Origin of the sequence: Desulfosporosinus paludis (assembly GCF_045689965.1) — a bacterium.
GTDB classification, from domain to species: domain Bacteria; phylum Bacillota; class Desulfitobacteriia; order Desulfitobacteriales; family Desulfitobacteriaceae; genus Desulfosporosinus; species Desulfosporosinus paludis.
The window spans coordinates 1-115,343 of the sequence record NZ_CP144211.1 but is presented as its reverse complement, the minus strand read 5'-3'; the positions used below and the strand labels follow the sequence as shown (position 1 = coordinate 115,343).

General features: G+C 39.6%; 101 protein-coding genes and 10 pseudogenes (1 of these 111 running past the window's edge). 49 read left to right on the top strand and 62 right to left on the bottom strand.

The features are described from left to right. Positions 1-702: the 5' portion of a DMT family transporter gene (locus tag VZF35_RS00555; RefSeq protein WP_407310002.1), read on the bottom strand. It extends 186 nt beyond the left edge of the window; the window shows 702 of its 888 coding nt (coding positions 1-702); it begins with the start codon at positions 700-702; the stop codon falls past the left edge of the window. Between the two features lie 907 nt (positions 703-1,609). Between VZF35_RS00555 and VZF35_RS00550 the strand changes: the two genes are divergently transcribed. The 6 genes and pseudogenes from VZF35_RS00550 (at position 1,610) to VZF35_RS00525 (ending at position 4,689) form a co-directional block, all read left to right on the top strand. After that, complete coding sequence (locus VZF35_RS00550) at positions 1,610-1,933, top strand: PadR family transcriptional regulator (RefSeq protein WP_407310000.1); 324 nt, start codon at positions 1,610-1,612, stop codon at positions 1,931-1,933. Further along, the gene (locus VZF35_RS00545; RefSeq protein ID WP_407309998.1) at positions 1,933-2,280 is read left to right on the top strand and encodes a DUF1048 domain-containing protein; all 348 of its coding nucleotides are present in this window, start codon (positions 1,933-1,935) and stop codon (positions 2,278-2,280) included. The genes VZF35_RS00550 and VZF35_RS00545 overlap by 1 nt, the downstream gene beginning before the upstream one ends. A 9-nt stretch (positions 2,281-2,289) precedes the next feature. After that, positions 2,290-2,671, top strand: a pseudogene (locus tag VZF35_RS00540) (DUF1048 domain-containing protein). Continuing rightward, on the top strand, positions 2,655-3,413 hold the full coding sequence (locus tag VZF35_RS00535) for an ABC transporter ATP-binding protein (RefSeq protein ID WP_407309996.1): 759 nt from the start codon (positions 2,655-2,657) through the stop codon (positions 3,411-3,413). Before VZF35_RS00540 ends, VZF35_RS00535 begins: the two are co-directional and overlap by 17 nt. Further along, a pseudogene (locus tag VZF35_RS00530) lies at positions 3,414-4,183 on the top strand (ABC transporter permease). Positions 4,184-4,227: 44 nt separating this feature from the next. Next, positions 4,228-4,689, top strand: a complete 462-nt coding sequence (locus VZF35_RS00525) for a CinA family protein (RefSeq protein WP_407309994.1) — start codon at positions 4,228-4,230, stop codon at positions 4,687-4,689. Between the two features lie 83 nt (positions 4,690-4,772). Here VZF35_RS00525 and VZF35_RS00520 read toward each other — a convergent pair whose 3' ends face one another. Together VZF35_RS00520 and VZF35_RS00515 are read right to left on the bottom strand one after the other, a co-directional pair. Continuing rightward, entirely contained in the window at positions 4,773-5,159 is a 387-nt protein-coding gene (locus tag VZF35_RS00520; protein ID WP_407309992.1) for a hypothetical protein, read from the bottom strand. Beyond that, the gene (locus VZF35_RS00515) at positions 5,146-5,535 is read right to left on the bottom strand and encodes a VOC family protein (protein ID WP_407309990.1); all 390 of its coding nucleotides are present in this window, start codon (positions 5,533-5,535) and stop codon (positions 5,146-5,148) included. The genes VZF35_RS00520 and VZF35_RS00515 overlap by 14 nt, the downstream gene beginning before the upstream one ends. Positions 5,536-5,628: 93 nt before the next feature. Here VZF35_RS00515 and VZF35_RS00510 point away from each other — a divergent pair, with 93 nt between their 5' ends. The 9 genes from VZF35_RS00510 to VZF35_RS00470 all read left to right on the top strand — a co-directional run bounded on the left by VZF35_RS00510 (position 5,629) and on the right by VZF35_RS00470 (position 10,860). Then, positions 5,629-6,324, top strand: coding sequence for an MBL fold metallo-hydrolase (locus tag VZF35_RS00510; RefSeq protein WP_407309988.1), 696 nt, complete (start codon positions 5,629-5,631; stop codon positions 6,322-6,324). Positions 6,325-6,377: 53 nt separating this feature from the next. Further along, on the top strand, positions 6,378-6,656 hold the full coding sequence (locus tag VZF35_RS00505; protein ID WP_407309986.1) for a hypothetical protein: 279 nt from the start codon (positions 6,378-6,380) through the stop codon (positions 6,654-6,656). A 40-nt stretch (positions 6,657-6,696) separates the two neighbouring features. Then, positions 6,697-6,891: a YwbE family protein gene (locus VZF35_RS00500; protein WP_407309984.1), complete on the top strand. Its 195-nt coding sequence runs from the start codon at positions 6,697-6,699 to the stop codon at positions 6,889-6,891. Positions 6,892-7,487: 596 nt separating this feature from the next. After that, the gene (locus VZF35_RS00495) at positions 7,488-8,219 is read left to right on the top strand and encodes a hypothetical protein (protein WP_407309982.1); all 732 of its coding nucleotides are present in this window, start codon (positions 7,488-7,490) and stop codon (positions 8,217-8,219) included. 157 nt (positions 8,220-8,376) lie between these two features. After that, positions 8,377-8,820: a GNAT family N-acetyltransferase gene (locus tag VZF35_RS00490; RefSeq protein ID WP_407309980.1), complete on the top strand. Its 444-nt coding sequence runs from the start codon at positions 8,377-8,379 to the stop codon at positions 8,818-8,820. A gap of 261 nt (positions 8,821-9,081) precedes the next feature. Further along, positions 9,082-9,255, top strand: coding sequence for a DUF2310 family Zn-ribbon-containing protein (locus tag VZF35_RS00485; RefSeq protein ID WP_407309978.1), 174 nt, complete (start codon positions 9,082-9,084; stop codon positions 9,253-9,255). A 178-nt stretch (positions 9,256-9,433) separates the two neighbouring features. Then, the gene (locus tag VZF35_RS00480) at positions 9,434-9,901 is read left to right on the top strand and encodes a nucleoside deaminase (protein ID WP_407309976.1); all 468 of its coding nucleotides are present in this window, start codon (positions 9,434-9,436) and stop codon (positions 9,899-9,901) included. 394 nt (positions 9,902-10,295) lie between these two features. Then, positions 10,296-10,535, top strand: a complete 240-nt coding sequence (locus VZF35_RS00475) for a hypothetical protein (RefSeq protein ID WP_407309974.1) — start codon at positions 10,296-10,298, stop codon at positions 10,533-10,535. A gap of 40 nt (positions 10,536-10,575) precedes the next feature. Beyond that, the gene (locus VZF35_RS00470) at positions 10,576-10,860 is read left to right on the top strand and encodes a GNAT family N-acetyltransferase (RefSeq protein WP_407309972.1); all 285 of its coding nucleotides are present in this window, start codon (positions 10,576-10,578) and stop codon (positions 10,858-10,860) included. 405 nt (positions 10,861-11,265) lie between these two features. Here the strand turns inward: VZF35_RS00470 and VZF35_RS00465 are convergent. Both VZF35_RS00465 and VZF35_RS00460 read right to left on the bottom strand, forming a co-directional pair. Next, positions 11,266-11,511, bottom strand: a pseudogene (locus VZF35_RS00465) (MFS transporter); the annotation flags it as partial. Positions 11,512-11,546: 35 nt separating this feature from the next. After that, positions 11,547-12,200, bottom strand: coding sequence for an MBL fold metallo-hydrolase (locus VZF35_RS00460; protein WP_407309970.1), 654 nt, complete (start codon positions 12,198-12,200; stop codon positions 11,547-11,549). A 278-nt stretch (positions 12,201-12,478) separates the two neighbouring features. On the opposite strand from VZF35_RS00460, the gene VZF35_RS00455 reads away from it, so the two are divergent. From VZF35_RS00455 to VZF35_RS00405, 11 genes and pseudogenes are all read left to right on the top strand, one after another. Then, entirely contained in the window at positions 12,479-13,087 is a 609-nt protein-coding gene (locus VZF35_RS00455) for a TetR/AcrR family transcriptional regulator (protein WP_407309968.1), read from the top strand. A 116-nt stretch (positions 13,088-13,203) separates the two neighbouring features. Beyond that, complete coding sequence (locus VZF35_RS00450) at positions 13,204-13,386, top strand: hypothetical protein (protein ID WP_407309966.1); 183 nt, start codon at positions 13,204-13,206, stop codon at positions 13,384-13,386. Between the two features lie 612 nt (positions 13,387-13,998). Then, on the top strand, positions 13,999-14,973 hold the full coding sequence (locus VZF35_RS00445) for a hypothetical protein (RefSeq protein ID WP_407309964.1): 975 nt from the start codon (positions 13,999-14,001) through the stop codon (positions 14,971-14,973). A gap of 5 nt (positions 14,974-14,978) precedes the next feature. Then, positions 14,979-15,986, top strand: coding sequence for a hypothetical protein (locus VZF35_RS00440; protein ID WP_407309962.1), 1,008 nt, complete (start codon positions 14,979-14,981; stop codon positions 15,984-15,986). Positions 15,987-15,989: 3 nt separating this feature from the next. Next, positions 15,990-16,352, top strand: a complete 363-nt coding sequence (locus tag VZF35_RS00435) for a hypothetical protein (RefSeq protein WP_407309960.1) — start codon at positions 15,990-15,992, stop codon at positions 16,350-16,352. Positions 16,353-16,367: 15 nt separating this feature from the next. After that, the gene (locus VZF35_RS00430) at positions 16,368-17,843 is read left to right on the top strand and encodes a hypothetical protein (protein ID WP_407309958.1); all 1,476 of its coding nucleotides are present in this window, start codon (positions 16,368-16,370) and stop codon (positions 17,841-17,843) included. An 893-nt stretch (positions 17,844-18,736) separates the two neighbouring features. After that, entirely contained in the window at positions 18,737-19,468 is a 732-nt protein-coding gene (locus VZF35_RS00425) for a hypothetical protein (protein WP_407309956.1), read from the top strand. A gap of 128 nt (positions 19,469-19,596) precedes the next feature. Continuing rightward, positions 19,597-19,962, top strand: a complete 366-nt coding sequence (locus tag VZF35_RS00420) for a hypothetical protein (RefSeq protein WP_407309954.1) — start codon at positions 19,597-19,599, stop codon at positions 19,960-19,962. Positions 19,963-20,170: 208 nt separating this feature from the next. Beyond that, a complete protein-coding gene (locus tag VZF35_RS00415) occupies positions 20,171-20,425 on the top strand; it encodes a hypothetical protein (protein WP_407309952.1) in 255 nt (84 codons plus the stop codon). 83 nt (positions 20,426-20,508) lie between these two features. Beyond that, a complete protein-coding gene (locus VZF35_RS00410) occupies positions 20,509-21,099 on the top strand; it encodes a DUF5071 domain-containing protein (RefSeq protein ID WP_407309950.1) in 591 nt (196 codons plus the stop codon). A gap of 218 nt (positions 21,100-21,317) precedes the next feature. Further along, positions 21,318-21,542 (top strand): annotated as a pseudogene (locus tag VZF35_RS00405) (hypothetical protein); the annotation flags it as partial. Positions 21,543-21,755: 213 nt separating this feature from the next. Here the strand turns inward: VZF35_RS00405 and VZF35_RS00400 are convergent. Then, positions 21,756-21,995, bottom strand: a complete 240-nt coding sequence (locus tag VZF35_RS00400; RefSeq protein WP_407309948.1) for a DUF2922 domain-containing protein — start codon at positions 21,993-21,995, stop codon at positions 21,756-21,758. Between the two features lie 72 nt (positions 21,996-22,067). On the opposite strand from VZF35_RS00400, the pseudogene VZF35_RS00395 reads away from it, so the two are divergent. The 6 genes and pseudogenes from VZF35_RS00395 to VZF35_RS00370 form a co-directional block, all read left to right on the top strand. Continuing rightward, positions 22,068-22,434: pseudogene (locus tag VZF35_RS00395) on the top strand (DUF3102 domain-containing protein); the annotation flags it as partial. A 705-nt stretch (positions 22,435-23,139) separates the two neighbouring features. Then, entirely contained in the window at positions 23,140-23,889 is a 750-nt protein-coding gene (locus VZF35_RS00390) for a DUF6904 family protein (protein ID WP_407309946.1), read from the top strand. 197 nt (positions 23,890-24,086) lie between these two features. Then, the gene (locus tag VZF35_RS00385) at positions 24,087-26,231 is read left to right on the top strand and encodes an ATP-dependent helicase (protein WP_407309944.1); all 2,145 of its coding nucleotides are present in this window, start codon (positions 24,087-24,089) and stop codon (positions 26,229-26,231) included. 116 nt (positions 26,232-26,347) lie between these two features. After that, positions 26,348-26,605 carry an acyl carrier protein gene (locus VZF35_RS00380; protein ID WP_407309942.1) on the top strand — a complete coding sequence of 86 codons (258 nt, stop codon included), beginning with the start codon at positions 26,348-26,350 and terminating at the stop codon, positions 26,603-26,605. A 187-nt stretch (positions 26,606-26,792) separates the two neighbouring features. Then, entirely contained in the window at positions 26,793-27,968 is a 1,176-nt protein-coding gene (locus VZF35_RS00375; protein WP_407309940.1) for a TIGR04053 family radical SAM/SPASM domain-containing protein, read from the top strand. A gap of 984 nt (positions 27,969-28,952) precedes the next feature. Then, positions 28,953-30,305 (top strand): transposase, encoded by a 1,353-nt coding sequence (locus VZF35_RS00370; protein ID WP_407309938.1) that lies wholly within the window; start codon positions 28,953-28,955, stop codon positions 30,303-30,305. A gap of 380 nt (positions 30,306-30,685) precedes the next feature. Here the strand turns inward: VZF35_RS00370 and VZF35_RS00365 are convergent, their stop codons facing one another. Further along, complete coding sequence (locus VZF35_RS00365; protein ID WP_407309936.1) at positions 30,686-31,924, bottom strand: IS110 family transposase; 1,239 nt, start codon at positions 31,922-31,924, stop codon at positions 30,686-30,688. A 252-nt stretch (positions 31,925-32,176) separates the two neighbouring features. Here VZF35_RS00365 and tnpA point away from each other — a divergent pair, with 252 nt between their 5' ends. From tnpA to tnpC, 3 genes are all read left to right on the top strand, one after another. Continuing rightward, the gene (tnpA, locus tag VZF35_RS00360; RefSeq protein WP_407309934.1) at positions 32,177-32,548 is read left to right on the top strand and encodes an IS66 family insertion sequence element accessory protein TnpA; all 372 of its coding nucleotides are present in this window, start codon (positions 32,177-32,179) and stop codon (positions 32,546-32,548) included. Next, positions 32,538-32,894, top strand: coding sequence for an IS66 family insertion sequence element accessory protein TnpB (gene tnpB / locus VZF35_RS00355; RefSeq protein ID WP_407309932.1), 357 nt, complete (start codon positions 32,538-32,540; stop codon positions 32,892-32,894). The genes tnpA and tnpB overlap by 11 nt, the downstream gene beginning before the upstream one ends. A gap of 95 nt (positions 32,895-32,989) precedes the next feature. Next, positions 32,990-34,525, top strand: a complete 1,536-nt coding sequence (tnpC, locus tag VZF35_RS00350; protein WP_407309930.1) for an IS66 family transposase — start codon at positions 32,990-32,992, stop codon at positions 34,523-34,525. Positions 34,526-34,695: 170 nt separating this feature from the next. On the opposite strand, the gene VZF35_RS00345 is transcribed toward tnpC, so the two are convergent. Continuing rightward, positions 34,696-36,075 (bottom strand): potassium channel family protein, encoded by a 1,380-nt coding sequence (locus tag VZF35_RS00345; protein ID WP_407309928.1) that lies wholly within the window; start codon positions 36,073-36,075, stop codon positions 34,696-34,698. Between the two features lie 2,098 nt (positions 36,076-38,173). Next, positions 38,174-39,340: an amidase domain-containing protein gene (locus tag VZF35_RS00340; RefSeq protein WP_407309926.1), complete on the bottom strand. Its 1,167-nt coding sequence runs from the start codon at positions 39,338-39,340 to the stop codon at positions 38,174-38,176. 758 nt (positions 39,341-40,098) lie between these two features. On the opposite strand from VZF35_RS00340, the gene VZF35_RS00335 reads away from it, so the two are divergent. Beyond that, positions 40,099-41,703, top strand: coding sequence for an IS1182 family transposase (locus VZF35_RS00335; protein WP_407307550.1), 1,605 nt, complete (start codon positions 40,099-40,101; stop codon positions 41,701-41,703). Between the two features lie 195 nt (positions 41,704-41,898). Here VZF35_RS00335 and VZF35_RS00330 read toward each other — a convergent pair whose 3' ends face one another. Further along, positions 41,899-42,360 carry a DUF4829 domain-containing protein gene (locus VZF35_RS00330; protein ID WP_407309924.1) on the bottom strand — a complete coding sequence of 154 codons (462 nt, stop codon included), beginning with the start codon at positions 42,358-42,360 and terminating at the stop codon, positions 41,899-41,901. A 330-nt stretch (positions 42,361-42,690) separates the two neighbouring features. After that, positions 42,691-42,846, bottom strand: a pseudogene (locus VZF35_RS00325) (transposase); the annotation flags it as partial. 386 nt (positions 42,847-43,232) lie between these two features. Here VZF35_RS00325 and VZF35_RS00320 point away from each other — a divergent pair. Further along, positions 43,233-43,898: a DUF4158 domain-containing protein gene (locus tag VZF35_RS00320; RefSeq protein WP_407309922.1), complete on the top strand. Its 666-nt coding sequence runs from the start codon at positions 43,233-43,235 to the stop codon at positions 43,896-43,898. Between the two features lie 30 nt (positions 43,899-43,928). Continuing rightward, entirely contained in the window at positions 43,929-44,129 is a 201-nt protein-coding gene (locus tag VZF35_RS00315; protein ID WP_407309920.1) for a type II toxin-antitoxin system RelE family toxin, read from the top strand. Between the two features lie 174 nt (positions 44,130-44,303). On the opposite strand, the gene VZF35_RS00310 is transcribed toward VZF35_RS00315, so the two are convergent. From VZF35_RS00310 to VZF35_RS00220, 19 genes are all read right to left on the bottom strand, one after another. Then, positions 44,304-45,908, bottom strand: a complete 1,605-nt coding sequence (locus VZF35_RS00310) for an IS1182 family transposase (RefSeq protein WP_407307550.1) — start codon at positions 45,906-45,908, stop codon at positions 44,304-44,306. A 204-nt stretch (positions 45,909-46,112) separates the two neighbouring features. Continuing rightward, positions 46,113-46,220: a DUF1848 family protein gene (locus VZF35_RS00305; protein WP_407309918.1), complete on the bottom strand. Its 108-nt coding sequence runs from the start codon at positions 46,218-46,220 to the stop codon at positions 46,113-46,115. Positions 46,221-46,687: 467 nt separating this feature from the next. Continuing rightward, positions 46,688-47,611: a DUF1848 domain-containing protein gene (locus VZF35_RS00300; RefSeq protein WP_407309916.1), complete on the bottom strand. Its 924-nt coding sequence runs from the start codon at positions 47,609-47,611 to the stop codon at positions 46,688-46,690. 74 nt (positions 47,612-47,685) lie between these two features. After that, complete coding sequence (locus tag VZF35_RS00295; RefSeq protein WP_407309914.1) at positions 47,686-48,225, bottom strand: methylated-DNA--[protein]-cysteine S-methyltransferase; 540 nt, start codon at positions 48,223-48,225, stop codon at positions 47,686-47,688. An 18-nt stretch (positions 48,226-48,243) separates the two neighbouring features. Continuing rightward, positions 48,244-49,704 carry a DNA-3-methyladenine glycosylase 2 family protein gene (locus VZF35_RS00290; RefSeq protein ID WP_407309912.1) on the bottom strand — a complete coding sequence of 487 codons (1,461 nt, stop codon included), beginning with the start codon at positions 49,702-49,704 and terminating at the stop codon, positions 48,244-48,246. A gap of 492 nt (positions 49,705-50,196) precedes the next feature. Then, on the bottom strand, positions 50,197-52,122 hold the full coding sequence (locus VZF35_RS00285; RefSeq protein ID WP_407309910.1) for a cell wall-binding repeat-containing protein: 1,926 nt from the start codon (positions 52,120-52,122) through the stop codon (positions 50,197-50,199). A 438-nt stretch (positions 52,123-52,560) separates the two neighbouring features. Beyond that, entirely contained in the window at positions 52,561-52,704 is a 144-nt protein-coding gene (locus tag VZF35_RS00280) for a hypothetical protein (RefSeq protein ID WP_407309908.1), read from the bottom strand. Between the two features lie 117 nt (positions 52,705-52,821). Next, positions 52,822-53,319: a hypothetical protein gene (locus tag VZF35_RS00275; protein WP_407309906.1), complete on the bottom strand. Its 498-nt coding sequence runs from the start codon at positions 53,317-53,319 to the stop codon at positions 52,822-52,824. Positions 53,320-53,478: 159 nt separating this feature from the next. Continuing rightward, positions 53,479-55,314, bottom strand: coding sequence for an acyl-CoA dehydrogenase (locus VZF35_RS00270; protein WP_407309904.1), 1,836 nt, complete (start codon positions 55,312-55,314; stop codon positions 53,479-53,481). A gap of 102 nt (positions 55,315-55,416) precedes the next feature. Next, a complete protein-coding gene (locus tag VZF35_RS00265; RefSeq protein WP_407309902.1) occupies positions 55,417-56,646 on the bottom strand; it encodes a thiolase family protein in 1,230 nt (409 codons plus the stop codon). 43 nt (positions 56,647-56,689) lie between these two features. After that, positions 56,690-58,033, bottom strand: a complete 1,344-nt coding sequence (locus tag VZF35_RS00260) for an acetyl-CoA hydrolase/transferase family protein (RefSeq protein WP_407309900.1) — start codon at positions 58,031-58,033, stop codon at positions 56,690-56,692. Positions 58,034-58,436: 403 nt separating this feature from the next. Further along, a complete protein-coding gene (locus VZF35_RS00255; RefSeq protein WP_407309898.1) occupies positions 58,437-59,219 on the bottom strand; it encodes a short-chain-enoyl-CoA hydratase in 783 nt (260 codons plus the stop codon). Between the two features lie 63 nt (positions 59,220-59,282). Continuing rightward, a complete protein-coding gene (locus VZF35_RS00250; protein WP_407309896.1) occupies positions 59,283-60,137 on the bottom strand; it encodes a 3-hydroxyacyl-CoA dehydrogenase family protein in 855 nt (284 codons plus the stop codon). A 319-nt stretch (positions 60,138-60,456) separates the two neighbouring features. After that, positions 60,457-61,818, bottom strand: coding sequence for a sigma-54 interaction domain-containing protein (locus VZF35_RS00245; protein WP_407309894.1), 1,362 nt, complete (start codon positions 61,816-61,818; stop codon positions 60,457-60,459). Between the two features lie 384 nt (positions 61,819-62,202). Further along, positions 62,203-62,385, bottom strand: a complete 183-nt coding sequence (locus VZF35_RS00240) for a hypothetical protein (RefSeq protein ID WP_407309892.1) — start codon at positions 62,383-62,385, stop codon at positions 62,203-62,205. 305 nt (positions 62,386-62,690) lie between these two features. Further along, entirely contained in the window at positions 62,691-63,290 is a 600-nt protein-coding gene (locus VZF35_RS00235) for a hypothetical protein (protein ID WP_407314856.1), read from the bottom strand. A 35-nt stretch (positions 63,291-63,325) separates the two neighbouring features. Then, positions 63,326-63,778, bottom strand: a complete 453-nt coding sequence (locus tag VZF35_RS00230) for a DinB family protein (RefSeq protein WP_407309890.1) — start codon at positions 63,776-63,778, stop codon at positions 63,326-63,328. A 739-nt stretch (positions 63,779-64,517) separates the two neighbouring features. After that, entirely contained in the window at positions 64,518-64,811 is a 294-nt protein-coding gene (locus tag VZF35_RS00225) for a hypothetical protein (protein WP_407309888.1), read from the bottom strand. A gap of 134 nt (positions 64,812-64,945) precedes the next feature. Next, positions 64,946-66,520 carry a diguanylate cyclase gene (locus tag VZF35_RS00220; protein WP_407309886.1) on the bottom strand — a complete coding sequence of 525 codons (1,575 nt, stop codon included), beginning with the start codon at positions 66,518-66,520 and terminating at the stop codon, positions 64,946-64,948. A gap of 760 nt (positions 66,521-67,280) precedes the next feature. Between VZF35_RS00220 and VZF35_RS00215 the strand changes: the two genes are divergently transcribed. Both VZF35_RS00215 and VZF35_RS00210 read left to right on the top strand, forming a co-directional pair. Next, positions 67,281-68,270, top strand: coding sequence for a phosphotransferase enzyme family protein (locus tag VZF35_RS00215; RefSeq protein ID WP_407309884.1), 990 nt, complete (start codon positions 67,281-67,283; stop codon positions 68,268-68,270). A 207-nt stretch (positions 68,271-68,477) separates the two neighbouring features. Next, positions 68,478-69,211: pseudogene (locus VZF35_RS00210) on the top strand (MerR family transcriptional regulator). A 482-nt stretch (positions 69,212-69,693) separates the two neighbouring features. Here the strand turns inward: VZF35_RS00210 and VZF35_RS00205 are convergent. From VZF35_RS00205 to VZF35_RS00120, 18 genes and pseudogenes are all read right to left on the bottom strand, one after another. Next, positions 69,694-70,055: pseudogene (locus VZF35_RS00205) on the bottom strand (hypothetical protein). Positions 70,056-70,234: 179 nt separating this feature from the next. Beyond that, positions 70,235-70,444: a recombinase zinc beta ribbon domain-containing protein gene (locus tag VZF35_RS00200; RefSeq protein WP_407309882.1), complete on the bottom strand. Its 210-nt coding sequence runs from the start codon at positions 70,442-70,444 to the stop codon at positions 70,235-70,237. Positions 70,445-70,473: 29 nt separating this feature from the next. Continuing rightward, positions 70,474-70,839, bottom strand: coding sequence for a recombinase family protein (locus tag VZF35_RS00195; RefSeq protein WP_407309880.1), 366 nt, complete (start codon positions 70,837-70,839; stop codon positions 70,474-70,476). A 19-nt stretch (positions 70,840-70,858) separates the two neighbouring features. After that, a complete protein-coding gene (locus VZF35_RS00190; protein ID WP_407309878.1) occupies positions 70,859-71,104 on the bottom strand; it encodes a recombinase family protein in 246 nt (81 codons plus the stop codon). Positions 71,105-71,256: 152 nt separating this feature from the next. Beyond that, positions 71,257-71,568: a zinc-ribbon domain containing protein gene (locus VZF35_RS00185; RefSeq protein WP_407309877.1), complete on the bottom strand. Its 312-nt coding sequence runs from the start codon at positions 71,566-71,568 to the stop codon at positions 71,257-71,259. A 191-nt stretch (positions 71,569-71,759) separates the two neighbouring features. After that, positions 71,760-71,855, bottom strand: a pseudogene (locus VZF35_RS00180) (DNA polymerase IV); the annotation flags it as partial. 209 nt (positions 71,856-72,064) lie between these two features. Further along, positions 72,065-72,226, bottom strand: a complete 162-nt coding sequence (locus tag VZF35_RS00175; protein ID WP_407309875.1) for a hypothetical protein — start codon at positions 72,224-72,226, stop codon at positions 72,065-72,067. Between the two features lie 47 nt (positions 72,227-72,273). After that, positions 72,274-72,642: a hypothetical protein gene (locus VZF35_RS00170; RefSeq protein ID WP_407309873.1), complete on the bottom strand. Its 369-nt coding sequence runs from the start codon at positions 72,640-72,642 to the stop codon at positions 72,274-72,276. Positions 72,643-73,505: 863 nt separating this feature from the next. Then, a complete protein-coding gene (locus tag VZF35_RS00165) occupies positions 73,506-75,017 on the bottom strand; it encodes an alpha/beta hydrolase-fold protein (protein ID WP_407309871.1) in 1,512 nt (503 codons plus the stop codon). Between the two features lie 14 nt (positions 75,018-75,031). Further along, entirely contained in the window at positions 75,032-75,865 is an 834-nt protein-coding gene (locus tag VZF35_RS00160; RefSeq protein WP_407309869.1) for a hypothetical protein, read from the bottom strand. A 273-nt stretch (positions 75,866-76,138) separates the two neighbouring features. Further along, positions 76,139-77,608: an ATP-binding protein gene (locus tag VZF35_RS00155; RefSeq protein ID WP_407309867.1), complete on the bottom strand. Its 1,470-nt coding sequence runs from the start codon at positions 77,606-77,608 to the stop codon at positions 76,139-76,141. Between the two features lie 2 nt (positions 77,609-77,610). Continuing rightward, positions 77,611-78,297 (bottom strand): response regulator transcription factor, encoded by a 687-nt coding sequence (locus tag VZF35_RS00150; protein WP_407309865.1) that lies wholly within the window; start codon positions 78,295-78,297, stop codon positions 77,611-77,613. A 179-nt stretch (positions 78,298-78,476) separates the two neighbouring features. Next, the gene (locus tag VZF35_RS00145; protein ID WP_407309863.1) at positions 78,477-79,043 is read right to left on the bottom strand and encodes a zinc ribbon domain-containing protein; all 567 of its coding nucleotides are present in this window, start codon (positions 79,041-79,043) and stop codon (positions 78,477-78,479) included. A 13-nt stretch (positions 79,044-79,056) separates the two neighbouring features. Next, the gene (locus VZF35_RS00140; protein WP_407309861.1) at positions 79,057-79,536 is read right to left on the bottom strand and encodes a hypothetical protein; all 480 of its coding nucleotides are present in this window, start codon (positions 79,534-79,536) and stop codon (positions 79,057-79,059) included. Between the two features lie 58 nt (positions 79,537-79,594). Continuing rightward, positions 79,595-80,668, bottom strand: coding sequence for a recombinase family protein (locus tag VZF35_RS00135; RefSeq protein ID WP_407309859.1), 1,074 nt, complete (start codon positions 80,666-80,668; stop codon positions 79,595-79,597). Positions 80,669-80,930: 262 nt separating this feature from the next. After that, the gene (locus VZF35_RS00130) at positions 80,931-81,140 is read right to left on the bottom strand and encodes a DUF5808 domain-containing protein (RefSeq protein WP_407309857.1); all 210 of its coding nucleotides are present in this window, start codon (positions 81,138-81,140) and stop codon (positions 80,931-80,933) included. 368 nt (positions 81,141-81,508) lie between these two features. Next, the gene (locus VZF35_RS00125; protein WP_407309855.1) at positions 81,509-82,051 is read right to left on the bottom strand and encodes a hypothetical protein; all 543 of its coding nucleotides are present in this window, start codon (positions 82,049-82,051) and stop codon (positions 81,509-81,511) included. 1,066 nt (positions 82,052-83,117) lie between these two features. Beyond that, positions 83,118-84,341, bottom strand: coding sequence for a hypothetical protein (locus VZF35_RS00120; protein ID WP_407309853.1), 1,224 nt, complete (start codon positions 84,339-84,341; stop codon positions 83,118-83,120). Between the two features lie 500 nt (positions 84,342-84,841). Between VZF35_RS00120 and VZF35_RS00115 the strand changes: the two genes are divergently transcribed. Continuing rightward, entirely contained in the window at positions 84,842-85,426 is a 585-nt protein-coding gene (locus VZF35_RS00115) for a helix-turn-helix domain-containing protein (protein WP_407309851.1), read from the top strand. Positions 85,427-85,438: 12 nt separating this feature from the next. Then, entirely contained in the window at positions 85,439-86,110 is a 672-nt protein-coding gene (locus VZF35_RS00110) for a flavodoxin family protein (RefSeq protein ID WP_407309849.1), read from the top strand. A gap of 780 nt (positions 86,111-86,890) precedes the next feature. Here VZF35_RS00110 and VZF35_RS00105 read toward each other — a convergent pair. Beyond that, a complete protein-coding gene (locus VZF35_RS00105) occupies positions 86,891-87,757 on the bottom strand; it encodes a pentapeptide repeat-containing protein (protein WP_407309847.1) in 867 nt (288 codons plus the stop codon). 627 nt (positions 87,758-88,384) lie between these two features. Here VZF35_RS00105 and VZF35_RS00100 point away from each other — a divergent pair. Together VZF35_RS00100 and VZF35_RS00095 are read left to right on the top strand one after the other, a co-directional pair. Further along, the gene (locus VZF35_RS00100; protein ID WP_407309845.1) at positions 88,385-88,969 is read left to right on the top strand and encodes a helix-turn-helix domain-containing protein; all 585 of its coding nucleotides are present in this window, start codon (positions 88,385-88,387) and stop codon (positions 88,967-88,969) included. 14 nt (positions 88,970-88,983) lie between these two features. Continuing rightward, the gene (locus VZF35_RS00095; RefSeq protein ID WP_407309843.1) at positions 88,984-89,655 is read left to right on the top strand and encodes a flavodoxin family protein; all 672 of its coding nucleotides are present in this window, start codon (positions 88,984-88,986) and stop codon (positions 89,653-89,655) included. A gap of 356 nt (positions 89,656-90,011) precedes the next feature. Here VZF35_RS00095 and VZF35_RS00090 read toward each other — a convergent pair whose 3' ends face one another. The 8 genes and pseudogenes from VZF35_RS00090 to VZF35_RS00055 all read right to left on the bottom strand — a co-directional run bounded on the left by VZF35_RS00090 (position 90,012) and on the right by VZF35_RS00055 (position 104,556). Continuing rightward, on the bottom strand, positions 90,012-91,520 hold the full coding sequence (locus VZF35_RS00090) for a cell wall-binding repeat-containing protein (protein WP_407309841.1): 1,509 nt from the start codon (positions 91,518-91,520) through the stop codon (positions 90,012-90,014). Between the two features lie 385 nt (positions 91,521-91,905). Then, on the bottom strand, positions 91,906-92,475 hold the full coding sequence (locus VZF35_RS00085; protein ID WP_407309839.1) for a hypothetical protein: 570 nt from the start codon (positions 92,473-92,475) through the stop codon (positions 91,906-91,908). A 409-nt stretch (positions 92,476-92,884) separates the two neighbouring features. Further along, positions 92,885-95,161: a protein kinase domain-containing protein gene (locus tag VZF35_RS00080; RefSeq protein WP_407309837.1), complete on the bottom strand. Its 2,277-nt coding sequence runs from the start codon at positions 95,159-95,161 to the stop codon at positions 92,885-92,887. Between the two features lie 226 nt (positions 95,162-95,387). Then, positions 95,388-101,237 (bottom strand): hypothetical protein, encoded by a 5,850-nt coding sequence (locus VZF35_RS00075; protein ID WP_407309835.1) that lies wholly within the window; start codon positions 101,235-101,237, stop codon positions 95,388-95,390. A 221-nt stretch (positions 101,238-101,458) separates the two neighbouring features. After that, a complete protein-coding gene (locus VZF35_RS00070; RefSeq protein WP_407309833.1) occupies positions 101,459-101,998 on the bottom strand; it encodes a hypothetical protein in 540 nt (179 codons plus the stop codon). A 238-nt stretch (positions 101,999-102,236) separates the two neighbouring features. Beyond that, positions 102,237-102,665, bottom strand: a complete 429-nt coding sequence (locus tag VZF35_RS00065; RefSeq protein WP_407309831.1) for a hypothetical protein — start codon at positions 102,663-102,665, stop codon at positions 102,237-102,239. Further along, positions 102,662-104,184: pseudogene (locus tag VZF35_RS00060) on the bottom strand (DNA methylase). Before VZF35_RS00060 ends, VZF35_RS00065 begins: the two are co-directional and overlap by 4 nt. 189 nt (positions 104,185-104,373) lie before the next feature. Then, positions 104,374-104,556, bottom strand: coding sequence for a reverse transcriptase N-terminal domain-containing protein (locus VZF35_RS00055; protein WP_407309829.1), 183 nt, complete (start codon positions 104,554-104,556; stop codon positions 104,374-104,376). Positions 104,557-105,524: 968 nt separating this feature from the next. Between VZF35_RS00055 and VZF35_RS00050 the strand changes: the two genes are divergently transcribed. The 5 genes from VZF35_RS00050 (at position 105,525) to VZF35_RS00030 (ending at position 111,311) form a co-directional block, all read left to right on the top strand. Continuing rightward, a complete protein-coding gene (locus VZF35_RS00050; RefSeq protein WP_407309827.1) occupies positions 105,525-106,385 on the top strand; it encodes a tyrosine-type recombinase/integrase in 861 nt (286 codons plus the stop codon). After that, positions 106,378-107,493 (top strand): IS91 family transposase, encoded by a 1,116-nt coding sequence (locus VZF35_RS00045; RefSeq protein WP_407309825.1) that lies wholly within the window; start codon positions 106,378-106,380, stop codon positions 107,491-107,493. Before VZF35_RS00050 ends, VZF35_RS00045 begins: the two co-directional genes overlap by 8 nt. Before the next feature lie 518 nt (positions 107,494-108,011). Further along, the gene (locus VZF35_RS00040; protein WP_407309823.1) at positions 108,012-109,418 is read left to right on the top strand and encodes an FMN-binding glutamate synthase family protein; all 1,407 of its coding nucleotides are present in this window, start codon (positions 108,012-108,014) and stop codon (positions 109,416-109,418) included. A gap of 303 nt (positions 109,419-109,721) precedes the next feature. Beyond that, entirely contained in the window at positions 109,722-110,189 is a 468-nt protein-coding gene (locus VZF35_RS00035) for a hypothetical protein (protein WP_407309821.1), read from the top strand. Between the two features lie 186 nt (positions 110,190-110,375). Beyond that, positions 110,376-111,311, top strand: coding sequence for a tyrosine recombinase XerC (locus VZF35_RS00030; protein WP_407309819.1), 936 nt, complete (start codon positions 110,376-110,378; stop codon positions 111,309-111,311). A gap of 64 nt (positions 111,312-111,375) precedes the next feature. On the opposite strand, the gene VZF35_RS00025 is transcribed toward VZF35_RS00030, so the two are convergent. The 5 genes from VZF35_RS00025 to VZF35_RS00005 all read right to left on the bottom strand — a co-directional run bounded on the left by VZF35_RS00025 (position 111,376) and on the right by VZF35_RS00005 (position 115,243). Further along, a complete protein-coding gene (locus tag VZF35_RS00025; protein WP_407309817.1) occupies positions 111,376-111,900 on the bottom strand; it encodes a hypothetical protein in 525 nt (174 codons plus the stop codon). Between the two features lie 291 nt (positions 111,901-112,191). Further along, positions 112,192-112,449 (bottom strand): acyl carrier protein, encoded by a 258-nt coding sequence (locus tag VZF35_RS00020; RefSeq protein WP_407309815.1) that lies wholly within the window; start codon positions 112,447-112,449, stop codon positions 112,192-112,194. 281 nt (positions 112,450-112,730) lie between these two features. After that, entirely contained in the window at positions 112,731-113,360 is a 630-nt protein-coding gene (locus VZF35_RS00015) for a class I SAM-dependent methyltransferase (RefSeq protein WP_407309813.1), read from the bottom strand. A gap of 162 nt (positions 113,361-113,522) precedes the next feature. Then, positions 113,523-114,932, bottom strand: coding sequence for a group II intron reverse transcriptase/maturase (ltrA, locus tag VZF35_RS00010; protein WP_407305724.1), 1,410 nt, complete (start codon positions 114,930-114,932; stop codon positions 113,523-113,525). 179 nt (positions 114,933-115,111) lie between these two features. After that, on the bottom strand, positions 115,112-115,243 hold the full coding sequence (locus VZF35_RS00005) for a hypothetical protein (protein ID WP_407305726.1): 132 nt from the start codon (positions 115,241-115,243) through the stop codon (positions 115,112-115,114). Positions 115,244-115,343: the final 100 nt, after the last annotated feature.

Sequence of the window (115,343 nt, the reverse complement as noted above, 5' to 3'; positions counted from 1 at the left end):
AGCTAAGACCATTGAGTAGAGTGAGCTTGTGAGTTGCACACCCTTGGTATTTAAAATGTAAGAAAGAGCTACCTGTACGATGCCCAAATAGGTGACAGCCATCCATCCTTGCATACTGATAGCCAGGCTATTTCTATAGGGTAGTAACCATGGGAAAACAAGAATAAAAATAGTCAAATTACTAATACATACCAGTGAAACAGTGGGAATATCCTTAATTCTTGGAAGTATACCAAACATGGTCGCTAAGGAAATCCCGCTTATAACAGCCAATATATTACCTGCCAAACTATGTCCTTTACTAGGCTCCAGCAAAAATGCACCAATTCCTATAATGATTAATAACATTGGCATTACGTTTCCCACTCGAACCTTTATCTGTTTTCTCTTGACCCCATACAAAAACAAATATAAGGAACCCGTATATTGGAGCGCGACTGTATTTGCAGACGTCGTGAATTTTGTGGCCGTTACAAACGAAACCATCATCACTGTATAGGCTAAAATATACACTAAAGTCGGAGCTTTTAACTTAATTTGTTTAACTCTTAAGAAAGGCAGCAAGGTTAAGCCTGCTATTCCCGATCTTAATGCTACTATCGTCAGTGGTTCGGCTTGCACAAATTTTATAAAAAGACCACCAGTACTTAAGAGGATCGCAGATAAAAAAATATACAACATACCCTTATGCGAACTGTTCAACGTCATACTCCTTATAATTTTCTCAAATTGCCTGTGACTTCAAGCCCAAAGGCATCCCCACTTACGTGGCAATATATCCTGGACAAACAAAACGGCCACTCCCCGCAAGAAGCAATTTTTTGTATATCTCTCCTCCCTTAGCTCCTATGGGGTATAACTTATTAATTTGCGACATATACTTCGTTACTTTTTGGAGCAAATAATGACACATTAAGTCCCACCCATCCGATTGGTACGAATGGAACTATCCTTACTTATGGTATTCATTATAATCATTTCCTCAAAATCTTGCTACGCTAAAACTTTCCTTGCCTATCGTATTGCCGAGGTTTGAAATGTTATTTGCTTGAAGAAAATAGGCAGCAGCGAGGGATTGATGCCAAAGATAAAAGTAATAAATAAGAAGAGGCTTTCATGTGTTGATGCGAAAGCCTCCATTATTTTGTAGGGTGAAACGGAAAGTTTTTGTATTTTAGCTGTTCTGAAGAGAGAACGGAGAGAGTTTCAGTTGAACGGATAATAGATAAGGTAGGGAAACTAAGGGAATCCTAGGCTTAGTTCTTTTAAGTAATTGTCACATAACTTCCACCAAGAATTGGAAGTAACGATAAACCTAGGTTAAAGCATGAAAAGTGGATAATTGGAAGTCTGTTTCCAAGTCAACAGCATTAAATCCTTCACTTTAGGAGGGATTTTTCTTAACATTATTAAGAATTTTTTGAAGCATAATACTATCGATTTATTTAGATTCCACCGAATCTTTAGCATCCGTTGAATAATCAGCCATAGAAAAATATCGTGGTTGCTCAAAAATATAACTCTTTACAACCGCGCTACTCGGTGTTACTATATACTAGTAATGAGTGATACTTCATACCAGTCATACAGAATAGTGAGGGGTGATTGTGTGGAAAACCTAACGGAAATGCTCAAAGGTGTACTTGAGGGCTGCGTCCTTGAAATTATAAGCCACAAAGAAACTTACGGCTACGAAATCACGCGGCGGTTGAACGCCCTCGGCTTCACAGATGTTGTGGATGGAACGGTGTACACCATCCTGATCCGGCTTGAAAAAAGCAAGCTGGTAGAGATCAGCAAAAAGCCCTCAGATATGGGGCCTCCACGAAAGTTTTTCGTGCTCAACGACGCGGGGCGCGAGGAACTACGGAAGTTCTGGGAAAGATGGGAGTTCGTGTCATCGAAAATTAATGAGCTAAAGGAGAAAAAATAATGAATTTTTGGGAAAAAGTCACAGGCAGCGACATGACTAAAGAAATGAAAACTTTTGAATCGCGAGCCCAAAAGCTGCCGGCTGATTATCAAGCGGCATGGGAAAAGATTAATGCCAATCTTTGGCCGCACTCAGATTTCACTGGTCGCAACCTCATGCCAATTCTTGACGGTGTACTTGGCCTGCTCGAAGAAACTGCGGCGGACGGTCAGAGTGTCCAAGAGGTTTTGGGTGACGATATCAAAGGCTTCTGTTCAGCGCTGGCCGGCGAAGAAGGGGCAAAGTCTTTTCGCGACAAGTGGCGTGAGCAACTCAACAATAATATCGCTAAAAAATTAGGTAAATAGGAGGATAACATGAGAATACAAGATATTATCGAAGGCAAAAAAAAGTGGCGGGAGCACGTGGCGCGTGTCAAAGCGTTCCCGCAAGATTATCAGATTGTTTATAAAGAGATTCAAAAATATCTCTTTAAGGTCGGCCCTGTTGAGCCAACCGACGGGACGGGTTTGCTCTCGGGGATTATCGATCTTTTTGAAGAGGGCGCGGCCTTGGGGAAAGGCGTGCTCGAAGTGACGGGCAGTGACGTAGCGGCTTTCTGCGACGACTAATCAAAGATTCAAAAACTTACGCTGACATTTATCAAGAATCTGTTGACCAAGAAGTTAACAAGGCCATGAAAAAGGTTACGGATAAAACAAAGTAAAAGGGGGATATGGGGATGGAAAAAGCAATTGAAGTGAAAGGTCTGCGAAAGTCTTTCAAGGACACAGAAGTCCTAAAGGGCGTCGATTTTGAAGTGATGCGTAGTGAGATTTTCGCCCTACTCGGCTCCAACGGCGCGGGCAAGACGACGATTGTTAAAATCCTCACCACGCTTCTTAAACAGGACGGAGGCACCGCCGTCGTAAACGGCTTTGACGTCGCGTCAAAGCCCGACCATGTACGGCAGTCGATCAGCCTGACAGGGCAATTTGCCGCCGTGGACGAGATATTGACCGGGCGGGAAAATTTGATCATGATCGCCAAGCTGCGGCACCTCACCAATCCGCGTCAGGTCGCGGATGATTTACTGAACCGCTTCGGCCTGACCGACGCCGCCGATCGCAGAGTTTCCACCTATTCGGGCGGTATGCGCCGCAGGCTCGACATCGCCATGAGCCTGATTGGAAAACCGCAGCTCATTTTCCTCGACGAGCCGACCACCGGGCTTGACCCCGAAGGACGTATCGAAGTTTGGAAGACAGTCAAAGAACTTGCTGATAATGGCACGACGGTATTCCTGACCACGCAGTATCTGGATGAAGCTGAACAGCTTGCCGATCGAATTGCCATTCTGCATGAAGGCAGGATTATCGCGGGCGGCACGCTCGCGGAGCTGAAAAAACTGTTCCCGCCCGCTAAGGTGGAGTATGTTGAAAAACAACCGACATTGGAGGAGATATTCCTCGCCATCATCGGCAAAAAGGAGGAAAAGTAAATGGACGCGATCAAGAAACACTTTTTCAGCGATATAGGCGTTATGCTCGGACGTTCCATGCGTCATATTTCCCGCAGTATGGATACCATTATCACGGTCACCATCACTCCGATCGCAATGATGCTGCTGTTCGTCTATGTGTTGGGCGGCGCGATTCATACCGGCACGGATAATTATGTGAATTACCTGCTGCCCGGCATCCTGCTGATTGCGATTGCAAGCGGCATATCCTATACAGCTTACCGTCTGTTTATGGATCTGCAGCGTGGCATATTTGAACGGTTCCACTCCATGCCGATTGCGCGTTCGGCCGCGTTGTGGGGGCATGTGCTTACCTCACTGGTATCCAATGCGATTTCGGTTGTCGTAATCATTCTCGTAGCGCTCATAATGGGCTTCCGCTCTTCGGCAGGAGTATTGTCATGGCTTGCCGTGGCCGGTATACTCGCGCTGTTTACGCTGGCCTTGACATGGATCGCGGCGATTGCCGGATTGTCCGCAAAATCGGTGGACGGTGTAGGCGCCTTTTCCTACCCGCTTATCTTCCTTCCATTTATTAGTTCGGCGTTTGTGCCCACCGAATCGATGCCGCCAGTCGTTCGCGCTTTTGCCGAAAACCAGCCGGTTACTTCGATCGTGAACGCCATCCGCGCGCTCCTGTCGGGCAGCCTGTCGGCAATGATATTTGGGTTGCGATTGCCTGGTGCCTGGGAATTCTTGTTGCAGCGTATGTATTGGCAATGCAGGCTTACAAACGTAAAACAGCATGAGGCATTTATTCCATGAACTCTCAATTCATCTAACAACAGGCTTTTTGAATCTTTTAGTTGGTACTATAAAGGCACAGGTAAACGATCCGAATGTACGGGTTGGATACTTGTGCTTATTTACTTATAATGCTTATTCGAACCAACAAAAACTATTTATTGGAATTCCTGAAGATATTATTGAGAAATATGGAGTTTATAGCTTAGAATGCGCAAAGGCTATGGCTATGGCAATGACTGGTCAGAAGAATACCCAAGCTGATTTTAGCGTTGGGGTAACTGGAACTTTCTCTAATATTGACTTACATAATGAAGGTAGTGAACCGGGGGTTGTTTATTTCTCTATCGTATTTAAAACGGAGCAAGCAATGGCGGGAAAAATAAATGTACCGACAATGAAAAGGTTTGATCAAAAACAATTTGTGACTGAAACTGTGCTAAATATAGTGTTAGATGTTCTTGAATCTATATATAAGGCTCTATTAGAACCGCAATCCTATATAAAGTAGAGGAGCGGTTGTCACTGTGGTGAGACGGTTCTGGTGGTGCCGACGCTTATCGCTGACTCCGTAACTACTTCGATCTTCTGAGGTTATAGTCTCACCCTTGTCGTTCTTTGCTGTTTGAATAATCGAACCACCATGTGTGTATTTTGCCCTTTGCAGACTTGCACACATTCTGAGCATCCTCGAAGAGCATTCGGGAAACACCGAACCTTATGAAATTGCTTTCCCTCAAATGCCTTTGTTGGGCAGGCCTTTATACATTGCCGGCAGTTATCACATACATTATTTACATCATCCGATACAGACTGGTAAACAGTCGATTCTAAGTCAGCATTCGTAAAGACCGAAGCGAACAGAAGTTTTGAACCAATTGATGGTTTACCACCAATCCGTTTTTTCCCCAGTTTCCCAGACCGGCAGAGACCGCCGACAAGGACACCACAGACCGGAGTAGCCCCTTCAGGAACCCCCACCTTTTGACTTTACGGCAGGGATAATTTCCAGCCAATAATTATCCGGATCATTAATGAAGTAGATGCCCATTTCTTTATTCTCGTAGCAGATGCAGCCCATAGTCTTATGGTGTGTATAGGCGGCCTCAAAATCATTGACCTTAAAAGCCAGGTGGAATTCATTTTCTCCTAAGTTATAGGGTGTAGTTCTTTCCTTTAACCAAGTTAGTTCTAAGCTGTGGGGAGTGACCCCGTCGCCGAGATAAACAAGGATAAAGTCGCCATCCGGCTGCCGGTACCTTTTCACCTCTTTCAGACCTAGGGCTTCCTTGTAGAACTCCAGGCTCTTTTCCAGGTTGAGGACATTAAGGTTGTTATGGTCAAAGTGAAACTCCATGGTAGAATATTCCTCCTCTCCTAAGTGTTTTCTTCCAGAAGATTAATTTTCCAGTGTCAATAATTATTGTATAATCGTTAGGAGGTGATAACAATGGAGACGCCAACGATTCGAATTAAATATTTGTATCACAGTGGTTTTCTGGTGGAAACGGATCTGCATCTGCTGATATTTGATTATTATCAAGGTTCTGTTCAAGCAATAATTAAGGAAAGTCCCAAAAAGATTGTGGTCTTTTGTTCCCATAGCCACCCCGATCATTATAATCCGGCGATTCTGGAATGGCAAAAGGATCGTGTGGATATTCAGTATGTCTTTAGTCGGGAAAATATCATCTCCCAACCGGCCAAAAACATCGGTTATCTGTCGCCCTATGAGGAACTGGAACTGGGTGACCTAAGAGTTAAGGCCTTTAATTCTACGGATATCGGCGTTTCCTTTCTGGTCCAAGTGGATGGGATGCGCATATTTCATGCCGGAGATCTGAATTGGTGGTATTGGATTGATACTCCGGAGGAGATGGCTAAAGCTGAACAAGATTTTAAGGCTGAGGTCCAACACCTGAAGGGAGAGATCATAGATATTGCCTTCTTCCCCGTGGACCCGAGGCTGGAGGAAAACTACGGTGCAGGGGGTGAGTACTTCATCCGGGAGCTTAAACCGAAGATCTTTATTCCCATGCACTTCGGGGACAGTCCTGAAATCACAGGGAAATTAAGGAAAAAAATGCAAGGATCACCAACTATGATTGCTGAACTAACCCATATGGGGCAGGAGTTAGTAATTTAATATCAATAAAAGGAGGAGAGAGTTCTTTTATTTGGATTGCTGTACCTTATAAGATGAATTGGAGATATGGAGAAAGAGGTTATAGATACTTGTATCTTGATGCAGGACATGTTTGCCAAAACTTATACATAAGTACCGAGTCAATTAATACAAATGCAACTGACGCAGTCGGACGCCGTATAGTTGGTCGGAAGCAAGGGTCAATTGTCAATATTATCGGCTTAGGCGGAAAAGTTGCATCTTCCTTGCATTTATCTGGTGGAGCTGCTAATTCTGCTCTAATGCTTGTCACGGTTGGACTAGCTCAAGCATATGGGCGTGAAGGACGTTAGGCAACACTAAATTGATTTCATAGAGTAGGTGGTCATAGTAATGGATGGAAATAATCGAGCAAATATCACGCGTGGTACACACGTTTTAATAGTTCAAAAACAAGATCAGAGAGCGGAAAAATTAACTGAAGGTGTTGTTAAAGACATTCTAACTAATTCGCCTGCTCATCCTCACGGAATAAAAGTTCGCCTTGAGAGTGGAATAGTGGGTCGAGTAAAGCGCATTCTCCCTTAAACGTTAACTGATTTGCCGCATTTATTTTGTAGGGAAAGGTAGAGCCGATCCAGGTTGGCTAATTCTAACCACTCAATGATAGATATTCACCCAGCGCCACGCTAAGCTCAAGAAGAAATAGACGCCCTGATAAACTCTAAGCTGGTGGCCGTTTTCAAGCACCTGAATTTTATAAAAAGCATGGATAGAAGGAAGTGTTTGCATTACAAGGGCCGAATGGAGTGCTTTCACGTTCGGTTCTATGAGAAACTCAGGGTGAAATTCCCTGGGTTTACTCGACTAATAGGAAACTGCAGGCCGAGTTTGATTACAGACCATCAAATATACGGAAGGAGTGGGTTCCTGTCAAGTCGAAGATACCGGAATGGAAGGTTTACTTTGACGGCAACTTTTGGGGACATCATGGCCGTGAAAGAGCCGACAAGGAAATTTCTCTCGATAAGCAGTTTGTCTGGGAAGAAGAAGTCTGGTATATCCCAGCGATTTACACCTGCAGTAAAGGTTTAGTCGTGGACTTTTGCCTACAGGTTCCAGCTGAGCGCATTCGTTTCTTTATTGGCAAGTGGAATCTCTCTATTGAGAATGACGGAAGCAACTTGACCGATGAACAGTTGATGCAGATAGACGCAGAAAATCCGCTGGCCATCAATATAAATCGGAAGGTTGTATTGAACGGAGCTGTCCTTTCAGGCACTCATGGCTGCGGATTGTCGTGGAATCCCTGCTTCCCAGAGGGCAACGGCCCCGAGGCCAAGAACGTGATACAACATTATGGCCTTGATCCTGCCTATGGTTGGGCAATCTGGCGCGCTGCTTTTCCTTGGACGAAAAAACGCAAACCGAAGATCACGACGCTGAGCATAACACTGATGCAGAGGCCTGCCGCCATATCGGGACCGCACTTCCATGTATCAGCGCCCGGTGAGCGCATCGAGTTTATACACCCGACCACCGGCACACAGCATACGCTGATCGTGCAGGAATATGAGCAGCGCGAAATATCCCGTGAGCATTTTAACAGCCAAAATCAAGAGTCCCCGACACACTATACTGTGATGAGGTATGCGCTCTCGCAAGATCTGCCTGATGGTACATTCACCGTCACTGATTGCGTTCATTCCGACCAACCTCGGCAGAATCGCACCAATCCCAATGAGTCACAGGCATTCATCGGCATTTGCGTCAGTATTTTTGGCGGTCGCGAACAAGGCAAGCTCCATGTAGCCTGCTCCGCACTTCACTTTGAACCAGTGAACGATGTAGAATGGCGCATGGTGTTTTATGAAAAAAGCCGCGAAGATGTTACGGTGGAGATGATACAAGCCTGATCTAAGAGATTATAGCAATATGGACTATTGGAATACTTTGAATGTATTCTACATTATTCACACTGGTTAGGCTAATAACTGGAAATAACATTAAATCTAGGTAAAGCATGAAAAGTAGGATTATGGGAAGCGTTAATTTAAGGAGTGCGTATTAAGTATGGATATTCAGCTTGCTGAAAAGAAACATGAACAGGCCATTTTTGAATGTGTATGTACGGCTTATAGCGTGTACATTCAAAGAATGTGTAAAAAGCCTGCTCCCATGCTTTCGGATTATTCTAAACTTATTGAGGAGAATGTTGTTTATATAGCAACAGATTCGGAAGAATTTATGGGCATTATTGTCTTTTTCCCAAAGGGGAATTCCCTATTTATCGAAAATGTAGCAGTTCACCCAGGTTTCCAAGGAAGGGGAACTGGACGTAAATTAATTGAGTTTGCTTTTAATTTTGCTAAAAAAGCAGGTTTGCAAGAAGTCAATCTTTATACTAACGAGTTAATGACTGAAAATATTAAGTACTATCATAGGCTAGGGTTTGTCGAAGCGGGACGCCGATTAGAAGACGGTTACAGACGGGTGTATTTTGTAAAACCTTTATAACCTAAAATAGTCTTAAGGGCATGGAGTTAAAGTGGGAGATAGCTAGAGAAACTTATTGACTGCTTGGTTAGACGTTTATGTAGTAAGAGCTAATTCGCATTTTTCCTACAATGTACTAGATAGTGGAGATAGAACACGATATTTGCAAGTAGGATATGGTATCTTTGGTTTATAATGATAAATGTGTTAAAAGGTAATGTTTCGCAAATTTCACAAGTGAACAGTCCGTTGAGCCAAGAGGGGTTGAGTATTTGCAAATAAATGCAGTCGCAAACTAATAAGCCTTTTTACTACTTTCTACATAAATTTTACGGCAAACAAAAGCAAGCGTGTCCGATTTGTGAACAAGATTGGAAATTACAAGTTCCTCTTCACAAACTATATTCATACAAGTGCGATACGTGTTTGTTACTATCAGACGAGGGTAGTCGTTAATAGACAAAGATTTAGCCGGAAGATTAAATGAACCTAATCCGTTGAAATAATATCTCGCTAAAGACCCATTTACCGAACCTCGCAAAATCCATATTACTGGTTAGACTAATAACCTGGGCTTATGAATAAAAGTAGAAAAATGTGACTTATGATTAAGTCGGAATTTTTTGGAGGATATATGAGAACAGATGAATTTTTCATGAAGAAAGCAATAGAATTGGCTGTATCAGCGGTAGAACATGGCAACGAACCATTTGGGGCGGTTCTTGTGAAAGATGACAAAATAGTTTATACAAATGAAAATCAGATATATACTGCAACTGACCCGACATTTCATGCCGAATCTGGATTAATTAGGAATTTTTGCAATGAAACACAAATTGTGGATTTGCATGAATATACGTTGTATTCAAGCTGTGAGCCATGTTTTATGTGCTGTGGTGCAATGGTTTGGACAAAGCTTGGCAGACTGGTTTATGGAGCCAGTGATATTGATTTGTGTAACATATTGGGGGAAAATGGCAGCCGTTGCTGCCAAATTGTATTTGGAAACTCGTCATTTAAGCCAGAGGTGACAGCGGGAATATTGCGGGATGAAAGTCTTCAAGTATTGGCAAGCTATTTTTCTCTTAATATAAAAGGTTAAATCCTAAATTTGTAGAGATAAAAAAGGATATTATTTTAAGACCTAATTATGTGATACCTGGGGACTAAGTAAAATGTTAAAAGATTTTGTCCTAGAACCTCCAATATGTACAACGATGGTCGGTAGCTTGGCTGAGGTATAGATGGCTAATGAGAGGAGGGTACAAGGATGCCAAATAAAGCACGGTTACATGTACGTGAATCAAGCATCGAAGTTAGGCTAACCCACAGTCTTTTCGGTGCTTTCCTGAGCCTAACATCGGTAATCGCCGCCTTAGCAGCAATTACAGTTTTATACCCGCACGGCGTCCTGGTTTCTATATGGTCATTCAAGGAGGGGGAAGTATCAGCAGTTACTTAGTATTCGACTTTTAGCCGGAGGAGGCTTTGCTGTATTGTCTGTCGTGTTAGTCTTGACAACCGTTGGATGGTTTCGACATCGGCGATGGGCGTGGTTCCTGTTCTCGATCATTTTAGCAGTGAACCTCGTGTCTGATGTCGCACGTACGATTATAACAAGACAATGGGTTGATTTATTAGGAGCACTACTGGAGGGACTTATCCTCTTCTGGCTGATATCCCGGCCAATCAGAAATCAATATTTGCAGATGAATGAGAATAAGAGGAACAATTGATACGACCATTACCGTTGCCCAAGAATTCTCTCAAGTATAATTGTATTTTTGCTATAGTCCTGGTATTGAAATAGGTTGGAGACTTAAATGTGAAGCATGGGGTAATGGATTTGCAACAGAAGGGGCGAAGGCATGTTTAAAATATGGAATAGAAAGACTAGAATTCAATAAAGTATATAGCTTCACTTCGAAAATAAATGTTCAATCTGAAAATGTAATGAAAAAGATTGGTATGGTAAAAGTTATGGAATTTGAACATCCGAATATTATTGAGGGCTGTTCTCTGAGGGAGCATGTACTTTATTCTATTGATTCAAGTAGTTGACCATATTCTCTATCAAAGTCGTAGATGTTTGTCTGTTTCGCAATCTTCTTTTAAAGCGTCACATGACGAGCTACACAAACCCGCGAAAGCTAAATCATTGAAAACAGCAGTTTTGCTGTTTCTTTTTATTTAAATTTATGTCACAAATATTGACACAAAATTATGCAATAGAATGTTTTATGACACAAAAACATAAAACAACTTATATTAATTTTTCCAACAGGTTCAAATCTAATGTATAGTATCAAATTTATCGAATGAGCAATTATATCGGTAGAAATCGAGCTACCTTTTCGGTAATAATAAGGAATCTTTTGCAATAGAGCTAATCGTGAACAAGAAATATTATAATGTAAGCTATATATATTTAGTTCTAAAGCTCTGCTTATAAGCTTAAGTTCTATGCCTGAGTATTCCGTTTGAATAGGTCCATTTAACGTTGGCCTCAGGCCAGCAAATTGGTGAGAAAACAGCTGAAATTAAATAGGTAACACCAAAAGCAACGCCTGAAAGTTGGGCAATGGAAGATGTACTATGAACCCCCAAATGATGAATATAAAGCGGCAATACAGGGGCAATCTGACTCATTCCGATAGCTGCTACAAAAATTCCAAACCAGCAAACGAATAAGTTTCTTTTCCAAATTGGCATGAATATAACTCTCCTCATGTTCATACTGTCTGATCTCAATCATATTGAAGGATAACAATCTCTTTATCTTCTTTGTATTCTTTTATATTGGCTTCATCAATGTCCAGTTCCTTACATTGTTTAGCCTTTAACCCCGAAGCAGCAATGAATTTATCGACCTTTTCAAATAAAAAACCAAGCAGCCCGAACGCCTTTGTTCGGTAATGCATTGGGATCACAATTGTCGGATTCAGTTGCTTCATGACATGAACAGCACACAGTGCATCAATGGTGGCGCGTCCACCAACGGGAAGCAGGAGTATGTCTACAGTTCCTATTTCCTTAATCTGAGTATCTGATAGCACATGTCCCAGATCGCCGCAGTGGCATACATTGATTCCATCAATACTAAAGTTATATACCGTATTTTTTCCTCTCTTGCTTCCCAAGTCCTTATCATGAAAAGTTGCTACCCCTTTTATCGCAATACCATTTACCGAAAAAGCACCCAGTTCGTTGAAATGGGTAAAGCTGCATTTAACTGCATTAACATTATTATGATCGCTGTGATTGTGACTGGTAGATACGATATTCGCTTCAATTTCAGGTAACTTATAACCCAACATATTTTTGAACGGGTCAGTGAGTATTTTTGTGCCATTTTCCGAAGTTATTAGAAAACATGATTGGCCTAACCATTTGATTTTCAATTTACTGCACCCCTTTTTATAGTTCTCAATATATTTACCGTATGCAACGGCATTCGGTAGAACGGGAGGAGCACTTTCCCATCTTCTGCAAAACGTGATAGGATACCATTTTGCATATCCATAACCAACAGGGCGGACTGATTATGATGATTTTGCAATGTGTTTTACAACTCCTTTTCTTTATGCTAATATAAGTGGAGAATCCTCCACATAATATAACAGGAGAAATCTCCACTTGTCAACAGAGTTTTATTATAAATTTAGGATGTGATGATATTATGAGTCGTTCTGAAACAACCCAAATTCGATCTGAACGACGTGATGCTGCTGAGAATCGCCAGCGGATATTGAACGCAGCTATTAAGTTATTTGAGCAAAATGGTGTCGAACAAGTTAGTATGAATCAAATTGCCAGTGAAGCACAGGTCGGTCCAGGGACTCTTTATCGCCGGTACAGAAATAAAGGGGAATTATGTCTTGATTTACTTAAAGACAACGTTGATCAACTATTTAATGATATTGAAACCTACTTGGAGCAAAACCATTCTGCTCCTTCAAGCCAACGATTAAAAGGAGTTCTCAGCCTATTTATCCGTTTTAGAGAAAGAAAGGCACAATTGCTTATGGGAGTCGAGGACTCCTCGTCAATAAATCCACTCAGATCCAGAATGCAGAGTCCTCTGTTTAATGAATTGCATCAACTATTTGTGGAACTGATTGACGAGATGAGTATATCTGCGCAGACCCATTTCAACAGTACCTTTAGAGCGGATATACTGCTAATGGCTTTAAGCAGAGATTCCTATTCATTTCAAAGAGATGTACGTGGATATTCGCCAGAGATAATTTTGGAGCAACTTTGCGCATTATTTATTGGGATTAAATAAAGAACTCATTATGGTTCATCTTCACAAAATGTTTAAACCCTACAGCAAGAATATTGCATTACCTCATTCGGTGTTGGAGGTATTCGTATAACAGTCTTGTACCAACACAGGGGGAAATGATTATTTTAGAAACTGGAGACACTGCGTTGGTTATTTCCGAAGCGATACTTTCTGCCGATAAAAAGGATTCGGAATATTCCATGCAGAGAAAGTCAACATATGTGTTTAAGAAAAATTTAAACGGCGAATGGCTTTGTGCAATAGACAACTCATATGGTACAGATTTAATCAATAAGTAGAAAGTTACCGCCTCTTCAGCTTTGAAATCAATATTTCCGACTATAGTTACGCCCAACTGCCAAGGTGGCAATTGTTCTTTCTTGACATAGATTTCCTTGGGTTACAAACTACACGCTTTATAATGTAAAAATGGAAAAGATGTGAATAAAATTGTAAATACGAATTGTAGTAAAGCCCTTCTGCCATCTCAGTAGAAGTGCTTTTTTATCTTATTAGACAAGATTCCCCTTACTTCGTGGGAATCTTGTGAGATGATTAGGTTGTCTTTAGGGTTATTTTCCTTAACCTTATTTCAAGATGCATTATGTCTATAATGAGAACCCGGAAATAGTTGGAATACTTTAGGCTATAGCAATAATGGGAGGTTGAGCGAGGTAATCAAAATAAAACAGGAATAGGGAATAAGATGTCTGCTAGGGAATCTTTAACTAATTTAGTGATGAAGTTAGCCTGATATTTCAAATTTGAATGCATAGTGTGTATTGGCACTCATTAAGGAATCTGTTAGAGCCGAGCGCTTGTGTGATGGTGCGTTAATAGATTTCTTTAAAAGTGGTTCATATTGAAGTAGCTCGAAAGATTATACAACATCGAGTAAAGGAGGTTCGATAATGGATATAAATCAATTAAAAGCTCAATCATATGATGAACTGCGTGCTTTATATAGAACCTTCTTACATAGCCAGAACATTTCAAAATTAACAATCAATACTGCTTATGTGGACACCTTCTACCTTTGGAGGAAAGGAAGCAAAGACCTTTTCTGGAATTCAGTGACCTCTACTGATTTTGAGAATGCGGCAAAGAATGCATTAATAAAGGCTCTTTCTGAGAACTCGACCGGTAATGTTAAATCACTTGTTAATAGTTACTTGTCTCATCTAAGAAGGTTTCGTTTATTCTTAGATTCTGATGGAACTGCCGAGCCATCTGTGCCTACGCAGAAAAAGGCTAAGCATGTATATACTCGTAAGAAGAAAATGGGTGTTGATGTTCCTGATCCATCAATTGAGCAGGTTGAGTTTTATCTTGCAAAGTGGGATGGCCTTGAGAACTACCACCTTCAGGAGGATGCACTTAATAAACTGTTCTTTGAGCTATGCCCGAAGAATACAAACATTATCGATGTTCTTCTGAAGGCATCAACGCTTAACGACTTTTATAGTACGAACATTTTCTCAATCTATCCAGTAGCTAAGCACATATGCGCTCTGGGTATTGATGCGAGACTTAAAGCTGGTGATGTTACCCTAGTTGGTGATATCCAGCATATAACTATCAGTGATACAGAAAAGAACTTTTACTCTTTTGCCTCAAAATATTGTAGCCATCACAATCCACTCGATTATCCGATCTATGATAGTTATGTCGATGAGGTACTTCGCTATTTTAGAAATCGTGATAGCTTCTCTGATTTCCATGATGGCGATTTGAAGGACTATGTAAAATTCAAAGGCATACTGATTGATTTCCGTGCCTTCTATGACTTGGTCAAATATAACCTGAAGCAAATCGACCAGTATGTTTGGCTGCTTGGGAAGGATTACTTCCCGAAAAACTACGGAAAGAAAAAGATAGGAGACTAGTAGTTATGAAGATTCATTATTTCCAGAGATATCATGAGAAAGAAAATGTTGCTACAGCAAATACGATGCTGCTATTGTCTCGGCTTTATTCATACTCTTCAGATAAGTTCTTTCGCTTTTTGAAATCTGAGTTCTTTTCTGTCGCATTTGAACCAGAAATAGTTTTTAATTTACAGGAAAAAAGTGTGGAGAGTATTCCGGATGCTACTATCACGCAGGAGAGCTTTAAAATTGTTGTCGAGACTAAAATGTCTGACTGGTTTTATACAGATCAGCTGCTGCGTCATTTGAAGTCTTTCAGTGATGAAAAATATAAAGTGATGATTACTTTAGCACCGGAGTTGATGAATTCAGAAAAGAAAAAAGAATTCGAAGATCATTTGAAGGAATATAACGCCACACAAACATATCCGGTAATGCACGTTAATACTACCTTCGAAAGGATTGTCCATGCCATACAGGATGTTATTGATGACAAAGATTATGAAATGCAGGAGGTTCTGGATGATTACCTGAATTACTGCTATAACGACAAGCTAATCATTGTTTCAGATTCGTGGAAGCGTATGAGGGTACAACTTGCTGGTACAACATTTGATTTTAATGTAAATGAAAACCTCTACTACGATAACATTGATCGTGGCTTTAGCGCCCATGATTATCTAGGGTTATACAAAGAAAAAAGTGTAAGAGCCATAGGAAAAATCAATGCAATCATCACAGCAGTTACTACGGAAGCTGACATTGAGTATAAAGCTGAACTTGGAGAACTGACCGATGAAAGAAAGCAACAGATAGCCGGAGCTATAGAAGATGGAAAAAACTATGGCTATGTGTTAGATGCCACAAGATATTTTTTTGTAGACAAATTTTATGAAACTGACTTTAAGAAGATAACGCCAAGAGCACCTATGGGATCACGAGTATTTGATTTGACACAAATTATGGAGACAGAGAAGCTGCCTGAAACACAGGAGATTGCTGAGTTACTTAAAGTTAAGACATGGGGTTAATTGTTGGAGGGATTGAACATTTATGTAGGTTCTTTAGAAGAACGGCAAATTAGAAATAATGAGATAAAACTTGTGACTGCCGCATTGTATGAAGCAAAGGTCAAGGATGATGAAATTCTACGCGTTTTGATGAAGATGTGTGATATTGACCGAGAGGAAGCAATGACTGCCTTCCAAAATGAGAAGTTTATGCTGTCTCCTTGTCGAGAATTGTATCAATACTTAATTTTGGAAAAGGGCCTTGACGCCCATGATGCGGATGTGTTTGTTAATAACCGCGCGAGGGCTGCACTAGCAGGTAATCCGGAATTAAGCAAATTATCCTCAGCTAAAATGTTTGACGCTATTAATAAGTCTAAAAAATAGTGGAGGAAAGAATCTATGCCGGATGGTGATTTAACACACTCAGAACTTTCATTTTTTAAAGAATTAGAACAATACTCATTTGATAGTAAAATGAGTATGTGTCAGAGATTTGCATCAAGGATAATGAGTAGTTCAGAAGTCGACATGCTTCTTGCATTTAATCAGAATATCATGCCGTGGGAATTAGAAACTTTTGCAGCGTTTTCTGTAATTTATGATGTTGATAATGTTGGACTTGATATAGACATGGCTGCCTTTTCAAGAATTATAACAAAGATGCGAAATTACTGGCATCCTGAGTTAATGATAGCCGAAGCTAATGGTACATATGCAGATACTTTCATGATGATTTCTGCTCTGCAGCAGTTCCCGGTACAAGGGGTATTTTTGCAAAAGTTATTTCGATATAATTATATTTTTAACTTTTCTAATTCCAATATAAATATGAAAGAGGAATTTTGTAGGAAATTTATAGCTTCTTATATAGATTTTGAGGTGTTTGCTTTTATTGTATTTGTGTACTGTAGTAAAGATGCAAATATAAAAGGGCAGGAAGTGGGCCGACAAAGAATGCTTGAAAAAGCATTTAAAATAGATCAAGTTTTTAAAGCATTGTGCATAGAAAAAGAAACATATAAAAATGAGTTAGCTGCATTATATAAGAATAATGTGCTAGATTATTATTATGGACTGAAAATTCAATATGTTTATCCGTTAGTTTCGGGAGTGGATTTTACATATATCCCATCACCGTATTTGGTAATCAATGCGGTGACAGAGTCGTTATTGAACAGGCTTACATTTGGCAATAAAAAATTGAGAAATGTCTTTGGAAAAGAAGTGATTGAGAATTACTTATTTGATATTTATAAAGAGGTTCCGGGAGTCACCTGGATCAGCCCAGAGTTTACATATAATGTTGGTAGAGAAGAAAAGCTAACATCTGATGTATTGGTGGCTGAAGGCAATTATTGTACTTTTTATGATACAAAAGCACTGTCGCCAAGTTTGAAGGTACGACAGTTTGATCAAGAAGAAATTAATAAAGAAATTGAAATCTATGCAAAAAACATACTTCAAGTTTATCAGCAAATAATTCATTATTCAGAAGGCTGCTTTAATCTTGACAAATCATATGAAACAACGAATATTTTTGGAGTTGTTGCTGTACTTGAAGATGCGGTAGTTCCAAGAGAAAAGGTATATAGCAAAGCATTTGAAATGTGGGTCGAGAAAGTAGGTAGCATAACAGAAAGTGAAAGGGATTATATACATAGCCATGTAAAAGTTGTTTCATTGAACCAAATTGAGCGCATGGTATTACAGAATGCGAGTTTCTTGACATGTTTGTTGAAGCAAGTAGGGCATTCCGAACAATGGGACAATCTAACTTATGAAACACCGAATAAAGAACATGGATTGCTACCAATATATCAGAAATTTGTTTCGGAAATTAAGCACGAAGTTAATGAGCATTTATGCGATAAATAATTCCAGTAGTATTTGCCAAGAAAAAAGATACCATCATTAACGAGCATGGTTATGTCGTGAAAGAAGCTTCGATATGTTCCCTCATACTGGAAATCGTTTAAAAACGGTTGACCTGTTCCTAAGAACCCTACATCAATTATGGTAATTCGGGCCAGCCTGTATGTGGAAATATGAACATGTTAATTACAAGAAAATATAATTTTAATTACTTTCTATGAACATTTCTTGTATTTACAGATAAACTGCCCATTATGTTATAACTAGGGAAGAAACTAACTGCTGATAAGGCTAACAACTAGAAGTTCACAGATACCTCCATGGATAGAGAGGATTAGTAGCTTCATAGAGGCTTATTAAATGGGAGTTTAACGAACCAAATAACATTTAAAAGTGTCCAGATAAGTGGCACTGAAAATGGAGAAAATGATCTGTTATTTGTCTTATTGACAATATATCCAATGCTGAAGGAAATTTATGCTAATATAACGAAGACATATTAAGGTGAAACTTATTGTGCTTCCTTGGGAGACAATTAATAAATTTTCGTGATAGGATGCTATAGGAATTTAGCGTAAGCGAGAGAAAAACAGATTTTGCTTTTTAACGAATAACAACTATAGAAGGCTAAAAAATGATGGATTCAAAAACAGGTAAATCACCTGTCTGAAGGAAATTTGGACGAATACGGGAAATTCGGTTTTTATGAATTTGTCAAAATGTCTTTTATCGGACTCAAGGGGCAAATAAAGAAGGCTAACTAATAACTACTTAACGAACATTTAAGTAGGGAAATGAAGTTTTATGGGTTTGTGTTGTATTGCTGCCTGAAGGCTACTGTCTTAAAATATTCACAAAAGTCTGTAAAGTAAAATGGAAGGATAGGGGGTGTTTCTTTGTTACTGAAATCGAGTCGAACTTCTGTGATGCTGCAAATTGGAGTAATTTCTCTGTTTAGTGGGGTTATAAGTTTCGCCGATGCTTACTTTGACAAAAAATCTTCTTTGTTATCAGGTTTAGTGTTTGCGACTATTATTACTTTTTTCATATTTGTAATACTTACTGTTTTTATCCTCCCGTACGATATCACTGCAGATAATAATTATTTATTTATTAAACAGTATTTTAGGAGATATAAAATCCCCTGGAGTAACATTTTAATGGTTAAACTATATACAAGAGTGTTAAGAGGGGTGAAGGCCCCAATGATGACGCTTATGCTAAAAGATGACGAAACCGTCACGCAAGGTATTGGCATCCTGAATAAAAAAAATACGAATATCTTAATAGGTCTTTTTAAATCTCATGAAATTCCAATTGAAGCATTGAACAACACAAATGGAGCACCTACATCAGAGTGGCCATTAAAAGTTGGAATTTTGGATGTACTTAAAGATGATGGCAATAGTATAGAACAAATTTTAAAGTATTTAAAATATCTAAAAATAAATTGTAGTGAAGAAATTGTTAAAGCAGAAATCATTAGGCTTTTGAATGATGAGTTCATTAGAATCGAATACCCTTCTGTTTTAAACGCAAAAGAGTTCTACAGTGCAACTGGCGAAAAACTATCAGACTTTTGGTTTGAGTTAACCCCGAAGGGTAAGGCGGAATGGGCTAGATTATGAGTGGTATTCCCCAACGGTAGCTCTTTGCATAACGTTCTTTATAGGACACAAGGAGTTAAATGGAGTAAATTATTTCTAGCTGGCGAAAAAATTAGCATTATCGGCTTAGCAAGTGGAGGTGTACGTTTATGACAAATTTACAAGACACTGTCGATAAATTTTTAATTGAATTTCCAGAATATAATTCATATTACTTTGAACACCTCAATGATTATGGAGAAATTTTAGGACATCTTTTCTTCGGTGACTGTATTAACATAAAGCTGTTTAATTTACTAAAAGAAAATACTCAAGGTACATTGATAAGAAAGTATATAACCTTTATTGAAGAAATGTTTATATATGGAAATGATGCGATTCAAAACATAGTGTATGTAACAATATTAGAGTATTTAGGCGATGATGAAGAGGTTTTAAAGAATGCATATTCTTACTTCGGTAATGAGTTAATAACTGCATCGAAGCTAATTGAGAAACAGATTGGACGTAAATAGTCTGCAAGCTTTAGTTTGTGAAAGCAGGCCTGACGGACTTCCTATAATGCAAAGATTTACGAGTTCAATAAACAATAGCACTGGCAGGACGTTGGTGCTATTGTCATAAACTTCGTTATTGTACTCAGAAGGACATTTATTCAAATTAGACGAAGAGATAAAGTAAAAATCCGTAATACCTCTAGGTTTTGAGAATAGGGGTGGAAACATGGTAAAGGAAGATGATTGGAGACTTCAAGGCCAAGAAAATTACCTTCTAGGTATTAAGCTTCGATTTGAAAAGTATTCACCATATAGTAAAACGTGGGACCATGATCATTGTGAATTTTGCTGGAGTAAATTCATGCTTAGTGATGATACTGATGTACAAACAGAAGGATATACAACAGAAGACCATTATCGTTGGATATGTAAGAAGTGTTTTGAGGATTTCAAGGAAATGTACAAATGGCAACTTGATTAGATCATTGCCGACAGAAAAGAAACGTGACTACCGGAGTACTTTTAATAATTTGGCATCTGTAGCTTTTGGGGGTGGTCTTGCTTATGGACGTTACCGAAATTAATAGACTTATTGATGATATTAGATGGGATAAACCGGATGACTTGCGACAAGCTGCAATGCATCGTCTCGCTTCAATTGACGACAATCAAGTTTCAATGCTTATAACGCCAAGAGAGAAATCCTATTGGGAATCTGCAGCAATGGTATTGAATAACATTGGCTATCCACGCGTTCGGCAGGTTCTTCCTAAAATCTTGGCTTGGCTTCAGGATTTAAATTGGCCCGGAGCGAAAGAGGTTGCCGAATTTCTTTTAAATATTGGGCGCCCTGTTGTGCCGTATGTCCGTGAAGTCCTAAGGGGTAACGATGAGATATGGCAATATTGGGTTTTAGAGTGCTTAGTCAATCATTGGTCCATCGACTTGATTACTGAGATTAAAGATGAGCTGTTAATGGTGGCTCGAAAGTGGGATTTAGAGGGTATCAATGTTAAGGCAATTAAACTGCTTGCAATTCACAAGATAACAGACACTTTGGAATTGACTAGAATCTATGAGGATAAGAGATCAACATACCGAGATTTACTCAATGAACTTAATGACATTGAAAAATACTTACTTGAATTCAAGTAGTACTATGATAATAGCGGGTGCTATTGTCATAACCTTCATTGCCGGACACAAATAAGATTGTATCGCAAGTTACCTTAGTTAAAGACCCATTTACCGAACTTGCCAAAATCCATATTACTAATTAGGCTAATAATTGGAAGTCAAGGATACTTGCGATTATAGCAATACTAAGCTCTAAAGGACTTAAACTAATACCAGTCCCATGTTAGAGGTGCATCATGTCCGAAATCATCTATGGCCTATACGTGCAAATCATTAACGGAATCATCAACGAAAACCTAAATAAAGTGGATCAGCAACTTCACATAAAAGATACTCGGCCTCTAGATTCGGTTGAGTCTTCTAAGATTCTGGCAGAATACCTGACAAAAATTCTGCGCGAGATTTTCGATTATATTGAAGACGGGATCTCTGTTGTCAGGGACCGTGTTAATTTATGTAATGAGTATAAGCCAAAGGTGTTGCTTAGGCTTACGGCAACGTCTGAGAGAGCGGACGGCCGAAGTATCTACGCTTATTTCCAGGGCAGAGTTGCTGCCGAAATCCTTTTATGGGAAGCTATTGAACGGAAATTGCTCGGTCCCTTTCATTATTTTGGGTAATCGATAATGTTGACCTTAGTGGCGGCCATGCGGCCGCCTTTCTTTTTGCACCACCTAAACTTGCGGCGGGTCGTAGAAGTCGTTGGTCATGGTTCCAACAACCTTAATATTCCGCTTTCCGGTCAGCTCGCCGCTGGACGTAAGGAATACATTCTTCTCAATGATCGTGCACATAACGGCCTCGGCCTGAGCCTTATCCAGGTCTTCCTTCGGATCGGGTATAGTGATGGAAAACGTCTTACCGCCGGCAGTCGTAAAAATTAACTTTACCACCCTATTCGTCGTTACAGCCATAGTACCACCTCTTTTTCTACAAATTTTCAGGGTTACTCATCGAGCAGCTCAAAAGGAAGGGCAGGTAACATCATGAATGATTTGATCACAGAACGTACGCCGCTTTGAAATAAACACGATCAGACATCAGGCCGGGAAAATCCTTCTTACCAGCGCCATTGAGATCGGCCGGCGCCTGAAGGAGGCTAAGGACCTGCTTCCCTATGGAGAATGGGGCAGGTGGTTGAAGGAATCGGTCAGTTACTCTCAGCGAACGGCCGATAGGTTAATGCAGCTTTGCGAAGAGTACGGGAGGAAACTGCTTGCCTCCTCCGACAGCGACAGCCATCCAGATTCGTCACTGGTGACGAATCTGACATACACCCAGGCGCTCATCCTCCTTGGGATCCCGGAAGAGGAGCGGGAGGAGTTTATCGCGGAGCATGATGTTGAGAACATGGCGAAGACGCTGAAAGTATGGCCCCCCGTTATCAAAACAAATTTATCGATTAATACGACCCAATCCTAGAGGAGTTAAGTCCAGCGGCCACCTGACAGTAATCCTACCTAGGGAAAAGAAGCGTTCATTGATGAGAGTATTATATGGATAGAGAAGCTCTCAAACAGGATGCTCAAGAGGGAAGAAATATGGAACAAATCAAAAAACTTGAATTATCCAGCAAGCAGTCACTGATGAAGGAATAGCAGGAGATCCTTGGGGAGCCGCGCAAAGAGCTCTCCTTTTCCGTGTGGGATAGGGAGAAGTAGTCGCTTGAAGGCCTTCGAAGCACATGGGAGTTCAGCTTATTTTCAGGAAGCAGCCCGAAAGTTTGAAGACCTACTAGAGGGTAAGATCCAGGTTAAATTTCTTGGAGAAGTTTAATGGCAGCATTGAGCGATTGATGCCAAACATAAAGGTAATAAGTAAGAGGAGGCTTTCGCGTGTTGATGCGAAAGCCTCCATTATTTTGCTTAGCGTTGTAAGGGAACGGAAGGTTTTTGTATTTCAGCTGATGTTCTAAAGATAGAGCCTGAGGGAGTTTCAGTTGGGCGGATAATAAATATGACGTTATCTTTATTTGGATGAGGATTGGGGAATTCAACAATCGCAGTTATAATAGAAAGCAATGATGTAAAAAATAGCTGTTTAAAGGCAGGGGTCTTTATGTTAAGAGTTAGCTCCACAAAAAATTTGGCCGGAATAACAATCTCCGGTGATCAGGGAGATTTTGAAAGTCTTTATGATTCGCTTCATGAAATAGTAGGTGATGAAGAAGATCATCCTTCTCATGAGGCCGCAAGGTTGCGTGTCCTTGGAATTTGCTATGATCTTCGTCATGCTCTAATGGGTGACCGGGAAATAGTATTAGTGGAAAACGGGATGGACAAGGAAAAAATGAAGCACATGGGTACCATTACTCATGATGTCAATGTTTATTATTCTATCAATGTAATCTGGCCTGAAATGCTCTTTGTGCTGATGGCTTTAAATGATTTTTGCCGTTTCTATGCCTATAAACTGACGAAAAGGCGTTACGATATGATGCTGGATAAATCGGTTATTTGGGATCATAACCTTGCTCAGATCCGGTTGTTTCAGGCGGAAGCAGCCAAGTGTCTTCAGGAGGCCGTTGAAGGGAAAACCTATAGTAGAATGATTAATATGATGGTTGTGGACTATCCATGGCTGGAAGGTTATATAACCCAATATCTCGATGTGTTGAATGTTCGATTCTTAGATATGGACAGGGAAAACCGAAAGAAAAATCTCTCGATCATGGTTAAACGACTGACAGAAAAGGGGAAGGAGTACCGATCTGTTGAGAGAACTATACTTGAGGCAGCCGAGGAGTATGATCGAAATCCTAATGATATCCGTCTGAATATTGAGTACCCGGATCAAATTGATTGGTAGTGTAGGATTGGAGAAAGATAACAAAGATACAGGCAGATCTTTATTGAGTATAGATGTAGTCTGGAGTTTGCTATGATTGACATTGCACTATACAATAAACCATGCGTCCATATGATATAATTCTTGGTGCATGAATTCAATTTTCGAGGCATCAGGAAGTAGTAAAGGTGTTACAAATACATAGTGGGAGATTTAAGGTGATTAGCGAGAAGGATTTCTTTGAAGAGATCAAGGCTAGGGGTTTTGATTTAACTGAACAGCAAAAACGGGCTGTGGTCCATAACCAGGGCCCTCTTTTGCTTTTAGCTGTTCCCGGTGCAGGCAAGACGACGGTTCTCACTGTTCGTTTAGCCTATTTGATTCTTGTCAAAAACATAGATCCTCGAAGGATTCTTTGTCTAACCTTCGGACGGGCAGCAGCCAAGGAAATGCGTGAACGGTTTGTTACGAATTTTGGGGCAATGGTCAGCGGTCAAAATGAATGCCGTGGGGAAATTCAATTTTCTACGATCCACAGCTTTGCTTATGAAGTAGTTCGAACCGCTTTTCGACAAAGAGGTACCAGATTTGAAATTATTGAGGAACAAACAGGTGCTGATAGCAAGATGGGAGTTCTTCGTAAAATCTACGAAAAGCATAATACTTCCGCAATTACCGATGAGCAGCTGGAAGGGTTGCAGAATTGCATTTGTTACGTAAAAAATACCTTAAGCAAACCTGAAGAGCTTTTAAATTGTGACATTAAGAATTTCCCCCTTATTTATAAGGATTATGAGAACTATAAGCAAAGCAGCCGGCCGCGTCTGATTGATTATGACGATATGCTTTCCCTTGCCTTTCAAGAGTTAATGGAAAATCCGACGTACTTAGCGTATTATCGAAAGCGATTTGACTATATTCTTACGGATGAGAGCCAAGATACGTCTCTTCTACAGCACAAAATCATCGAAATGATCGTTAAACCCAAGAGCAATATTTTTGTAGTGGGGGATGATGATCAATCAATATTTGGGTTTCGAGCGGCTGAACCAAAGTACCTTTTAGAGTTTGAACAGACTTACCCCGGTGCAAAGATCCTTCGCATGGAGCAAAACTTTCGCTCGACTCCGCAGATTGTGGACGTAGCCTGTGGTTTTATTCGTTCTAATAAACTGCGATTTGATAAAGATATGTTTACTGAGAATCCCAAGGGAGACGTTCTTCGGATTGGGCAATTTGAAGGAATTATAGAACAAAATCAATTTATTATTCAGAAACTCAAGGGTCAAAAGGATTTGGCAAAGGTAGGAGTTTTGTACCGAAATAATTTATCCGCCATTTGTTTAGCAGATGCGTTAGATCGGGCTAATATTTCCTTTTATATGCGTGAATCAGGTAAACAGAGGTTTTTCACCCACTGGGCCATTAACGATATGTTAAATTTCCTTCGCTTCTCATTTAACGATAAAAGCTTGTCCGTTTTGGAGCGAATTTGGTCTAAGTTGAGTTGTCCTATACGTAAGCAACATCTTGATTTACTAAAGCAAATGCCAATCGATCGTTCAATCTTTGAAATCTTGGCTGAACAACCGGGAGTGACCTTAAAGGGAAGATCAGAGTACTTAGACCTCAAAAAGTGGTTTAAGGAGCTTAATACTCTTTCACCTGCTCAGGCGATCCATTATATCCGAAACCAACTGGATTATGATAAAGCAATGAAGAGAATATGTGAGTCGTTAGGTTTTTCTGAAGAATATGTCGGAAGTCTCTTGGAGCTTCTGAGTTCAATTGCCCAGAACGAATGTACAATTGTGGATTTTGCCAATCGTTTAACGTATCTTGAAGAGCAGATGACTTCTTCGCATAAAAATAAGCACAAAAATGCCGTGACCCTTTCAACCATCCATTCTGCCAAGGGTTTAGAATGGGAACAGGTCTACCTAATTGATCTTGTCGAAGGGATTATTCCTGAACGGGAGACGATCAAGGCTGAACAAGGTGGAAAGAACGAATTATTAGAAGAGGAGAGACGTCTTTTCTATGTCGGCATGACGAGGGCTAAACGCCAGTTAACCTTATGCTCTATGAATTATTACCATCATAAACGAGTGAAAGTTTCCCGTTTTATCCGTGAGGTCAATCTTGTGATGCAAGGTAAAAACCCTCAAGAGGTGATCCGCCAGGAAGTATCAAGCCCTATGAGCGATTTAGTTGCAGGGTTGGTTATACAACATAAATCATTTGGAGAGGGAGTCATTGTTAACGATGAGGGAAATGTAATTGTAGTTCGTTTTAAGAACGGTTCACAGCGTTCGTTCATGAAAGATATCTGTGCCAAGCAGAGGTTGATTTGGGCTATTTGATTCGGGATGTCCGTTGTAAAATCATACCATAGTCTATTGGTTTTAAAAGGCGAATTAGAATTTGAATCAGCCCACACAATATTACATAAGCGTTGAGAGAAGGTGTGTGACTAAAAATGGAAGACAGAGTACTATTCACTTTAAATCATATTTTACAAAAGAAGAAGAGAAAGATAACCCTGGAGAGCCGTTTGCGGGAAGACTTATTTGTGGATTCGGTAGATATGTCGATGATTATTGGGGACCTGGAGGATGAATTCGAGATAACCATTACTGATGACGAGTTTGCAGATGTGGTTACCGTCAATGATATTGTAGAAAAACTGAAAGCTAGAGGTTTATCCGATTACCGATCGATTATAAATTCGGTGTAATTTCATAGCCTGTCGTTCCCAGTTCGATTGACGGCTTAATTTATGATCATAAAAAAGAAATAACCGCCCCAGGCTGTTTTGGAATGGATGTTTTGTTGGACAATAGCGGCAAGTCCATCAATGGACTTTCGCCAGATTTTTGTGTAAAATCTTTATTTGAAAACTAAAATGGATTGAGTGATTTAAGATGGAAAATAAAATGAAAATGGGTGGACATCCGCACGGTAAAGGTGGTCATCCAGGTGGGCGCCCAGGAATGAACGTTGACTACGATAAGAACCCGTTCATCGTAATCTGGGAAACTACTCGTGCATGTGGGCTTAAGTGCCAACACTGTCGTGCAGATGCGCAACCTGATCCGCATCCAGAGGAGTTAACGCACGAGCAAGGTATCGCGCTAATCGATGAAATCTACGAAATGGACAACCCGATGCTAGTTTTCACTGGTGGGGACTGCATGCTTCGAAAAGACCTTTTTGAATTAGCAGACTACGCTATTAAAAAAGGAATGCGTGTTTCGATGAGCCCAAGTGCTACTGTTGAAGTAACAAAAGAGCGCATGGACATGGCGAAAGAAGTTGGGATTTCTCGTTGGAGTTTCTCAATTGACGGTGCAGATGCTAAGACGCACGATGCTTTCCGTGGAATCGATGGAACTTTTGATTTAACAATCGAGAAACTTAAGTATTTAAACGAAATTGGTATTTCTCACCAAATCAATACTTGCATTAACAAAGCAAACTTACACCAACTTGAGCAAATGGCGGAATTGATGAAAGAGTTGAAGACTTCGGTTTGGTACATTTTAATGATGATTCCAACTGGACGTGCTTCAATGGATGATTGCATAACAGCTGCTGAGCACGAAGAAGTATTCAAGTGGCTTTACGAGTTAAGTAAAGATGCGCCTTATGATATAAAAACAACTGCTGGTCAGCACTATCGTCGTGTTGTATTCCAACAACGTGCTAAGGAAAACGGTACTACAGGTGAGGAAATCACTTTCGAAGGTACTAAGACACGTGACATGGCTCAGTTCATTGACGGTCTAGCAAGAGCACCAAAAGCAGTTAACGATGGAAATGGTTTCATCTTCGTATCACACACTGGTGACGTTACACCAAGTGGATTTTTACCATTAGTAGTTGGTAACGTTAAGGAAAATAGACTGCGCGACATCTACCGCGAAAGCCCTATTTTAAAAGACTTGCGTTCACCAGATAAGTACGAAGGTAAATGTGGTATTTGTGAGTACAACAAAGTTTGTGGTGGATCAAGAGCACGTGCATACGGCGCAACTGGAAACTATATGGCATCAGAGCCATTCTGCGTGTATACTCCAGAGAAGATGAGAAAGAAATAGAATTATATTGTGAACGCCTGCGATTTTCGTGGGCGTTTTTTTGTGCCTTAAAGTCGAACTCAAGAACTGAATATGATCGTATCTCGACGTCGAATAAGCCGATTGATGAAGAAAAGCGGCCTAGTTTCTGTCTATAACATTATTTTGGGTCCGATAATAGATATTATGTAAAGTAGAGTATAAAATACGGCTGGGGGGTTATATCAAAAACAGCCTAAAAAGCTCGACACGGATTTCACAAGCATAATCTAACGAATCCGTACTGAAATTATCAGGCTGTTTGTTTCTGAGTAATTTTTTCTTCAAGTTATAGTTTACAAAACCTTTTAGAATCTGTTACTTAGGACAATCTGTCGAGTTTCTAGGTTCGCAATGTGCAACTCATTTTCTATAGCTTGTCCATATAAAAAAATCTCTAGGAGCCTTTATAAAGCTTTAAAAAATGATGCCTTAGTATGATTCGTTCAATCCAAGGACTTATGGCAACAGATACTAATATGGACTTTAGCGATTTATATCGGTAAATATGAATCACTTCATAGGTACTCAATAAACCTAGGATTAATTGATGCCTAGCTAAGCTAAACGATTTTGACTAAAGTTAAGTTATTATGAACCCCAAAATTATCTTGTTCATCAGAGTATCGCTTTTATGTAGTCACAACTATGCGCTAAATTTCTATTTAGTGAAGAGTTTCATTTTTAGGTTTTTCCTCATCTTAACTATTAATTGTCATTTTATTTAATAAAGACTCTTTTCTCTATTGCTCAGCAAAAAAATTATTTTTTTGATAAAGTCTTTTGTCTCCTCTTCCTTCCCATTTATTATTAACTCAACTTTCGCATAGCGAAAGTTACCTCTAACCCTATATATATCTAAGTTGGGACAAAATATTTTTGTCTATTGACAGAAAAACACCTTTCCAATTGGTAAAATGGAAGTGACCAAACAACCATTAATCCAAACAGAAAGGTGCTATCTAAATGTTACAACACAACTCTCTGTCTGAACAGCATCAAAATCAACTTTCTTTAATTTTTTCTTCCTTTAAGTTGAGTCAACTTCTTCGAACAGCAGGCATTCGTAAGTCTTACGGGGTCTCAAGTTTCGCTATCTTCCAAATCATTTTTCAGTTAGTTTTCCAAGGTCGTAATCTGTATCGCTTATTAGAAGGCAATCGAGCAGAATCTTTTCCAGGTAAAGACGTAGTTTATCGGTTTCTTAATGAATCCCGTTATAACTGGAGACGTTTCTATCAATTACTCAGTCTTAAGGTCATAGGGCGATTTGAAAAACTCACCTCCGCACAACGTATTCGTGTTTTTATCGTTGATGATTCTGTAATGGGACGAGAACGAAGTAAGAAGGTTGAACTCTTAGCTCGAATCTTTGACCATGTCTCAGGTCGTTTTATCCGTGGCTATAGCTTACTCACGTTGGGTTGGTCTGATGGCTACAGTTTCGCACCCATTGATTTTACCTTGATGAGTTCAGCTAAGGTTAAAAACCGCCTTTGTGAAATGCGAGAGGACTTGGACAAACGATCCATTGGCTATAAGCGTCGTATGGAAGCGATGAACTCTAAACCCGATGCTGTCGTCCAAATGCTTGAAAGGGCTTTAAATGCTGGATTCTCTGCGGATTACCTTCTGATGGATAGTTGGTTTACTCATGCACCGCTTCTTCAAAAAATGATGGATAAGGGTCTTCACATCATTGGGATGGTAAAGGAGCTAAAACAACGTTATCGTTTCGAGGGTAACACCTTAAGTTTAAGTGAGCTTTATGCTAGAATTCCTAAAAACTCAAAAGCAGAAATTCTGGGCTCAGTTCGGGTTCAAACCTTTTCAGGTTTATCTCTTAAGATTGTCTTCGTCCAGAATCGGAACAATCGCAGAGATTGGTTGGCGATTTTAACGACAGATCTTGCATTAGATAATGCTGAAATTATAAGGATTTATGGGATGCGTTGGAGTATTGAGACCTTTTTCAAAGTGGCTAAATCACACTTAAAACTGGGTACGGAATTTCAAGGCCGGTCATTCGATATGATGATCAACCACACGACCATAGTCTTTTCCCGTTATCTCATCCTTGAGTGGGAACGTAGGGAAAACAATGATGAACGCTCACTGGGTGGATTGTTTTACCTTTTTGCTGATGAGGTAATAGATTTAGACTTAAAAACTGCATTGCGCCAGTTGATGGCATTTGTACTTGATCTACTACCCAACAAACCGAAGAATCACAAATCGCTTAGTCAACTACACAACTGGATCAGGGAATTGCCTAGTTATATCAAAGCTTTATTCGCACAATTGGGGTGCGAAAGTTGAGTTATTAAATTAATTAATATTTAATTCAAATTTTCACAAGTATCACATATCCATTCTACATCCTCACTTAAAATATTAATTACTTTGTTAATGTGACTCACGCGATGCCTTCCCCTCTTCGCTGCTGTAAGTTGAGGATTCATAATGATCATTAATTAAAGGTGACATATTATGGATAGCACTAAACCGCTGGCGCGGTGGTTTCCGGAATGCATCTTAGGAGTTCTTTTTTTGCCTCCTTACTTCGGATAATTTGCTATGGATAATCCTGCTAATAAAAGTCAACCATAAATTTCAGAAAATATCAATATCCAAAATGGGTATAGCAAAGCTGACCGGATACCGAAAGGCATCTGACCGGTTTGAACTTAAATGAGTAATTAGGCTGCCGCGTACACCTCTTTCACTCTTGCATAGTAGATACGTAGGAACTTGTTTAACGCAGCGATTTTGGCAACTTTCTTTGGCTTACCTTCATTTTCTTTCTTAAGCATATACTGGTAAACAGCGTCATCTTCAGACGGCTTGCTAATCTTTATGTACCTCATGATTTCATATCCTGTTTTACGTAAAGAAGCTGAACCACGTTTAGATATGCTTCGCTTTGTAGCTGTGAAGTTGCCTGATTGAAACGGAGGTGCATCAAGACCGGCATAAGCAATGAGGGCTCCGTGACTATGAAAGCGTCGTACATCTCCTATCTCTGCTATAATCCTTGGGCCGAGTATCTCACCTACTCCCGGCATAGCCATGACAACTTCATATTCTTTCAGCGACTTTGCCAATTCTCTCATCTGTGCTAGAATACTTGCAAGGGTCGTGTCTATCATGTGCAGGACCTTAACTGCTTCCTCTACGAGCATTTTGGTTGATGGCGTATTGGAAGACAAAGTGGGGATACCATCCAGTGCAAGGGCGTAGATTTTCTTCGCTTTCTCCGTGCTGGCTCGGTATCTTTTACTTTTTGCCCAGTCATTATAGTCGTTGATAAATTCGGCCTCCGACCTCCGAGTAATGTTGTCAAAGTGCCAATATTCCTTTACAAAGTCGCACAGTTTGTCCCGATCTGGTACATCTGAGCGATTCCAAAGGAGCGTTTTTATCCCCGGCATTGTTCGATCCAGCAGATTTGTAAGCGTCTGTTTCACCTGGATACGCATAGATATGTAGTTTAAATATTGACGATTGAGTGTTTTTAACTCATCATACACATCAGCCGTTGGCGAGTAGTCTACAAGATGATACCAGTGATCTAAACCAAAGTTCGCTATCTTAATGGCATCAAGCTTGTCGGTCTTGCCTTTGCGGATTGAAACATTAACATACTTGCTCATTACCAGCGGATTAATCACAGAAGCAAAAATACCATGCTCTTTGAGATATGCTAGTACCGGGAAATGGTATGCTCCAGTTGACTCCATAACGACACGGGTTTCCTCTGTTAGTGTCTTGATCTGATTTACCAGATGTTTCAAGTCGCTTTCCGTGTGTTGCACCTCAAATGGTTTATGAAGCATCTCCCCATAAGGTTTCATAAAACAGACTGTACTTTTCCCCTTTGAGATGTCAATCCCGACACTGATCATACTGCTCCTCCTAATATTTGTGTTGGCGTCCATCCTCGCTTATTACCCATTCATATTGGTTAGTTACACGAAAGCCTCATCGGTTTCAACCTGCTTAACCGAATGCTCATAACAAGGGGATGGCTGGCAGATTATCCAGCGGATGCGAAATCCAATGGGAAGTACGCCGTAAGCGTCTAATAAGACGGTGGATGGAAACTTCCCTGATTCTTTGAGACAATTCTCTAAATTAGAGTTTGTAGAGTTTTTCGAGTTTAGTCGAAAAACTCCAAAGGAGGTTTAGAGTTGAATACCAGGGAAGTGACTAACCAGTATCGATTAAATAAATGGACTGAGATCGTACGAGAATGTCTCAGTAGTGGACAGACTGTCTCTTCATGGTGTGCTGATCATGAAATTAACCCAAAAAGTTACTACTACTGGTTGCGACGTATTCGCAAGGCTGCCTGCGAGGCCCTTCCATCATCCTGTTCTCCCAATAACCCCATTGTACCGGTAACCATTTCAGTCCCTACAACGGATACTGAACCTGCGGCGGCTCAAGAATTATCGTCCGATATTTTAATTCGTTTTGGTACTGCAACTCTAGAGATTCGTAACAGTGCATCCGCCTCGTTGATCGAAAACACCCTGAGGGCCCTGCAACATGTTCGGTGATATCTCGAAAGCAGAGAAAATCTATATCGCTTGTGGTTACACCGACATGCGAAAATCCATTGATGGTCTTGCCGCCATTGTCCAACAGAACTTTCAGTTAAACCCTTTTCAGAACAGCCTTTTTCTCTTCTCTGGTCGGCGACGCGATCGGATGAAAGCACTTTACTGGGAAGGTGATGGTTTTGTTCTCTTTTACAAACGACTAGAACGTGGACGTTTTCAATGGCCTATGAATGCTGAAGCCGTTCGCTCCATCACCTCTCAGGAATTCCGATGGCTTCTTGAAGGTCTGTCTATAGACCAACCTAAAGCCGTGAAAAAGCTCAATATTACAGCCTGCCTATAGCGTCGAAAATCCCTGCAAACCTGCATGGTTACTGGGTTTTTTGACTTTTTTATGGTATAATGGGACCAATAGAAAAATGCTAAAGGACTGTATTCATGAGCGCAGAAGAGCAGGTAAAGGTACTTGAAAAACGCATAGGCGAATTGGAGCTGGAAAACAAACGACTCCACGATTCTGTGGACTATCTGACGCGCAAGCTCTTCGGCAGAAGTACCGAGAAGACATCGTCCCTTGCTTTGGGGCAGATGTCTCTTTTTGATGAGGCTGAAATCCAAGCTGATCCACTAGCACCCGAGCCTGACCTTAATGAAGTACAGGGTTACCGGAAAAAGAAGTTCAAAGGTCAGCGTAAGGAACTTTTGAAGGATATACCTCATGTTAAACGTCTTTGTACCCTTGATGAACGAGACCGCTTTTGCGATGTATGCAACACCGCTCTTGTACCGGTCGGTGAAGAATTCATCCGTACTGAAATTGAATTCATTCCTGCTAAAGTTAGGGTCATCGATTATTACCGTGAAACGTTTGAATGCCGCACCTGTCGTAAAAACGGGGAACCCTACATGGAGCAGTCGCCCATGCCTTACCCGGTGATCCAGCATTCCATGGCTTCTCCTTCTACAGTGGCATGGGTCATGCATCAGAAGTTCGTGAACGCCCTTCCCCTTTACCGTCAGGAAAAGGAGTGGAAGACACTGGGAGTGAATCTAAGTCGTGCAACTATGGCCAATTGGATTCTAGCCGCGTCCCGGGATTGGTTGGTACCTTTGGTCGAGCGAATGCATCAGGAGTTGTTGCAAGAAAGTTATCTGCATGCAGACGAAACCACGGTTCAAGTCATGAATGAAGAAGGGCGAAAAAATACGAGCGATTCCTACATGTGGGTATACAGCACTGGCCAATATTGTAAACATTCTATTCGAATCTTCGAGTATCGACCGGGAAGAAGTGGTAAATATCCACAAGAATTCCTTAAAGGGTTCAAAGGATACCTGCATACGGATGCTTACTCGGGGTACAAAATGATTCCAGACATTACAAGGTGCCTCTGTTGGAGTCATCTTCGGAGGAACTTCGTCGATGCTCTTCCAAAAGATATCCATAGCCCGGAAGCCACTCTACCCAGCCAAGGCATTACATACTGTAACAAACTCTTCGAGATTGAAAAGACTCTCGAGAATCTTTCGAGCGAACAACGACGATTAGAGCGTCTGAACCAGGAAACCCCTATTTTAGAGGCTTTTTGGGCGTGGATTGATTCCGCGAGAGGCAAGGTGTTGCCGAAATCCAAACTTAGTGAAGCTTTGGCATATGCTCTAAACCATAAGGAAGAGTTTATGAATTATCTTAAAGATGGGAATTGCTCCATTTCCAACAACCTTGCCGAAAACAGTATCCGACCTTTTACCATCGGACGAAAAAACTGGTTATTCAGCGGAAGCCCAAAAGGAGCTGCGGCAAGTGCCACCGTATACAGTATCGTCGAAAGTGCTAAGGCCAATAATCTTAACCTGTATAAATATCTACAGTTCATCTTCGGCGAGTTGCCTGGAGTACAATTTGGCGAACATCCAGAATTCCTTGAAGATTACCTTCCATGGAGTCCAGAAGTTCAAGAAGCCTGCCAATAGGGCAAAAACTCAGTTTACACGAGTTTTTGCCCTTTTTCTATCCACCAAGTTATTCGACGCTTACAGTACGCCAGGCCATTTCTCCCCTCATTATAAGTAAATAAGCACAAGCCTCCAACCCGTTCATTCGGATCGCTTGCTTGTGCTTTTATAGTACCAATGGTATATTCTTACTTTGTTTTATCAAATATTTTAGACAAAAATAAGCCCATAGTTATTAAACCTGCAAACGATTCAAATATCGTTAGAATTTTCACAACCTCATTGTTGGGAGTAATATCACCAAATCCTAACGTTGAAATAACCGTCATGCTATAATATAAATAGTCCGTGATTCTCATCGAAGATTTATTGTTTGTGTCTACAATAAATGTGTTTAATGTACTATCAAGTAATGTATTGGATTCAGATAAGCATTCTTGAAAAATATAAACCGACATGTTAGATGACGAAATATTATAATTTAGATAATTATCATTATCGAAAATTAGATAAATTATTTTTTCATTTGATACATCGTTGAACTCATAGACATCTTCTTTTTGAATCATTTGTTTCAAAGGAGATGCTATTGTTCCAACTTGATAGAGCCTAACTTTCACCAATAAATACTTTTTCTTTATAAAATCCATATAATTCATTTGTGGTAAAAAATCAGTTACATCACTTTCCTTTAACTGAAATGGAGATACACTTAAAATGTAGTATCGATTATATTTTTTCTCCAATTCATCATAATAGTAGCTTGCCCAATCCCTACCTATTTTTTTGTTTGATAATATTAACTTTTGTCCATTGACTTTTAAATCAAGTGTTTCAAGATTTAACATATCCGTGCCAATTATCTCTTTAACAGCGTCTTTCTGCCAGTCACTTAAATTTATATTGTCTTCTACTATGTGGTCATACGCTATTGCGTTGTATAAATTACTATTAAATACAAATGATTGTCCCCCATAATTATCAAGCAGGAAATAGATGATTCCAAACAGATACCAAATAAATATAAAAATTGATAAAAATGCAACTCCAATATTTTTTTTAAGAAATCCACTCAAATTTAAGACATAGTAAAAAGCAATTCCACAAGTGAAAATATAACAAATGATGCTATAAATCATCAGGTCTCTGTATTGATAAGTGTTTTCTAACCTATTTGGTATTATTAACGGATGTAAGGTGTAGTAAATGAAACCAATTATCAATGGGGCGAACGTTATAATTGTTTTCGAAATAAGCAATAATAACCTTTTCTTTTTTTCTTTTTTTATTGCGCCACAAACACAAAAAACTAGATATGGGGTAAAAATAGTAGTAGGTTTTGAAAGTAACTCAGATAGTTGTTTTTTTTCTTCTCTTTGTAATGAAAAGAAATCTATTGTAAATAGGTACCATTCAACAAAACAAAACAAGAATATTAAACAGCGAATAATTAAAACAAAACAATTTTCGTTTATTGGTATAATTGTAATAATTGATGCCAGAATATTGGAAAAGCAGAACACTTCTTTGCATTTATAGAATAAATTTCTATAATCCATTTCAAGCATAAATCAAACCTTCCTTAATTATAGATAATGCTAAAAATAATAGTCCAAAATATGTTCCCGAGAAATGACGGTATCAAAAAATGCCCAAAACACAATCCCATCTCAACAACCTATACCCATTTTGACATCGATACTACACACTCAACGTGACTTGGCCACGGTAATATGACTATATTATTTTATGTTTCCGTACTCAACGGTACCTCAATTTTCCGAGTAGGGGAACATATTAGAGAGGACTTCAAGCCCAGTATTTTCAATGCTTTAGCTCCGATAATTTTCGTCCAAATATTTTTTGATAAAATAGTTTTAAAAACTTGAAAAAAATATGGAATATTCAGGATTTTAGCCCAAATATCCTTATAGTTAGAGATTTAGGCAAGGACTACCCTAACTCTAATTATAGGAATTTTTATTAGTTTTTACAGAAACACCGGCATATTCCACCGTTTTCTATCGATTTCTTTGCCAATTGATACTTGACGTTTTGCCAAATAATAATGCAACGCTAATGATTTGCATTATTAGCCTTATCGGCAGTTAGTTTCTTCCCTTGTTATAGACATTCGCACCACTTCTATAATCATCTGTTACCATTTCTTAATCCCAAAGTCCCTCATCCGTGAGAAGACTTATCTAGTATTAAAAATTCTTCAATTTTCCCTCATTTCCTTCTCTTATAGTAAAAATAATCCATGAAGTAGGATGAAAAAAGCCAGCCCGTTAAACGATCTGACAAATAAGTAGCAGAGGTAGTCCTCGCAAATATATTACTCACTACGCCTATTTGAGACCAGTTTCTATATCAATAAGCTACTTCTAAAGCTTCCCTATCTATCTTTTCAGAAGCTATTGTCGTGATATTATGGCAACCAAAATCTACCTGGTCAAACTCCCACTAGCTAGCGGTAGCAAGGGTTTGAGGCACTTCGGCAATATTGTGTCAATTACTTTAAGTGTATCTCTGATCGCATCAGTCTACAGCAGCCTTGTCCCTCGGGGATACAGCTTACTAAACTCATGATTTTTAACATGAAATTCAGCTCATTAAAGCTTTTAATTCTTAGCAAAAAAATCAAAAAGTACAGGCAAAATTACTAGGCCTGTACTGTAAGTTGGGTTAACTCTTCCGTCAGTTAAAATTTTATAAACTTTTGTAATTGACAAAAATGTCATTGGTATCAATGTTTAGATTATCGTGGGGGCTAAAGTGTTGCTCAAAATCCTTTATCACAAAAAGTGTAACATTTTATCACATTTTTTGTGATAAAGGATTTTACCAACTTTGCTACATAAACAAGTCTTAGTATCGTGGCCGAATTGTATTATTGCTTCATCGTAGCTTCCTGGCTTTTCTTTTAATAGCATTAAATATGTATCATGAAGAAACAATGTGAAGTGTGAAGTGAGTGGTCCAGCCCTAGCAAAAAGCTCCGCTTTCCGAAAATTGTTCTTACTTGGGGTTGTACCAGCGAAGCTGTCACCACCCGCAAATATATGGATATAATTGGTATTATCGCTATAATCCAAGATCAGAGCAGCGAACATAGAGTATTGGTAGCCATCCGTGTCATGTTACTGAAGAGTAACCGGATATTATAACTACATAAACGTAGAAAATCCGTTTAAACTTTAAAGCCAGGGCCTTAAAAAATTGGCTCCTGGCTTTTCATAATACAATAGAGACGACTATATCTTGTTCTTCAATATCTAGAGGAATAGTTGTAGAATTTCTGATACCTTAAATATTGTCGTTTATGATAACGCTTAATCTATTCGGGATCAAATTTACTTAAGTCACTAATAGTTTTTATGTTTCTGCTCAGTGCTCTTTTGAGTTACCCTTCTGCCATAAACAGCTTGCCAATTGGAAAAGGCTACTTTTTGTTGGTATTTCTTCAGGGAAAATCGTTTTGTGGATTTCGCAAATATAGAACGACTCTACCCAGATCCAATTGAAGCAGCGCACATCGTTAAAGAGCGGATTAATTACGACACCTTGAGAGTACATTCACAGCAAATAAAACCCACAGTTGGAGGTGCGATGATCGAGAGTTAAACTCAGATTTTAGAAAATAATTTTGGAACTCTTTTTGTCTTAACTAGCAAATGAAGCACTTTTAAATGTCATATCCCTCATATAGCAACTGTTTCCGCCTTTATTTTGAATTAACTCCCAAAGATTTCGATTCCACAGGTTGTCACTATGTTGGGAAACTAATATGTCCGAATAATAGCTATTATTAGAATCTTTACTGTAGGTTACAATTACTGAATGTGTGTAATCTCCTGTAGATCCGTTTCTAAATTGCAACACTTCCCCTAGATATATTTGGTTCGGTAGATAGTTGTAATAAGGTTGATTATTGTTATAACCGGTGGCATTCGGTCCGCTGCTGTGGACAGGAGTGGCATAGTTCCAAAGTGATACAACACTCTCCCATGCTGGAGTACCGCCTCCCCCAATTGCTCCGCCATACCATCCACTTGGGTAAACATTTATCATCCTAAATTTATTACTGATGTTAGTTTTTGTTTGGGTATCATTTCCCTCAACATATCCACCATATCCGGCCCAAACACATTGTGAAACAAAGTTAGTACAATCATTGGTTCCAGCCGTATAGAAAAATCTGGATTCATTTGGAGCTGTGGCAAATCGTTGTGCCCAGTTTACGGCTAGCCATTTATTATAGGAAACAGATACAGACATGGTTGAAAAGGTTGTTTTATTTTGCTTTTCATTATTAGGCTTAATTAAGGGATTACCTTTAAGGTAATCTATAGTTATTTTAATGTTATCTGATCTCTCTTTCTTAGTTTCGGTTATGGCCTGCCTTTTTGACAATCCTTTTTTCTGTTTTTCGCCTACTTGGTTTTTAAAATAGTCGTATTCATTGAAATTTGAATCTATTGACGTAATTTTCCATTGGCTGTTAATTTTAGATAGCTCAAAATTATACTCAATGTTATACATCGCCGATTTTTGATCTGGAGTTGTTGAATAAGCATAATCACAACTCATTAATGCGTTTACGGTAGCCTTGTTTCCGGAAAATAATATGTTTTTAAAATCCAAATTAACATTATATTTCGTATAAGATAAATTTATTGCCCTATTCGCCTCGACTTGAGATTGAAGTATATTGTTATATAAAAATGTCTGATCATTATCTTCAACTATGTTGCTTAAATCGGCAATCTGTAAAGTTTGAAAGGATTCAAAATATTTGTCAAAGTACATGCTGATTAAATTTTTAACCATCCCCACATCATCCGAATGGCTTCCCCTGCTGCTAGTGCTACATTGCTTGAAAAGAGTAATAAAAATGTTAAAACAAAAGCCATGAGTTTTTTCATAATTTCTTTTCTCCTTTTTTCTTATTTTTTTAATACTTCCCCACTAAGTGATAAACATTTAGATAAATCTCCTTTCTTTTCGAATTTATGAACAACAATTCAATTATAAATGGTATTATATGGTAAATTTGTAGAATATTGCTGTTGTTAGAAAAATTTTTAAATATATATTAACCCAACTTTCGGTCTCGATCAAAAGTTGGGTTATTGACGGCGGTCTCTATTTCTTCTCCTACATTTAAAACCAACCATTTATACGTCGTTACCATGTAAGCAACAAGCGAACCTATATGAATGCAGCTCCTCCCGTCTTGTAGTATAGATAATTAACGAAAATATACGCAACGACACCAACAAAAAGTTTACTTCAAGCCCTATTCTTCCATTCGCCGTGCCCCTGGTTTACATCTTTGCTGGTGAAGGCAATAACAAAACAACCTTTGTGGATATAAAATTATGTGCTATTAAATACTTTAGCGGACTTAGCAATAATGTTATTTCAACTTCAAGCTTAACGTATAAAAGTTAAAATGTTATCCCAATAAGCAAAAAGGGGGGCGTTGCAAAACGAACTAAAATAGTTCGTAAGCAACGCCCCTTTTTTCCTACTAGAAACAAAACTGCAGGTCCCAAAGAACCCGCAGTTGTCGTATAATTTGAGTTATGCTAACAACCAAATTACACTCTAAAAATTATACTGAATTAAGTGGACACTATCAATTAGTTCTACCATTTAATTTTGATGTGTTAATACCGGAGGATGACTCAGTTCGACTGCTAAGCCACATTTTGGAGGGATTGAATTACGAAGCGTTGTATCAGGCCTACTCTTCCACTGGAAGAAAACCTGTAGTCGAACCCAAAATCCTGTTCAAAGTAGTAGCCTATGCCTATATGAACAACATTTACTCAAGCCGCAAGATTGAAGTTGCTTGTAAAAGAGACATTAACTTCATGTGGTTGTTGGAAGGATGCAAGGCACCAGACCACAGCACCCTTGCTCGATTTCGGAAGAACTATTTAAAGGAATCCATAGAAGACCTCTTTTTCCAAATGGTGACGTATTTACACAAGCTTGGGGAAGTAGAGTTTAAGAACCTTTTTGTCGATGGAACAAAAATTGAAGCCAATGCTAACCGTTATACGTTTGTCTGGAAGAAAGTCGTTACTAAGAATGAGACCAAAATGTTCTTGAAAATTCAATCCTGTCTTGAGGAGATCAATTTGACCTATCTAAAGGACTTCAAGGCAACCAAAGAAACGTTACTTAAGGACCTTAAGGCGGCCCTCTCCTACCTAGAAGAAAAACGTCAGCAAGAGCAGATTGAATTTGTCCATGGTATTGGAAAACGGAAATCAAAGCTACAAAAGTTTACAGAAGACCTGAAGGAATTCTATACCCGTCAAGAAAAGTACAACAGACATCACCAATTCTTCGAAGGAAGAAATAGCTACTCCAAAACCGATCCTGATGCGACCTTCATGCATATGAAAGATGACCATATGCGCAACGCTCAGTTAAAGCCGGCTTACAATGTTCAGATTGGCGTGGAAAGTGAATATGTAACAGGGGTTGGAATTTTCCAGGATCGTAACGACATAGCCACACTCATCCCTTTCTTAAACACGCTGGAATCTAAACTACAGGCCCATTATGAAAATGTTACTGCAGACTCTGGTTATGAGAGTGAGGAGAATTATCTTTATCTCGAAGGGAAAAAGCAGACCTGCTACATAAAGCCGCAAACCTATGAACAATGGAAAAAGAAACGCTTCAAAAAGGATATCAGCAAGCGAGAAAACATGGTTTACAATGCAGAAATGGATGAATACACCTGTCATAACGGAAAACAACTCAAACTAGTGGGAATTACCCATCGAACATCGGCAACGGGCTACCGATCTGAAATCACGATCTATGAATGTGAAGACTGCCGTGATTGTCCTTGTAAAAGTCAATGTACAAAAGCTAAAGGCAATCGAAGAATGCAAGTATCTAAAACGTTTGTGGCCAAACGCCAGGTATCGTACGGAAACATTACCACCGAAAAAGGGAGACTACTCAGAGTAAATCGATCCATACAGGTCGAAGGAGCCTTTGGGGTACTCAAAAATGACTATAACTTTAATCGCTTTTTGACACGAGGTAAAAACAGTGTAAAAACTGAATTTATGCTGCTGTGTTTTGGGTATAACGTGAATAAACTTCACGCTAAAATACAGAATGAACGAATTGGTAAACCCCTTCATCCATTAAAAACGGCTTAAAAAGGGGTCGAAAAAACAGTCTCATCTAGAAGGCTTATTTTGCTATACACAAATTTAAGTAGAAAATAGAGATTGAGCATTGCAATCAAACCACTTAATATTTTCCACAGTAAAAAGAAATGGGGAGCATCGCTTGCTACTTCAAAATAGTAGTTTTGCGACACTCCCTTAAAAAAATCTTTTTATATTTTGGGATTATTGCCCCCAATCATGTATCTCCCAGGGACTATCCTTTGTCTCTTTTATGAGAATATAATCCCAGCCTTGTTTTCCTGTTTCATCCATAAATTCGACATACAAATTCATCGACTTATATGGATCTCTACCATAGTTTGCTTTGTAACTCTCTGGTGGAATATGACTATTTGTAAATCTTCCCGGATATTCAATGGATAGTATTCGTGGTTTCCATTTTGAAATATTATCTGCGGTATATAAGCCTTTCATATACCTTCCTAATGCTTTATTCGCTTCATCATAGTTTCCGCTTTGCAAAGCCATAAAGAAATTTGTAACAACCTTTTTTGCTTGATTAATATCATCCTGGGTAACGCTAGTTTTGGAACTGCACCCAGCCACTAGAATAACAAACATTATGAATAATATAATCATTTTCGACAGTTGATTAAGCTTAATCTTAGCTTCAACAAATTTCATGTTGCCCCCCCTTTCGTAAACATTAGTTACTTCTTCCAATTCCTTACTTGGCATTATAACATTCAAGAATTGAGACTAAAATACTTAGCAATAAGTAATACCGCCTGAATTAAGAAATATCGGGGACAGAGTTGACAAAATGGAAACAGTATAAATGTTTTACGGCTCCCAAAAAGGGAAATTGTTAGGGTTAAATAGTTTTAAACATAACTTTAACCCAAGAGGTCGTATGATCTTAAAGAGGGTAGATAGGGATTGCTCAAAATGAGTAAATCCAAAATTCTAATCTAGCCACCCTAAAAAAACGCTCTGAAAATTTGAGAGAAAAATTCAGAGTCTGCACTCCAGGTTCATTACCAAGAGCTGCATCGCTATAACCGTCATACTAGTTTCTCTCAGTCGCGCCATAATATGGCTAAAGCTATGTAATTGCTTGCCTTTACCGAATTTTCCTTCGCACACGTTTCGTATCTCTACATCTTGTTCTTTCCAACTTTTTTTCTTTCAGAACTTCCGAATCCTTTTTGAGATTTTCCCAGTGGTGGACCACTCACTCAGCCTCATTATGATGTTTCTTGCAGAAATGGAGTTTTCTTGATAGCGATAGATCTTGTCAGCTATCATGGAATCAGGATAAAGCCAATATCTTAAGAGTATTTTTTTAGGACTGGATCAAGGTAATTCCTTCACGTAAAAATATAACCGATGGAAGGGACAAAAAGGGGTCAGCGTAAGTTCCGAAAAATATCTTGAAAATGGTACTTACGCTGTTTTAAAGTCAATATTGTCTAAAATATCAGGTTCTTATATACTAAAGCCTACATAGATGTTCCGATACTCACTCTTTTAGGAACTTTGCTTGGAGGGAAATTATGAAGAGAAATTGGGAGATGGACGAATTAATTGAGCATTTTACGATTATGCCAAGTGAAATGAGGTTAATTGAGAACAAGACGGGAGAAACCCGGTTAGGCTTTGCTGTACTACTTAAGTTTTTCCAGCATGAAGCTAGATTTCCAAGCCAAAAATACGAAGTTCCTAAAGCTGTGATTGCTTATATTGCAAAGCAAATTTATACGGAACCGGCATTATATGCACAATATGATTGGGCCGGACGCTCCATTACATATCACCGAACACAAATCCGGGAGTTTTTCGGATTCAGAGAAGACACCACACAGGACGCGCAGGATATAACTGACTGGTTGTGTAAGAACGTCTTATATCACGACCAAGAATTTGAACATGTCAAAGATATGGTGTATAAACGGTTTCGGGAGCTGAAAATTGTTCCTCCTACTCCGGAGCGTATTGAGCGTCTTATTCGGTCTGCTGTCTCAACTTTTGAAGAACAATTCTTTAAGGCCACCTATGAAAAAATACCTAATGCATCTTTGGCCAAGTTAGATGCCCTGATAGAAAGTATTTCATCTTTGGATGAGGAAAAAGACGAACCAACCGGCGAAAATGGCGATGCTGGTTATGTTACGGGGGAGGATGCAAAGCGTGAGTTCGGATTACAAGTTGATTTACCATAAGACGCGATCAAACTTCTGGCCAAACAAGAAGTGTCTGTTCAAAAACGTATTGCAAAAGGTCTAGCAGGACTTTTAACAATTCCCCCAAGTGGCGATATCAAACTTCTGAAAGGATACCTGGGATTATACCGTCTCCGGATTGGTACATACCGTATACTTTTTGAAATTAATCACACTGAAAAGATCGTGTACATTCAGGCTATAGATTCCTGTGGAGGGATATATAAGTAACCGAAAGGGAGTGTCGCAAAACTACTATTTTGAAGTAGCAAGCGATGCTCCCCATTTCTTTTTACTGTGGAAAATATTAAGTGGTTTGATTGCAATGCTCAATCTCTATTTTCTACTTAAATTTGTGTATAGCAAAATAAGCCTTCTAGATGAGACTGTTTTTTCGACCCCTTTTTAAGCCGTTTTTAATGGATGAAGGGGTTTACCAATTCGTTCATTCTGTATTTTAGCGTGAAGTTTATTCACGTTATACCCAAAACACAGCAGCATAAATTCAGTTTTTACACTGTTTTTACCTCGTGTCAAAAAGCGATTAAAGTTATAGTCATTTTTGAGTACCCCAAAGGCTCCTTCGACCTGTATGGATCGATTTACTCTGAGTAGTCTCCCTTTTTCGGTGGTAATGTTTCCGTACGATACCTGGCGTTTGGCCACAAACGTTTTAGATACTTGCATTCTTCGATTGCCTTTAGCTTTTGTACATTGACTTTTACAAGGACAATCACGGCAGTCTTCACATTCATAGATCGTGATTTCAGATCGGTAGCCCGTTGCCGATGTTCGATGGGTAATTCCCACTAGTTTGAGTTGTTTTCCGTTATGACAGGTGTATTCATCCATTTCTGCATTGTAAACCATGTTTTCTCGCTTGCTGATATCCTTTTTGAAGCGTTTCTTTTTCCATTGTTCATAGGTTTGCGGCTTTATGTAGCAGGTCTGCTTTTTCCCTTCGAGATAAAGATAATTCTCCTCACTCTCATAACCAGAGTCTGCAGTAACATTTTCATAATGGGCCTGTAGTTTAGATTCCAGCGTGTTTAAGAAAGGGATGAGTGTGGCTATGTCGTTACGATCCTGGAAAATTCCAACCCCTGTTACATATTCACTTTCCACGCCAATCTGAACATTGTAAGCCGGCTTTAACTGAGCGTTGCGCATATGGTCATCTTTCATATGCATGAAGGTCGCATCAGGATCGGTTTTGGAGTAGCTATTTCTTCCTTCGAAGAATTGGTGATGTCTGTTGTACTTTTCTTGACGGGTATAGAATTCCTTCAGGTCTTCTGTAAACTTTTGTAGCTTTGATTTCCGTTTTCCAATACCATGGACAAATTCAATCTGCTCTTGCTGACGTTTTTCTTCTAGGTAGGAGAGGGCCGCCTTAAGGTCCTTAAGTAACGTTTCTTTGGTTGCCTTGAAGTCCTTTAGATAGGTCAAATTGATCTCCTCAAGACAGGATTGAATTTTCAAGAACATTTTGGTCTCATTCTTAGTAACGACTTTCTTCCAGACAAACGTATAACGGTTAGCATTGGCTTCAATTTTTGTTCCATCGACAAAAAGGTTCTTAAACTCTACTTCCCCAAGCTTGTGTAAATACGTCACCATTTGGAAAAAGAGGTCTTCTATGGATTCCTTTAAATAGTTCTTCCGAAATCGAGCAAGGGTGCTGTGGTCTGGTGCCTTGCATCCTTCCAACAACCACATGAAGTTAATGTCTCTTTTACAAGCAACTTCAATCTTGCGGCTTGAGTAAATGTTGTTCATATAGGCATAGGCTACTACTTTGAACAGGATTTTGGGTTCGACTACAGGTTTTCTTCCAGTGGAAGAGTAGGCCTGATACAACGCTTCGTAATTCAATCCCTCCAAAATGTGGCTTAGCAGTCGAACTGAGTCATCCTCCGGTATTAACACATCAAAATTAAATGGTAGAACTAATTGATAGTGTCCACTTAATTCAGTATAATTTTTAGAGTGTAATTTGGTTGTTAGCATAACTCAAATTATACGACAACTGCGGGTTCTTTGGGACCTGCAGTTTTGTTTCTAGTAGGAAAAAGGGGCGTTGCTTACGAACTATTTTAGTTCGTTTTGCAACGCCCCCTTTTTGCTTCCAAAATATGTCTTAGCGTATATTTTCGTTAGAATGTTGGCGGGACCCCATAAATTGCAACGCCGGTGAAATCAATGGTTGTCCCATTACCGGGGAAAAAGCCGGGAGTAGACATACCCTTCCTCAAATCGTTTGAAAAGCCACTCTGAGTAATAATTCACGATGTCAGTTCGTCCGCTGATATTTAAAAGCATAGTTCTCACTCCTGGGTTTATTTTCTATGTTGCATCATGCTGCCGGACTAAGCCCGCCCTAAATGCATTTTCATGGAAGGTCATATTTGCTTACGGGTGCGTCTGATTTCAAAGTCCAAACGCTCTAACGCATCATACACACGTTTCGCTTCTGCCCTCAATTTGTTTTGTGTATCTGCATCGCAATGTCGCTGTGCGAGTACGGTGTCAACACCTTTCGCGTAGTCGCGTTTTGCAGCTTTATTTAACACTGACCAGTTAATACCCGTAAACATGTTTGCAATGCTGCGCTCCAGGGGCAACTTTCCCTGGAGCATCAAAACAGCGATGATCGGGTATCCGGGATAGCCCTGCCAATAAGTAGCGTTATCATTTGCGGCATTTTTCGCAAGTCGCTATTCCTCCTTATCCGGTCCTTTCGCGGCCTCAATCACAGTACGGACTGCAGACGAAAAGGTGCTTGTATTTCAAAACAAGCTGATTTGATTGTTTTTATGCGATGGTTTCGTACGGTCAGTAATGATTTCATCGCCTCTCGGGTATCCAGTAATCATGGGTGCGTTTGGATCGTGTGCAGCCACTCGTTTCAATACCGTTTTTTGGCTTGATGTGGCATAACAATACGTACACCCATGCGGGCAGGTATCATATGCTCCGATATCGACCGCTTCGATGCAGCAGCATGCCACACGCTGGTTAGCATCTTTTTTTGTTTCTATCCGGCATCCGATAATCTGTTCAATCAGGTTCTGCTCAACGCAAGCGCCATGTCGAATACCGAATTGAGTTAAATCTATTTCTTCCGCGCAAGTATATAATGCAATGTTGTGTTTTTCCGCAGCCCTCGAAAAACCTTCCGCTACCGCAAGCATTTCACTTCGTGTTATCACTCTGTATTTATTGCTTATGCTTTTATAGGCGTCCACAAAGCTCACAAAACAACGAGTTGTATAGGAATGCAATTCTTCGCACATCCTAGCAAACTGTTCAATTTGCCAATTGATTGGATGGAACGTGTCAATCACAATCGGATCGTAACGCCAAATCGTGCGCAAGGCTCCAAGGCGTTTTGATACTTCTTTAAATACCTGCAAAAGCTCAGACTTCGGCGGTAAAAAAGATTCAACTAATTTGTCATAAGGTGTTAATGTAAAGTGCATATAGTAAGAATATCCCATGCTATCGAGCAGCTCAAATTTGTTAAACATGGGAATGGGATTTTTCGTCCAGAATACAATACAATCTACGTTATTAGGAGAAAGATTTATCCGTCCTAATCGATCTCGATTCCGGGGATTGGGAACAAGGGCATAGCCCTCATTCAACCTGTTTATGAACCACTCTGAGTAAAATGCCGGAATATCCGTTCTCCGGCTTGCTGTAATGATCATATTACCACCTTGGACTTCATTTTGTTCGAATGAGCAGTCCGTATTATAGATGCTCCTTCATAACGATATATGTATTAAAGGGCTGTCCCTCGTGTGGGTATGAACAGTTGAGACATGTCCACCCCTTCAAGTTCCAGCAATTTCGTTTTTTTGTTGATACCTCCGGCATAGCCAGTCAAACTCCCATTTGACCCTACGACACGATGACAGGGGATAATAATGGAAATAGGATTATGTCCTACGGCACCGCCAACCGCCTGGCTGGACATACTGACCTTATGCATTTGAATAGCTAGTTTTTTTGCGATTTCCCCGTAAGTGGTAACTTCGCCATAAGGGATTTCACAAAGAATCTTCCAGACAGCCTGACGGAAATCGCCGCCAAAAGGAGCTAACGGCAGTTCGGAAATGGCGGGTTTCTCGCCCGCGAAATATCTGTCAAGCCATTTCTTCGCGGCGTCAAACACAGGTAGATCGTCTTTTTCAACCATCGCCTCTGGTATGGTATCTCCATGATATTTCTGCCCTTCAATCCATAAACCAACGATGTTTTCACCATCACATCCCAGCGTAATTTTACCTACTGGCGATGCGTAAAGCGTCGAATAATACATGTTAAACCTCCTATTTGTTTACAGTGAATTCCATAGATTAATAGTTGCGTAACTGCGCCACGGTCGCCACGCTTCTGCCATTTCCAACATTTCTTTTGATGTGTAAGGGTCAAGTGCTTTTTTTACACCAACATCTGTTTCAAGAAAAGCATCCGGCCATTCCATCGCACGCATAGCAATATACTGTGCTGTCCAACTACCAATGCCGCGAATTGTCATCAATTTTTTTATTTCTTCTTCCGGTTGGGCACAAAGATCAAAATCAATTTTCCCTTGCACTACTGCCCTTGCCAATTCATGAATCGTACTTGCCCGTGCCGCTATCACACCTAACGGGCCAAGATGGTTTTCAATGGGCCCGTCCAAAGCTAATATATCTTTGGGTGAAGGGAAAACATGAGTCAAGCCCTCTATCCCTGTTTGAATTGGCGTACCATAAGTATCTATAACTCTTGCAGCCAAAGTGCTCGCTGCTTTCACGGTGATCTGCTGTCCAAGCACCGCCCGCACCGCCATTTCAAAAGCATTGAAGCAACCCGGCAAACGGGTTCCTAAAGCACAGAGGCCGGGACGTATATCGTTCATTGATGAAAGCGTTTGGTACACCGCGCCCGGGTCGCAATATAAATCAAACAGATGTCGTATTCGTGCTAAAACTTGCGGTAATACAGGCAGCAAAGTTTCGCTTACCGTGACGATCAAGGCGTTCTTTTGGGGTCTGTGGCCTACCCGTACCCAACCATATACATGTTTATTCTCTGTGGCTACTATATGCACAGTCCGCATGTACTCGCTGTTTTTTACTATATCAACTCCGGCGATTGCACGCCCGGCGAGGAAGCTCAGCATTTCTTCCCAACGGTAGGGCGGGCGATAGCCCAGCGCTAAAGTCACGTCGCTAGGTTGCTTTTTTTCTTTCGAAGCCTGTTTCCGTAAAGCTGTGGGCGAAAGGTTATATTGCTTTTTGAAAAGGTCGTTGAATCGGCGCAAACTACCAAAGCCAGCAGTCATTGCAACGTCAAGCACCGGCAAGTCTGTGTCAGTAAGCAAATTTTTAGCAAGGAGCAGTCGACATGTTTGCAGGTATTGAACTGGTGATACATTATATTCCGCTGTAAATACGCGCCGTAAATGCCGATCAGTGCAACCAAGCCGCCCGGAAAGTTCATCTAAACTTTGTCCATCCCCACAGTTTTCCTCTAACATTCTCGCTGCTCGGTAAACCAAATTAGCGGTGGCGTCAGTTTTTGAAGTACCGGGAGCAAGCTCAGGTCTGCACAAAAGGCATGGGCGGTAACCAGCTTGTTCGGCTTCCGCCGCGGTGAGATAAAAAGTGCAATTTTCGACTTTGGGTTGCTTTGCCCGGCATACTGGGCGACAATATATGCCTGTGGACGATATACCAATAAAGAAACGTCCATCAAAACGTGCGTCCTTCGCCATAAATGCCGCATATAAGCCACTAATGTTCTCCAACATTTTTTATCGCCCTCTTATCTGATCTCAATTAAAATATATCTTTTCGAAAATATTTGGCTGTTTTCGGATATGTATTTTATGGTACGATCATGTTTCATGGTTTCAATGTATCCAATTTTGTAGAGCTGATAGTATTCGTTAATATACTCAACGGGATACGCATTTAATGCGGAGAGAACTTCACTTGCAAATACCAGATACCCGGTACCATTGGCTGTTCATAAATATACCTACATTGAACTATCTTGTTTTTTTCTCCTATAGTTTGACAGTTGTACTTTGGCCTCTAATCAATTATATCGTATTTCTCAAAAACATCTGGCTGTTTTCGGACATGTTTTTTATCATAGCTAAAGTGCTGATTCAACGAAGGTATTTACTCCACTAAATTTGGATATAAGTTATACTTTCAGATAGTAGAACAAAAACCACTGAGCACTTTGCATCAGTGGTTTTTGTTAAGCTTTCGCAGCATATAAACAGGTTTAAATCTTAGGACTGGTTTGCTTTAGCTGAAGCATTCTGATAACCGGAACCAGCCCGGTTCCTAATTGCAGAATCCAAGTTCGGCCCTTGAAGGACGGTCCAGTAATATTTTGCCGCAATTGCGTAGGAAGTAGCATTATTCGCTAACACCAAAGCATCCGCCGCATTTAAGAGTTGGTTGTAGGTGTTAAGGATTTTCTGAGAGACGATCGTCTTATCCCCTGACGAGACCAAAGGGCTATTATAAAGAGTATTGTAAAATGCTAAAGCTTGAACATAGAAATCGCCCCTGGGCTGCTGAGGGATTTGATAGTTATACCAGTAATCTCCATTAGTCATCAATGACTGAGGATCAAACGCCAGGTCCCCGCTGTGCATGGGAGTCGGAGTGCTCCAGCAGCTGGAGAGATTCGGCGGATCTGTAAGCGGTAACAGGGATTTGGGAAGAATTGTGGCACCCGGAGCGAAGGTAATTGCACTGTTGTATTTTTGACCGAGAAGGCCAAATACCTTATCCTGATAGGCGTCTTGACCCGTATAGTAATTTGGGTTATTTTGTTTAGTCCAAGCATTATAGGACCATACGGCAAAATACCAATTTTCTAAAACGTTGCGATTCCCATCTCCAATCTTGGGGTATGCTCGGAACTTGTTATTGAGGATTTGACAGCCCACGTCAATATTATAATCCAGATCACTTTTTAGCCTGGCGACATCGTATTCGGGATAATTGGCCGGCGAAATTTGCATAATTCCTATGCCGCCGTCGGCAGATATGAACGGTTGATCTGTTAAAGGTTGTCCCGTCGTTGGATCTAATTTGTATTGTTTCCATCCACTCTCCATCCAGGCGATGGCTTTAACCAGCGCGGGTGGAATATCATTTTGGTTGGCTATATCCTCTATTTTTTGAGCAATTATGGCGTTTTGTACACTTGTATTCGACGTAATTACAAGATTACGTTGACTCTCGGTAACTACTGCTTCACCTCCGAGTGCAGTGACAACACTATTAACGGACATCTTGCTTTTCACGAAAACACCTGCCGCAGGAGACGTAACGCCGTCGGTGAGGACTATCGCAGACTTAGTTTGAGCAGCCAGCGGTGCACCGGAAAGAGCATCAATCCCCGTAACCCCATTGGCCAAGTATACCTGGTCAAACAATAGGGAACCGGTGAAGTCTTTAATGACTTGATCATTCGTATCATAGGCCGTGATTCCTGAATGGCGAGTAGGATTTGGAAGTTGATTCAAGACAGTACTATTAATGACGCCAGTTCCGCCAATGACATCAGAGGTGGTGATGCCAGGATTTTCTTTCAAGAATTCTTGGACAATATCAGGAAGTTTCGTACTGTTCGTTAAAAGAATTGGTTGACTCGCCTGGGAAGCAATCGAGGCAATTGAGAGCGCGTCTTGAGTTAACCAGCCGTAGGCAACCGCAACTTTCGTCACCGGTGCGCCGAGGGTAACCATCAATCGAGCGATCTTAACCGAGGTTTCAAAACGGTCAACTCCACCAAGGGGTACAACCGTAATATTCATTGCTTTCAACTCATCGAGGACTCCTTGCCTGATCACAGCCGTTCCGCTGGTCACATAAACCTTCGTAACGGCGAGTTTAACAAGTTCGTCTTTGGTTGCTGAGTCAAGGGAATTTCCAGCTCCGCTCAGAAGGATAGGTGCTTTTAAATAGTAGGCCAGCGGACCTGAGGTTAGAGCATCAACTATACCATACGAAGTTGAGGAAGCAAGAATTGCGGTTCCAGTCCAGCCTGTTTGATCCGCAATTCTGACTGCAGTCTGTTCAGCATTTGTACCTGCCAACCGAGTTGGAACCGTGTCTGAAGCAAATACATTGAGAGGGACGATTGTTAATACCATACTTGCCATAACTAGAGCAGCTAAGGCCTCTCTAATTTTACTCACCTTATTATTTTTTCTCCTCACGTCTGTTTAGATTTCTTTTTAATCATCGCTCTTGAAGTATCTTATTGCTGCTATTTATAGACTTAATGCAAATTTGACCCGATGATTGATATTAATGCGCACTTTTACTATTCGCTGGCGTAAGGAGCTTTCCTTCTGGTAATATTTGTGAGGATTTGGATCGATCGCTAAAAGGAGCAAATAGGTAAATATCAGCTATTTAGCTTTTGTATGATTTCCACCGATCATTATTGAGGAATTCACTTATTATGTATTTTATCAACATCATTTACTTAATTTAACTGCAAAATGGATATACCTCCCCTACCCCAAAATTAATCCTCTTATTTAGTTGCCTAGTCTCTATGCGCTACTCAAAACTAATTCGACTTTATACTTCAACTGATATAGTCCCTTTAATAAAAGTCTTACTATTTCTCATTGAGTCGTAAAATGGTTTCTCAGTCGTCTAACCAAAAATAACTGCATGATATTCGATGCAATAAAGATCAAATAAAGCACTGCTTCTATGGCATTCCCGCCATGCACAAAACAATGTTCTAACCCACATTCGCGTTTCAAGTTATTGAAAATTGAGTTCTCAATATTCCATCGTGCTCTTATTATTTTAAACAATGTTTTGAACTAACCGTAATCATAAAATTCAGTTCATTTAAAGCCTTTACAGAAGCAAAAATGTCATTGATTTAAATGCTTGACTACGGTAGAGGCTAAAGTGCTGGCCCTTCCGTATTTATACTGTTTGAAATCGCCAATGAGCGTCGCGATTTCGCTTTCGTATTCCTCCATGTTTGCTTCCTTTAACTTATAACTGGTACAAAAGCTTTTTGCCGCTAAACAGAAGTCTTCCTCACAATAGAAAAAAGGAAAATACGAGATATTCTCAGTCCACTTTTCAATCTCTTTATGTATTTTGATTTTGTATTGTAGATAAAAGTTCAGAATAAAGTCTTTGCTTTTAGGGTACCTATTTTGGATTTCTTTCCCAAGTTTGTCCATAGTATGTTTTTGCTTAATTATCTCATCATCACATGTCTCCTTAGTTAGATATTCATTAAAGTAAGACATCACGTATTTCATGACAGCAGCCATGTTTTCCGACTTCTTTAAGAAATCGAATTCATCCAGTTTGTCGGCTTTTTTCAATTTGGCAATATACTCATCAATCGTTAGCATGTTCTCACTTCCTTAGAATTAATAAAATTAACCTTATAACCATCGGGACCATGCAATTATGGTAATCCTTGTAACGGGGAAAGCAAAAGCCGATTTTCTATCGGAAAATCGACTTTGCTTAGAGTTGGTACAAAGTAACTAGCCGACTTTTGCCAGTACTTAGTATTCGTAGACCTCAATTGGGGCATCAATTGCCGAAGTATCGCCGTCCATGACTATTTCTGCTACAGCCCAAACGTTGGGAACAACATTGCGCAGGTAGTATCTGGCACTAGCGACTTTACCGGCGTAGAAGTTATAATCAAAGTGACTTGGTCCGATTTCCTGAGCTTTTTTATCTGCCAAAACAGCCTGATCAAGAAGCAGGCGGCCGCTATATAATTGGGCGGTAGCCGTCAGGATGCGGCGGGAATAAAGAGGGACCATGCTCATGTTGCTTTGGCTGGTTTCATTGAGAGACTTAAGCATCTCTTGATAAGCCTTTAGAGCCTTGCCCAAATTGGCAAATTCTTTGCTTAAGCTTTCGTGACCCTTATTAGTTTCATAGAAATCAACCATTTCCTGAACCCAAGCGTTGAAGACGGAGCCGCCTTTCATTTTCATCTTCCGACCGAGCAAGTCTAAGGATTGGATATAGTTTGTGCCTTCCCAAATAGAGTATATCTTCATGTCGCGAGCGAGTTGGGATACAGGATACTCTTCACAGAAACCATAGCCGCCATAAGACTGGATTGCTTCGCCAATAAGCCACCATCCTTCATCAGAAGGATAGGCTTTACAAAGCGGGGTGGTAATTTCAATCAGATCGCTGGCAGCTTGCCTTACTGCAGGATCGGGATCACGATGCCGTTGGTCAAAGGCCAGATAAACCCGGTACATCATGGCCCGCATTGCATCGACGTAAGCTTTACCCATCATCAGTGTGCGTTTGATGTCTTCGTGATTGATAATTGCTACCCGGCCCGCTTTAGGATTGGTCAGCAAGCGGCCCTGGACTCTTTCTTTGGCATTATCCCTGGCGTTGGCAAAGGCGTTAGCGATGCAGGACAGAGCCATATGCCCTGTTTCCATGCGAGCCAAGTTCATCATTTGGAACATTTGAGCCATGCCTTCGCCCTTACCGTTATTTTCCCGTGGGTCAATACCCAGCAGCCAGCCACGGCACTTACCGTTCTCTCCGGCGGATAAAGCGGCAGTGACTGAACCGTGGAGTCCCATTTTGTGCTCTACGCCTGTGGTGATGAAATCATTGTCCTCCAAGCTGCCGTCTTCGTTAACCCACAGCTTAGGAACTACGAACAGAGAAATGCCGCCGGTGCCCGGTTTGGCACCTTCAATACGAGCTAGGAAGAGATGGATAATATTTTCCGAAAAGTCATTATCCCCACCTGTTATAAAAAGTTTATTGCCAGCAATTTTAAAAACTCGAGGGTCATCGGTTGGATAAGCTTTGGAAGTGATATCCCCGACATCTGAACCGGCACCGGGTTCGGTGAGGCACATGGTTCCTGCCCAAGTTCCGTTCATCATTTTAGGAAGAAACATTTGTTTTAATTTTTCGTCGCCATAGGATTGAATCAGATTGGCCGATCCGGTGGTCAGCATAACATAGGGCATAAAAGCAGGATTAGCTGCACAAATCATTTCCCAAACAGCCGCATTGATCATTTCCGGCATAACCATGGCATCGGGAGATTCATCAATATTGCTGGTGCCCCAGCCCTCCTCCTGCAGCTTGCGGAAAAGTGCCCCATAGCTCGGCGGAGTGGTAACCTTACCGTCAGCATAGGTTACTGGGTGAGTCTCGTTCTCATTGTTGGTCGGTTCAATCACGTTTTTGCACATTTTTAAAATGGGCTCGAGGACTGATTTCACATCATCTCTGGAATAATAATCAGCAAACTGCGGGTAGTTAAAAACCCCTTCTGTCGGAAGCCACTCTTGTATTATAAATTCAAAATCCCGAATATTATTAATGGCAAAATTAGAAGCCATGTTTACGTTCCTCCACTTCAATTATTATCGCCGATTCTTTTGCCTTACGTAAAATCAAAAGCCACTGCTTACGCTTGATTCGGATAGAACGCTAAGCTTTAGTTACACATCTCTAGTCCACAGGGAAGCCAAAGCTGCACCGCCGCCAACGCATAGGGAAGCGCCGCCAACTGTCTTTCCAAGCCGTTCGAGTTCATAATACAGGCTGACGATGATGCGCAGTCCGGTACAACCTACAGGGTGTCCCAAGGCAATTCCCGATCCATTGTTGTTAACATTGCCATCTTGCTCGACGGTGCCGATATTCATGTCAATGCCTGATTCTTCCTTCAGTTTCCGGCCAACGCCGAGTACTTGAGCTGCAAAAGCTTCGTTAATTTCCCAGTAGTCGACATCTGAATAGTTCATACCTGCTTCGCGCAAACATCTGGGAATGGCAACCGCCGGTCCTAAACCCATAACGCGGGCTTCCACTCCTTCATCACAGATATTAATCAGTTTCATCAGAGGTTTAAGTCCCAATTCTTTTGCTTTCTGCTTTGTCATTAAAACTACGGCTGCAGCAGCATCGTTAAGACCGGAAGCATTAGCAGCGGTTACCACTCCGTCTTTTTTAAAGGCTGGTTTTAACTTAGCCATACTTTCGAGACTGGCATCCCGAATAGGATGTTCATCTTGGGAGAACAGGTACTCTTTCCTTCTTTCTTTAACCGGTACAGGAATAATCTCTCGATTGAAACGGCCTTCATCAATAGCCCTTACTGCTCTGCGATGGCTTATAAGGGCCAGCTGGTCACATTCTTCCCGGGTAATGCCGTACAGTTCTGCAATATTTTCAGCCGTAACGCCCATGTGGGATCCGGCTAATTGGCATACCAGCCCGTCAGCAAGCATGGCATCCATGAGTTTGACATCGCCCATTCTGGCTCCCCATCTGGCTGTCGGGTCAATGTAGGGGATGTTGCTCATACTTTCCGTACCGGTTACCAAGGCAATGTCATATTTGCCCAGTTGGAGTTTCATAGCTGCAATTTCCACAGCTCTCATAGCTGATGCGCAGTTTTGATTAACCATGCAGGCGCTTGATTTAGGATCCATGCCTATTTGCATGGCCACGATACGAGGCGGGCAGGAACCATTGCCATGACCTAAGCACATTCCAGCTACGATTTCATTCACTTGTGTCGGTTCAATTCCCGCTCGCTTAATAGCTTCGGTAGCAACTAGCTTAGTCAATTCATTAGCAGGTACAGGCTTGAGGGAACCGCCATAATCTCCGATCGGTGTTCTGCAGGCACTAACCAATACAACTTCATTAGCTTCAATTGCCATTTCAAACCATCTCCTTTTTCTTTTCTTAAATTTGCAGGAAAGGCTAACTTATCTTATTTGATCTAACCCAAATTTTTTGGGCATCAGCCTCTTTGATAAGTTCTTCGCGGAAATCAGGATGAGCAATATTTATCAAGGCTTCAGCTCTTTGCCACGTACTTTTTCCCTTCAGCATGGCAATCCCGTATTCTGTGATCACATAATAATTTATGCTTCTGGGAATAGTAACAATCGACCCTGGGGTAAGGGTTGGTTTAATGCGGGATTGGAGGTTGCCTTCTTTGTCGCGGAAGGTAGAGGATAGACAGATCAGGCCTTTCCCTCCTTTAGATTTAAACGATCCATATATAAAGTCTAACTGACCACCGGTTCCGGATATCTGTCGTATACCTGATGTTTCTGAGGCAGCCTGTCCGTAAAGATCAACTTCAATCGCATTATTAATGCAAATCATGTTGTCATTTTGGCAAATTACATCCGGGTCATTTGTATAATCGACGGGATAACTTGCACAAATCGGGTTGCTATTCAGAAAATCATAGAGTTTATTGGTCCCCATGGCAAAGGTATAGACCATTTTCCCCTTGTCAAGCTGTTTGCGCAGACCCGTAATCTTTCCGGCTTCGTACATATCTACGAATGAATCGACCAGCATTTCGGTATGAACACCTAAGTCTTTGAGGTCTGACCGGGCGATCATTGCGCCGACAACATTGGGCATAGCCCCGATTCCTAACTGCAGGCAGGCACCATCTTCGATTTGTTCCAGGACAATTTGAGCGATCGCCTTATCTACATCGGATATAGGGGTTTCAGGAAGTTGTGCAAGAGGACGATTGTCACCTTCCACAAAGTAGTCAATTTCGGAAACATGCAAAGTTTCTCTTGTGCCGCCTAAACATCTCGGTACAGATTCATTTATCTCGGCGACAACTGTTTTGGCAGCATCACAGAAGGCATGAGTAATGGAATTGGAAGTGCCCAAATTCACAAAGCCATGCTGATCAGGTGGAGTAACCTTGATTAAGGCAACGTCAACAGGCACCAAACCTCGGTTGAAAATACTAGGGCCTTCGTGATAATTCAGTGGAATATAGTTGCACAAATTTTTATCATGAAGTTTTCTGCTGGTACCGCTAAAGTGCCAATCATTGTAAATAAAGTGTTTCCTTTCCGGATCATTGATAACAGTCTGGGGCATAAAAGGACAGGTGACTGTTCGAATGTTAACCTCTTCCAAATCATCTTTTCTTTTGGCTAAGGCAGCATCTAAAATATGTGAAGCCATCATAAATTCGCCATAATGAACAAGATCTCCGGACTTAACTACCTTGACCGCTTCATCAGCAGAAACTAATTTGTGCAGATATTCACTTTTATAATCCAAATTCATCCCTCCTTTTTAGCTTTTTCCTTCCATTTCTCCACTGGCTAAACCTTAACAAAAGTCCCTATTTCTTCAGTTTTGTCCGAAGCAGCTCAGTTCAAACTAAATATCAGACTCAACGCCCATAGCAGCATCACTGTTAACCTGCATTTGATGGAGCATTGCTAGGCCTAATCAACCGCTAACGGTGCCCTGGTCTGTTTTTACGAGTTTTTCCAGCTTCGTCATTGCACAAGCCAAATATCAGACTCAACGCCCACCGCAGTATCACTGTTAACCTGCAGGCTTTTTGATGAAGCATTGCTGGGCTTAATTCACTGCTAACGGTGCCTTGGTAACATTTTTCGGCTGGTATCTGCTAAATCAATCAATTAAGGAGGGATAAAGAATGTCGTACACTTAATTACTTACCCTCAAACTTTGGTTTTCTCTTTTCGACAAAAGCGCCCATACCTTCAGCTTTGTCTGAAGTTGCGCAGCATATGCCAAACATATCAGACTCAATGCCCATAGCAGTATCAATGTCTGCTTGTAAGCCTTTGTTAATAGCGTATTTGGCATAACCAACCGCTAATGGTGCCTTACTGGCGATTTCTTTGGCTAATTTTTTAGCTTCATCAATTAATTGATCAAGGGGATAAACATGGTTTACTAAACCGATGCGGAAGGCTTCTTGAGCATTAATAATATCGCCCGTAAAGGTTAGTTCTTTGGCACGCCCTTCACCAATTAAACGAGGAAGGCGCTGCGTTCCTCCAAAGCCGGGTATGACGCCAAGGCCTACTTCAGGTTGACCAAAAACCGCATTTTCTGAGGCTAACCTGATGTCGCAAGACATGGCCAGCTCACACCCTCCTCCGAGAGCAAAGCCGTTAATGGCTGCAATTACAGGCTTTTCCAGTAATTCCACTTGCCGCATTACCCGTTCTCCTACATCGGAGAAAAATCTACCTTCAATAGGCGTAAACGGCAACATGAAAGTGATATCAGCTCCGGCCACAAATGATTTGTCTCCCGTCCCGGTTATAATCATAACCTTGATATCGGTGTCGTTCTTTACATCTTTTACCGCTGCCTCCAGTTCATACAAGGTATCGGCGTTAAGAGCATTCATTGCTTTAGGACGGTTGATAGAGAGTATGGCTAGATAATCTTCTTTTTCTAAGATTATATTTTTAAATTCCATAATTTTACCTCTCTTCTATCTGTAACAAATAAGCTTAAAAATTATTTACTATTGCTTTTCCGTTTATTTGCTGTAATCATAAAATCCCTTACCAGTTTTTCTACCAAGATGTCCAGCACGAACTTTTTGTTTGAACGCCAGCGAAGGACGATATTTGGAATCGCCAAATTCTTTGTAAAAAAATTCACAAACAGCTAAAACGATATCGATTCCGACCATATCTGCCAGTTCCAACGGTCCCATAGGCATTCCGGCACCCAGTTTCATGGCCTTATCAATCTCTTCTAGCGTAGCGATACCTTCTTGATAAACGTTCGCTGCTTCATTCATGTAGGGAACCAAGATGCGGTTAACGATGAATCCGGGACTTTCTTTGGCTAATACAGGGTCTTTGCCAATTTTCTTGGCAACTTCAAGGACGGTTTGGGTTGTATCATCAGCAGTCACGATGCCCGGAATGACTTCTACTAATTTCATCACGACTACCGGATTAAAGAAATGCATTCCTACGAATTTATCCGGACGGTTAGTAGCGGCGGCAATCTCAGTAATACTCAGTGCTGAAGTGTTGCTCGCTAAAATAGCTTCAGGTTTGCAAATTTCGCCAAGTTGTTTATGGGCTTTTTTCTTAACATCAATATTTTCTACAATTGCCTCGATTACCAGGTCCACATCTTTAAAATCATTAACGTCTGTACTGGTAGTAACTAGGGTCTTATAATTAGCCACGGCTTCAGCAGTCGCCTTACCTTTTTCGATAGCCTTGGCCCAGGCTTTATCTAAACCGGCAAGTGCCTTGTCTACAATTCCTGGTACGATATCTATTAAAACGACATTATAACCTGCTTGTATGCATACTTGAGCAATTCCTGCACCCATGGTGCCAGCACCTAATACTCCTATTTTTTTGATTTCCATGTCTGCCATCTCCTTTACTTTATGTTAAAATAGGATCTTCTACGTCTGCTTTTTTCCTCACCATCTCCTTAACTCGTTGTTATTTATCTATAAAGCAATAAGTATGCCAACAAGCCTATGGGGAATTCTTTTTATCAAAATGCCTTTGCTATCGGCTTTCTGGAGTTTTAGCCCCCATTTTCGTTTGGAATTAACTCCCATTGGATGCAAAATGAGACCATTATTTTTAATTTTAGGGTTGCAAAATGAGGCTATGGGTTTAGTTTTGGGACGGTCTTGGGTCGGATTAAATTATTAACGTGGAGAAAGATTTCACAAATTAGGACATAAAATTATATTTTTTTAGTTTTCGATATAAGACTGATTTATTTAACCCCAGAATTTTAGCGGTTTGAGCTTTATTATTATGAGTTTTCAGCAAAACTCGCCGTATGGTTTCGACCTCTATTTTTCCAATTGCTTCCTCCAAGTTGTCGACACTCTCCCTTATCTCGATCTCAACTGGCTGGATGGCTGGTTTTAGTTGCACAGCCGGTCTCAGTAATGAAGGAAAGTATTGCGAGGTGAGACAAGTGTCTTGATTAAAGTCCGCTAAATTAATGGCTCTTTCCAGTAAATTTTCCAATTCCCGCACATTGCCTGGCCAATCATAATTACAAAGAAGCAGAACGGCTTCTTGAGATATTCTCTCTACCCAGGTATGCAGGCGGTGGTTTAACTCAGGTAAGAGATAATTGACCAAAAGAATAATATCTTTTGGTCTTTCGCGCAGGGACGGAATATTCAAAGTTACAACATTCAAGCGGTAATAGAGATCTGCCCGGAATCTACCTTTTTTAACCATTCGTTCTAAATTACGGTTGGTAGCTGCAATAACCTGAACGTCGACTCGAATGGGTTTTGTTCCTCCGACTCGCTCAACTTCACGTTCCTGCAAGACAATCAACAACTTAGCTTGCATTGCCAGTGGCATATCTCCGATTTCGTCAAGGAAAATCGTACCGTGATTGGCTATTTCAAATTTGCCCGGCTTACCTCCCTTGCGAGCTCCGGTAAATGCTCCTTCTTCATAACCGAATAGTTCTGATTCTAAAAGATTATCGGGCAGTGCCGCACAGTTGACTCTGACAAAGGGATAATTTGTACGCGGACCGGCTTTATGAATGGCATTGGCAAAAAGTTCCTTGCCGGTACCACTTTCTCCCATGATTAAAACCGTTGAACGAGTTCTCGATGCTCGCAGAGCCAGAGACTTGATTCTGCGCAGATTTTCATCTTTACCGACAATATTTTCGAAACAATATTTGGCACAGTAGATACTACCGCTTATCTCTTTACAAGCTGCGATTTCTCTTTCTAAGTAGACAAGGCTTTGCTCCATGGCCCCTATTAATTTCCCTTCCGTATATAGGGGCGTTCGAAAAACAACGGGATCCTGCCCTTTTGCCGTCCAATAATTAGGAAGTTGAACCTCTCTGGTTTTTAATACTTCCGGAAGTTTTGAGTGAGGTATGATCTCTAAGATGTGCCTATTCAATACATCATTTTCCTTCATGTTTAGTATTCCGAGATAGGTTTTGTTAACTATTTTAATGTAGCCCTCGGTATCAACAATAATAATTCCAATGTAGGGATTTTCCATAATCCCATTCAAAACTTCAATGTATATCTCGTTTTTCATATCCCTCACTGTCTCACCCTCTTGTATTTTTGTCTGGATTAAGATGGCCGAGTGTCTCTGAAGCCATGGACGGCCAGAAGAGACTACCTCGCAGCCAAGTTCCTTTATACTAAGAACTATTTCAATAGTTATTTGGGGATTCCTGCCGAATTTACCGGGTATTAATAAATAAGATCACCAACACCTGAACAGGAGATCCTCTAAGTGAAGTTAGATCAGAGATTCGGTCATAACAAATCTCATAGAATGGGTATAAAATATTGTAATAGATCGAATATAGACCTTTTTTCGCAGCATAAAATTCTGATAATATAAAAAAACTGCGAACCTAGAGAGTTCACAGTTAGCGTGTTATTTATTTTTTTAATCACCAATCAGCATCCTTTAGCCAATAGTCCTGGTTAGGGCAATGATTTTTCCTATCTTTTCTTCATCTTTCCAACCATTTGTTTCAACGCCGCTGCTTACATCGATTCCAAAAGGATGACATTTTATTACCGAGCAGTCAATCTTCTGTTTGAGTCTTTGGATATATTCTTCGTTTTCATCGACGTGAAGTTGGATCATGTCGATGATCCTCTGTTGAAAGAGTTCGACAATAGAGGTTAGTGGTTCTTTAACCTCTCAGTTGAATCATTACTACCTTCTGTAACCCATCCCCAATTCTTATGGTCGTGATTATTTTTTGGGGATGTGATTCAATGTTGCCGATTAGCTGTCAACTAACTGCCAGTATCGGTGACCAGATTGTGAGCCGGGGTGATGCGAAAACTTGGAGCAGCAAGACCACATAGGCTTCTTGAACTTAGCAAGGGCGCAAGTGGCGGTGGGGTATAGAAAGAGCCGTAAGAAGAACTTTATCTCCAACTGCCTTACTTAATCGTGACGGTTGTTTCCTTAAAAAGCACCTCATGAAATTCCGGATATCCATTAAGTGGTTTAACGCTTAAACGAAACTCTACTTCAGTTACATCATCTGGCAAAGGTGGTGTCACCACGAAAGAATGTTGCATTCCTTTACCAGATCCACATCCGCCACTTTGCCTGCAATGATGTTCCGGAGAGATAAATAATTCAAAGCTAGCATGTCCTAGCCTAACAAATGGTTCTGATGTACTGACTTCAGTCTCAACGAACACCACGCTAGCATTGTTATATTGCTTCATAAACGTTACCGTATACGACATACTATCGATTTCTACTGATTTTAAAATTGGAACGTATTTCAAAAAACCCGTTGGTTCTTCTGGTGGTATAAAAAGATCCTCACTTTGCATATATACTGCAAAAATCCTTCTTAACCAATCCTCGTTAAGTCCAAACTTTTGGCTCCATGCTGAAATAAGCTCAAGACTCGGAAACCCTGGATTGTTATCAGAAAGCTCTTTACGCTTTGCAAGCAATCCACAAATTTGCTGGTCAACTGGTTCCAAATCCTCGCAGTAATGATCTGTAGGCGGTTGGAATGGCATTTTTATCAAATTAATGACCTTCTTTCCATAACTTCTCATAACTCAGAAGTACCAAAGATTTGATTCAAGTGATGGTCCATATGCCTCAAATAATCTTGAATAAGCTCTGAAAAAGTAAAGAATTTATTATCGCCGACATCACATCGATATGATAATTTCTCTTCCGGAATCTTCGAAATAACTCTAACGATTTGTCTATTTATAGCTATCCAAAGTCCAACAACCTCATGAGACGGTATATTCTGATAGTCCTGAATTAGTACCCAGTCATTTTGTTTATATGGCACAATAACAAACGGTTGCTCCTCAAACTGAACTCTGATAAATCTATGGTGATTGTTTGTTGCTGAATCACATAAATGTCCAAGAATTTCTTTCTTTGACCACTTTCCATTTGGCTTTGTTGTAAATTCCTCTTCCGAAAACTGGTTTATTTTAATTGGAAGTACCTGGATTAAGTAATTTAACCTTTCAATTATCTTTTCCATTCTTTACTCCTCACATCTAAATATCTAAATCTTTATGTTATGGGATAATTTAGCCACATCAATCTTAAACTTACTTGACCACCAGCTAAGCTTTATTAAGGCGGGTTCTTGAGAATAGCGGGGCACTGGGTGGGCGGGGGTAATTTGCCAATTATGAAGTGTACTGAATCTTTCGAACGAATACTTATAATTCCTTTCGTACAATATCATAATTGCTAAATGTCTTATGCAATGAGAATCCAGCCTTCATATACATGGAAAGAGGCCCGTGATAGTGTTGGGCACTTGTAAGTTCTCCCTTCCTTGGATATGCTTCAACATGCTTATAACCCAAAGATTGAATAATTAAATTAATTTTGATTTCCACAGCCTTTCTCGATTTCCTTCTAAGATCGTGGAAATAATCATTAAAATACAAAAAAGTCAGACCGTCCATAAAAATCCGGAACAATCTGGAGATTCTAATCCCTTACTGTTTTTTAAATCAATAACAGTCTCAAGGGGGGCTTAGTTTGGTTATAGCGACTTTCAGAGTGTCTGTTTTCTTAAACCCGTCACGGTCTCCACGTGCGAAGGAGTTACTTTATTGAGTTTTCTTAGGTTCACAGTCCACTCAACTCTAAACATGGTCTGAGAAAAAGTTAAAAGTAATTTTATGTTTACAAAAAGCAACACTTTTAAATAACAATAAGTGTTGCTTTAATTTCCGCCCCATAAAATTAATTCAGTACCCTAAAATCTATTTCAATGGTGAACCACAATATTCACAACTGCTTGCTACACCGTATTGCTTGGAGTTTGAAGCACCGCAACCAGAACATGTAACCGTTTCCACATCTTCGTCCACATCTTGAAATTCATCATCTAATAACTCTGGTTCTACTCTATTTTGTAAATTAATAATTAACTCATTTGTACTTAGGTCTAAGTATGCATTTTCAAAAAGCTTTCTAGCTATCATTATTTGTAAATCTTTTTTCACAAAATCAATAGATTGCGATGTCGTTGAAGCTATCTCATCTATATATATCATGTTTACCCATCCTTATTTTGGTCGTATTGTATCACCATTGATGTACTATTACAACATCATGAAACCCGCAATCACTTATGACAAAGTGTTTGAGGGGTCATCCTCTCTTTCTGGTTAAGCGTCCGAAACGTTCGTCAACTTCCAGAAGTTGCTTGCGTTAATGACCGAAAAGTAACTTTATTTCTACCACTAGATTTCCCTTGATATAACGTTTTATCAACTTCGTTAATGAGAACTTCAACAGACAGATCGGTTGTGTAATTTTCAAAGCCTGTTACACCAAAGCTTGACGTTATATTAATTTTATGATTGTCATAAATACAATACCCCATCTCCAATTGAGAACGGATTCTTTCTGCTAGAGCTATAGCGTCATCAATTTTGGTCTCTGGGAGTAATATCATAAACTCATCACCACCATATCGAGCAACTATATCAGTCGCTCTAATACAAGCTTTACTTGTGGCAACAACATATCTCAGTATTTCATCACCGGCTTGATGACCATATTTATCATTGATATTTTTAAAGAAATCAATGTCATACATAATTAAACACAGGGGGTCTTTTGTTTTTTTCGCACTATTTATTTCTTGATTAAATAGTTCAATAAAGAATCTCCGATTATATATGTTTGTTAAATCATCAATTGTCGCATAAACTTCAAATCGTTTTTGATTATTAACCAGTTTCGTAATATCACTTATTATGAAAATCCATCCCAAAGTATAATCATTTTCAGTATTAAGTCGGATATTTTCTAAAGAATAGTAATGTTCAATTCCTGATTTTGTAAAAGAAAAATCAAAGGATTCATTCTCGCCTCTTAAAGTACCCCTTTCCATTAGCTCAGGCAATAAATTGTAAATTTTTTGATGCAAATATTTATCCGTTAACTGGTCAAATATCAGAACAGCCGCTTCGTTATAATCAATAATATTTTCATTGTAGTCCAGAATAATTATCCCATCTTTAGAATGATGAAAAACTGTATTCCTTGCAATGGGAATTGTTCTCAACATTCGAAACTTAAAAATTCCGAACATATATAGTATTGCAGAAGGACACAGAAGGATAGCACTATAGTCTATTCCAAATGGAGCAGTATTGCTGATATTCATATAAATTGATAACCAAGGTAGTAGTGATGCTATAATCATAATTGAAATCGGCACGTGATTGATGCTGGATGAGTTAAAAATAGTCTTTAAATAAATCACACTAGAATAAATCATGATAAAGGATAAATACAACATATAGTAAGTAAAAAGCGGACCTTTATTCTTAATTAAAATGTTAAAAAATCCATTGGATGTATAAAGCACAGAAGTATAATATAAATGATGGAAATCGTTCGTATATCTGATAATAGTAATTGAAAATGGTATTAATAATAAAACAATGATTCTCGCTTTAGATTTAAGTAGCTTTTTGTTCCCTGTATAATCTGCTGCCAAAAAAAACGCAAATAGGCCAATAAACGGTCCCGATAGATATTGAAATTTGTTCCAAAACAGAGCAACCTTTAATGATTCACTTTGCAATTCCATCCCATAACCAAAACTAAATATTGCAACAGAACCACATAAAATAGCGAAATATTTTGAACCTGGCATGGGAGAACTTTTTATCGAGTATATTGATAATCCTACTGCAATAATTGTAGAAATAAAGAGTAGTAAGGAATACATATCCGCTATGTGATTCAAGATTTCATCCCCATGATCAAATAAGTTCTCCTTCTCCTTACAATTGCCCTCTCCGTTAGAGAGAATTAGCACATAACCTTAATAACTCTCTTCAAGCATTCAACATATTTCCAAATATTCCTTCTGATCTTGCATAAAAACTATCATTCTCTTCAGGAAAAACTAAAAAGCCAGACCGTCCATATGAATATGGAACAACCTGTAATTTTTAGTATCTAGTTGTTTTCCAAATCGATAACAGTCACAAGGGGAGCCTAGTTTAGTAATTATACATTTTACACCCGCTATTTCTTCTTGAACTTAGCAAGGCGCAAGTTGGTGAGGGGATTTGTTATCGATGAGGTGTCAATTGGGAATCAAGATACGATCGGTATCGGAGTCAAGATGCATCTACTTTCTTATCCAATACTAAATAAACATCCGGAAATAAAAGCGGCTTGTACTGCCCTTACTTCTTCTGTAAAGTGTACATGATCATAATAGATATCGTTTCCTAGACTACTTGTAAATGAATATAAATCAAAGATAGATATTTGATAATACCCATTACTTTTCCTGCCAAATTGTTATAGACTACGACATCTTTACTATATCTTAAAAACCCTTCCGGTACTGAACCCAAACCCTTACCGCTCCTTCAGGTAATTTTTCATAGAAGATGTCGCCCAAATATTCCCCTCTAATGTTGGATATTATTAAAATAGCACTTAACTAATACGTTTCTGTTAATATTGGTAGTATTTGAAAGGACGTAATATAGATGAGTATTGATGAGTTCAGTAAAAGGATGAACACACGTTTAGGGAAAGAAAGCCTTACTTCACACCTTGAAAGTCTTTATGGTATTCATGTAGCCCAATTAGTAGAACTTGATCTGGGAGTTTTTCGCGCTGACCGGAACGACGGACCAAGCTGGGTCGCTCGGTTGTACAGCAAAGAAATGCCCCTTGAAAGAGTTCGAGGCGATGCCGAGATACTTCGTTTCTTAGAGCAGCAAAACTATCCAGCAGAACGCTGTGCCCACCCCGATGCAGTATTCATGCATGAAGAACAACCAGTCCTTGTAACTAATTTCGTCCAAGGAACTAAACCGAAGGGAACCGCAAAAGCCTTCTATTTTGCTGCAATCTTACTCGGTCATCTAAATACATTACCCGCTTCTTCAGAAGCTATGGCACGGAAGGGTGGAGCATGGCACCATCTCGCCGTTCAAGGGGGACCACGTGAAGAGATAGATGCAGCGCTTAAATTACTCATAGACTCGGAGCAAAGCGTACCAAAAGAGCAACGATCGCTCTTTGAATCATTACTCAACGAGCTGAAACAGATCGATGACTGTTGCGATATGCCACAGGCGTTTATCCATCCAGACTTTGTTCCGGCGAACATGATTAAAATTGACGTTGGCAATTGGGCGGTTGTGGATTGGGCTGGTGCTGGGCAAGGGCCACGGATCTGGTCTTTGGGCTTTCTCCTATGGGTTTCTGGCTGGAGGGAAGATCTACAATATATCGATGCCGTTGTAGCTGGCTACCGTAAGTATATCAATCTTAATTCAGACGAACGCACTCGGCTTTTTGGCGCAATACTGGCTCGACCAATAATTTTTGATTGTTGGTCTTTTTGTATGGGGCGAAAGAAGCTTCTTGAAGTAGTAAATGGATTATCGAAAACGCGAGAACTCGCAGAGAAAATCACAGGGCGTGCAATCCAGGCATTTGAGAACTACAAGGCTCCTTTTTTGCAATAGTTCACCACCCTCCTCCCACACTCCCGGCTGCCTATTCACCTTCTGTTATTGTGTCCAGGAATACCGCCGATTTGGGATTTTGGATTTGGTGTATCCTCAAACTCCTCATAGTGCTCTTAGCATGGCGATTTGCAACTAAAAATATATTAAAAAACTCTTGACTCCTACCTTAGGTAAGCCTTTATGATTTTCTTGAGGTGAGAAATAATGCTATATACAGTAAATGAAGTTGCAAATCTAACAGGGGTAACAGTAAAAGCTCTCTATCATTATCACAAAATCGGATTACTTGAACCCTGTGAGATTAGTGATGCTGGCTATCGTCTTTATAGCACAAATGAATTAGAACGGTTGCAACAAATACTATTCTACCGTGAACTTGATTTCTCCCTCAAAGATATTGAGAAGGCACTTGAGGACGAACCGGCCCGTCTATTGTGTTTAACTAATCAGTATGAACTGCTAATTGCGCGCAGGCAGCGACTCGACTGTGTGTTAAAAACTATAGAAAAGTCGATAGCCCTCACCAAGAAAGGAGAAACCATGGATAAAAACGCTATGTTTGAAGGTCTTAACCGGGATGAATGGGAAAATGCACTTTCAGAGCAAAATGAATATCTCAAAAATAAATATGGTGTCGATTTGTTGGCAAAGGATATTCCGGTTGATGATCTAAATGCAAAATCAACGGAGGCTAAGCATTTCTCAACCATATGTCTGATGCTTTAAAAAACCATTGGGCAGTAACAGACAAAAGATTGCATAGCCTGATAGATGCACATCTAAAGTTTCTTAATAATCACGGCACAACGATAGACGCAAAATCATTTGTTAATCAAACAAAATTCTTTTTACAGGATGAATTCCATAGGAATATGCTTGAAAATCAGCAAACTGGGCTAAGTTACTACTCGGATTTTACAACAGCATCACCTGGCTGAAGGGATCTATATGAGTTAATTAGATCGTTATAAGTAGGACTAGTAAAACACTATAGCTACCTGCCTTTGGATATAACCCACTAGAAATCCCATCAATAAAGTTAAATATATGGAATCTTACTTGATTTTTATTTGTGGAAATAATTCATTTATATTCTCAATGACATAACCTATAAGAAACTTACCAAAATAATCAAAAAACCTATCACAAAATTCAGTAAGTATCCTTTCTTCTTCATAACATGCTACAAGTTCAAATGTTTTATCTTTAGAATCCGGAAAATTATTATTGAAAGGTCTTACTAATTCTTCTAAGTCACCACCTTTTCTATCGTTTAAAAGTTTTGAAAAGGGTATTACTTGTTCAGAAGAGACAATACATCCTTCAAGGTCATCAAGGGTTACTCCTAATCCGTCTAATTTACAAGTGCTTAGATTCCAATGAAATCAATGGGTTGACTGTGGTTGAGGCTAAAGTACTGCTAGGCAAATGTCTCAATAACGGCTACTGGCTCAAAATCTTTAAGCTTGCAGACCTCTTTGAAATAGATCAGCAGGATGAATACATCTCGTGGCTCCTCAAATTCATCCACATGCTCAATGTCGATTTGTTTCCCTGCAAAGAATGTCTTCAGATCCAGGTCCTTGTTCTCTTCCTGCCCAATCAGGGCGCTGTATTCATCTACCAGCTTCTGCAATTTGTCTTGATTTTCAGCATTGGCCTCCACATTCGGAAAGCGGTAATTCCTGGAATTTTCCCGAAGCAAATCATCTCTTTGAGGGTTGATTCCGCTTTCGCTGCAGCCTCTTCTTCAGGTCTTAACATAATATATTTCTTCGACATCCTACTATCCCTTCCGGAAGCTGAGCCTCCATGATCTAAAATATCCTCCATATCCGATATACATTCGCGGTAATCCCGGCAGTTCCCTCCTTATTTTTATTTAGTTTCTCCCTGTGTATTCTGCCGGCCCAAACTGCCGCAAAAGTTTTGCCAGTAATGACAGATTTCAAGGCCAAAACTTAGGATATAGCAAGGATACGCCTAGAACAGTACGCCTTGCCGTATTTATTATAGGTAGTACATACATAAAACAATTTTCTACCACTCTTACTGACTGAGTCAATAGTAACAAGGTTTTTCCCGCATTCTCCACATTTCAAAAGGCCGGTATGCTTATAAATTGATTTGCTTTTAGCCCTTACCCCGTTCTCTACCCTTTTAACAAACATGGCATTGACAGCTTCAAATTCAGTCTTATCTATAATTGCTGGAATGAGCCCTTCATGTACAATTTGCTCTCAGGTGCTACCTTTATGATTTTCTTACCATTAATTTTGTTTCTTCTAGTTACCCCCCTTCGAATTGTCCCTATATACACATCGCCCTTCAGAATCCGTTTAACCGTGTCACTATACCAAAGATGTTTAAAATCCCACTCCTTTATCCAACCATATCCATACAATTTTTCTTTCCTTATAGCTGGTGTTTCTACATGATGCTCATTCATGTATTTGGCGATTTTGTTAAGTCCATTTCCTTCCGCATAAAGGCGAAAAAGAAGCCGCACTGTTTCAGCGGCTTCTTCATCAATGATGCATTTAGTTTTATCAGCAGGATCTTTCATATATCCAAAATGCGTGACATTAACCTCTCCATTTTTTCTGTTTAGTTCTCAGAGCAGCTTTCGTTTTCTTGCTGATATCCTTGACATAAAGTTCATTAAACCACGTCTGGATTTCACGAAAGTTTTCATCCATGTTTCCGCTTGATAAATGGATCTTAACCCCTTTGTCCTCAAGCTCTTCCATAAAGAAAAGGGTTTTGGCATTATACCTGCCAATTCTTGAGAGGTCTTTAACTATGAGTGTTTGAAGTTCACCGCTATCCACTAATTCTATTGGTTAATAATGTAAAACATCAGGCCTAGATAGCAACTTATCTCGGTCCTATTTCTGCTTTGAAAAATAATACCTTCATCCCTTGTATAAAGAAAAAACCCACCCAAGCATTTAAGCCTAGGAGGGTTTCTGCGTTTAACGGTCTACCAATTGCTGCGTGAACGTGGTTGATAGCACTCACGGCAGTAAACTGGTTTGTCACCAGAAGGTTGGAAAGGAACAGTTGTTTCTTTTCCACAAGTAGCACAGATGGCTGGGAACATTTCGCGTTGTTGACGACCATATCCGCCGCCACCGCCTTGATTTCTGTTTTGTGCTTTTTTCGCAGCACGGCACTCTGGGCAACGTCCAGGTTCATTAGTAAACCCTTTTTCAGCATAGAACTCTTGCTCAGACGCTGAAAATTCGAAATCCCGACCACAGTCTTTGCAATTAAGAATTTTGTCATTAAACATTATAAAAAACCTCCACTAAATATATTACCCGTGCTACATGGCAAGTTCACCAACTTTTCCCGGAGCCTTAGGCAATAGGGAAGGTTTGCTTAAATCCCACAAGTTTTAACGAGCATTAATTTAAGTATAATCGGGGAATATGTATATGTCAAATTTAATTAATACAATTGGAAATATCAACAAAATTTTAAAAGATCTAACGGGTCACCATGTTGAAGCCTGTAAACTGCCCCCCAGGACAAATACGCAGAATTCACATCGATATGAAATATAATTTGTTGGCTCATCACCCTTTGCGCAGAACGTTTGCATTAATTATATGCAAATATATGTTCTGTGTAAAGTTAATGCATTCTCCACATAATTGCATTGAGTTGTGCGAAGTTACAAATAACGAAGAGTTATTAACTAGTTCCGACAAAGATTACTATCCGGAAGCAGTTAATAACTCTTTTGTAAGAGTCCACGTTTCCCAAGGCTTGAGACCATTCCCGTATCAATGATTTTCGAAGCTATTAAACTCATCCGTTTTGAGCTCCATTGAAGCATAAACTTCGAAAATCGTTTGAACAATTGGGTCATTAATTTCAACAGCCCTTACTGACATTTTGGATACCCTTTTCTTAGCATTAAGAAAAAGTTCTACAAAAACACTCACTGATGGGACGTAACGAAACTATGGTTTTGCTCCGCCCCCTTCTTGTTTTAACTTATTAATCCTAGTTCCTTTTTTGTACGTTCTGCCATTCGTTTTAGCATTTTTTCTCTTTCGTCAGTAAATAACGGCCCATAAAACACTATCCCGTATTTCTCCAACATATTTGCTTGTATTGTTTTTTTTGTACGTCCTACTTCAGGGACATAGAGAGACTTCCTTTTGGTTTCATGGAATTTCTTGTGATGAGCGCTATCGATGAACACAGCAAGATTTGCGGTTCTATTGTCATCATTAACCTCGTTAAGATGGTGCAGAATCTCGGTTTCTAGTAATTTTCTTTTTAGGTGTCTCTCGATTATTAACCTGGGAATCTCCATTGTTTTATTTTCACTACTCGTGGAAATTCTATCACTCATATTTTAACTCCTCTCATAGTGGAGCCAACAAAAAAACAACAGACATTGGGATTCTGCTTTTGATTCCCGCCAGTCAAGTTGTTCATTAATTTAAAAAAATAAATTCAGTTGACTTGTCGACTTGTTTATTATAACATGATTAATTTATGATCACAATAAGAATTGTTGTTTTAGAAACCGAAATAATTATCCTTTTATTCTTATAATCTCCAAAATTTATTTGGCTTTCTTTTCCCCATCTTCTTCCGTTTAACAACTTAAAGACCTATAGGGAGTCAAAAAAGGTCCAGCTATAAAGCTGGATTTATTAGCTATTAACACCCATGACCCTTATGGGCAAAATGGTTATTTCTTTACCAAATTCAAGCAATGAAATAGAAAGGTTCTTCAACATAATTCTCAACATCAATATGTTATTTGGGCTTGTTCGCTGAGTCTAATGAAGAAGATATCGGAGCAATAACCTTTTTCTCAGCCTTCTTCTTCTTTTTTTCCTTGTTCTTAGGACTTTTATCTCCCATAGTAACTACCTCCAATCACTCATTAGCTTAAGTATACTCTCTTGCTGATATTACCGCCATTAGCCTCATAGCTGAAATAGCTCGTGAATTGCTTAACTTGCATTCTAATGGTCCATTACACAACTCTACCTCATTTTTGCTAGTTAGAGAAGAGTATTCCAGCCATATACAGCCAAGTGATTTCAAATACTTACCGTTTACATAGCTCTTTTAACGTGTTAAGGTGACTTGGTCACGGTAATATGACTATATAATTTTATTTTTCCGTACTCAACGGTACCTTAATTTTTCGTGCCTTTTCCGCCATGCTGCCGTAGGTACAGGGAATTGATCTTTTGGTGATTACTTTTTCACCTGTTTGAACAGCCAGTCCCGCACACCCTCAATTGTATAAGCATACTGCCAGGTATACCTATGATTACCATTCTTGAATACCGTATAATTAATGTTGCAGTCCTTAGCAAGCATATTGCTCACATCAGTTGCGAATTCTGCCGTACTTGATTGCGCAGACCAAGTCGCCTTACTAACGGTAGCTCCCTGCTTCTTCAAGGCTTCGGTTATGGCATCCATGCCTGGGTAAGCCTTGTTATCACCCTCGGAAACGATGATCCACAAGTTGTCTTTTGCCATCGGGGTTACCTTAGTCGCATCCCATTGACAGGCGACCAGCAACGATGCTGCAAACATATCCGGATACTTAATGTCCATCGCGATGGAAGTCATGCCGCCCATCGATTGGCCGGTGTTATAGAGTCGGTTGGGGTCGATGCTATATTGCTTCTCCAGATCTTTGACCAGATCCACTGTGATGTCCATTGGTTCGGAGGTCTGAGAATTGTCATCGGCGATAACGCTGGTGTACTGGGGTGCAAGTACAAAGCATTCATGCTTTGCCTGTTCCAAGGGAGTAGCCCAGATGACAGCACCTAAGCCTTGTGTTAGCGTACTTATGGGGTTGTTGCTGACAACGCCGGCATCATGCATGAACAGCACCAACGGATACTTCTTGGACGGGTCGTAATTCTTCGGCACATATAGGTTATACATTAATTTTTCATTATTATAGTTCGGATCCGTGTAAACGAGCTGCTTAAAGTCCTCCATCACCAGGTTGATGTCCTTGCTGTTCGTCATAACGCTGGCATCCGCTTTATAGGTTTGCCCATCCGCCGTTGTGATGTCGCCGCTCTGGATCACATTAACAGTCAAAGGTTTGCTTTCGGCTGAATCGGTTGCCGCGGAGCCCAAGCTGGGACCTCCGCCCGAGGGCGGGTTGGCACCCTGAGAAGCACCCTGCTGGGCATTGCCATTCTGGCCGTCACTGGCTCCATTGGCTGGGCCATTACCGGGCCCGTTCCCTGTATCAGGCGAAATAGCCGTTGAAAGCTCAATAATTACATACTTTCCGTTCACACCTTGGGATGCCTTTGCCGCCTCAGTATTGGCATACACCTTAGTTATTGTTTTCCCTTCGACTGAGTAGTCTGAAATCTTAAGCTTTGAATTGTCAATATTTTGGTCATATTCGACTGCCACAGCTGACACTTTTTGCCCGTTTCCAAATACTTCTGTGATCGCTGTGATACTTTTTATATGCTTTGAATTACTCGAGTCTATTGCATTTGTTTTAACATTTACGCTCCCACATCCTGCTAACGAGCTCATTAACATTATAAGCATTAGAAATACCACTAAGATTGATAATCTTCTCTTTTTCATTCGAATTTTTTCCTTCGTATCCTTAACATTTAAGTCTTGATTGTTATGTATTAGAAAACTACGGTTGCTCCTTATAGGCTGCTTCCCGATGAAGTTTGTACTACCAATTGGAGCAACCGTACATAGCTCCAAGCATTTCAGTTCATTTACTTTACAAACTCAGGTTCAGGTTTATATATAATTTCCTTTTCCTTTTTGGTGCTAAATGAAACATAAGCTACGAGAGCAAGAATGATTATTGTTGCTGCCAGACTTACCGGACCCGTTCCAAGCCCACGGTCGTGTGCCAACCAATCTGCAAAGGAGGCTCCAAGCGGTCTTGTAATGATATAGGCGAACCAGAAAGCAAATACTTCATTCATGCCAAACCATTTATAGGCTATAGCCGGAACAGCTATCAAGCCGATAAACATGAATCCGGATACCAGAGTTCCTAATTGGAGGCTCCAAGCGGTAAAATCACCCAGAGCAGTCCCAAGCATAAAGGTGGCAAGTACTGTTGCCCAGTAAAAAATTTCACGACGGAGTGTGTTGATATTATGTACATTCAGAGTTTTTTCCGTAACATACCAAGTTATTAGGACAATTGCCAAGATTGCCGCAAATACAGCAGATGTAATCATCAAAGAGCCCAAATGCACAGCATCCGCTGCAGCTGTACCAAAAACAGCTACTGCTGCAACATTTAACCAATATTTCCATGGTACATAACGTTTTGATCTGATCTGCAGTATCATCGTTATGATTAAAACCGCGCACATGATTCCCATGAATGGAGTAAAGGATATTGACATACCTGACTGAGGGCCTCCTGGTCCATTGCTCATTGCAAAGTTTGGGTGGAAGCCTATATTCGCTAGAGAACCAGCAGCATGATCCATTCCCTGAGGCGGTGCCCCATGTTGCTCACCCAGACTTGACAGAAAATCGGATGCTGCCTCACCCATAAAAGTGGACAACAGTTTAATAATCCAAAACATGACTGTAACTCCTGGAACCTTATTTAGGTCATACTGCGCTGAAGTCAATGTGTTTGATAAGGGTTTACTCATATTCATGCTTTCTTCCTTTCTTGTTTGACGTTATTTAATTTTTTTGCTTTGAATAATGCTATTATGAACGATGAATCTGTAGGAACAATGTATGCTATCTGAACATCAGGTGAACTTTAGCAGAATTTTAAATGAACACATAAATGAAAGCACAAGTATCAATCCGAAACGATTTAATACCTGTGCTTTGCTTATATCCCGTTATTGAATCGTTAAACTAAACCAGAAAGTGCTTCCTTTACCAACCTGCGATTCCACACCATAAAGGCCGCCGTGCAATTCAATGATTTTCTTAGCAATTGATAATCCCAGACCAGTACCGGTAATTGAACGTTTATGATGATTGTCTTCTTTATAGTACCTATCCCAGATATGCGGTAGATTTTCAAGTAAAATCCCATCACCAGTATCAATAACTTCTATCTTAACGCGGTCAATATCAATCGCTTGTTTAACGACAATACGTTTGTCTTTTCCAGTGTAATTGATCGCATTGATTAAGAAATTGTAAAACGCTTGGGTTAACTTTACCTCATCGGCATTAACGATTACTTCTTCATCATAAATAAATGAAATATTATAGCCGTCTCTTTTTACGAGTTCAGTGGTACGCTCGATCGTTGCCTTTAAACTTTGAGTAAGATTAAAGGCTGAAGTGTTCAACTCCTGTATTCCCGTTTCAAACTTAGAAATATCAAGCACGTCGTTGACTAACGTAGAAAGTCTTTGAGTTTCATCCATGATGGTTTGGGTTTGCTCTGGTGTTATTTCATCAGGAAAATCGTGCATCATTTCTGCGTAGCTATAAATTAGACTTAAAGGAGTTCGCAAGTCGTGAGAAATGTTAGCCATTAGTTCACGACGAAGGGATTCAACTTTGGAAAGTTCAGTCGCTGTAATATTTAATGTATCAGAAAGCTCAACGATCTCACGAAAACCCTTGCCGGAAAAATGAGTATCGCAATTTCCGTTCGCCAGCATCTTGGCGCTTTTATTGATCTCCTCAATAGGCCTCGAAACATGTCGGGCAATAAGAAATGCAAGAAATACAGCGAGAATCACCATAATGCCGGTAATAACCCAAAGCTGATACTGCAAAGTAGTTACCGTTGAGTTTACTGGAGAAATTATCGAACTCATAACAATGGCGACGGATTCACCCGAAGATGTTTTGACTATTTTTACATAATCAAGGGTTTTGTCAGGTTTTCCGTTACCCAGCGGCATTTTACCCACAAACCCATCTTTTTGATCAGAAGAATGTTGAGGATGGATCGACGTATATTGCAAATACACATTGTTATGATTCTTTGCCTGGAGAACCAAATCCATTTTGTTTTGCTCCGGTCCTTGATGCCCTTTATAATTACCTAGTGTATCTGTTGTATATAAGGCATTCCCATCCAAAGTCATAACGTCAATAGATTCAGCGCTGCTTTGAGATAATCTCGTAATTAGCTGCATGATCTTTGCGTTATTGATGTTATTTTGAATCATGCTTGCGTCACTTTTGATTTCCATGACCTTAATCTCACGATAGAAGGAATCTAATAGAATGGTTTGAAATAGCCAGAGGATTACAAGAAGCAGTGCGCAGAAGCCGAGTAAGAAGCCGAAAATCTTCCATTTTAGCTGCAGCTTACTTAGATTTAACTTCTTTTTTTCTTTCATAATCATCCCTCAAATCTATAGCCAACGCCACGGAGAGTTGTAATGAACCTTGCATAAGGCCCAAGTGTTTTGCGCAGCAGTTTCATATGGGTATCAATAGTCCTATCATCGCCATTGTAATCGTAACCCCATATTTCGGACAATAGATTTTCTCTTGGTACTACAATGTTTTTATTGCGAATAAGAAAGAATAGCAAATCGTATTCCTTTGGTGCCATATTCCTCAGCACGCCATCAACCGTCACTTTATATGCGGTCATATCAACTTCCAAACCTTCTTTGAGAAAAATAACGTGGTCATCCGAAGAGATCGTTTCCTGTTTACTTTTTTGTGTTCTTCTGAGAATCGCGTTAATACGCATCATTACTTCTTTAGAAGAAAAAGGTTTAACGACATAATCATCAACACCAACCTCGAAACCGAGAACCTTGTCGTATTCCTGACCACGAGCAGATAACATAATCACCGGAGTATCAGAAGTCTTTCGAATTTCCTTAACTGCAGAAAAGCCATCGAGTTCAGGCATCATGATATCCATAATGATGATATCAAACTCCTCTTTACGACAAGCTTCAACAGCCTCCATGCCATTACTGGCTTCTACAACCTCATATCCCTCAAAAATAGCATATCGTTTAATAACAGCTCTGAGTCCACTTTCATCATCACAAATTAGTATTTTCGCCATAATTCACTCCCCTAATTCGTATCTTAGCATTTAAGCGAAGTCGTTGTATATACCTATTCGTATTGTTAATCGAAGCAAATTGCTTCTTTAGGTTTTATCCTATAAATATAACTTCACAGACTGTTTTTTATATGTTGTGAATCTGTTTTTTAACTGAACTTCATTTCCAATGATTTAATCTAAGCCGATAAGGGAGCCCTCATCTCAACTCCAACCTTAAACACAAACTCCACCTCAACCATTGACTGAATCTTTACCTTCTCTATCAATCTCCTAAACAAATCCCCATCAAACTTATCAAGTAGCTTACCATCCCTAGCATCCAGATAGGCCTTGAACTCTTCTCTCTTTCTGTCCCTCCACGCCTTCTCAGTCTCATCACCCTTCAACCTTTGCTTATGGGCCTGCAACCTTTCAATCTCAGCAGTCAAACTCGAATATTCCTGATTATTCCGCACTACAGTCATCAACTCTTGCTGGAGTTCAGCTAACTTGACATCAATATCCTCATAACCACTCGCCGGACTACTAATCTCTACTAATAAATAAGCTTCCTTGTTTGCAATGACTCTCTTCATACACCGTATAAACGCCTGCTCTAAAACTTTCTCCTTAACATTCTTCATATCGCAAGCTTCGTTTCCACCCGTTTGATGGTTAATACATATCCAAACGACATGCTCATTTTTGCCTTTTCCCCATTTGGTACGCATTGGTTTTGCTGGAATAACTGTTACTATCGCCATTAATAAAACCTCCCTAGAAAATATCGTGGCCTCGCTTCAAGGTATAGGACTCCTCGAATGCAAGGCCATTTTTTAAATGGAATATCAATTTGGTTCGTTCCTTAACCACGATTTTCTCGACTATCTTCCTATATAAACCCTCATGGAATTCTGTGAGGTTGCCACCCTGAGCTGCGATAATTGCTTCAAGATCTAACGTTCTGGCCATTCTGGTATCTCCCTTAGTGATTTCAGCCATCCAATCGGATCGTTCCGTTTGTAGTTTGGTTAAATTTTTAACTAGTTCTTCGTGTTCCGATTTCACTAGATTGTGGTATGCATAACCTTTTTCTTCAATCAAAAAGAGCGCCCGTTCCTGTTTGATGAGTTTCTCAATTTCCTCATCCAACTTCGCGATGCGCTCATTATCTAACTCGGTTAACTTTTCTCTTTCCAGTTGAACCTTATACTCTCCCAGCAGCTTGGCCCGATCAGTATAAAGCCGGTTAAACATCCTAACAAACAAGCCTTTAATAGTCTCTTCTTTGATCCTCCCTGTGTTACATGAATTTTCACCTTCTATATATATATGTGTTGCAAATCCAGCAAACCGACATGGCAACCGTTCCGCAATTGTCCAGATGCCGTTTAAAAGTATTTTCACAATGCCCGCAAACAATAGTTCCAGTTAAAGCATATCGATTTGTGTATTTCTCCCTTTCACCTTCCATGTTTCCTTTTGACTTGGCCCGCGTCGCCATCAATTCCTGAACTTTTTCAAAATCATCTCTACTAATAATGGCTGGGTGACTATCTTTCACATAGTACATTGGGGCTTCGCCATTATTTTTCTTCCTATTATGTAGGGCCGTTGTAATGGTTTCTTGTAGGCGAGCATCACCGCAGTACTTCTCGTTCTTCAGGATGTCTCGGATGCTTGATTCAGCCCATTTAATCTTTCCGGAGATATTTATCACCTCGTCAGCTTCAAGACCTTTGGCTATGTGGGAAGCTCCCAGACCGGAAAGATAGTCCTTGAAGATTCGTCTCACAATGGCAGCTTGTTTTTCGTTAATAATCAGGTTTCCATCTCGGCCTTTGTCATACCCTAAGAAACGTTTAGTCGTAACTGAAAACTTCCCTTTCTTAAAGCGGCGTTGATTACTCCAATGCATATTTTGGGAGATGGAAGCCAATTCTTCTTCGGCGACTGAGCTTAGAATGGATAGCATTAACTCACTTTCGGCGGTTAGAGTATTGATAGCCTCTTTTTCAAATAAAATTGCAATCCCAAGTAACTTAAGTTTACGTACGGTTTCCAAACAATCTTGAGTATTCCTAGCAAAACGACTAATTGACTTCGTAATAATCAAGTTAAACTTTTTATTCTCAGCATCCTGTACCATTCTCGTAAACTCTGGTCGTTTTGCTACATTCTTGCCTGATATGGCGTTATCGCTATAGATTCCGGCAAATATCCAAGCTGGATTGCTGTTTATATAGGATGTATAGTGCTGGACTTGGACCGAGAAACTTTCCTGCTGCTCGGCTTGGTCCGTTGAAACCCTTACATATGCGCAAACTCTAAGTTTTTTAAGATGTTCATTAAATACTGGGGCTTTCTCAATCGTTCGTATCTTTTTCATGTGCCTCATCTCCTTCCTCAACTCATTGATTTAGCAAGGCTTGTGGGAACATATTCCTGTCAAAAAATATCCTACGCCCGGTGAAACTCTCCGGGTGTAGGACATGATAGCTCTGTATAGGATGGATAGCAAGATGATTTTGAAGCATAACGTGGGTATTGGTAGTTATAACATTAATCTACTTGTTCCCATATACTTACACCACATTGTAAGAATAATCCGAAATACATATTGCCTACTTACATATTGGATTTCATTTAACTTACTTGAACAATGCATGATAAACCATTAATGTTATAACCGCTAAAATTATTATCCATGAAGCTGGATGTGCCCAGTTGTTTGTCTGCCCCAGTCCATTTGCTTTTGGAACCAAAAAATTAGCATCATCTGCGTTATAATAGATGAAATATTGGTTGTGCGTTCTTCTATACTCGTCAACCTCTCCAAAAGACCATTTTCTTTTTGCCATGTTTCCCTCCACCTTAAAACGATGTTAGTTTCATATCAAACCATATTTTGCTCTCATTATGGCATATAATTGAATTAACTGACCTCTATGATCTATCTTTCCGCTTGTTCGATATAAGCAATCGAAAGCCGACTTCTCCTTAAAGTAAGGAAAGCCGGCTTTTTGATTAGTGTTGATTGTCGGATTCAAAAAATAAAGGAACCTAACCCAACGGTCCCATAGTCACACAGTGCCACTGTTATACCGTATAACAGTGTAACAACATCTAGGCAAATTCATGTTTATGAATTCACACAAAAACAGGGCTGGTTTAAATAGCTTTCACATTTTGAGACAGACCCATTCTTGCCCAATGTACGAGTTTCAAATTATGCCACGTAGTTGAGAAGACTTCCGCTTGTTAAAGTGGAATGAGTACTCTGCTTCTGCTGCATGTACGATTCGATTGCATGACTCGGAGCTTTACTCGTGGCTTGAGTTACTTCCTGTTCGGCAGCCCTTCTTGCTAACTCGTTCTTTTCCTGTGATGCGGTAATCGTACCCTTTGAAACCAGATTGTTCATTGCTTGTTCTGTTAAACTGGAGAGCACTGGTGCAGCCGTACTTGCACTTGCAGCCGTATTTGAATTTGCAACCGTACTTGAACTTGTACCCGTACTTGCACTGGTGGCTACAGAAGCTGTGTTCGCATCACTCGGCTTAGTTTCAGTGTCTTGCGAAGACGACTTACTCCCTACTGAAGCGGCTGCCTTTGCCTGCGTGCTGATTTCTACCGTATCCGTTTTCGCGCCTTGGCTGCCCTGAGCAGCTTCTTTTTCGCTTTCAGAGTCCTTAGTTGTTGAAACTCCGTTTGTAGATGCGGAGATTGTGCTCGTATTGTAACTATAATTACTGGTTATCCCTGATATCATTCATTTTCACCTCCTTTCCCAGTTTACGATGAGCAAAATCTTAAACGAATACCCAAAGTTGTATTCAAAAACGGCCATTTCGCTCATCCCTTGGGAGCGACCTGTAGATAAAATGGCGAAACCTAACAGGGAACATATTCGTATCCTAGAATTTTCAGACACTTGTTTGCTTGAGAACTGAATTGAGCAGTATCCTGCGAAGTACTACTAACAGTGCTAGTGCTGTAAATATTTTGCTGACTACTATTAGCCTGTAATTGGAATTGAGCCAGCAACATAGCATATTGGCTTATGGTAGTTTTACTGCTTATGGGTGATAACTAATTAAAAATCTTCCTTTCTATGCACAACGATATCAGTGTTATTCACTTTATCTGCAGTTGTCAATTTTAGACTCAATTATCATATCGGCTTATAAATATAAAATAATATAGGTTTAACAGAATCTTGATAAGATTATCACAAATAATTCATAGGAGAAAGAGGGGCAAGCTGTTGTGGAGCTTAACATACAGTTTTTATAGGACTAAGTATGTTATTTTAGTTATGTTTCTCCTGATTCATGCAATCCTGTAATTGTTACAGTTAAACAAACGAATGTGGTGCATCCTGGAACCTTTGATTACCAAATTGCAGCACCTGGCCAGTTGGAATATTCGAATAGCTCAAATCGGATTTTTCCAATTCAGCCCCGCGTAAGTAAAGATACAATCTCGATAGTTGGCATGAACAAACTCCCTTTTAACCATGATCTTATTTTTTGTAATAGTTATAATCCTACTTCGTATGTTACTGCGAATGCCGTCCAACACTTAAAGTGGTGATTGAAGGGTTCAAGAATAATTGGAAGTAACTACGAGCTATGTGATGTTATCGACAACATTGACCTTATAAAAAATCAATTCTTGCCCATGCCTTCCATGTGAACTAAATACTAATAGCCCTAAGAAAAAGTTGGTTGGAGTTGTTAAAAGAGGCTCTTGAGAGGCCACAAAACATGGACTTTATTTGTGTAAACGTCAAAAGCGTCAGAACAACTTGTTCCAACGCTTTTGACGTTATTGTCTTATTTTGTTAAGATAGCATCTTCTTGAGCTTGAGTAATAGTCCCTGCTGTGACTAGTTTATCTAAAGCTGTTTTTAAGCCGTTGTTCTCTTGATGTTGAGGCGTAGCATTTACAATCGCTGTCTCTTGGTCTGCGGTAATGGTTCCTGCGGTGACTAAGCTGTCAAGAACGGTTTTCATATCTGTCTTTGCACCACTTTGCCGAGCTGTTTGCAAAGCTGATTGGATAGCTGTTTCTTGGGCTTGTGTAATCGTTCCTGCGGTTACTAAGCTATTTAATGGATTTTTATGAGCTTTACCCATGTCGCCTTGTCCTTGACGTTGTGGCATAGCGTTCGTAATTGTCGTTTCTTGGCCTGCGGTAATCGTTCCTGCGGTGACTAAGCTGTCAAGAACGGTTTTCATATCTGTCTTTGCACCACTTTGCCGAGCTGTTTGCAAAGCTGATTGGATAGCTGTTTCTTGGGCTTGTGTAATCGTTCCTGCGGTTACTAAGCTATTTAATGGATTTTTATGAGCTTTACCCATGTCGCCTTGTCCCTGACGTTGTGGCAAAGCGTTCGTAATTGCCGTTTCTTGGTCTGGGGTAATGGTTCCTGCACTAACGAGGCTGTCAAGAACGGTTTTCATATCGGTTCTTGTACCACTTTGTCGAGCTGTTTGCATAGCACTTTGAATTGCTGTTTCTTGGTCAGCAGTAATCGTTCCTGCAGTTACAAGACTATCGAGTGGATTTTTACCATCCCTAGGACCTTGTTTCCCTTGGTCATTAGCTGAGCGTTGTGGCATAGCATTTACAATGGCAGTTTCTTGGTCTGCGGTAATGGTTCCTGCACTAACGAGGCTGTCAAGAACGGTTTTCATATCGGTTTTAGTACCGCTTTTCATAGCTGTTTGCATCGCACTTTGGATTGCAGTTTCTTGGTCTGAAGTAATCGTTCCTACGGTTACAAGACTATCTAAAGGATTAGAACGTTGAGGCATAGTTGCTTTTAGAGCATCATTAATGGCGGTTTCTTGAGTAGAGGTTAAAGTTCCTGAAGATACCAAACTGCCCAAACGGCTTTTTAATCCTCCGTCAAAACCTCTTGCATGAGACATTTTGTGCATTTGTTGGTTTTGAGCTGATGATTGACTCATGGTTCCTGCTAAGACAGCAGACGAGGATAACAGGGTAATAACGGCTGTGGCAATAATAATTTTGTTTGATTTAATTAATTTCATGAAATAAACACTCCTTTAAAATAATTTTGAGATGCCCTAAACGTTTTTAAGCAATGTTTGAGGGTTGCAACTGCACTAAGCCCAGTGATGTATGTAATAATTATCTGATGACATTATCATAGTACAAAATTGTCTAAATCCCATGACGTTTGTATGGAGAAAATGTGAACATAATGGAAAGTGTTGAGCAGACAAGCGGTCTTTAAGTTTCATATGAATTTGACTTCTTTTTTCACACGCAAATACTTGTAAGGTTTATGGGGTAACCATTCTCTTATAAGAACTTTCTTCTCAATTTGGCGCATGAAAACGTTATTTTCTAGCTAAGTATAATGGTGTCATAAACTTTAGAAATTGCCATTCTCCTTAATGGATGTCTTAGAGCCTTATTCGGTATTGGACAATCCATAATAAATCTTATCTCGAAAACAAATAACTCTACGGAGCGTTTATTGAAAAACTCCGTTCAATCATTACAATTTATTCAGGAGGTTGAGACAATGCAAAATATAAATGTTGGCAACATTATTCGTAAATTACGTACAGAAAGAGAAATGACGCAAAAACAACTTGCGGATAAAATGAATATTAGTGATAAAACCGTTTCTAAATGGGAACGTGGTTTAGGCTGTCCCGATGTTTCTCTGCTCTCGGAACTGTCCGACCTCCTTGAGGTTGATATCAGTAAACTATTAAGTGGCGATTTAGCCCCCAATGACTTTGTAGGAGGAAATATGAAAAAGACAAAATACTATGTCTGCCCTGTGTGTCATAATATTTCACTTTGCACAGGTGAAGCAGAAGTATCATGCTGCGGCAGAAAAATTGAACAGCATCAAATGCAAAAAGCCGAGGAAAATGAGATGCTTTCTGTTGAAGTAATCGAAGAGGACTGGTATATCACAGCGGCTCATCCAATGAACAAAGAACACTATATATCCTTTGTCGCATTTGCAACCGGCGACCGGGTTCAGATTATCAAGCAATATCCCGAATGGGATATGCAACTTAGGATACCCAAAAGAGGTCATGGGATGCTTATCTGGTACTGTACAAGGCACGGATTATTTTATCAATTAATATAAAGGAGTTTAAGTATGAAATTTATTGTTTTTAATGGAAGTCCTGGTGCGTCAAGTAGTAGTACCAATGTAATTGCACAGGCTTTTTTAAGCGGAGCAAAGCGAGCAGGTGCTGAAACCGAAAATATATTTTTGATAGAGAAAAATATTGGGCACTGTAAAGGCTGTTTTTCATGCTGGTTTAAAACACCGGGGAAATGCGTTTTACAAGATGATATGCAGGGATTACTTGAAAAGTATAACTCTGCCGACGTTGTGTGCTTTGCTTCTCCGGTCTACACATGGAACATGACCGCAGCTTTAAAGAATTTTATTGACCGTCTTGCACCTCTAAAAAGCCCTTTGATAATAAATAAAAATGACAATTTTGACCTAGTCGATTCTGCTCCCAAAACACAGCAGTTTATGGTGATTTCAAATTGTGGTTTTCCGGGAAACAACAACTTTGAAACGATGAAAGTTGTATTTAAGTCTTGTAATCCTGTTTTGGAGATTTATCGAAACTGTGGCAAGTTACTGAAAAGCAAGGACGAAAAAATCAAAAGCGTTGTTGATGATTATTTGAAAGTTGTTGAGCAAGCAGGTTTTGAAATGGCAACACAAAATAGCATTTCAGAAAAAACAAAAGCAGGACTCCAAAAAAAGCTTATGTCTGTTCCTGAATATGTGAAATACATCAGAATGTAGCATTTAGAGATTCTGAGCATAAAACGAAGTTACGTCACTATTGATTATGACGTTCTAAAAGAGGGAAAAAGCAAGAGCCGTCTCCTATTCGACGACTCCCTCCATATTTTAACTTTCAATAATCCTACGAATGCCGTCCAACACAAGGTGGGGCGGCATTTGTACTGAAGGGTTTAAGAATTAGCAGAAGTTGATTTTCGCAAATTAAGCCAAACCATTTAATGGTTATTTAATAACTTGCAACTCTATCGGCACTCTGAATTTTATGTTTCGAAGCCGTCTATTCTTTTAACTCTGATAAAATTAACAATGGTTGTAATAATAACTACGCATAATGATAAACAACAAACTATTGACAAATATATTCCTATACAGTTCATTTCTTGATTATTGGCTTTTCCATTGAAATAAAGGGGAATTGTTATCAAAACAAATGTTAAAAAAGGCATTACCTTATTCAGAATTGATACGGGAAAATCCGATAAAATAAATAAAGCCAATCCCACAACTAAAAGTAGTAAACATAATGGAGTGATGAATATAAAGCCTAGAGGGTCGGGTTGATACCATGGTGAATTTTGAAAAGTAGCTGTGAAAATAAAAAACAATAGCACCAGTATAAATGCCTCAAAAGCGTTTAAGAAGATAAATCCAAAATATCGGATTTTTCCCACCACCTTATTTTATTAATCAATGACTTTAATTAGGCATGGTCAATTTCTTCACATTATCTACGTCGGGTCGCGAATTAAGAATAATGGGTATTTGATTTTATCCCTTTTAAATTGATAAGCTCCAGTGCCTAGGACGAGCAATAAATGGAGGTAATTTTGTACTAATATCTCCCTTTGCCGCGTTAATCTGGGCTTGGGTAAGAAAGATACTCTTGCTAAGGTCAGCACCTCGAATGTCTGCATCTCGGAAATCGGCCCCAATGAAATCGGTACCATTTAGATCGGTTCCTCCAAGATCGGCAGCAATAAGGTAAGCCCCTCTTAAGTTAGCTCCCCTGAGGTCAATACTTCTAAGGTCAGCACCAATAAGGTCGGCTCCGCGACTGAAGGTTTTCCTACGTCTTTGAGGACTCTTCCGTTCTTGAAAAACTTGATTTCTTACAAGTTCACTAGCCCTTATAAGTAGAGTATTAACCTTTGCTCGATGCTCTGCCACATCGAGTTCCATTAGAAAATCGAGTCTAAGATAGGTGAGCCGTTCTATTTCATCAATCATTAAGCTAAGATCACTGTGTATAGGGCTAGTTTGTTTTAGCGACAACGCTTCTGTGAGATACCACAGCAACTCATGGAGTTGCCGCATGATTAAGAACACTTCAAACATTTGTTTAGAGGATGATGGCACCTTCTGCCAGTCTTGTCCAGCGAAGCTCACCTGAGCGACCTTTTGACCCGCACCAAAGCACTCAAAAGCAATACAACCTTTAAGTCTATCTTCTAAAAGGCTATTATGAACACAACAGCGAAATTCTTGATTCAAGTTAGGGCAAGGCTCACCAGCGTCTTTATTTTTGGGGAAACCTTCTGACGCAGCAAAGTAGAGAGCAACACAACACAAACCGAAACAGTGTTCACAGTCAGAACGTAGATTGTTACGATACAGGAAAGATGAATCTATATCTTTTTTTAACAAAATTATCTCCCTCGATAAAAATATTATTTAATGTATATTATCCCATATTGGGAACGAATAAGAACTATGCGAAGTTCGAACTTCGGATTTCTTATCGACTCGGGAAAGGGACTACGAAAAGAAAAATGACCGGCATCTGCAATCTGCCTGAAAGTAACTAGTAATTCATCAGGAATGCTCTTTAATACAGTTTCGGCATTCCATGCAGGCGTGATTGGTTCATGTTCCGCTGTTAACATAAGGATAGGGATTGTTATATTATCCAAACCATTCATGAACCAGCCAGCTCCAGGAGCAAGCAGAACTATTGCTATAATTCTTGGGCCAGGAGCAGTTTCTATTTTATTACTACTCTTGTTCTTGGAATGCCACCTGCCAATGCGAGAGCTGTGTACCCATTGAATGCCCTTTGACTACTCATAGTATCTCTCCTTAAATGCTATAGTATTTATAATAATTGTTTTCGTAAAGAAACGCCCCACTTTTGTAAAGTTTGGCGGCTCTATTTTTATTTTAAAACCATATCCAGTATTAGACAATCCACTAATCTAAAACGCATAACTCTACGGAGCGTTTATTGAGAAATTCCAGTTCATTCATTACTATTTATACAGGGAGGCAGCGACAATGCAAAATATAAATGTTGGCTACATCATTCGTGAATTGCGTACCGAAAGGGGAATGACGCAAAAACAGCTTGCGGATAAAATGAACATCAGCGATAAAACCGTTTCTAAATGGGAACGGGGTTTAGGCTGTCCCGATGTTTCTCTGCTCTCGGAACTGTCCGACCTACTTGAAGTTGATATAGGCAAACTATTAAGCGGTGATTTAGCACCCAATGACTTTGTGGAGGGAAATATGAAAAAGACAAAATATTATGTCTGCCCTATGTGTCATAACATTTTACTTTGCACAGGTGAAGCCGAAGTATCATGCTGTGGTAGAAAAATTGATCAGCAGAAAATGCAGAAAGCCGAAGAAAATGAGATGCTTTCTGTTGAAGTAATCGAAGACGACTGGTATATCACAGTGGCTCATCCAATGAACAAAGAACACTATATTTCCTTTGTCGCATTTGCAACCGGTGACCGTGTACAGATTATCAAGCAATATCCCGAATGGGATATGCAGCTTAGGCTACCCAAAAGAGGTCATGGAATGCTTATTTGGTACTGTACAAGGCACGGATTATTTTATCAGTTAATATAAAGGAGTTTTAGGATTTGAAATTTATTGTTTTTAATGGAAGTCCTGCTGCGGCAGGTAGTAATACCAATGTAATAACACAGGCTTTTTTAAGCGGAGCAAAGCGAGCAGGTGCTGAAACCGAAAATATATTTATAATAGAGAAAAATATTGGGCACTGTAAAGGCTGTTTTTCATGCTGGTTTAAAACACCGGGAAAATGCGTTTTACAAGATGATATGCAGGGATTACTTGAAAAGTATAACTCTGCAGACATTGTATGCTTTGCTTCTCCGGTCTACACATGGAACATGACTGCGGCTTTAAAGAATTTTATTGACCGTCTTGCTCCTCTGAAAAGCCCATTGATAGTAAATATAAATGACAATTTTGACCTCGCTGATTCTGTTTCCAAAACACAGCAATTTATGGTTATTTCAAATTGTGGTTTCCCGGGTAACAACAACTTTGAAACGATGAAAGTTGTATTTGCGTCTTGTAATCCTGTTTTGGAGATTTATCGAAACTGTGGCAAGTTACTAAAAAGCAAGGACGAAAAAATCAAAAGTAATGTTGATGATTATTTAAAAGCCGTTGAACAAGCGGGTTATGAAATGGCAACACAAAATAGCATTTCAGAAGAAACTGAAGCAGAGCTTCAAAAAGAGCTTATGTCTATACCTGAATATGTGAGATACATCGGAATGTAGCATTTGGAGATTTTTAAGGATAGCACTAAACCTTCGCGCCAGCAGTTTAGTGCTATCCTACTAACTTTCTTTAAACCTGGGTCTATTAGAACTTCCAATTATTAGCCTAATGTCAATCGTTCCTGTAACATTATACTTTTCCGCATTTTTTGTTGATTCCCTCAGAAAGAAAAAATTTTCCATAAACAAAGTTAAAGCTTAACGATCCAAATTAGACCTCCTAGCTTTAACTTTGTTTATGGATTCGGCTCACTAAATGGGTCTTTAGTGAAGTTAAAATAAAAATCCCAATCCATTTTAAAAATTTGATTGGGAGTAAAGAAAGAGTGATATAATATTATTTGTCTACAGTGAAATTAATTAAATTTTATCGACTGAACTATTTGATTCAAGTCAGTTATATCATCATTACTATCATATGTTAAACAAATAGCAAGGCCATAACCTTTTTGAACTGTGGCATATAACTTCTGATAGACCACCTTCGAATCATTAATCTTAAGAGCAACCTCTAATACTTTAAAATCAACGCCCCCAATATTTTCTGTATAAACATCTTTAGGGTATACAAATTTGAATGCTGAGCTATCCAGATCCTTTTTTGCTTTATTTAGATAATCATCACTATTTTTAATACTTGAATCTATTTTATCCGCTACCATTTGAAATAGTTGATTATTTTCTTTCCCTAATGCATACTTGTTTGTAAATAAAAGGTATACTTCATTATAACTAGACGCGTCTTGAGAATTACTCACATTTACATTTTTGTTAGTAGAAATTTTTTGAGTTAATTTCTCATTATCAGCCACTAACCAATTCTCCGGTATAGTAATTGTTATACCAAAATATTTGTTTGTATAAGTTTGTCCATTTATTGATCCAAAATCCAGAGCTTCAGCGGAATTAAAAACCCCCTGAACTAGTGGAGAAGGTACAACAGCCTCACCGCCAAAAACAGTAACACTTGATGGAGAATTTCCCGTTTTTAAAAAGTTTCTAGTAGAATCAGGGAGTTCACCTTTAACCAATACCACAGCTCCATTGTTTTTTGCCGCATATACAGCACCAGCTAAAGCATCTGCAAAATTTTCTCCTGTAGCTAAGCATAGTTTATCGTGCTGATAACTATCCGTAAATCGATTTAAGACAGCAATATTCCGATCGTATTTATTTTGACCTAATATTCTTTCAGGGTTAGGAAATTTGCTAACTACATTATCGCTGATTAGAGATTGATCACCAATTACATAAGATTTTGTAATAGTTTTCGAATTAATATAACTCTGAATACTACTTGTTATATCAGCTTTAGGTACAAGAATTATTGGCATTTGCTTTTCGGCAGCTATGGGGCCAATAGATAAAGCATCTGCATAATCGTCCCCAGTAGTTACTGCAACTTCTTTTACGTCACCTAATTCTTCCGCAATTTTTATTGCGGTATCATATTTATCTTGACCAGCTATTCTTTTTACAGAATAACCCGCCTTTGTAAGTTGATCCTCCACATTGGTCGAAATAACTGCCGTTCCACCTATTATGTAAACAGTCTTTACCTTGAGATCCTGTAGAACAGTGTTTGTTTTAGGGTTTAAAGAATCCTTATCGGTCAGAAGTATGGGAGCATTAAATTTTTGGGCAAGGGGAACTGCAGCTAAGGCATCTGGATAATTCTCACCATAGGCCAACATTGCATAATCAGACTGCAGCCATCCTGTTTTAGCAATTTGAGAAGCTGTTTCATACCTATCATAACCAGCCAATCTGTTCAATGTGGGAATTTGAGACGCATAAGCTGTGCCTATCGATGTAAGAAATAAAATGATCAAAAAAGGAAAAATAATAAGAACTTTTTTTCGCATAATTTGCATCCTCCATCGCTTTATATTCCAATTTACTACTTCTTTATTACTTCCTAATTCCCTTCTAATCAATTTTTAAAAACAATCAAAAATTGACAGTTTAGTAAAAATCTATTTTTCTCTTAGTATGAATCATTTTGACGAGTATTTTGATTGATTACAAGTCAAATAAAATAAATCCCACCCTTCGTTAAACTCCCTTTATTGAGTCTCAAGGAAGCTACTATTTTCTCCATCCCTAGGGGATGGAGATTTCCAATTATTAGCCTAATCAGTAATATAGATTTTGCGCGGTTCGATAATTGGGTCTTTAGCGAAGTTAAATTGATACATATTTTTATTATGAAAAAAGAGTAATTACCTATATGACCGAAGAAAAAACGAATTAGTTCGTTAATTTATTGATTTCAGTTTCAATAGCTACATAATTATTTTTATTAGAAAGGGAGTAAAAATTTCGGAATGATTTCCACCAAAATTTCAAGTTTTCTTTTTCATTATTTAGATTTGAATTAAAGCTGTTAAGTGGATATTCTATATCAAATTTTTGTAAAGACTTATGGTAACTTTGCAGTGAGAAATAGTCTTGAGCAGAAATTTCCGGCAAGATATTTAACATATTCGAATTCCATTCTGATTCAGACAAAATTGTGAATTGATCATCTAAAGAGTATGCAGGAATCTGATCTAATTTATTTTCGTCTAAATTTTGGATTATTTGATTTGATTTCTGATATTTATCCCTCGATAGGCTATCCATATGATTTAATTCGAGTAATATCAGCTTTGCTGAGTTTTTTAGTTTTTGATTTGTTTGATATTGGTTTATATACATGGCACTTGAGAATGAGAGTACTGCTACAATAAACATAGAAATAAAGCTCCAAACAACTGGATGTTTATTAACAAAAGAAGATATTTCAGTTTTAGACACATTATTTTGAATCCTTGACATAGGCAAGCTCCCTCCTATTGAATATCTATCAATTCAATATACTGTTGTGTTCAAAAAAACTTCATAAATGTGTTAAGGGGGTAGAACCAAAAATAAGGTAACTACCTTTTCAATTATTACGGACAAATATTATGCGGCTTATTCTTGTTTAGTGATAGGAGTTCCTTTCCTAATCCTACAATGCACGACCTGTATTTCAAACCTTTTCTTCGTGTACTGGTAGGTTATTCTGCATGATAAGATAATATATATTCCTCTAAAGAAATTTGTTTCATTCGTTAAACTCCCATTTAGCGAGTCTCATGTAAGCTACAATTTTATCATTTTAGGGGGATAGTAATTTCTAATTATTAGCCTTATCAGCAGTTAGTTCCTTCTCTTGTCATAAACATAATGAGCAAATACAAGACTAATAATATTGCTTAATTTCATCTAAGAGTTCTTCTTCGTTTCTGTTGTCATGAACATAATCCATATATTTTTTTCGACCAGTTTTTAAATACGATAACCATCCCTGTAATGAGGAAATGTAATCATCATCTAATGATAACAACTTAGAGTATTTACCAACATATATATTACCTGCATCCCATGATTCGTGTCTTACTGGGAATAAATATCCATATCCCTCATCTTTAATTACCTTCGCATAGCCATCTTCGTCAATAACAAGTTGATTATGAACTCTATCATCCGCTTTCTGCATTTCTTCCTCTATTTCATGTTTAGTAAATAAATGGGTAGGTTTACCACACTTAATAAGTTTTATTGAAATACAGTTTTCATATTCCTCTAAAGGTAATTGACCACTTTGATGAAGAAAATTATTTATAACTTGTTGAAATTTATCCTTTAGACTTATCGCTTTTATCCTATCACACATATAATAACACTCATCATCTAAGGGTGACTTTAATTCTTTTATATAACCATCTTTGCAAATATACATTAAAGGTTTTCCAAGAAAATCAAACAAATCTCCATTATCCGGACCACTAAATTCAAAACAGAACTTAACTTTTGGTGATAAAGTCTTCTCAGATTCTAATACCGCACTAAAACACCATTTACTATAATTGTCTTTTATATATTTCTTGCTCTTTTGTTCCTCAGCAATTTTCAGCTTTATTTCAGCTGCATCAACTAGATTATCTTTATCGGAACTAAATGGATTTTTATTAAATACTCTCAATCCGAGGATTCTTCGCTCAATTTCATCATCACTTGCATTCCTTAATTGTCCATCTTGTTTTACTTTTGTATAAATATCGGAATATAACGTTATTAGCTTATCGATATAATTTCTAAAATCCGAATTGCTACATAATCCATGTCTACCATCGTACGTACCGTTTATTCCATTATATGGACCGCTTTTCATGACAATTAAAAATTTCCCTCTAATATAACGGCACACTGTTTTATACCCCTCTGGCAGGGGCTCTCCTTTGTCATAATCATAGACACCATATTGAGCGCATGAAGCAGATACATAATGTGCGGGCATATCTTCAACCAAATACTCATAACTAACCACATCGTTTTCTTCAAATATTGGATTCAACTTGTCAAGTTCGAGCAAAAAGTAATTCCATTTATAATTCTCGTTAAATCCTTCATAACACAAACATTTTGGTTTAACAATAAAGCAACTACCATGTCCATCATATAAATTAATACAGCCTACTTCACTTGCTAATTCTGCATAACAAAAATCCAGACCTCCTCTGTCAGAAAAAAGCATATGATTATATGCAGGAGTCATTCCCACAATGTTTAATACCTCGACTATGTTATTAGAATTTCTCCATGCTGAAGATTCCGGCGAGTTTGAACCAAATAGCTGTTTATTTAGGAAATTCCAATCGCTTGCCTGAGCTTTGTCTTCATCACAATAAATCTCAATCCAAACATTTAACCTTTCTTTAAATTCTTTTATAGTGGGGCGCAAATTTGGATTATTATCGGTAGCATCTTTAAGCAGCTCATCTAACTCCACAAGGTGAGTGCTTTTATATTTCTCAATATATCGCAAACTGTGGCTTGGATCTAAATAATTATATACACCGTCAAAGCCTCTTTCATCTCCAGAAAAGAACATCCACAACGTCTTTGCAAGTGAAAAAACATCAGCTTTCTTACCATTCGCATGTTTGGGATCTCTTTTCATTTCTGGTGCGATAGTAAATATGGCACCTAAGCCTTTATCCGATCGAGTAAAGTCATTAGGGTTATCTGGAAAATCCACTAAGCCAAAATCGCCCAAAGAGAATTTATCATCATATAAATAGATATTTGAAGGTTTTATATCTCTATGAGATATTCCTTTTTCATGCAATCTTACTAATGTCTCCGAAAGTTGAACAACCCCTGAAACTATTTCCTTTATTGATTTATCTTTAAGATAGCCTTGTATTTTAACCGCTATCGGCATAGTGTACCAATATTCTTCTTCATTTGAAATAATAATTGGAATAATGCCAGAGATGATAGATGAATTTTCTTTTGCTATATTTAATTCATCTATAAATCTGGCTTTTTTCTCAGTGCTTTTATTATACAACTCCTTCAGTGCAAATTCTTTAACGCTGCTTTTTTCTTTTACATGATATACTTTAGCATTGCCACCCTCGCCAAGTTCTTCTATAATGTCAAAATCATTATGCCAACTGTTTAGTTTTTTCATTACAAATACTCCTCTCAATAGAGCTAAAAAGGCAATGAAGCGGCATCTTCAACTTCCCATAATTGCAAAAATTGCAAGTATCCTGAGCACTCCCATTATCAGCCTAGCTTGTATTTGAATAACGGGAAGCTTTTATTTCATGCAGATACAGTTTAAACATTAGAGGAAGTTGAATTGGCGTAATTATTCGAAGATTGCTGTTCGAAGGTTTAACAGCCAATGGTACTTACCGAGTCATTTCTTCAATACCAGTAATATACCATAACCGCCAGCCCAACTCTTTTAGCTTTCTATGTAGCCAATCCGAATGGCATACCCATCTAAAGATAATAGGCTGGCGGATATACGCTTCACGCATCGCTTCTCTAGTTGGTGATGCGATACGCTCAAACCGTAAGACCTCATCGCCATTTTCATTTATCCAAACATATGGGGAGGCACTACTTGGCACACAGCGCAGAAGTTTTTGCCACGCTGATGAGGGAGCAAGTTGACTGTTCCCAAAGCAAATCCTGATTTTACCACCTATCCGATTGAAGAGGTTGATTCCGCCACGAAAGATTGATGTATCTTCTGTCTCATCAATAGCTCCTTCCATAGCAAGCAAACCAAAGTTACCTAAACACCAATCAAACCGATTGTCGCGGTAAGAATTAAGTGTTGAGCATACCTTTGCCGTTTTTATGAATACAGCCCCGTCCTCATGTCCCCAAGGATACCAGATGTAAGTAGCAAGCAGAGTATCACCTCCGGAAAGATTTTGGTGTGCGATTTTTGAAAGCTGCACCTCATTAAGCCCTTGCGTTGGCCGCTTTCCGTAGGAAGAAGCGGATGCGTGTGGAAAGCACTCTTCATCATATACAATTTGCGGCATGTCTGTCAGAATAAGGGGATCTTCCGGAGGAACCAATCTAGATTTTTTACTTAGCAACGGAATCCCATTCCATCTGCCGTGTTTCTCTTCTGTATATAGGACTGTGTTTACTTCTGGATTAAGTGCAGGTATTCTTATATCTCCTGTTTCAATATATTCGTCGTCAACATACACTTCCTTGGCAGAAAACAGCGAGATGTATCGCCTGATTCCATTGGCAATTTGGGAAGAGCAACCGTGCTCTTCAGTTAGAGAAAGAAAGTTTTCATAAATACTCGACTTATCGGAGTATCCTGAAATTGGGAGGGCACAGTCAGGTGATTCTGCACTACAGCAAACCGAATTTCTATCAATTTTACGTTTGTTCATTAATAGTAAAAGGCTGTGAAGGTAATATTTCCGAGACAACAAATTACATGCTGTATATTCCTCTGCAAGCGTATCATACAGCTTGCTCAAATCGACACCATCATAAACCCAACGTGTAATAATTAATAGCAAACAGTCTTTTTGTACCTCGGAAAATCTTGACCACTCCGTTGAAATGATGCCAATGATGAAAGTAATGTGTTTACCCAAGATGTGAAGTGCAAAAATTGCTGCTTCCATCTTACGCGCATTTTGGGATTCTGCCTGTTCTAGTAAGATATACAGAGCCATTTCTGCAAGCGTCTTAGGTGAAACGAAGCATTCTTTGGGATAATCGAATTTATAGTCTACAGGAATATGGGCATTTCCTGTAATCCATAACTCTTGCGTAGCCAATTCTTTCTCAAACAGCATCTTCATCTGTTTAGGATTGCTACCGTAATATAGTTTGAGCAGTAATTGCATATTGCGTACAGATGTTTGATAGTCATAATCAGATAAATGATTACCAATTGTATGTGTTAAAGTCCAAAAAGCACCTTCTCCTAACACTGGCAACAAAATGTCTATGATTCCATCATATCTCTCGTATTGCCACTCCTTTCCATCCAAATAGGTACATACACTTTCCAAAATTGATTTCATATTTTCAACTGAAAGCTGCCCTTCGTTGGTTAACCTGTCGAGAATAATTCGATACCGCTCCTCGGAATGTAGCAACACAGGAATGCTTGACACATGTGTAAGTAAGTCTTCGATTGTGCTGGAATCATATTCTGCTTGTATTGCTACAATCTCGTCAGCTTTTCGCTCTGCATAACTGTCCGCTTTGGGCTGATAAGCAATTTCCTTGGACTCATGATCTATTATAGTCATCCATTGTGGCGTGAGCATTAACACAGTTTCTCTAAAGTCCGTGTCGAACTCATATGCCTTTTTCAAACAAGCGTTATAAATGCACTTAGCACCCATTCGTTCCTTTTGCGTATACCAAGAGTGAATTCCGCAGCTGAGCAACCATATTACTTTGAGATCTGCGCTGCAATTTGCCACCTGAATATGTTCAAAAAGTGCGTGGTATATCAAATCTGGGTTGATACGGAACTCATTGTTCCAAGAGTGCAATTCCCAGAAATCATCAAGACCGCTGCATACGGCCGCTTTCATGATGCTATTACGAATGTCATAAGCATAGTGATTGTTGGATATTTCTGCAATTTTAGATTGCCGGTAAAGTCGAGATCCAGCTTCACGCCAAAGCGAAGGGTCATTTGTTGATATGCTTTCGAAACATTCCGATAGCCCCTGCATGGCATATTCTTTAGAGCCCATATAACTAACAACATCCCATTTGATTTGAGCTGTAAAGCTTTCCATCATTTCTGGTTCCACAAGTTCACCGTAAGGACGGAAAACATTATGCATTTCCACCTTGTTTTCCGCTACACTAATTTCACTGCAATTATCACCGTACAAGGCAAGAATGTACTCTTTAATGATATAAAATTTATTATGCCGCTGAAGATAATCAAGGATATAGGTCTTATAGTACATGCCAATATTTTCAATTTCAAAGAGGTGCGTTTTAAGATCAGCAATAAAAGCGTCCTCATCTGCCAATGCCTCACTGGCGGGGCTTTGAAGTAACGTAAACAAAAGGAACTTTCGAGCTCTAGAGTAATCATGCCGCCTCCAAAGTTTGGTGGTTAAGAACCACTTTGTGAATCTCACAAGTGCTTTAGAGGCTGTTGCGGTGGAATCCCAATAGTACTTGCCTAATAGACACGCAAGTTTTGAAAGTTGTGAAATTTGATTTAAAACAGGTTCCTTTTCGTCGAGGGCAGAATAGCTGTTGCTCACATGACCACAAACGACAGCATCATCCAGTGCCCGTTCACGGTGCCCGTGTAAAAATGCTCTGAGAATGATTGCAAAGCTTGTTTCGTCATATACGTGTTGTATCGGTTTTGATGGTTCTAGTGACGTTGTGTCAAAACTTATATCGTGTTGACATGTAACCAGCATTGCCATTGCCAGTAGATTTGTAGATGGTTTGTCTGGAACGGCAGATATCTTTGACAGATATTGTTCAACCTTATTTGTATACCCACTATAGAATATCTTCTCTAGCTTTTCTGCAAAGCAGTATTTGGGCACATAACCGCTATTAGTTGCCATTACAGCATAATCAATCGTCCCTCGATCGATACTGCTTTCAAAATATGCCTCTCCAAAGACAATTAAAGCGCGGCGTTGTAATTTTGAATTTGGAGTGTCAATAGCTGTCAGGCAAATATTTAACTCTGCAGCTGTTTTACCCCAATGTTGCAAAAAGAGACCCACTTTATCTGTCTTTAGTTTCCAATCTTCGTCTTCGGGCACGCTACTTTCACACACCGGCACAAACGAATAAGGTGATACAGAACTGAACCATTTACTATATAGCGCCATGGCTCGAGTTAAACACGCCTGCGAACCTGTTACATAGAGTTTTTTGCATAAGTCCAGTACTTTTTTATATTCGCTAAGATTCTCTGATGTTATTGGAAGTACTCGAATTTCTGAAATATCAATTGAAGAGATTTCAGGATAGTCATCGGAGGTATACTCCCTTCCATAATATTCAAAGTACCGCATATGCTGGTATAAGCTTTTTACAGCAAGATAGGTATTAATGTATCCCTCCATATCGTGATTGGAACATGCTGCTTTGTAAGAAAGATGTGCAAAGTCATCCAGTCGTTGCTTTGAGATTCCCTCTGCTAAAGCGTTAATAACGAAACTAGACGTAAAGTATTGGGGAATCAGATTAGTTTTGTTTGCGCATTTTAGCAAGGGAATTGCATTGACATATGTTAAGAGCCCTTCGTCATTTCGCAAAAGATCTTCAGCTAATGCCAATGCTATCTCCTCATAGCGCTCGTGATATCCACTGATAATTCCCATAAGGAACACACGGAAGTCATTGTGGAAAAGTGAATACTCACCATCTTCGCCGCATGGTACAATTAGCGGATATAATTTATTTAAGATTAGCTTCCAGTCGTTTTCGTTTACGGCATACGGGAGTGCTCTTGCCAAGATTCTTGCCTGAACGTGACCATTCATAAGCAAAATGGGACAAGCAACAATACTCTCAGGTAAGACAGCGGGCAATCCCATATTGAGAATCTCGCTTTTCATGTGATTCCAGATGTGAGAATAGTATTGCTGAACATCCGAAGTAATACCGCTTGCACTTAATTTAGCTATGGCATCATTTAACGAACCTATTTCTTTGATTTCTTCAATTGCAAATACAGTCGATAAGTTGTTGCCTTCTGTGCATTGAAATATAAAGCTGGCAAGTCCATCTGCTACAGTTTCAAACCTCGGCACACTGGAGAGAATCAGTTGTTTTATGTCATTAACACAAAGTTTTGGCATATCAACGCGCTCAACATCATCATTCGACAGCCAAATTGGATACTGCGCTTGATAAATTGCTGAAGGTTGTCCTACAATAACAAAGCATACACCATTGGGAATCTCGCTGGGTAATGGGAGCGATGTCAAAAAAGAAACACCGCTATTCGCCCGCGCAGCATGATCTATTCCATCAATACATACATACACGCATTTATTTTGCACTATAGAATTCTCTGCCAAAATGCCCAGTAGGCGACAAACATGGCTGCGCATCATTTCCACAGTTAAAAGCTTGTTATTGACCGGGACGCTGTATTGAGCCAACTTCCCTTTTAACTTCTGCCGGAGCTGAATCAGAAGAGTGCCCCATAAGTTTTCGCTGCTGCACATACCGGCATCCACATTGTAAAAATGCTGCTCTGGAGAAATTGGTCTAAATGTATGGTAACGCAAAAAGAAGAAGTTTGTGGTTGACTGCAAATAACTAATTGTACTTGTTTTTCCAGAACCGGGATCTCCAGAAATGAAGACCACTTTTTTATTAGTTGTAGCAATCTGCTGTTCCAGTTCCTTGCAGAAAGCCTGCCTGCTTTCAAAGAAGGGATATGGTGGAGCTAATCTGTGCTGACTTTCGTTAATGTCTTCTTCTGTGCCAAGCGTGGAATATATATCTTCAATAGTCACGCGTTCATCACTTCGTCTAGATGTCGTCCACAATCGGAGTGCAAAAACTAATTTACCAAACAGTTCACTGGCCATACCCTTACTACAAGAGAAAGCTTCAGCAAGTGCGGAAATCAGTGACTGCTCCATATCTTCAAGACCAAGTTGGTTTCCCTGGACTGATAACTCTTTTATAAATGGAACAATATCACCAGCATTAGTCACGCAGAGGGCATTACACATTTCTTTCCATTGAGTAGTTAAATCATCATCTGCGAATGACAACTTTGTATAATCTGAAATCCCTTCAAGACTTTGATTAAGCGATGACAAAAACTTATCAATTGGATATGCACTGTATTTATGATCATTGAAAGTACGACCCGCCCTGCTAGTACCTAAATTACGGTTGGTAAAGAGAATTGGCTTAATTGCCCTTTCACCTGTATTAGAGGCTTTTATCCATCCAGAGAAGATAGCATCCAGCAAGCATTTACTGGATGGATTGTCCTTGTCCTTCTCAAGTAGTTTACCGAAGGTTAAATTATGCTGTATAGATGTTGCTATCTCATGTTTGACCTGATAGCAAATTTTCTTGGTGCCATCTTTGTATTCTACGACAACATCATCAATCGTATTATAAGATGGATGTTGAAAAATAACACATTCTATCCCTAAATCCGGGTTGAGCATCTCGATGACATGTTTTAGCCCAACGTACCATTCAAACCAATAGGGATCTCCAATTCCAGGTGTGGGCATACAGTCACCTTCCCATTTTTCTGTTTCGCGTATTACAAAGATTGATTTTATCGTATCACTTTATTTGCTTTTAAACTTCGCATAATTGCTACAATTACTACTTGCACGAACTGCGTGTTATTAGCCTTTGGCAAAGTTTAGTGAAGGTCCGTTGCAAAACATTTATTTTCAAGTCCGATAAAAAAAGGTTACGTACGAAGTTCCCTATCATTGACATCTGTTCAAACCTTCCCTTTTATCGGCCAATCACTTTCATTCTCGAGAAATGGCATACCATACTCTTCCATCAACTGGCGAAGCGCCAGCAACCTTTGCTTAAATTGCTCATGGGTTATAAAGTAGCCGTTTAATAACGGTTCTTTTTTGTATAAATTTTGTCTAGCATCTAATATCTCTGGAGGGACTCGGTCATAGTGGGGCCTCAATTCTGGATATTTATAGTGTTTCAGGAGGCCATGTACATCCATGGCTATACGATAGGTTTTATCGGCGGATATACTATTTAAGCGAATATTGACACTATGTTGATATGCTTCCCACTGCTGGTCGGGAAAATAGTCTTTAAATTGCATATATTCTTTCACCATAAACTCCGGTGCCCAGCGTATTTCAACACATAATTGTTGGCTCGACTCGTTATATATTCTTTTGTAGAAATATGCTTCACTTCCATGAGCAATATCAAAAACAAATTCTTTTTCAGCTAGATATTGGCCTAATATTGCATTAATAGCCGTTTTAGGTTTTATTCCTTTAATCATAATCATATCCCCCTATTGGAGTCCTATAAAAAAACGTTATGTTAAGACTCCTCGTCCCAAAAGGAACGGGGGGCTTTTATTAATATTTTTTTAATGATTCAATATACTTTTTTAATTTAAATCCTACGTATTCGTCTCTTCTAAATTCAAATCTATAGTAATAACCCCAGTAGGATTCTATTCTGCTTTCAGTCGTAAGAATAAATTTTCACTATCTGTTCTAACCTTTACTATCGATTTAAAACATTTCCATAGATTCGAATATTTTCCCATCTATGCTGATTATTTCATCAATGGGGATCGCTGTGCCATCGGTCATAACGACAACCCGTTCATATTTGTCTATCTTTTTAGCCGTACTGATAGCAGTAACATAGGCGCCGCCATTCTTCTTCGCATCCGGCTGAAAGTAGGTAATTGTGATTTCGGGATACTCTTTAATCCGATCTGCTATGATTTGCAGCCTATCACTCAAAGCGTCCTTCATATATTCGTCCAATTTTACTCTCTCGTCAGTCAGTCTTGCGGTTTCTTTGATGGCGTCATCATAGCCGGTCAGTGCGGCGAAAGGGGAAAACTGAGCTGCCCGGTCAATAGCAGCCATATGAGGGCGTGTCGTAGAGACATGGTGCGGTAGATTGATGATGTCGTCATATGCCTTCGTCATGCCTTGTGCCCTCCAATCTGCCTGTTCCGGTCTACCGTGGTAGCGCCTTCCTCCAGATTCATACCCTTTAAAATGGCGTTCTTGCCGTATTTCTTTTTTATTTCCAGCATTGCTTGCTGCATCTTTTTTCTCGTGCAAGCTCAGCTTCTTCATCTTCTTTTTTCGCCTGCGCAGCCGTGTAATCCGTAAAGAGATCAAGTTGTTCAAAACTGCCCGTCTTTTGAACAGTTGCCTCATCAACGACATGATTCGCTGTGATGTTGACTCTTCTGATCAGAAGATTTTTGTCAACGATGCGTTCAAACAGATCTGTGACGGCATCCATGATTAGCTTTGTAGAGGAGGTCTGCCTGCCAAGATTTACTGAACCATGCGCGGATTTCGGAACGGCGCGTCCGTAGTGGTCAGTGGTGATTGCCCCGTGATATGATTTCTTTATCTCTGGATTTGTTAGATTATCGATATCATATCCGACCGTCAAAACAAGCTGGTCGCTCACAAGCCTTTTATCTACCAGATCAAGTACCAGCAGATCAGTCATTTCCCGCACGATCAGCTTCGCTTTGTCAAAAGTATAGGCATAGTGCAGCACCTGCCCCGATCCAATACTGTTTGTGCTTGGCTTATACGCTTTAATATCGGCAATTGTGCATGGCTCCCACCCCCACGCATGGTCGATCAGCAGCTCAGCGTTGATGCCGAACAGCTTATACAGTAAATCCTCGTTGTAGTAATCGGTCGGTTTACCGAGAGAGCATCTTGCAATATCTCCCATTGTAAAGAGACCTTTTTCCTCCAGCTTGTTGGCATATCCTTTTCCAACGCGCCAAAAGTCTGTTAGAGGTCGATGCGACCACAGGGAGCGACGGTAGCTCATTTCGTCCAGCTCGGCGATCCGCATACCGTTGTTATCAGCAGGTATGTGCTTTGCCTGAATATCCATAGCGATCTTGCTAAGATACAGGTTTGTGCCAATTCCCGCCGTTGCTGTAATGCCAGTTGTTTTGAGTACATCCAGAATCATTTTCGTGGCAAGCTCACGGGCTGAAAGATTGTAGGTGTTCAGATAATCGGTGGCGTCAAGGAATACCTCGTCAATGGAGTAGACATGAATATCTTCGGGCGCGATGTACTTCAAATAGATATTGTAAATCTGCGTGCTGTACTCTATATAATACGCCATCCTCGGTGGAGCAACAATGTAGTCCAACGAGAGACCCGGTGAGGATTTCAATTCAGTATCGTTGCAGGAAACGCCAGAAAAGGCTCGTCCTGGTGCTTTGCGCAGCCGTGCTGCATTTGCTTCCTTGACCTTCTGTACGACTTCAAACAGCCTCGCCCTACCGGGAATGCCGTATGCTTTGAGGGAGGGAGAGACGGCGAGACAGATGGTTTTTTGGGTGCGGCTTGCGTCAGCGACAACAAGGTTGGTGGTCAGCGGATCAAGCCCTCGTTCCACACATTCGACCGAAGCGTAGAAGGATTTTAAATCAATTGCGATATAGGTTCTGTTCTTCATGCTTATTCTCCGGTTGCCTACTTAAATACAAATTACCTGCTCGACAAATTTCTGTTTATCTGTGCGTTATATAATTATAAGATATTCACTTTAATCGTTCATATGTCGGCTAAGTCGGAGGGATTGCTCCCTCCTTCTCGCCTAAGAACTGTACGTGTCCCTTTCAAGACATACAGCTCAAGCTCTCATTTATCCGCCTGTCTTTATGATATTTCCGCCATTTCTTACTTTACGTTTATCACCAAGACATTCGGCACGGTATATCCGCTGTTGCAATTTTTCTACATGCCCGTTTACATGGAACCAGTCAATTTGTTTCCATTGGGTATCGGGAGGTAATGTGGACTTCTTATAATTTGAAGTTTTTCGCATCTGTTACCCCACTTTTGAAATCTTGCTTTTCGTTTTATTCCGTGTTGATTACCAGTTGGAAGTCAGCACCCTTTCGGGTATGTAATTTTACATTATTCGCCCAGTTATTTCTTATTCCTGTTGGCTTGCACCATAGCGACATTTGCTTTTTCCAACGCTCCTTTATCCTCTGGAGATTGTATCTTCCTTGCGGTTGACCTACCGAAATCGGACTCCATAGGACTTATCAAGTTCAGCTTATATTAGTTACGGATGGGTTAGGTTCATTCAATACACCGGCAGATATGTAGGTAGTAACATACGCATATGGGAAGCTGCGTTTTCCAATCTGCAATACAATGGTTAACATATCCCAGCCACTGCTGCTAATGACGATGCTTAATCATAAACCATACCATTCTTTCCCTCGCCCCTAGTTGCCATGGATACTAGGCAACCAGTTGGGCTTTTCCTCATGCAACCCACCCCGGAGTTATCCCCGACGCAGTTTCGGACGGGAATGTCCCTACTACTGGGACATCAGACCTAAGTCTGCACTAATCTTTCAAGAAGAAGCCGCTTCTTGTCGCACACCCATTATTAGCCTAATGTTAATTACTCATCTTAGCTGGTATACTACTCTTTCCGCATTATTCTTTGATTTCCTCCTAACCAAAGTAAACTATTCCATAAAACATAAAAAGCCTGACCGTCCAAAATTGACGTCCAGGCTTTTATTTCGCTATGGTAGAGCCACAACCTTAACACAATAATCCATTCTTTTTACAGTTGGTCGCGATGTTTATGGATTTTGTTCACTAAATGGGAGTTTAACGAACCAATTGATAGCAGTTATTTGTAAGTTAAGTCCCATAAAAGACGTTGTACTAAACCGCTGCGCGGTGGCTTTTTGAGCCCTAATTTATTAAGTTTCATGATATCATCCTTTCAGTTCAATTCTATAGAATTGAACTGAAAGGATGATTTTTATGTTTAACAACTACTCGGCTCTTTCCTCCCATCTTCAAAAGATGCTCTTCGAAATGGAACTACGAGGGTATGCTCAACATACCAAGGATCATTATCTCGGTCATTTAAGACTTCTTGAGAAGCACACTAACAAGTCTGCCCTTCAAATCACACCCGACGAACTTAGAATATATCTTCATGATCGTATTCAATCCGGAATTGGCTACAGTAGTATCACTATCTCTTGCAGCGCATTCAAACTCTTTTTCAATCAGGTTCTCGGCTACAACTGGTCAGACGACGTTATTATCCGTCCCAAAAAACCCAAATCTTTCCCGCATGTTCTTTCTAAAGACGAGATTTTGTCCATCACTGATCAAGTGAGTAATTTAAAGCACAAAACGATTTTCCTGACGACGTATTCTTCAGGCCTGCGAATTAGCGAAACGCTTAATCTACGTATCTCTGATATTGATTCATCGGCTATGGTAATCCGAGTTAATCATGGTAAGGGCAACAAGGATCGTTTAACCATTTTATCTCATGAAAACCTCAAAATGCTCAGACTTTACTGGAAACGTTACAGACCCACCGACCTACTTTTTCCAGGGCCTGTTGAAGGACAACCTATGTCCACAAAAACTCCTCAAACAGTTTTTCAAGTGGCTAGAAAAAAGGCCGGTATTACAAAGCCTGTAACGATTCATACTCTCAGGCACTCATTCGGAACCCATCTCCTGGAAAATAATACTGACCTGCGCACAATTCAAGTTCTTATGGGGCATAGCAATATTGCAACGACCTCAATTTATCTACACCTATCAACTAAACATATTTGCTCAGTGAAAAGCCCTCTTGATGGGTGTGATTCGCTTGACTGAGCTTCAGGATATTTTTAAACATATCAAACTTAAGTCTCTTTCACCTGATCAGGCAAAAGCCTTTCATATGATTCGGCTTTGTAGAACCTCAGCATTGGGTTCCCATGCGCAAGTTTGTAATGAATGTGGCTCGATGGATGTTTCCTTCAATTCCTGCCGTAATAGAAATTGTCCAAAATGCCAACATTCCGCGCAGCAAGAATGGGTTGAAGCTCAAATGTCAAAACTCTTACCAGTTGGTTACTTCCATACCGTTTTTACGATCCCTCAAGAACTCAACACCCTTGTTTTACAAAATCAAAAACTTCTTTATTCCATCCTCATTCAATCAGCGGGACATACGCTAATGGAACTGGCTAAAAACCCTAAATTTCTCGGTGCGACGATTGGAGCCACTACGGTTCTCCATACTTGGGGACAAAATCTCTCGTTCCATCCTCATGTGCACTGTATTGTCCCTGGAGGGGGGCTTTCCAAAGATGGACTCTGCTTCGTCCGTTCTCGTAAAAAGTTCTTTATTCCGGTTAAAGTTATTTCAAAAAAGTTCAGAGGTAAGTTCCTTGACCTTCTAAAACAGGCCTATGACAAGGGGGAAATTGCGTTCTTTAACGAGGCTACCAAACTTGCGTTAAGAAGCAATTTCCTTTCTCTTATCGACACATTATACAACAAGAATTGGGTTGTCTTTTGTAAAAAACCGTTTAAATCTCCAGGTCATGTTGTTCGTTATCTTGGACGTTATACTCACAGAGTCGCGATTAGTAACTCTAGAATTCTGGCGTTTGATGGGCAATCGGTTAGCTTTGTCTGGAGGGATTATAAGGATGGCAATAAGTCCAAAGTTATGAAGCTAGATGCTACTGAGTTTTGTAGACGGTTTCTTCTTCATGTTCTTCCCAATCGCTTTGTTAAGATTAGACATTATGGCATCCTTTGTAGCCGAAATATTAGGTCAAAGCTTTCTCAATGCATGAAAATGACTGGGACCAAGCCCTTGCCTCAAACTATTAAAATTCAGAAAGACGCTAAAGTCTGTCGTTGCTGTGGAAGTACCGATGTTATTGCGATTCATGTTCCTAATTCTTTGGCTACGGCTTCAAGTCCATGATTACAGTAGAATTGAATAGTTTCGAAAAACTACCTTATTTGGGGAGGGGGGAAGTTTATCCATTTTTCAGGAGTTTAGCATAGCATTTTAGTTTCAAAAGTAAAATTCTCCTTTAAATATCGTTACCCATAAATTTATAACCCAAATGGAAAAGATTGAATTCCCATACACCAACTATCGCTCGGCAGACGGTTCAGTACAACCAGAGATTCATGAGGTTCAGTATTCTGCACCAATTATTACATTCCTTTAAGCTATTGACTTTAATCAATGGCTTTTCTCTATCTTACGAACCTCACAAATCTCTAAACGTTATGAAAAGAGATATCCAAATTAGTAATGGGGTCTGGTTTTAGAGATTAAAATAACTAAAAGGAGGTAACCTTATTAGAAAACCTCCTTTTAGTTTCTGAAATATTACAATTACAAAATAAATACGTTTGGAACAATAGTAATAGACAATAAATTTAATTTTTGGCTGGAGTCCTATAAGACATGTGCAATGAAAGGTGATTGTAATGGAATTTAACATAACTTTAAATAATGCTTGGTGGATTATTCTACCGTCTGCTATACTATTTTTTACCCTGCTGTGTCTTATACTTCTATTTAAACCAATTTTACGTTTAATGATTAAATTAGTCGCTAATGACATGTCCTCTAAATTATTAAGTGAGAAGTACACACAGAATCTTGCTGAATTCATACCATCAATGAAAAGGTTCTCTCTATTAAATACAATTGAACTAAGTTTACGTGCAGAACACGGGGAAATTATTATGCGTCCGCTTGGTTCGCCAAAGCATTTCCTTGGATTTGAAAATCTTATGTTTACTCTAAAGCAAATGAGAAAGCCAGCCCTTCCTGACGCTACACCGATAGATATGAGTGTCCAGATAGGAATTAAAGCTAAAAAACCGTTGAACATTAAAATTCCCCTAATGATTAGTGCTATGGCATACGGAATGGCTTTGAGCGAGGAGGCAAAAATTGCCTTAGCCAAAGCATCCAAGCAACTTGGAACTGTGACCAATTCCGGTCAGGGTCCGTTTCTCCCTGAAGAGGCTGAAGAGGCGGATAAGTACGTTTTGCAAATTTCTCGGTGGCCTTGGGGCGCAAGAACCGACGAACAGATTGAAACTGCAGATATGTTGGAAGTTCTAATGGGACATGGAGCTTATTTGGGTACATCTGCTTTAGAATTTGGAAAATTGGAAGGGAGAGCACAAGAACTTGGCGGATTGAACCCAAATCAGCAAGCCATCCCCTTTCCATTACCCCCAGGGGTACAACAGACAAAGGATTGGAAAAACTTTATTAAACTCCTACGCAAAAGAGCTAATGGGAAGCCCATTGCTATTAAACTCATGGCTACTGATGATCTTGAGGATGACCTATCAGAAGCAATTGACCTCGGCTTTGATGTCATTGTATTAGACGGCGCACAAGGTGGGACACACGCGTCTACTCCCATCACGGAAGATGACTTTGGTATCCCCACTTTAAATGCATTGATTCGAGCTAGGCGATTCCTTGATAACTGCTTTAAAGGCAAAGACATCACATTAATCATTGCTGGAGGATTCTTTACCCCTGGTCAATGTCTCAAAGCATTGGCACTTGGGGCTGATGCAATTTATTTGGCAACAGTCCCCCTATTCGCCCTTGCCCACAATCAAATTCAAAAAGTCATGCCATATGAACCTTTAACAACATTAGTCTATTACGACTCTCCTGCAAAAACTAAATATAACATCGAAGTTGGGACTGCAAGTGTGGTCAATACCCTTAATTCGATGGTTCTCGAAATGGAAGAAGCGCTTCGAGCACTAGGTAAATCATCTCTAAAGGAATTAACTCCAGATGATTTAGTCGCGTTAGATCGGGATACCGCTGAAGTTACTGGTGTCAGAAGAGTCTTTTAGCATCTAACACGAAATAAGCGTTAGACCTTCGCTAAAGACCCAATTAACGAAGCCAAGGGGACGCTGGTGGCGTCCTCTTGGCTTTATGACTAAAGCAATATTTTTTGGGAAAAACATAAGAGTTTATGGATTTTGCGAAGTTCAGGTAGGGAGAATTATCCCGATTCATAAGGACTATGGATACCACTTAAGGTTTCAAAAGGAAGCAGAGCCCCTGCTTTCTTTTTGTTTTTAGCCCAATTGCCATATTAATAGGGAATAGAATTATTAATAGTATGGAAACTATCATTGGAGGGAATTACAATGATAAAAATACAAAACAAGCTAGCTTTAGGCTTAATTTCAGGCCTTCTTGGTGAGTTGGTTATTATGATGAGTAATCGCCTGTTTATAATGTTAGAACTTGTGCAGAGTTCATTAAGCTTGATGTCACTTCAAGTTGTAAAGTGCAGAAAGTGGATACCCCTGACCACGAAAAGAGATATTTGGTTATCTCATGGGATTAGTACGTTCTTTTGCACAAGTGGAGGGCTGATGATCACCTATATATTGTCATTTAATAAACGTTTATGTTTACTGAAAGGCTTCATTTTAGGAACAGGTGGAGGCTTAATTCCATATGTATTTAAGCAAGCAAGGCTAATTAAAGATTTCAAAACAACGCTCAGTAAAATCATGTGTCTTGTGAGCCACGGATTTTTCGGATTGACTGTGGCGCTAGTCGTCAAAACCCTTGGAGACAAAAATAGCAACAGTAAAACGAAAAGCTAAGGTCCTATAACTATCATTATAAAGGGGCTGACTTACTAATCGTCAACTAATCTAATCGTCAACTCCTCTTAAACTGTCTATTTACTATCGGCATAAATTCTACGTGATAAATTGAACTTCGTCTAATAGACACTTGTTATCTCTTGCAAATTAAGTCAACACTACTTGCAAGGAGATGATTATCAATTGCAATCTAATAAAACTTGTCCACTCGTTGAGCAGTACCTAGGGTATCTTGTCGTTATAAAAGGCAGGTCAGAAAACACGGTTAAAGAATACCGAACGGATTTACTTATGTTTTTCAGCTTTGTAATGGCATCCCGAAACACACCTATAACTGATAAAATCTTTGTAGGGGTAGACTTGGAATTCATTAAAACAATATCTCTTAACGATATGTATGCATTCATTGCCTATTGTCAAACTGAACTACACGCTGCTGCCGGTACTAGAGCAAGAAAAATTGTATCTATCCGTCAATTTTGGAAGTATCTCAAAACCAAGGTTCATCTCATTGATAACAATATTGCTGAAGAATTGGAGACCCCAAAACTCCCTAAAAGAATACCGAAATACTTAAGTCTCGAAGAATCAGTCAGGCTTCTAATTCAATGCGAGAAGTCTCCACGCGATCATAGCATAATAACCATTTTTCTTAACTGTGCTTTACGTTTATCCGAATTAGCAAGCTTAGATATCGACCAAGTGGATAATGAAGTTATTAGTGTCGTTGGCAAAGGGAACAAGGAACGTAGAATCTATTTGACTCCGGCTGCCAAAAAATCGATTAATAAATGGATTCAAATTCGGAGCTCCTTCGATATACCTACCAATGCACTGTTTATCTCAAGAAACAACAGGCGGATGACAACCAAAGCTATTCAAAATGTCGTTAAGAAATATGTTATTGCTTCTGGTCTTGACCCCAAATCCATATCGACTCATAAGCTTCGACATACGGCTGCGACGCTTATGTACAAGTATGGACGGGTTGATATACGATCACTTCAACAAATTCTAGGGCATGAGAGCGTGGCCACAACCGAAATTTATACGCATATTGATGAGCATCAATTACAGTCTGCTGTCAATTCAAACCCGCTTGCCATGATGTTTAACTAATGCCATAGTCGCCGCAAGGGAACACTCAGTTATATGAAGATGCTATTTTGGCACACTCAAAATCCTATCCCTGTTTGTACGCTGCTAGTCTATTTTTTCGCCTGATAACTGTTGATTTCTTGACTAGATTTACTAGATCAGAATGTGTATTTAACCTAGATTGTATAGAAAGCTCAATCGCCTCCGGGCTATTCTCCCATAAGATCGGATATTTTCTTTTCACAAAACTAATCAAGGTCTCTTTTTCTTTAGCACTAGGAACAACCGGCGCTTTTGGAATCGCTATGGGTTCCTCTCGTTTGCTTAATTCCTCCGCGCTCGCTAATCCAAAATGGGATATATTATAAAACTTGCTTCCTCCTTCCTCCATAGTAAGTATATACTGACCATGCCCATCGAGTTGAATCCTGTCAAACCCAACATGGATTAACCGCCAAGGCTTTCTGTTTTCAACCTCGTAAAATAGTTCAACTACTAGGACTGATTCTTTCGCCAACCTTGGTACCGCTTTATAGACTGAGCCCTTTGAAGCCGGGATTGGGTAAACCTCGCCTTCTCCGCTTATAAAAAGAAATTTAATTCCACTCACAACTCTTCACCCTATTCTAATGACTTCAGCAGATACTTTATCATGATAACCCAAGTATGGATTTTATGAAGTTCAGTTAATAGAAAATTAGTGTAACAAATTTAAGAATTATGGGAACCTAACATATGGTCATAAACAAGACAAGCTCAACTTCTTCAAAGAAGTATCCAGTATAAGATATTGCTTTCTAGCTGGGATTACTTATTTCAAAAATTTCATGAACCATATCTTGTCCATTATACCTTTTTATGAATTCTCTGGTTCTCTTCATGGGAACGACAGGTTATGAATTTACACCGAATTTATAATCGATCGGTAATCGGATAAACCTCTAGCTTTCAGTTTTTCTACAATATCATTGACGGTAACCACATCTGCAAACTCTTCATCAGTAATGGTTATCTCAAATTCATCCTCCAGGTCCCCAATAATCATCGACATATCTACCGAATCCACAAATAAGTCTTCCCGCAAACGGCTCTCCAGGGTTATCTTTCTCTTCTTCTTTTGTAAAATATGATTTAAAGTGAATAGTACTCTGTCTTCCATTTTTAGTCACACACCTTCTCTCTACGCTTTTGTAATTTTATGTGGCCTGATTCAAATTCTTAATTCGCCTCATAAAACCAATAGACTATGGTATGATTTTACAACGGACATTCCGAAATAAACTATATCATTATTCTCTGGAAAACATTGATATAAAATACGTCTCTCAACCTCCTCAAAACAAATATACCTCCAGGATTGATACAGTAATAAGAATAATCCGAAGCTCTGTAGCTTAAAGGACCCAGGCATTATGGGCCTCGAAGTCCCGTAGCATATCTCTATGATTCTTTTTTACATTTTACAATTATAAAGTTCACTGGCGGTTTATTTTCCATATGCTTATTTGGCTCATCGATATTTGAGAATTCTACCAGCCCGTATTTTCCAAATTCTTTTTGTATTGATTCAGAATCATAAAAGAAGATTTTTACGCCCTTCATTGTCTCGAATCGATCTTTACTCAGTTGTTTACCCTTTCCAAACATTGGGGCTTTTTTTGAAACAGCTGTAAAAATCATATAACCGTTTGGTCTTAGCTGACTATAGCAATCTCTAATTAATTTTTTTCTTTCACTACTATTCATTAAGTGAATAAGTCCATAGCAAAATACACCATCGTAAAGTTTGTTATCAAAAGGCATGTCAGTTACTGACCCATGATAGATTCTTATATCAAGGCCGTTTTGTTCTGCCAAATCAATCGCTGTTTTTGAAATTTCAATACCTGTTACATTAATTCTGTTGTCAAGAAAAATCTTTGCATTTCGGCCGTATCCAATACCCGGGATTAATATGTCCTTAACTTTCTTCTCAAGGAAAAAGTCCTTTGTCAAGATTGCGGAGTCTGAAGGTTCAAATCCCCACATCATCTGTTTTTCTATAAAACTTGATTCCCAGAATTCTGTCATATCTCTACTCCTTTATGTTTTATTTTAATGGGATATTACCCTACTTACGGCTAAAGTTAATAATGCACAGAATCGGGTAGGAGGCTGATCATTAATTGATCAGCCGACCTCCCACAGCACCGTACGTACCGTTCGGTATACGGCGCTTCCAAAGTTTATACATTATTTCGCAGAATAACATTCACTAAAACTAAGGTATCCGATTCGTCTGAAACGCTCATTGGATAGAGCTTTTGTCAGAATAGGGCTATGGGCAACGCGCCAATAGCCTTTTCTTGTGTTTGCCCACATCCATGCTTGTTCCTTGGTAATGCCCGCTTTCTTCAGGTTCTCAAACCTTGTTCGGGTTTTCTTCCATCGCTTCCAAGTTGCCATTCGTATGCGACTTCTCGTCCATTCATCCAGGTCCTTGAGTAGGTTCTTTGCATCGGCAGGTTTGAAGTAATTCGTCCAGCCTCGTACTACTTGATTGAGTTTAGTTCTGCGCTCTTCGATTCCCATCCCATTGCTACGCCCAGTAACTCCTCGGATTTTATCCTTAAGCTTCTGGATGCTTTTTGGGTGGATTCTCAGGCGCCCTTCTCCCCTGTAAATGTAAAAGCTATATCCCAAAAACTTGACATAGTTTACATGAGCGACCTTCGTTTTCTCCCTATTTACCTTCAGAAATAGTTTCCCTTCGATATAAGGGAGAATGTGATCAAGTGTTCGTTTTGCCGCCTTTTTACTTTTGCAGAAGATCATCATATCGTCTGCATAACGTACAAAGTGGTGTTTCCGCTTTCCCAGTTCGTGGTCACATTCGTTAAGCATTATGTTGCCAAGTAATGGGCTCAGGGGGCCTCCTTGTGGTACACCTTCTGGACTTTCTTCAAACATTCCATTGGTCATAACTCCTGCTTTCAGGAATTTGTGAATCAGCGATACGACCCGGCCATCTCTTATCGTCTCCGACAAAATTTGGATAAGCTTACTTTGGTTTACCGTATCGAAATATTGGGCCAAATCCATATCAACTACATATTTGTAACCTACTGTTATATAGGTTTGGCATCTTCTCAATGCCCCATGGGCACTACGATTCGGTCGAAATCCAAAACTATTGTCTGAAAACTGTTTCTCAAAGATGGGACTTAGAACTTGAGTTATCGCTTGTTGAATTAACCTGTCTAAGACGGTGGGTATTCCTAGTTTTCTGGTCTTTCCGTTCTCTTTGGGTATTTCTACCCTCCGTACGGGTTTTGGACGGTATTTACCATCCCGGAGAGATTGCAATAGTTCATCCTTGTGTTCTTTCAAAAAGGGTAGAAGTTCATCTACCTGCATACCATCAATTCCACCTGCGCCCTTGTTTCTTTTAACCTGCCTATAGGCCTGGTTTAGATTTTCAGTGCTAAGGATTTGCTCAAGCAACCCATTCGTCTGCTCATTTGTGTTGGTGTTGTCGGTTTCAGTCATCTTAGGTAGCTCGCACACTTCTGCATACTCTTTCTGTTCCGCAGATACCCTTTGCAGATAGTCTTCAATTCGAAGTTGTCTGTGTTTTAAATTACCACTTTCAGTAACTTTCATTGACCCACACCTCCTTTGGTTCAGCCCTTCCGTCGGTGTCTAGATCACCTCTGTACTATGGCTTCTGCTGACTCCTCACGATAAATCTTGTTTCAACCGGGTTTCTTACTCTGTTTCCACCCGTCCGTGAGGCCTCCCACGGTAAGACGATTCACTTTCATTCCATGTACCCGCAACATTTACGCTGGCGTGTCTGTGTAGCTTTTGGGCTTTAACTTGTCGTGCAGTCTTACCCCACGTTTTGCGCCTGATGCTGTTCGTGTTCCTCGGGTCAGAATTTTGCCGCCGGCTTCCTTCAGATTCCACCTCACGATGGACACCCTTGCCTTAAGCTAATGGTTGGTCGCTACATACCCCCATATCGGACTTTCACCGTCTAGTTAATCGTCATGCGTGGCGCACACGTAAGGG

Excerpts from the sequence above, each read along its gene's own strand:
- VZF35_RS00545 (WP_407309998.1), top strand. The coding sequence starts at position 1,933 with ATGAATTTTTGGGAAAAAGTCACAGGCAGCGACATGACTAAAGAAATG.
- VZF35_RS00535 (WP_407309996.1), top strand. The coding sequence starts at position 2,655 with ATGGAAAAAGCAATTGAAGTGAAAGGTCTGCGAAAGTCTTTCAAGGAC.
- VZF35_RS00515 (WP_407309990.1), bottom strand. The coding sequence starts at position 5,535 with ATGGAGTTTCACTTTGACCATAACAACCTTAATGTCCTCAACCTGGAA.
- VZF35_RS00510 (WP_407309988.1), top strand. The coding sequence starts at position 5,629 with ATGGAGACGCCAACGATTCGAATTAAATATTTGTATCACAGTGGTTTT.
- VZF35_RS00505 (WP_407309986.1), top strand. The coding sequence starts at position 6,378 with ATGAATTGGAGATATGGAGAAAGAGGTTATAGATACTTGTATCTTGAT.
- VZF35_RS00500 (WP_407309984.1), top strand. The coding sequence starts at position 6,697 with ATGGATGGAAATAATCGAGCAAATATCACGCGTGGTACACACGTTTTA.
- VZF35_RS00490 (WP_407309980.1), top strand. The coding sequence starts at position 8,377 with ATGGATATTCAGCTTGCTGAAAAGAAACATGAACAGGCCATTTTTGAA.
- VZF35_RS00485 (WP_407309978.1), top strand. The coding sequence starts at position 9,082 with ATGCAGTCGCAAACTAATAAGCCTTTTTACTACTTTCTACATAAATTT.
- VZF35_RS00480 (WP_407309976.1), top strand. The coding sequence starts at position 9,434 with ATGAGAACAGATGAATTTTTCATGAAGAAAGCAATAGAATTGGCTGTA.
- VZF35_RS00455 (WP_407309968.1), top strand. The coding sequence starts at position 12,479 with ATGAGTCGTTCTGAAACAACCCAAATTCGATCTGAACGACGTGATGCT.
- VZF35_RS00450 (WP_407309966.1), top strand. The coding sequence starts at position 13,204 with ATGATTATTTTAGAAACTGGAGACACTGCGTTGGTTATTTCCGAAGCG.
- VZF35_RS00445 (WP_407309964.1), top strand. The coding sequence starts at position 13,999 with ATGGATATAAATCAATTAAAAGCTCAATCATATGATGAACTGCGTGCT.
- VZF35_RS00440 (WP_407309962.1), top strand. The coding sequence starts at position 14,979 with ATGAAGATTCATTATTTCCAGAGATATCATGAGAAAGAAAATGTTGCT.
- VZF35_RS00430 (WP_407309958.1), top strand. The coding sequence starts at position 16,368 with ATGCCGGATGGTGATTTAACACACTCAGAACTTTCATTTTTTAAAGAA.
- VZF35_RS00420 (WP_407309954.1), top strand. The coding sequence starts at position 19,597 with ATGACAAATTTACAAGACACTGTCGATAAATTTTTAATTGAATTTCCA.
- VZF35_RS00415 (WP_407309952.1), top strand. The coding sequence starts at position 20,171 with ATGGTAAAGGAAGATGATTGGAGACTTCAAGGCCAAGAAAATTACCTT.
- VZF35_RS00410 (WP_407309950.1), top strand. The coding sequence starts at position 20,509 with ATGGACGTTACCGAAATTAATAGACTTATTGATGATATTAGATGGGAT.
- VZF35_RS00400 (WP_407309948.1), bottom strand. The coding sequence starts at position 21,995 with ATGGCTGTAACGACGAATAGGGTGGTAAAGTTAATTTTTACGACTGCC.
- VZF35_RS00390 (WP_407309946.1), top strand. The coding sequence starts at position 23,140 with ATGTTAAGAGTTAGCTCCACAAAAAATTTGGCCGGAATAACAATCTCC.
- VZF35_RS00380 (WP_407309942.1), top strand. The coding sequence starts at position 26,348 with ATGGAAGACAGAGTACTATTCACTTTAAATCATATTTTACAAAAGAAG.
- VZF35_RS00375 (WP_407309940.1), top strand. The coding sequence starts at position 26,793 with ATGGAAAATAAAATGAAAATGGGTGGACATCCGCACGGTAAAGGTGGT.
- VZF35_RS00370 (WP_407309938.1), top strand. The coding sequence starts at position 28,953 with ATGTTACAACACAACTCTCTGTCTGAACAGCATCAAAATCAACTTTCT.
- VZF35_RS00365 (WP_407309936.1), bottom strand. The coding sequence starts at position 31,924 with ATGGACGCCAACACAAATATTAGGAGGAGCAGTATGATCAGTGTCGGG.
- tnpB (WP_407309932.1), top strand. The coding sequence starts at position 32,538 with ATGTTCGGTGATATCTCGAAAGCAGAGAAAATCTATATCGCTTGTGGT.
- tnpC (WP_407309930.1), top strand. The coding sequence starts at position 32,990 with ATGAGCGCAGAAGAGCAGGTAAAGGTACTTGAAAAACGCATAGGCGAA.
- VZF35_RS00345 (WP_407309928.1), bottom strand. The coding sequence starts at position 36,075 with ATGCTTGAAATGGATTATAGAAATTTATTCTATAAATGCAAAGAAGTG.
- VZF35_RS00340 (WP_407309926.1), bottom strand. The coding sequence starts at position 39,340 with ATGGTTAAAAATTTAATCAGCATGTACTTTGACAAATATTTTGAATCC.
- VZF35_RS00335 (WP_407307550.1), top strand. The coding sequence starts at position 40,099 with ATGCTAACAACCAAATTACACTCTAAAAATTATACTGAATTAAGTGGA.
- VZF35_RS00330 (WP_407309924.1), bottom strand. The coding sequence starts at position 42,360 with ATGAAATTTGTTGAAGCTAAGATTAAGCTTAATCAACTGTCGAAAATG.
- VZF35_RS00320 (WP_407309922.1), top strand. The coding sequence starts at position 43,233 with ATGAAGAGAAATTGGGAGATGGACGAATTAATTGAGCATTTTACGATT.
- VZF35_RS00310 (WP_407307550.1), bottom strand. The coding sequence starts at position 45,908 with ATGCTAACAACCAAATTACACTCTAAAAATTATACTGAATTAAGTGGA.
- VZF35_RS00305 (WP_407309918.1), bottom strand. The coding sequence starts at position 46,220 with ATGCTTTTAAATATCAGCGGACGAACTGACATCGTGAATTATTACTCA.
- VZF35_RS00300 (WP_407309916.1), bottom strand. The coding sequence starts at position 47,611 with ATGATCATTACAGCAAGCCGGAGAACGGATATTCCGGCATTTTACTCA.
- VZF35_RS00295 (WP_407309914.1), bottom strand. The coding sequence starts at position 48,225 with ATGTATTATTCGACGCTTTACGCATCGCCAGTAGGTAAAATTACGCTG.
- VZF35_RS00290 (WP_407309912.1), bottom strand. The coding sequence starts at position 49,704 with ATGTTGGAGAACATTAGTGGCTTATATGCGGCATTTATGGCGAAGGAC.
- VZF35_RS00275 (WP_407309906.1), bottom strand. The coding sequence starts at position 53,319 with ATGCTAACGATTGATGAGTATATTGCCAAATTGAAAAAAGCCGACAAA.
- VZF35_RS00270 (WP_407309904.1), bottom strand. The coding sequence starts at position 55,314 with ATGGCTTCTAATTTTGCCATTAATAATATTCGGGATTTTGAATTTATA.
- VZF35_RS00265 (WP_407309902.1), bottom strand. The coding sequence starts at position 56,646 with ATGGCAATTGAAGCTAATGAAGTTGTATTGGTTAGTGCCTGCAGAACA.
- VZF35_RS00255 (WP_407309898.1), bottom strand. The coding sequence starts at position 59,219 with ATGGAATTTAAAAATATAATCTTAGAAAAAGAAGATTATCTAGCCATA.
- VZF35_RS00250 (WP_407309896.1), bottom strand. The coding sequence starts at position 60,137 with ATGGAAATCAAAAAAATAGGAGTATTAGGTGCTGGCACCATGGGTGCA.
- VZF35_RS00245 (WP_407309894.1), bottom strand. The coding sequence starts at position 61,818 with ATGAAAAACGAGATATACATTGAAGTTTTGAATGGGATTATGGAAAAT.
- VZF35_RS00240 (WP_407309892.1), bottom strand. The coding sequence starts at position 62,385 with ATGATCCAACTTCACGTCGATGAAAACGAAGAATATATCCAAAGACTC.
- VZF35_RS00235 (WP_407314856.1), bottom strand. The coding sequence starts at position 63,290 with ATGCCATTCCAACCGCCTACAGATCATTACTGCGAGGATTTGGAACCA.
- VZF35_RS00230 (WP_407309890.1), bottom strand. The coding sequence starts at position 63,778 with ATGGAAAAGATAATTGAAAGGTTAAATTACTTAATCCAGGTACTTCCA.
- VZF35_RS00225 (WP_407309888.1), bottom strand. The coding sequence starts at position 64,811 with ATGATATATATAGATGAGATAGCTTCAACGACATCGCAATCTATTGAT.
- VZF35_RS00215 (WP_407309884.1), top strand. The coding sequence starts at position 67,281 with ATGAGTATTGATGAGTTCAGTAAAAGGATGAACACACGTTTAGGGAAA.
- VZF35_RS00200 (WP_407309882.1), bottom strand. The coding sequence starts at position 70,444 with ATGTTTGTTAAAAGGGTAGAGAACGGGGTAAGGGCTAAAAGCAAATCA.
- VZF35_RS00195 (WP_407309880.1), bottom strand. The coding sequence starts at position 70,839 with ATGAAAGATCCTGCTGATAAAACTAAATGCATCATTGATGAAGAAGCC.
- VZF35_RS00185 (WP_407309877.1), bottom strand. The coding sequence starts at position 71,568 with ATGTTTAATGACAAAATTCTTAATTGCAAAGACTGTGGTCGGGATTTC.
- VZF35_RS00170 (WP_407309873.1), bottom strand. The coding sequence starts at position 72,642 with ATGAGTGATAGAATTTCCACGAGTAGTGAAAATAAAACAATGGAGATT.
- VZF35_RS00160 (WP_407309869.1), bottom strand. The coding sequence starts at position 75,865 with ATGTTTTGGATTATTAAACTGTTGTCCACTTTTATGGGTGAGGCAGCA.
- VZF35_RS00155 (WP_407309867.1), bottom strand. The coding sequence starts at position 77,608 with ATGAAAGAAAAAAAGAAGTTAAATCTAAGTAAGCTGCAGCTAAAATGG.
- VZF35_RS00150 (WP_407309865.1), bottom strand. The coding sequence starts at position 78,297 with ATGGCGAAAATACTAATTTGTGATGATGAAAGTGGACTCAGAGCTGTT.
- VZF35_RS00145 (WP_407309863.1), bottom strand. The coding sequence starts at position 79,043 with ATGGCGATAGTAACAGTTATTCCAGCAAAACCAATGCGTACCAAATGG.
- VZF35_RS00140 (WP_407309861.1), bottom strand. The coding sequence starts at position 79,536 with ATGTTTAACCGGCTTTATACTGATCGGGCCAAGCTGCTGGGAGAGTAT.
- VZF35_RS00135 (WP_407309859.1), bottom strand. The coding sequence starts at position 80,668 with ATGAAAAAGATACGAACGATTGAGAAAGCCCCAGTATTTAATGAACAT.
- VZF35_RS00130 (WP_407309857.1), bottom strand. The coding sequence starts at position 81,140 with ATGGCAAAAAGAAAATGGTCTTTTGGAGAGGTTGACGAGTATAGAAGA.
- VZF35_RS00125 (WP_407309855.1), bottom strand. The coding sequence starts at position 82,051 with ATGATATCAGGGATAACCAGTAATTATAGTTACAATACGAGCACAATC.
- VZF35_RS00120 (WP_407309853.1), bottom strand. The coding sequence starts at position 84,341 with ATGAAATTAATTAAATCAAACAAAATTATTATTGCCACAGCCGTTATT.
- VZF35_RS00115 (WP_407309851.1), top strand. The coding sequence starts at position 84,842 with ATGCAAAATATAAATGTTGGCAACATTATTCGTAAATTACGTACAGAA.
- VZF35_RS00110 (WP_407309849.1), top strand. The coding sequence starts at position 85,439 with ATGAAATTTATTGTTTTTAATGGAAGTCCTGGTGCGTCAAGTAGTAGT.
- VZF35_RS00100 (WP_407309845.1), top strand. The coding sequence starts at position 88,385 with ATGCAAAATATAAATGTTGGCTACATCATTCGTGAATTGCGTACCGAA.
- VZF35_RS00090 (WP_407309841.1), bottom strand. The coding sequence starts at position 91,520 with ATGCGAAAAAAAGTTCTTATTATTTTTCCTTTTTTGATCATTTTATTT.
- VZF35_RS00085 (WP_407309839.1), bottom strand. The coding sequence starts at position 92,475 with ATGTCAAGGATTCAAAATAATGTGTCTAAAACTGAAATATCTTCTTTT.
- VZF35_RS00080 (WP_407309837.1), bottom strand. The coding sequence starts at position 95,161 with ATGAAAAAACTAAACAGTTGGCATAATGATTTTGACATTATAGAAGAA.
- VZF35_RS00075 (WP_407309835.1), bottom strand. The coding sequence starts at position 101,237 with ATGCCCACACCTGGAATTGGAGATCCCTATTGGTTTGAATGGTACGTT.
- VZF35_RS00070 (WP_407309833.1), bottom strand. The coding sequence starts at position 101,998 with ATGATTAAAGGAATAAAACCTAAAACGGCTATTAATGCAATATTAGGC.
- VZF35_RS00065 (WP_407309831.1), bottom strand. The coding sequence starts at position 102,665 with ATGACGAAGGCATATGACGACATCATCAATCTACCGCACCATGTCTCT.
- VZF35_RS00055 (WP_407309829.1), bottom strand. The coding sequence starts at position 104,556 with ATGCGAAAAACTTCAAATTATAAGAAGTCCACATTACCTCCCGATACC.
- VZF35_RS00050 (WP_407309827.1), top strand. The coding sequence starts at position 105,525 with ATGTTTAACAACTACTCGGCTCTTTCCTCCCATCTTCAAAAGATGCTC.
- VZF35_RS00040 (WP_407309823.1), top strand. The coding sequence starts at position 108,012 with ATGGAATTTAACATAACTTTAAATAATGCTTGGTGGATTATTCTACCG.
- VZF35_RS00035 (WP_407309821.1), top strand. The coding sequence starts at position 109,722 with ATGATAAAAATACAAAACAAGCTAGCTTTAGGCTTAATTTCAGGCCTT.
- VZF35_RS00020 (WP_407309815.1), bottom strand. The coding sequence starts at position 112,449 with ATGGAAGACAGAGTACTATTCACTTTAAATCATATTTTACAAAAGAAG.
- VZF35_RS00015 (WP_407309813.1), bottom strand. The coding sequence starts at position 113,360 with ATGACAGAATTCTGGGAATCAAGTTTTATAGAAAAACAGATGATGTGG.
- ltrA (WP_407305724.1), bottom strand. The coding sequence starts at position 114,932 with ATGAAAGTTACTGAAAGTGGTAATTTAAAACACAGACAACTTCGAATT.